The 112,558-nt window shown below is 67.0% G+C and carries 105 protein-coding genes and 1 pseudogene (2 of these 106 running past the window's edge); 36 read left to right on the top strand and 70 right to left on the bottom strand.

Going from position 1 to position 112,558, the window contains the following annotated elements; genetic code table 11:
• Both OY559_RS19300 and mnmG read left to right on the top strand, forming a co-directional pair.
• Positions 1–102 (top strand): annotated as a pseudogene (locus OY559_RS19300) (hypothetical protein) (its annotated part extends 213 nt beyond the left edge of the window); the annotation flags it as partial.
• Positions 103–927: 825 nt separating this feature from the next.
• Positions 928–2,817, top strand: a complete 1,890-nt coding sequence (mnmG, locus tag OY559_RS19295) for a tRNA uridine-5-carboxymethylaminomethyl(34) synthesis enzyme MnmG (protein ID WP_277727907.1) — start codon at positions 928–930, stop codon at positions 2,815–2,817.
• A 126-nt stretch (positions 2,818–2,943) separates the two neighbouring features.
• On the opposite strand, the gene OY559_RS19290 is transcribed toward mnmG, so the two are convergent.
• From OY559_RS19290 to glyQ, 7 genes are all read right to left on the bottom strand, one after another.
• Positions 2,944–3,114 (bottom strand): oxidoreductase-like domain-containing protein, encoded by a 171-nt coding sequence (locus OY559_RS19290; protein ID WP_277727906.1) that lies wholly within the window; start codon positions 3,112–3,114, stop codon positions 2,944–2,946.
• The gene (locus OY559_RS19285; RefSeq protein WP_277730067.1) at positions 3,111–5,258 is read right to left on the bottom strand and encodes a S46 family peptidase; all 2,148 of its coding nucleotides are present in this window, start codon (positions 5,256–5,258) and stop codon (positions 3,111–3,113) included. The genes OY559_RS19290 and OY559_RS19285 overlap by 4 nt, the downstream gene beginning before the upstream one ends.
• A 70-nt stretch (positions 5,259–5,328) precedes the next feature.
• Positions 5,329–6,387 carry a winged helix DNA-binding domain-containing protein gene (locus OY559_RS19280; protein WP_277727905.1) on the bottom strand — a complete coding sequence of 353 codons (1,059 nt, stop codon included), beginning with the start codon at positions 6,385–6,387 and terminating at the stop codon, positions 5,329–5,331.
• Between the two features lie 2 nt (positions 6,388–6,389).
• Positions 6,390–10,223, bottom strand: a complete 3,834-nt coding sequence (locus OY559_RS19275) for a translocation/assembly module TamB domain-containing protein (protein ID WP_277727904.1) — start codon at positions 10,221–10,223, stop codon at positions 6,390–6,392.
• Complete coding sequence (locus tag OY559_RS19270; RefSeq protein WP_277727903.1) at positions 10,220–12,004, bottom strand: autotransporter assembly complex protein TamA; 1,785 nt, start codon at positions 12,002–12,004, stop codon at positions 10,220–10,222. The genes OY559_RS19275 and OY559_RS19270 overlap by 4 nt, the downstream gene beginning before the upstream one ends.
• Before the next feature lie 452 nt (positions 12,005–12,456).
• Entirely contained in the window at positions 12,457–14,628 is a 2,172-nt protein-coding gene (gene glyS / locus OY559_RS19265) for a glycine--tRNA ligase subunit beta (protein ID WP_277727902.1), read from the bottom strand.
• Between the two features lie 146 nt (positions 14,629–14,774).
• Positions 14,775–15,704 carry a glycine--tRNA ligase subunit alpha gene (glyQ, locus tag OY559_RS19260; RefSeq protein WP_277727901.1) on the bottom strand — a complete coding sequence of 310 codons (930 nt, stop codon included), beginning with the start codon at positions 15,702–15,704 and terminating at the stop codon, positions 14,775–14,777.
• A gap of 131 nt (positions 15,705–15,835) precedes the next feature.
• Here glyQ and OY559_RS19255 point away from each other — a divergent pair, with 131 nt between their 5' ends.
• Positions 15,836–16,513, top strand: coding sequence for a glutamine amidotransferase (locus OY559_RS19255; protein ID WP_277730066.1), 678 nt, complete (start codon positions 15,836–15,838; stop codon positions 16,511–16,513).
• 33 nt (positions 16,514–16,546) lie between these two features.
• Entirely contained in the window at positions 16,547–17,476 is a 930-nt protein-coding gene (locus tag OY559_RS19250) for a hypothetical protein (protein ID WP_277727900.1), read from the top strand.
• A gap of 114 nt (positions 17,477–17,590) precedes the next feature.
• On the opposite strand, the gene tatC is transcribed toward OY559_RS19250, so the two are convergent.
• From tatC to OY559_RS19230, 4 genes are all read right to left on the bottom strand, one after another.
• The gene (gene tatC / locus OY559_RS19245) at positions 17,591–18,343 is read right to left on the bottom strand and encodes a twin-arginine translocase subunit TatC (protein WP_277727899.1); all 753 of its coding nucleotides are present in this window, start codon (positions 18,341–18,343) and stop codon (positions 17,591–17,593) included.
• A complete protein-coding gene (gene tatB, locus OY559_RS19240) occupies positions 18,340–18,810 on the bottom strand; it encodes a Sec-independent protein translocase protein TatB (protein WP_277727898.1) in 471 nt (156 codons plus the stop codon). The genes tatC and tatB overlap by 4 nt, the downstream gene beginning before the upstream one ends.
• A 24-nt stretch (positions 18,811–18,834) precedes the next feature.
• Complete coding sequence (gene tatA / locus OY559_RS19235) at positions 18,835–19,056, bottom strand: Sec-independent protein translocase subunit TatA (protein WP_062353690.1); 222 nt, start codon at positions 19,054–19,056, stop codon at positions 18,835–18,837.
• A gap of 84 nt (positions 19,057–19,140) precedes the next feature.
• Positions 19,141–19,998, bottom strand: coding sequence for a lipid-binding SYLF domain-containing protein (locus OY559_RS19230; RefSeq protein ID WP_277727897.1), 858 nt, complete (start codon positions 19,996–19,998; stop codon positions 19,141–19,143).
• A 170-nt stretch (positions 19,999–20,168) separates the two neighbouring features.
• Between OY559_RS19230 and hemH the strand changes: the two genes are divergently transcribed.
• The gene (gene hemH / locus OY559_RS19225) at positions 20,169–21,131 is read left to right on the top strand and encodes a ferrochelatase (protein ID WP_277727896.1); all 963 of its coding nucleotides are present in this window, start codon (positions 20,169–20,171) and stop codon (positions 21,129–21,131) included.
• Complete coding sequence (locus OY559_RS19220; RefSeq protein WP_277727895.1) at positions 21,128–21,973, top strand: alpha/beta fold hydrolase; 846 nt, start codon at positions 21,128–21,130, stop codon at positions 21,971–21,973. Before hemH ends, OY559_RS19220 begins: the two co-directional genes overlap by 4 nt.
• Here OY559_RS19220 and OY559_RS19215 read toward each other — a convergent pair whose 3' ends face one another.
• The 4 genes from OY559_RS19215 to ttcA all read right to left on the bottom strand — a co-directional run bounded on the left by OY559_RS19215 (position 21,974) and on the right by ttcA (position 25,582).
• Positions 21,974–22,573, bottom strand: coding sequence for a hypothetical protein (locus tag OY559_RS19215; RefSeq protein WP_277727894.1), 600 nt, complete (start codon positions 22,571–22,573; stop codon positions 21,974–21,976).
• A 146-nt stretch (positions 22,574–22,719) separates the two neighbouring features.
• Entirely contained in the window at positions 22,720–23,508 is a 789-nt protein-coding gene (locus OY559_RS19210; protein WP_277727892.1) for a YgjP family zinc-dependent metalloprotease, read from the bottom strand.
• 81 nt (positions 23,509–23,589) lie between these two features.
• Positions 23,590–24,492, bottom strand: coding sequence for a recombination-associated protein RdgC (locus OY559_RS19205; RefSeq protein WP_277727891.1), 903 nt, complete (start codon positions 24,490–24,492; stop codon positions 23,590–23,592).
• Positions 24,493–24,658: 166 nt separating this feature from the next.
• Positions 24,659–25,582: a tRNA 2-thiocytidine(32) synthetase TtcA gene (ttcA, locus tag OY559_RS19200; protein WP_277727889.1), complete on the bottom strand. Its 924-nt coding sequence runs from the start codon at positions 25,580–25,582 to the stop codon at positions 24,659–24,661.
• Positions 25,583–25,632: 50 nt separating this feature from the next.
• Between ttcA and OY559_RS19195 the strand changes: the two genes are divergently transcribed.
• Together OY559_RS19195 and OY559_RS19190 are read left to right on the top strand one after the other, a co-directional pair.
• On the top strand, positions 25,633–25,839 hold the full coding sequence (locus tag OY559_RS19195; protein WP_142122766.1) for a YdcH family protein: 207 nt from the start codon (positions 25,633–25,635) through the stop codon (positions 25,837–25,839).
• Positions 25,840–26,115: 276 nt separating this feature from the next.
• Complete coding sequence (locus OY559_RS19190) at positions 26,116–26,835, top strand: N-acyl amino acid synthase FeeM domain-containing protein (protein ID WP_277727888.1); 720 nt, start codon at positions 26,116–26,118, stop codon at positions 26,833–26,835.
• A 70-nt stretch (positions 26,836–26,905) separates the two neighbouring features.
• Here OY559_RS19190 and plsB read toward each other — a convergent pair whose 3' ends face one another.
• From plsB to OY559_RS19170, 4 genes are all read right to left on the bottom strand, one after another.
• Positions 26,906–29,590 (bottom strand): glycerol-3-phosphate 1-O-acyltransferase PlsB, encoded by a 2,685-nt coding sequence (gene plsB, locus OY559_RS19185; protein WP_277727887.1) that lies wholly within the window; start codon positions 29,588–29,590, stop codon positions 26,906–26,908.
• 116 nt (positions 29,591–29,706) lie between these two features.
• On the bottom strand, positions 29,707–30,648 hold the full coding sequence (locus OY559_RS19180; RefSeq protein ID WP_277727886.1) for a hypothetical protein: 942 nt from the start codon (positions 30,646–30,648) through the stop codon (positions 29,707–29,709).
• 256 nt (positions 30,649–30,904) lie between these two features.
• The gene (gene pyrF / locus OY559_RS19175; RefSeq protein WP_277727885.1) at positions 30,905–31,630 is read right to left on the bottom strand and encodes an orotidine-5'-phosphate decarboxylase; all 726 of its coding nucleotides are present in this window, start codon (positions 31,628–31,630) and stop codon (positions 30,905–30,907) included.
• Positions 31,627–32,535 carry a 5'-nucleotidase, lipoprotein e(P4) family gene (locus OY559_RS19170; protein WP_277727884.1) on the bottom strand — a complete coding sequence of 303 codons (909 nt, stop codon included), beginning with the start codon at positions 32,533–32,535 and terminating at the stop codon, positions 31,627–31,629. The genes pyrF and OY559_RS19170 overlap by 4 nt, the downstream gene beginning before the upstream one ends.
• Before the next feature lie 116 nt (positions 32,536–32,651).
• Here OY559_RS19170 and OY559_RS19165 point away from each other — a divergent pair, with 116 nt between their 5' ends.
• The gene (locus OY559_RS19165; RefSeq protein ID WP_277727883.1) at positions 32,652–33,305 is read left to right on the top strand and encodes a YceH family protein; all 654 of its coding nucleotides are present in this window, start codon (positions 32,652–32,654) and stop codon (positions 33,303–33,305) included.
• Between the two features lie 3 nt (positions 33,306–33,308).
• On the opposite strand, the gene OY559_RS19160 is transcribed toward OY559_RS19165, so the two are convergent.
• From OY559_RS19160 to OY559_RS19145, 4 genes are read right to left on the bottom strand one after another with little or no spacing between them, the layout of a single operon-like run.
• Complete coding sequence (locus OY559_RS19160) at positions 33,309–33,845, bottom strand: DinB family protein (protein WP_277727882.1); 537 nt, start codon at positions 33,843–33,845, stop codon at positions 33,309–33,311.
• A gap of 19 nt (positions 33,846–33,864) precedes the next feature.
• The gene (locus tag OY559_RS19155) at positions 33,865–34,239 is read right to left on the bottom strand and encodes a VOC family protein (RefSeq protein ID WP_277727881.1); all 375 of its coding nucleotides are present in this window, start codon (positions 34,237–34,239) and stop codon (positions 33,865–33,867) included.
• A gap of 34 nt (positions 34,240–34,273) precedes the next feature.
• Positions 34,274–34,660, bottom strand: coding sequence for a hypothetical protein (locus OY559_RS19150; protein WP_277727880.1), 387 nt, complete (start codon positions 34,658–34,660; stop codon positions 34,274–34,276).
• A gap of 58 nt (positions 34,661–34,718) precedes the next feature.
• Positions 34,719–36,695, bottom strand: a complete 1,977-nt coding sequence (locus OY559_RS19145; RefSeq protein ID WP_277727879.1) for a UvrD-helicase domain-containing protein — start codon at positions 36,693–36,695, stop codon at positions 34,719–34,721.
• Between the two features lie 98 nt (positions 36,696–36,793).
• Between OY559_RS19145 and OY559_RS19140 the strand changes: the two genes are divergently transcribed.
• Together OY559_RS19140 and OY559_RS19135 are read left to right on the top strand one after the other, a co-directional pair.
• Entirely contained in the window at positions 36,794–37,501 is a 708-nt protein-coding gene (locus OY559_RS19140) for an SEL1-like repeat protein (protein WP_277727877.1), read from the top strand.
• A 32-nt stretch (positions 37,502–37,533) separates the two neighbouring features.
• Positions 37,534–38,157, top strand: coding sequence for a thymidine kinase (locus OY559_RS19135; protein ID WP_277727876.1), 624 nt, complete (start codon positions 37,534–37,536; stop codon positions 38,155–38,157).
• Between the two features lie 6 nt (positions 38,158–38,163).
• Here OY559_RS19135 and OY559_RS19130 read toward each other — a convergent pair whose 3' ends face one another.
• From OY559_RS19130 to OY559_RS19115, 4 genes are all read right to left on the bottom strand, one after another.
• On the bottom strand, positions 38,164–40,968 hold the full coding sequence (locus OY559_RS19130; RefSeq protein ID WP_277727874.1) for a serine/threonine-protein kinase: 2,805 nt from the start codon (positions 40,966–40,968) through the stop codon (positions 38,164–38,166).
• Between the two features lie 24 nt (positions 40,969–40,992).
• Positions 40,993–41,559, bottom strand: a complete 567-nt coding sequence (locus OY559_RS19125; RefSeq protein WP_142122751.1) for an ECF-type sigma factor — start codon at positions 41,557–41,559, stop codon at positions 40,993–40,995.
• Positions 41,560–41,642: 83 nt separating this feature from the next.
• Positions 41,643–42,470 carry a bifunctional DNA-formamidopyrimidine glycosylase/DNA-(apurinic or apyrimidinic site) lyase gene (gene mutM, locus OY559_RS19120; protein ID WP_277727873.1) on the bottom strand — a complete coding sequence of 276 codons (828 nt, stop codon included), beginning with the start codon at positions 42,468–42,470 and terminating at the stop codon, positions 41,643–41,645.
• Complete coding sequence (locus tag OY559_RS19115; protein ID WP_277727872.1) at positions 42,463–43,296, bottom strand: ABC transporter ATP-binding protein; 834 nt, start codon at positions 43,294–43,296, stop codon at positions 42,463–42,465. Before OY559_RS19115 ends, mutM begins: the two co-directional genes overlap by 8 nt.
• A gap of 85 nt (positions 43,297–43,381) precedes the next feature.
• Between OY559_RS19115 and OY559_RS19110 the strand changes: the two genes are divergently transcribed.
• Positions 43,382–43,714, top strand: coding sequence for an EF-hand domain-containing protein (locus OY559_RS19110; protein ID WP_277727871.1), 333 nt, complete (start codon positions 43,382–43,384; stop codon positions 43,712–43,714).
• A gap of 6 nt (positions 43,715–43,720) precedes the next feature.
• On the opposite strand, the gene OY559_RS19105 is transcribed toward OY559_RS19110, so the two are convergent.
• The 3 genes from OY559_RS19105 to OY559_RS19095 form a co-directional block, all read right to left on the bottom strand.
• Entirely contained in the window at positions 43,721–44,101 is a 381-nt protein-coding gene (locus OY559_RS19105; RefSeq protein WP_277727870.1) for a tautomerase family protein, read from the bottom strand.
• Between the two features lie 124 nt (positions 44,102–44,225).
• Positions 44,226–45,887, bottom strand: a complete 1,662-nt coding sequence (locus tag OY559_RS19100) for an MFS transporter (protein WP_277727869.1) — start codon at positions 45,885–45,887, stop codon at positions 44,226–44,228.
• An 11-nt stretch (positions 45,888–45,898) separates the two neighbouring features.
• Complete coding sequence (locus tag OY559_RS19095) at positions 45,899–47,284, bottom strand: DcaP family trimeric outer membrane transporter (RefSeq protein ID WP_277727868.1); 1,386 nt, start codon at positions 47,282–47,284, stop codon at positions 45,899–45,901.
• A gap of 321 nt (positions 47,285–47,605) precedes the next feature.
• Between OY559_RS19095 and acs the strand changes: the two genes are divergently transcribed.
• On the top strand, positions 47,606–49,549 hold the full coding sequence (acs, locus tag OY559_RS19090; RefSeq protein ID WP_277727867.1) for an acetate--CoA ligase: 1,944 nt from the start codon (positions 47,606–47,608) through the stop codon (positions 49,547–49,549).
• A gap of 109 nt (positions 49,550–49,658) precedes the next feature.
• Positions 49,659–50,327, top strand: coding sequence for a response regulator transcription factor (locus OY559_RS19085; RefSeq protein WP_192203304.1), 669 nt, complete (start codon positions 49,659–49,661; stop codon positions 50,325–50,327).
• A gap of 45 nt (positions 50,328–50,372) precedes the next feature.
• Here the strand turns inward: OY559_RS19085 and OY559_RS19080 are convergent, their stop codons facing one another.
• From OY559_RS19080 to OY559_RS19070, 3 genes are all read right to left on the bottom strand, one after another.
• Positions 50,373–50,765, bottom strand: a complete 393-nt coding sequence (locus OY559_RS19080; RefSeq protein WP_277727866.1) for a Na+:solute symporter — start codon at positions 50,763–50,765, stop codon at positions 50,373–50,375.
• 86 nt (positions 50,766–50,851) lie between these two features.
• Positions 50,852–51,163 carry a hypothetical protein gene (locus OY559_RS19075; RefSeq protein ID WP_277727865.1) on the bottom strand — a complete coding sequence of 104 codons (312 nt, stop codon included), beginning with the start codon at positions 51,161–51,163 and terminating at the stop codon, positions 50,852–50,854.
• Between the two features lie 155 nt (positions 51,164–51,318).
• Positions 51,319–51,891, bottom strand: coding sequence for a hypothetical protein (locus OY559_RS19070; RefSeq protein ID WP_277727864.1), 573 nt, complete (start codon positions 51,889–51,891; stop codon positions 51,319–51,321).
• On the opposite strand from OY559_RS19070, the gene OY559_RS19065 reads away from it, so the two are divergent.
• Positions 51,881–52,921 carry a Gfo/Idh/MocA family protein gene (locus OY559_RS19065; RefSeq protein WP_277727863.1) on the top strand — a complete coding sequence of 347 codons (1,041 nt, stop codon included), beginning with the start codon at positions 51,881–51,883 and terminating at the stop codon, positions 52,919–52,921. The genes OY559_RS19070 and OY559_RS19065 overlap by 11 nt on opposite strands.
• Positions 52,918–54,075, top strand: coding sequence for an NAD-dependent epimerase/dehydratase family protein (locus OY559_RS19060; RefSeq protein ID WP_277727862.1), 1,158 nt, complete (start codon positions 52,918–52,920; stop codon positions 54,073–54,075). The genes OY559_RS19065 and OY559_RS19060 overlap by 4 nt, the downstream gene beginning before the upstream one ends.
• A gap of 103 nt (positions 54,076–54,178) precedes the next feature.
• Here OY559_RS19060 and OY559_RS19055 read toward each other — a convergent pair whose 3' ends face one another.
• The 13 genes from OY559_RS19055 to rpmB all read right to left on the bottom strand — a co-directional run bounded on the left by OY559_RS19055 (position 54,179) and on the right by rpmB (position 70,062).
• On the bottom strand, positions 54,179–54,688 hold the full coding sequence (locus OY559_RS19055) for an HIT family protein (protein ID WP_277727861.1): 510 nt from the start codon (positions 54,686–54,688) through the stop codon (positions 54,179–54,181).
• 55 nt (positions 54,689–54,743) lie between these two features.
• The gene (locus OY559_RS19050) at positions 54,744–55,208 is read right to left on the bottom strand and encodes an HIT family protein (protein WP_277727859.1); all 465 of its coding nucleotides are present in this window, start codon (positions 55,206–55,208) and stop codon (positions 54,744–54,746) included.
• 535 nt (positions 55,209–55,743) lie between these two features.
• Positions 55,744–56,154: a hypothetical protein gene (locus tag OY559_RS19045; RefSeq protein WP_277727858.1), complete on the bottom strand. Its 411-nt coding sequence runs from the start codon at positions 56,152–56,154 to the stop codon at positions 55,744–55,746.
• 1,879 nt (positions 56,155–58,033) lie between these two features.
• Complete coding sequence (locus OY559_RS19040; RefSeq protein WP_277727857.1) at positions 58,034–58,363, bottom strand: hypothetical protein; 330 nt, start codon at positions 58,361–58,363, stop codon at positions 58,034–58,036.
• 434 nt (positions 58,364–58,797) lie between these two features.
• Positions 58,798–59,217: a YfbO family protein gene (locus tag OY559_RS19035; protein ID WP_277727856.1), complete on the bottom strand. Its 420-nt coding sequence runs from the start codon at positions 59,215–59,217 to the stop codon at positions 58,798–58,800.
• A 505-nt stretch (positions 59,218–59,722) separates the two neighbouring features.
• Positions 59,723–60,079 (bottom strand): hypothetical protein, encoded by a 357-nt coding sequence (locus tag OY559_RS19030; protein ID WP_277727855.1) that lies wholly within the window; start codon positions 60,077–60,079, stop codon positions 59,723–59,725.
• Positions 60,080–60,105: 26 nt separating this feature from the next.
• A complete protein-coding gene (locus tag OY559_RS19025) occupies positions 60,106–60,759 on the bottom strand; it encodes an HAD family hydrolase (protein WP_277727854.1) in 654 nt (217 codons plus the stop codon).
• An 809-nt stretch (positions 60,760–61,568) separates the two neighbouring features.
• Positions 61,569–62,261, bottom strand: a complete 693-nt coding sequence (locus tag OY559_RS19020; protein ID WP_277727853.1) for a hypothetical protein — start codon at positions 62,259–62,261, stop codon at positions 61,569–61,571.
• Positions 62,262–62,926: 665 nt separating this feature from the next.
• On the bottom strand, positions 62,927–66,397 hold the full coding sequence (locus OY559_RS19015) for a hybrid sensor histidine kinase/response regulator (protein ID WP_277727852.1): 3,471 nt from the start codon (positions 66,395–66,397) through the stop codon (positions 62,927–62,929).
• Between the two features lie 67 nt (positions 66,398–66,464).
• Positions 66,465–67,862, bottom strand: a complete 1,398-nt coding sequence (locus OY559_RS19010) for an FAD/NAD(P)-binding protein (RefSeq protein WP_277727850.1) — start codon at positions 67,860–67,862, stop codon at positions 66,465–66,467.
• A gap of 64 nt (positions 67,863–67,926) precedes the next feature.
• Entirely contained in the window at positions 67,927–69,336 is a 1,410-nt protein-coding gene (gene cls / locus OY559_RS19005) for a cardiolipin synthase (protein WP_277727849.1), read from the bottom strand.
• A gap of 311 nt (positions 69,337–69,647) precedes the next feature.
• The gene (rpmG, locus tag OY559_RS19000) at positions 69,648–69,812 is read right to left on the bottom strand and encodes a 50S ribosomal protein L33 (protein WP_027070918.1); all 165 of its coding nucleotides are present in this window, start codon (positions 69,810–69,812) and stop codon (positions 69,648–69,650) included.
• A gap of 13 nt (positions 69,813–69,825) precedes the next feature.
• Complete coding sequence (gene rpmB / locus OY559_RS18995; protein WP_142125930.1) at positions 69,826–70,062, bottom strand: 50S ribosomal protein L28; 237 nt, start codon at positions 70,060–70,062, stop codon at positions 69,826–69,828.
• A gap of 348 nt (positions 70,063–70,410) precedes the next feature.
• Between rpmB and dgcN the strand changes: the two genes are divergently transcribed.
• A complete protein-coding gene (gene dgcN, locus OY559_RS18990) occupies positions 70,411–71,439 on the top strand; it encodes an N-acetyltransferase DgcN (protein ID WP_277727847.1) in 1,029 nt (342 codons plus the stop codon).
• A 51-nt stretch (positions 71,440–71,490) separates the two neighbouring features.
• A complete protein-coding gene (locus OY559_RS18985; RefSeq protein WP_277727846.1) occupies positions 71,491–72,399 on the top strand; it encodes a LysR family transcriptional regulator in 909 nt (302 codons plus the stop codon).
• Between the two features lie 149 nt (positions 72,400–72,548).
• Here the strand turns inward: OY559_RS18985 and OY559_RS18980 are convergent, their stop codons facing one another.
• From OY559_RS18980 to OY559_RS18960, 5 genes are all read right to left on the bottom strand, one after another.
• Positions 72,549–74,321 carry a DUF885 domain-containing protein gene (locus tag OY559_RS18980; RefSeq protein ID WP_277727845.1) on the bottom strand — a complete coding sequence of 591 codons (1,773 nt, stop codon included), beginning with the start codon at positions 74,319–74,321 and terminating at the stop codon, positions 72,549–72,551.
• Positions 74,322–74,541: 220 nt separating this feature from the next.
• Complete coding sequence (locus tag OY559_RS18975; protein ID WP_142125931.1) at positions 74,542–75,438, bottom strand: ParB/RepB/Spo0J family partition protein; 897 nt, start codon at positions 75,436–75,438, stop codon at positions 74,542–74,544.
• Complete coding sequence (locus tag OY559_RS18970; RefSeq protein ID WP_277727844.1) at positions 75,438–76,235, bottom strand: ParA family protein; 798 nt, start codon at positions 76,233–76,235, stop codon at positions 75,438–75,440. The genes OY559_RS18975 and OY559_RS18970 overlap by 1 nt, the downstream gene beginning before the upstream one ends.
• Before the next feature lie 185 nt (positions 76,236–76,420).
• A complete protein-coding gene (gene rsmG, locus OY559_RS18965) occupies positions 76,421–77,077 on the bottom strand; it encodes a 16S rRNA (guanine(527)-N(7))-methyltransferase RsmG (protein WP_277727843.1) in 657 nt (218 codons plus the stop codon).
• 7 nt (positions 77,078–77,084) lie between these two features.
• Positions 77,085–77,699: a 4'-phosphopantetheinyl transferase family protein gene (locus OY559_RS18960; RefSeq protein WP_277730065.1), complete on the bottom strand. Its 615-nt coding sequence runs from the start codon at positions 77,697–77,699 to the stop codon at positions 77,085–77,087.
• A gap of 177 nt (positions 77,700–77,876) precedes the next feature.
• On the opposite strand from OY559_RS18960, the gene OY559_RS18955 reads away from it, so the two are divergent.
• Entirely contained in the window at positions 77,877–78,134 is a 258-nt protein-coding gene (locus tag OY559_RS18955) for a GlsB/YeaQ/YmgE family stress response membrane protein (RefSeq protein WP_185894497.1), read from the top strand.
• A 114-nt stretch (positions 78,135–78,248) separates the two neighbouring features.
• Here OY559_RS18955 and xth read toward each other — a convergent pair whose 3' ends face one another.
• The 3 genes from xth to OY559_RS18940 form a co-directional block, all read right to left on the bottom strand.
• On the bottom strand, positions 78,249–79,019 hold the full coding sequence (xth, locus tag OY559_RS18950) for an exodeoxyribonuclease III (RefSeq protein ID WP_277727842.1): 771 nt from the start codon (positions 79,017–79,019) through the stop codon (positions 78,249–78,251).
• A gap of 28 nt (positions 79,020–79,047) precedes the next feature.
• A complete protein-coding gene (locus OY559_RS18945; RefSeq protein WP_277727840.1) occupies positions 79,048–80,604 on the bottom strand; it encodes an MFS transporter in 1,557 nt (518 codons plus the stop codon).
• A 98-nt stretch (positions 80,605–80,702) separates the two neighbouring features.
• Entirely contained in the window at positions 80,703–82,100 is a 1,398-nt protein-coding gene (locus tag OY559_RS18940; RefSeq protein WP_277727839.1) for a coniferyl aldehyde dehydrogenase, read from the bottom strand.
• A gap of 56 nt (positions 82,101–82,156) precedes the next feature.
• Between OY559_RS18940 and OY559_RS18935 the strand changes: the two genes are divergently transcribed.
• Together OY559_RS18935 and OY559_RS18930 are read left to right on the top strand one after the other, a co-directional pair.
• Complete coding sequence (locus tag OY559_RS18935) at positions 82,157–82,705, top strand: gamma carbonic anhydrase family protein (protein WP_277727838.1); 549 nt, start codon at positions 82,157–82,159, stop codon at positions 82,703–82,705.
• Positions 82,706–82,747: 42 nt separating this feature from the next.
• On the top strand, positions 82,748–83,128 hold the full coding sequence (locus tag OY559_RS18930; RefSeq protein WP_277727837.1) for a VOC family protein: 381 nt from the start codon (positions 82,748–82,750) through the stop codon (positions 83,126–83,128).
• Between the two features lie 13 nt (positions 83,129–83,141).
• Here the strand turns inward: OY559_RS18930 and OY559_RS18925 are convergent, their stop codons facing one another.
• The gene (locus OY559_RS18925) at positions 83,142–83,408 is read right to left on the bottom strand and encodes a YkgJ family cysteine cluster protein (RefSeq protein WP_277727836.1); all 267 of its coding nucleotides are present in this window, start codon (positions 83,406–83,408) and stop codon (positions 83,142–83,144) included.
• A gap of 161 nt (positions 83,409–83,569) precedes the next feature.
• Between OY559_RS18925 and OY559_RS18920 the strand changes: the two genes are divergently transcribed.
• From OY559_RS18920 to OY559_RS18890, 7 genes are all read left to right on the top strand, one after another.
• Positions 83,570–84,250: an RDD family protein gene (locus tag OY559_RS18920; protein ID WP_277727835.1), complete on the top strand. Its 681-nt coding sequence runs from the start codon at positions 83,570–83,572 to the stop codon at positions 84,248–84,250.
• Entirely contained in the window at positions 84,247–85,245 is a 999-nt protein-coding gene (locus OY559_RS18915) for a stage II sporulation protein M (RefSeq protein ID WP_277727834.1), read from the top strand. The genes OY559_RS18920 and OY559_RS18915 overlap by 4 nt, the downstream gene beginning before the upstream one ends.
• Complete coding sequence (locus OY559_RS18910) at positions 85,235–86,797, top strand: DUF4129 domain-containing protein (protein ID WP_277727833.1); 1,563 nt, start codon at positions 85,235–85,237, stop codon at positions 86,795–86,797. The genes OY559_RS18915 and OY559_RS18910 overlap by 11 nt, the downstream gene beginning before the upstream one ends.
• A complete protein-coding gene (locus OY559_RS18905; protein WP_277727832.1) occupies positions 86,794–87,993 on the top strand; it encodes a DUF4350 domain-containing protein in 1,200 nt (399 codons plus the stop codon). Before OY559_RS18910 ends, OY559_RS18905 begins: the two co-directional genes overlap by 4 nt.
• 38 nt (positions 87,994–88,031) lie before the next feature.
• Positions 88,032–88,991, top strand: coding sequence for an AAA family ATPase (locus tag OY559_RS18900; RefSeq protein WP_277730064.1), 960 nt, complete (start codon positions 88,032–88,034; stop codon positions 88,989–88,991).
• A 163-nt stretch (positions 88,992–89,154) separates the two neighbouring features.
• Entirely contained in the window at positions 89,155–90,453 is a 1,299-nt protein-coding gene (locus tag OY559_RS18895; RefSeq protein WP_277727831.1) for a DUF58 domain-containing protein, read from the top strand.
• Between the two features lie 8 nt (positions 90,454–90,461).
• Positions 90,462–91,496 (top strand): DUF4380 domain-containing protein, encoded by a 1,035-nt coding sequence (locus OY559_RS18890; RefSeq protein WP_277727830.1) that lies wholly within the window; start codon positions 90,462–90,464, stop codon positions 91,494–91,496.
• 6 nt (positions 91,497–91,502) lie between these two features.
• Here the strand turns inward: OY559_RS18890 and OY559_RS18885 are convergent, their stop codons facing one another.
• The 4 genes from OY559_RS18885 to aroE all read right to left on the bottom strand — a co-directional run bounded on the left by OY559_RS18885 (position 91,503) and on the right by aroE (position 94,095).
• A complete protein-coding gene (locus OY559_RS18885; RefSeq protein WP_277727829.1) occupies positions 91,503–92,285 on the bottom strand; it encodes a ThuA domain-containing protein in 783 nt (260 codons plus the stop codon).
• A gap of 79 nt (positions 92,286–92,364) precedes the next feature.
• Positions 92,365–92,715, bottom strand: a complete 351-nt coding sequence (locus OY559_RS18880; RefSeq protein WP_277727828.1) for a hypothetical protein — start codon at positions 92,713–92,715, stop codon at positions 92,365–92,367.
• 73 nt (positions 92,716–92,788) lie between these two features.
• Positions 92,789–93,250, bottom strand: a complete 462-nt coding sequence (locus tag OY559_RS18875; protein WP_277727827.1) for a hypothetical protein — start codon at positions 93,248–93,250, stop codon at positions 92,789–92,791.
• Positions 93,247–94,095, bottom strand: coding sequence for a shikimate dehydrogenase (gene aroE, locus OY559_RS18870; protein ID WP_277727826.1), 849 nt, complete (start codon positions 94,093–94,095; stop codon positions 93,247–93,249). The genes OY559_RS18875 and aroE overlap by 4 nt, the downstream gene beginning before the upstream one ends.
• Before the next feature lie 316 nt (positions 94,096–94,411).
• Between aroE and OY559_RS18865 the strand changes: the two genes are divergently transcribed.
• Entirely contained in the window at positions 94,412–95,140 is a 729-nt protein-coding gene (locus OY559_RS18865) for an outer membrane beta-barrel protein (protein WP_277727825.1), read from the top strand.
• 70 nt (positions 95,141–95,210) lie between these two features.
• On the opposite strand, the gene OY559_RS18860 is transcribed toward OY559_RS18865, so the two are convergent.
• The 4 genes from OY559_RS18860 to OY559_RS18845 form a co-directional block, all read right to left on the bottom strand.
• Positions 95,211–95,672, bottom strand: coding sequence for a GNAT family N-acetyltransferase (locus tag OY559_RS18860; protein ID WP_277727824.1), 462 nt, complete (start codon positions 95,670–95,672; stop codon positions 95,211–95,213).
• A gap of 1 nt (position 95,673) precedes the next feature.
• Positions 95,674–96,663: a porphobilinogen synthase gene (gene hemB, locus OY559_RS18855; protein ID WP_277727823.1), complete on the bottom strand. Its 990-nt coding sequence runs from the start codon at positions 96,661–96,663 to the stop codon at positions 95,674–95,676.
• Positions 96,664–96,760: 97 nt separating this feature from the next.
• A complete protein-coding gene (locus tag OY559_RS18850; RefSeq protein WP_277727822.1) occupies positions 96,761–97,009 on the bottom strand; it encodes a hypothetical protein in 249 nt (82 codons plus the stop codon).
• A 68-nt stretch (positions 97,010–97,077) separates the two neighbouring features.
• On the bottom strand, positions 97,078–98,097 hold the full coding sequence (locus tag OY559_RS18845; protein WP_277727821.1) for a chorismate transformation FkbO/Hyg5 family protein: 1,020 nt from the start codon (positions 98,095–98,097) through the stop codon (positions 97,078–97,080).
• A 131-nt stretch (positions 98,098–98,228) separates the two neighbouring features.
• On the opposite strand from OY559_RS18845, the gene OY559_RS18840 reads away from it, so the two are divergent.
• Positions 98,229–98,690 (top strand): hypothetical protein, encoded by a 462-nt coding sequence (locus tag OY559_RS18840; protein ID WP_277727820.1) that lies wholly within the window; start codon positions 98,229–98,231, stop codon positions 98,688–98,690.
• Positions 98,691–98,750: 60 nt separating this feature from the next.
• Here the strand turns inward: OY559_RS18840 and OY559_RS18835 are convergent, their stop codons facing one another.
• The 3 genes from OY559_RS18835 to OY559_RS18825 form a co-directional block, all read right to left on the bottom strand.
• Entirely contained in the window at positions 98,751–99,203 is a 453-nt protein-coding gene (locus OY559_RS18835; protein ID WP_277727819.1) for a cytochrome c oxidase assembly factor Coa1 family protein, read from the bottom strand.
• A 16-nt stretch (positions 99,204–99,219) separates the two neighbouring features.
• A complete protein-coding gene (locus OY559_RS18830; protein ID WP_277727818.1) occupies positions 99,220–101,448 on the bottom strand; it encodes a dipeptidyl aminopeptidase 4 in 2,229 nt (742 codons plus the stop codon).
• A gap of 151 nt (positions 101,449–101,599) precedes the next feature.
• Positions 101,600–102,301, bottom strand: a complete 702-nt coding sequence (locus OY559_RS18825) for a glutathione binding-like protein (protein ID WP_277727817.1) — start codon at positions 102,299–102,301, stop codon at positions 101,600–101,602.
• Between the two features lie 107 nt (positions 102,302–102,408).
• Here OY559_RS18825 and OY559_RS18820 point away from each other — a divergent pair, with 107 nt between their 5' ends.
• From OY559_RS18820 to OY559_RS18805, 4 genes are all read left to right on the top strand, one after another.
• Positions 102,409–103,029, top strand: a complete 621-nt coding sequence (locus tag OY559_RS18820; RefSeq protein WP_241046975.1) for a TIGR00645 family protein — start codon at positions 102,409–102,411, stop codon at positions 103,027–103,029.
• A gap of 4 nt (positions 103,030–103,033) precedes the next feature.
• Positions 103,034–103,534 carry a GNAT family N-acetyltransferase gene (locus OY559_RS18815; protein ID WP_277727815.1) on the top strand — a complete coding sequence of 167 codons (501 nt, stop codon included), beginning with the start codon at positions 103,034–103,036 and terminating at the stop codon, positions 103,532–103,534.
• A gap of 49 nt (positions 103,535–103,583) precedes the next feature.
• Positions 103,584–105,785, top strand: coding sequence for a DNA helicase II (gene uvrD, locus OY559_RS18810; RefSeq protein ID WP_277727814.1), 2,202 nt, complete (start codon positions 103,584–103,586; stop codon positions 105,783–105,785).
• Between the two features lie 80 nt (positions 105,786–105,865).
• Positions 105,866–106,312, top strand: a complete 447-nt coding sequence (locus OY559_RS18805; protein WP_277727813.1) for a universal stress protein — start codon at positions 105,866–105,868, stop codon at positions 106,310–106,312.
• Positions 106,313–106,322: 10 nt separating this feature from the next.
• Here OY559_RS18805 and OY559_RS18800 read toward each other — a convergent pair whose 3' ends face one another.
• The gene (locus OY559_RS18800; protein WP_277727812.1) at positions 106,323–106,619 is read right to left on the bottom strand and encodes a DUF2782 domain-containing protein; all 297 of its coding nucleotides are present in this window, start codon (positions 106,617–106,619) and stop codon (positions 106,323–106,325) included.
• Between the two features lie 108 nt (positions 106,620–106,727).
• Between OY559_RS18800 and polA the strand changes: the two genes are divergently transcribed.
• A complete protein-coding gene (polA, locus tag OY559_RS18795; protein WP_277727811.1) occupies positions 106,728–109,493 on the top strand; it encodes a DNA polymerase I in 2,766 nt (921 codons plus the stop codon).
• A 367-nt stretch (positions 109,494–109,860) separates the two neighbouring features.
• Positions 109,861–110,349 (top strand): DUF421 domain-containing protein, encoded by a 489-nt coding sequence (locus tag OY559_RS18790; protein WP_277727810.1) that lies wholly within the window; start codon positions 109,861–109,863, stop codon positions 110,347–110,349.
• Between the two features lie 172 nt (positions 110,350–110,521).
• Here OY559_RS18790 and hemF read toward each other — a convergent pair whose 3' ends face one another.
• The 3 genes in view from hemF to OY559_RS18775 are tightly spaced (at most 10 nt apart) and all read right to left on the bottom strand, a layout consistent with a single transcriptional unit that may run on beyond the window.
• Positions 110,522–111,451, bottom strand: coding sequence for an oxygen-dependent coproporphyrinogen oxidase (gene hemF, locus OY559_RS18785; RefSeq protein ID WP_277727809.1), 930 nt, complete (start codon positions 111,449–111,451; stop codon positions 110,522–110,524).
• A 10-nt stretch (positions 111,452–111,461) separates the two neighbouring features.
• The gene (locus OY559_RS18780; RefSeq protein ID WP_277727808.1) at positions 111,462–112,034 is read right to left on the bottom strand and encodes a hypothetical protein; all 573 of its coding nucleotides are present in this window, start codon (positions 112,032–112,034) and stop codon (positions 111,462–111,464) included.
• Positions 112,035–112,038: 4 nt separating this feature from the next.
• Positions 112,039–112,558: the final stretch of a S9 family peptidase gene (locus OY559_RS18775; RefSeq protein WP_277730063.1), read on the bottom strand. The gene runs 1,823 nt beyond the window's last position; only the last 520 of its 2,343 coding nucleotides appear in the window; its start codon lies beyond the right edge, outside the window; it ends in the stop codon at positions 112,039–112,041.

Raw genomic sequence — 112,558 nt, 5'->3', positions numbered from 1 at the left:
GGCTATCCATACTACGGTTACTACGGCTCGCACTATCCCTACTACCCGCCGCATCACCATCCCAGGCCGCCGCGTCCCGGCGACAACACCCCCAAGCCGCCCGGCAATGGGGGAGGCGGCAACCGGCCGCCGCCGTGGCGAGATCCGACCGGGCGCTGGCGCGAAGGCGGTTCCCAGCCGATGGTCCCGAATCGTCCCGGCCAGGTCATACCTTCCCCCAGCCAGCCGCGCGTGGGTGAAGGGGGTTACCGCCCGCCGCGCGTGACGCCGTCGCCCAACCGGCCTCGCGTGGGTGAGGGCGGCTATCGTCCTCCCCGAGTGACCTCTTCGCCCTCCGCGCCGCGCGCGGTCGAGCGGCCCCAGCAGCGCATGGAACGCCCGGCACCAGCCAGGGTGGAGCGTCCCGCACCGCCGTCGCGACCGTCCTCTGGGCGTTCCGAGAACGCCACCCGTCAGCTGGAGCGCTGAAACAGCTCCCTGACGGGGGTTCTTCCGTTGCTTTCCCCCCGCCGTCGTCGCAGGCTCCGAACATCAGTTGACCGGTTGCGTCGCTTTCTGACGTAAGCGGCAATAAAGGTTCAATGTCGACGTCCGGTGGGGAAATCTGGATCCCCCCTGTTCCGGCCCCGCCGGGCGTCGGCGCCTCTGCAAAAAGCCCGGCAATGCCGGGCTTTTTCTTGTCTCTGCTATCCTGCGCGCATATAAAAAAGGGGCCGGTAGTCCCCCGACTACCGGCCCCTCGGCATCCCCGGCGTGCGCATGGCTGGCCCCTGTTCCAATTACCAGCCCGGCGCCCCTGGTCGCTTGCCACGACGGGTGCACGGGAATACAGCAGGAAGCGTGCCAACTTTGCCCTCCCGGCAGACCGGATCCGCCCGACCCCATGCCATTGCCTGTCGACATCCGCGCAGGTACCGGATACTCACCATGAACGCCACCTTCCACCACTACGACGTCATCATCATCGGCGGCGGCCATGCCGGTACCGAAGCCGCGCTCGCGTCGGCGCGTGCCGGTGCCCGCACGCTGCTGCTGACGCACAACGTGGAAACGGTGGGCGCGATGAGCTGCAACCCGGCCATCGGCGGCATCGGCAAAGGCCACCTGGTGAAGGAGATCGACGCGCTGGGTGGCGTGATGGCATGGGCGGCCGACCGGGCGGGCATCCAGTGGCGCACGCTCAACGCGAGCAAGGGTCCTGCCGTGCGTGCGACACGTTGCCAGGCAGACCGCGCGCTATACCGCAATGCCATCCGGCGTGCGGTGGAAGCGCAGCCGAACCTGACGCTGTTCCAGGCCGCCGTCGACGACCTCGTCATCGAGAACAACACCGTGCGCGGGGCGGTCACCCAGACCGGCCTGACCTTCCATGCGCCCGCCGTCGTGCTGACCGCCGGTACCTTCCTCGCCGGCAAGATCCATGTCGGCGAGACGCAGTACGCCGCCGGCCGTGCCGGTGATCCTCCCGCGACCGCGCTCGCGCAGCGGCTGCGCGAAGGCGCCTTCGTCGTTGATCGCCTGAAGACCGGGACGCCGCCGCGCATCGATGGCCGTTCGCTCGACTATTCGGTGATGGACGAGCAGCCCGGCGACGATCCGCTGCCGGTGATGTCGTTCATGGGCGACGTGGCCGACCATCCGCGCCAGGTGTCGTGCTGGATCACGCATACCAGCGAGCAGACGCACGAGATCATCCGCGGTGCCCTGCATCGCTCGCCCATGTACTCCGGCCAGATCGAAGGCATCGGCCCACGCTACTGCCCGTCCATCGAGGACAAGGTGGTGCGCTTCGCCGAGAAGGCCAGCCACCAGATCTTCGTCGAGCCGGAAGGCCTGGATGTCACCGAGATCTACCCCAACGGCATCTCCACCTCCCTGCCTTTCGACGTGCAGCTGGCACTGGTGCGCAGCATCCGTGGCATGGAGCAGGCGCACATCACGCGCCCGGGCTATGCCATCGAATACGATTTCTTCGATCCGCGCGGCCTGAAGGCCTCGCTGGAAACCAAGGCGGTCGCCGGTCTGTTCTTCGCCGGGCAGATCAACGGCACCACCGGCTATGAAGAGGCGGCGGCGCAGGGCCTGCTCGCCGGCCTCAACGCCGCGCGTTTCGTGCAGCAGAAGGAGGCCTGGTCGCCGCGTCGCGATGAGGCCTACCTGGGCGTGTTGGTCGACGACCTGATCACGCACGGCACCAAGGAGCCGTACCGCATGTTCACCAGTCGCGCCGAATACCGGCTGCAGCTGCGCGAGGACAATGCCGACCTGCGCCTGACCGAAACCGGTCGCATGCTGGGACTGGTGGGCGACGCACGTTGGCAGCGCTTCGAAGCCAAGCGTGAAGCCATCGCACGCGAAACCGGTCGCCTAAGCGCGCTGTGGGCCACGCCTGCGAATGCACTGGGCCGTGAGGTGGCCAATACGCTCGGCGTGCAGGTCAGCCGCGAGACCAACGTGCTCGACCTGATCAAGCGCCCGGAACTGGACTACGCCAAGCTGGTCGCCGTGCCGTCGATCGGTCCCGGCGTTGACGATGCGCAGGTGGCCGAGCAGGTGGAGATCGGCGTGAAGTACGCCGGCTACCTGGATCGCCAGCGCGACGAGATCGAACGCCAGCAGCGCAACGAATCCACGCAGATTCCGGTCGGCTTCGACTTCGCCGGCGTGCGCGGCCTGTCGGCCGAAGTGCAGCAGAAGCTCGACCGCGTGCAGCCCGAAACCATCGGCCAGGCCCAGCGCATCCCCGGCATGACGCCCGCCGCCATCTCATTGCTGCTGGTGCACCTGGAGCGCGCGCGGCGTACGCGGGTGGCGTGAGCGGTCACGTTCCATTGTAGGAGCGACGTAAGTCGCGACCGCAGATTCTCGGTGACAGTGCGGCATCGACCGAGATTGACCCTGTTCTGGATCTCGGAACGCGTGCGGTCGCGACTTACGTCGCTCCTACAGGAGATTTTCGGGATGCCGCGCCTTCCACGCCTCCAACTGCTCGCGGTAGTGCTGCAGCTGTTCCGCATACAGGTCATGCACGCAGATCGGGCAGCCGCTGTTGCAGCAGTCGCTGGGCAGCGGCGGTTCGGGTTCCAGCGGGCGTGGATCGTCGTCGGGCGTCACTGCGCGTGCATCTCTTCCAGCAAGTGCGGTGCGGGATAGACCTTGCCCATCAGCCAGCGCAGGTAGCGCATGTCCACGTGCACCGCGCGCTTGTAGCGCGGGTCGAACATCCAGCTGGCGCTCACGGACTCCCAGTTGCTGTCGAAGTTCAGGCCGATCAGTTCGCCGCGTGCGTTGAGCACCGGTGAGCCGGAGTTGCCCCCGGTGGTGTCCAGGTTGGTGAGGAAGTTGACCGTCTGCGTCTTCAGCGCGGGGTCTTCGGTGCCGGCGAAGTCGCCCTTCGCAATCGCATCCAGCAGCGGCGTTGGCGCGTCGAATGGTACTTTGCCGGTGTTCTTCTCGACGATGCCGGCCACGGTCGTCACCGGCGTGTACTGCACGCCGTCGCGCGGCGAGAAGCCATCGACCTTGCCGAAGCTGACCCGCAGCGTGCCGTTGGCGTCCGGGTACAGGGCGCGCCCCTGCTGCTTGCGCCATGCGAACAGCGCACGCATGTAGCCCGGGCGAAGACGCAGTTGTTCGCCCGCGCGGGTCTTGCGCTCCTGCTCCAGGGCCAACTGCACCGGGACCAGCTTCGCGGCCAGCTCGATCAGCGGATCGGCAGCGAGTGGCTTGCCATCGCGTGCCGCTGCAAAGCGCGACAGGCGTTCGGCTTCGTCGCCGAGCTTCGTGCTCGCGTACAGCGTGTCGAGCGACTGCTCCAGCGCGGCGGGCGTTCGACCGAACGCGGCATCGAAGCCCGGCAGGCGCTGCGCGTCCGGCAGTTGCTGGTATCGCGTCAGCAGGACCGCGAGCAGGGCCTTCTCCACCTCCGGCGCATAGCGGCGCTGCACCTGTTTCATGACCCCTTCGATCAGGGCGTGATCGCGCACCTGGTAGCCGCTCTCGCGCTCGGCGTCCGGCTTGGCCGATTCCACGCGCAGTCGCTCCAGCGTGATCGCAGCGCGCATCAGCTGTGACTGGGAACCGAACAGGCCCAGCAGCAGTTCGCGCTCGCGCACGGCCGAGCCGCTGGCGATCGATGTGGCCAGTGCATCGATGTCCGCCCGTTCCTTCGCGGCGGCATCGGTGGCCAGCATGCCGCGCTCATCCTCCGCACGTACGCGCACGGCATCGCTGCGGCGCAGGCCTTCCAGTTCGCCGGCCGCGCGCTTGCGATTGTTCTTCAGCGACTGCAGCTGCGCGGCATAGCGCGTCTTAGCGTCGGTGTCCTGCTTGCCGGCCGTCTCGATCACATCGATCAGCTGGTCGAACACGGACACGCGTGCAGGCAGCGTCCAGTTGACCTGCTCGTCGAACTCGGCGGCGGTGCGGTGCCGGTACGTCGTGCCCGGATAGCCCGCCAGCATCGCGTAGTCGCCGGCCTTGGGCCCGTCCTTCGCCAGCGACAGATGGGCAGGTGCGCGATAGGGCACGTTGTCGGCGCTATGGGCGGCCGGCTTCCCGTCCTTGCCCACGTAGGCGCGCAGCAGGGTGAAGTCGCCGGTATGGCGCGGCCACATGAAGTTGTCGATCTCGTCGCCGTAGTTGCCGATCGCGCGCGGCGGCGCGTAGACCAGGCGGATGTCGCGCAGTTCCAATTGGCGGATGCGGTAGAAGTCCGTTCCGTAGTACATGTTCGCCACGCTGCAGCGCACGCCGGCTTCCTGCTCGCACTCGGCGACGATGGCCTTGCTGGCGCGCTCGACGGCGTCGAAGTACGCGCGCCCGGTCTTGCCGGCGGTGTCCTTCAGTACCGCGTCGGTGACCTTGTCGTAGCCGACGGTGACGAGGACGCGGAAGTCGGGGTTGGCTGGCAGTTCGGCAGCGCGGTCGGCGGCGGTGAAGCCGTCGTCGATCAGATTGCGCTCCGGCTTGCTGTTGTACTGGATCACGCCGTAAGCGACATGGTGGTTGGTCAGGATCAATCCGTCGGGCGAAACGAATGCACCGGTGCCACCCCCCGCCCGCACCACCGCGCTCAGCGGTGCGGCGGTGACGTCGGCCAGCGCCTTCGGGTCGCCCCTGAAGCCGGCTTCGCGCAGCGGCTTGGCCAACTGCGGCAGCTGCGACGGCATCCACATGCCTTCGTCGGCGTGGGCGGGCAGGGAGAGGGCGATGCCCAGGGCGAGGGCGGACGTCGAGAGTCGGCGGCGCATGGTCAGGATCCGGCGGAGAAGACGGCGACGATATCGGGCTCGCGACGGTGCGGCAACGATGGCCGGTGCCGCGTCGTCAGCGCGCGTCGCCGAGGAAGCGTCGCCACCGTTGCGCCGCGCGCCGGATGCCGGTGTGCTCGGCTTCCTCCAGGGCGCGGAGGGGTTCGAGCGCGATATCGCTGTTGCCGGCCGTCGCGCGCTTCCATGTCGCCGCTACGCGGCCCTGGATGATCGCCGTGGCCGACACCAGTCCGTTGATGCCGATCACGCGCCGGGTATGCTCGGCATCCAGCACCGGCGTGCGGTCGCGGTAGCCGATCAGGTATTCGTCGAACGCGGGCAGCAAGTGGATGGCGCGCGACTTCGCGGTGACGGGAGCGTCGGCACGCCACCACCACGTCGTGCCGTCCCGCGTCTCTTTCTCCAGCGCGGCGTCGGCGAGCGTCAGCGCCCGCAGTGCATCCTTCTGCGTCAGCCCCGACCACCATGCAAGATCGGCGGCGGTCGCCGGCCCGTGGCCCAGCAGGTAACGCTGCGCCAACCGGTGCAGGGCTTCGTCGCGGCCGAGCGGCGCGCTGGGCGGGACCCAGGCATCCATCAGCACGAATGTCGGCTGTCTTCCGTGCCGGGGTCCCTGGCAGACCACGCTTTCGTGCGCCAGCCAGTTCAGCAGGTGCAGGCCGCGCTGGTGCGCGCTCGCGATACCCGCAGCCTCCATGCGTGCATACAGCTCGGATCGCGTGACCGGCATGCCGGAGGAAAGCGCCTGCTCCATCACCCGGCGGCCGTGTGCCAGCGTGGGCATGTCGAAACCGAATTCGCGGGAAATGCGTGCAGCGTTTGCGGCCTGCACGCGCGGCGCCAGCAGCGAGACCATCCATCGCACGTCATCGCGCGCCAACAGGTGCAGCGTGCCGCGCATCGGCCAGGTGCGCACGATCTCGCCGCGCGCGATCGCGTCCTCCACCTGGGCCAGCGTGCCGCCCTTGGTGCGCAGGCCGACGGCCCAGAGTGCGGCGTGGTAGTCCTGCGCCTGCATCGCGACCATGTGCCGGACGACATCGGCAGGCGACGCCGCCGTGGGCGCGCTGATGCCCTGCGCATGCAGGCGCCGCGCCGTCAGCGACGGCAGCACGCCTACTTCTCCTTGCGCCAGTTGATCGAGCCGCGGGTCTCGATGGTGCTGGATTCGATCTCCACGTCGAAGCCCTTGCGCAGCAGGTACTTCAGGGTCACGGCCGAGCCGGAACCGACCATCGATACGCCGTAGCTCACGTACAGTTTGGGCGACAGGTATTTCCCCACGCCGAACACGGAGCCACCGAGCGTGCGCGACTCCAGCACGCCGGCATCGTCCAGGCCGATCTTCGCGCCGAGCTGCGATGCCAGCAGGCCCGCACCCGCGCCGAGTGCGGACGAAGCAGCGTTGATCTGCCGGCTTTCGTCGCTGCTGGCGGTGTTGAGCGAACGGCCCAGCACCAGGTACGCCAGCGCTTCGGATTCGGACAACGACGGGTTCGACCACACGCGTGCGCGCGGCTGGCTGGCTCGGCCGGTGACGTCGATGCCGGCGGTGACGCTGGCACTGGCCACTTCGCGTTCGGCGCGGATGTTGATGCGCGGATCGGAGATCGCGTTGTTGCTCCAGGTCAGTTCGCCGCGGGTGATGCGCAGTTTCTGCCCGTAGGCTTCATAACGGCCGTCCACGTCCAGGCGACCGGTGCCCAGCATTTCGCGGCCGGGCTGCGAGCGCACGTGCAGGGTGCCGGCCAGCGTGCCTTCCAGGCCATAGCCCTTCAGGTTGACCTCGTCGCCTACCTTGAGTGCGAGGTCCAGGTCCAGTCGCGAACTCGGCGCACGTTCGGGATCGGCGGGATCCAGCACCACCACGTCTTCCGAGGCGGACACGCCATCGTCCAGTTTCTCCACATCGATGGTCGCCGAGGGGATGCCGACTTCACCGCGCACCTGGATGGTGTTGTCGGCGAAGCCCACCTGGATGTTCGGCGACGCGACGGCGCGCAGGTCGGTCGTGTCGGCGACCAGGACGTTGTCGCCGCGCACCTGGAACTGCAGCGGCGTGGTGTCGTTGTTCCAGCCCAGCGTGCCGGCCACGTTGAGGACGCCGCCGGTCCCGGTGCCGCCGGTGGACGACACCGTCTTCATGCTGCCGTCGATGCGCGCGCTGCCGTCGGAAAGGGCGACCAGTTCGGCACCACCGTCGGCCAGCGATACGCCCAATGCGGGCAGTTCGCCGGTGAATTCCGTCAGCGTGGCTTCGCCACTCAGCAGCGGCTGGCCGCGTGTGCCGGCGACACCGATGTGTCCGGCCAGCTTGCCGCGCGGGCGCACCAGGTCCGGCGAGAACAGTTCCATCCAGAACAGCCGCGAGTTGTGGAAGTAGAGGTCGCCCTTCAGCGGCGCGAACGCATCCCAGCCGGTGTTGAACGTGGCGTCGACATAGCCATCGCCCTTGAAGCCGGTGCCGAGGCGTCCCTGGATGCGCTGCGGCGTGAAGTCCACGTCGAGGGTGAAGTTGTCGTAACGGATGATCTCGCCACGCGCGGTGGTGCCCATCTTCAGGCCGCCATCCAGCGAAGCCAGATGCACTTCGCCCTGCCATGCATTGCCGGCGGGGCGCAGCGTCGCGTCGAGGGTGAACTCGCCGCGCAGCGTCAGCGGGCGGCCGTTGCTGGGCGGCAGCCACGGCTGCACCAGCGCCAGCGTCAACGCATCGCCGCGTACCTGCAGTCCCTGCCGCGGCCAGTTGGCGCTGGCGCACAGGGCACCGCCGATGTCCGAGGCCAGGCAGCTCTCCGACAGCGTCCAGTTGGCGCCGCTCTGCGCGAATCGCGCCGGCTGCCGCAACGTCCACGGATTGCCCTTCGACGGCGCGATGCGCAGCGCGTCGAGCGTGCCCTGCCAGTTGGCGCCGCGCCGCTGCGCCGAACCGGACAGTGCGACCGCGCCCATCGCATTGCGGGCATCGCCCTCGAAGCGCAGGTCTTCCACCGCCCCGCGCGCAGTGAGGTTGACGCTGTCCAGCACGGTGCCGGCCTCCACGGCGCGGCCCTGCAGTGCCAGGTCGCCGTTGCCGCTGCGCCAGGGCAGTCGGCCACGCAGGCTGAGCGCACCGGCGCTCCAGTCGTTCCAGCGCAGGTTCTCGCCGCCGAGATCGGCGTTGATGTCGGGCGCCATGCGTGCACCGGTGAGATTGATCGTGCCCGCCAGCGTGCCGCTGGCGCCGGGCAGCAGGTCGGCCAGGTTGAGCGGGCTGAAAGTGGCGTCCACGTCCAGCGTGTCGCCGACCTTGCCCTTGGCGATGACCCGGCTGCCGCCCAGTGACAGCGCAAGATCGCCTTCACCGTTGTTGCCGTCCAGCGCGAACGTGCCGCGTGCGTCGAGCGGACGGTCGCGCAGGCGGCCGGCGAGCTTCGGCACGTCCAGCGTGCCCTGGAACAACCCATCCTCGCGCTGGCGTCCCTTCGAGGCGAGATCGCCCGAGATGGTGCCGTTCCAGCCCGTCGCGAAGTAACCGGGATCGAAACCGGCCAGTGTCGCTTTCACGTCCCAGTCCAGCACGGGGGACCAGCCCACCATGCCGGTGGCGTCCAGCGTGCCGGTGGGCATGCGTGCCTGCAGCTTCTCCAACTGCACGCGTTCGGCATTGCCACGGCCATCGAACTCGACCACCGCGCTGTCGTCGCCGCGCGTCAGCGTGGCCTTGCCGATGGCGGCCCAGGCCTCCAGCTTGCCGGCCACGCCGAAATCGCCCTCGGCGCCGATCATGCTGTCCGCTTCCGTGCCCCAGCGCAGGCCGCGTGCGTTCACCGCGAAGCGGAAGGTGGGGTTCTCCGGCACGGTGAAGTCCGCGCGGCCACGCAGCGCGGCATAGCCGTCGAACGCGCGGATCGCCAGCGGCTCCACGGTCAGCACTTCGCCGTCGATGCGCGCATGCGAAGGTTCGATCACCACGGCGATGTCGCCCTGTTGCACCGTGCCCTGCAGGTCGGCGGCACCACCCGCGCCCTTGGCCATCAGGTCGAAGGAGACGGGCGTGCTGTCGTCCATCACGCCCAGCAGCGACAGATCCAGCGCTTCGGTCTTCGCGGCGAAGTTCCATGTCGGTTTCGTTTCCCCGCGCAGCGTGAGCGTGGCGCGCACCGGCGCGGGCGCAGCACCGGACATGCCCACGTTCATGCGGGCGCGATTGCCGCGCGCGACCAGCCCGATGCGGGCAGGGGTGCGCCCGGCAGCGGCCGGGAACACGCCGGTGGCGGTCAGGTCGGTTTCGTAGCCATCGCGGGGTTCATAGCGGCCGTGCACGCCGAAGGTGCCGCGATCGCTCGCGATGGCCAGCTTCTCCGCATGCACGTAGCCGTCGCCGATATCGATGCCGCCGGTGGCGCGTGCGATGTCGATGATCGGCTGGCCGCTCTGGCGGACCAGGAAGCGGTCGATCTCCAGCCGGTCGGCCTGGATCGCCAGTGGCATTTCGATCTGCGGCAACAGATCGGGCCAGTGCGGCAGTTCGAACGGTTCATCGCTTTCCGGTATGTCGAGCATGGCGCCGCGCAGCTTCAGCGCGTCGAGTCGCAGGCGCTTGCCGAGCAGCGGGCGCAGGTCCGGCTCCAGATAGACCTCGTCGGCGGTGAAGCGGATCGTGTCCCAGCGGAAATCCACGCCGCGCAGCGTCAGCGGACCGGCAATCGGGCCGTCGACTTCCTTGTAGGTCAGCGATGCATCGGCCGGCAGCCGTGCCTGGATCTGCGCCAGCAGCACATCGCGGCCGGCGACGGTCTGCAGCAGCCAGTACAGGCCGATGCACAGCAGCAGCACCAGCACACCGGTGCCGATCGCGCTGCGGATCGCCAGCGTGCGCAGGCGCGCCTTGCGACGCGCGCGCAGTTCGGCGATGCGGGCTTCCCGCTCTTCCGGGGTCAGGTCGTCGGGCAGCGGCTTCTTCCTCACAGATCCGTCCCGATGTTGAGGTAGATCTGGAAGCTGGAATCCGGGTCATTCAGGCCGTGCGCCAGGTCCAGCCGCACCGGCCCCACCGGCGAACGCCAGCGCAGGCCCACGCCGATGCCGGTGCTCAGGTCGGGACGGGTGCCGTCGAAGGCGCTGCCGGTGTCCACGAATACTGCGCCACCGTACGGGCCGCCCTTCGGATAGAACTCGTACTCCACGCTGCTGGTGAGCACGTTCTTCGCCCCCAGCGCGTAGTCGCCGCGGCGCGGACCGACTTCGCGCCAGGCATAACCGCGGATGCTGCGGTCACCGCCCGCGAAGAAACGCAGCGACGGGGGCATGGCGACGAGCGAGCTGGTGAAGGTGTGGCCGTACTCGCCGCGCACGATCAGCGCGCTGTTGGTCTTGTAGTGCTGCGACCAGCGCGCGCGCATGTGGAACTGCAGGAAGTTGGCGTCAGAGCCCGCGCCTTCCACGCCGCCGCGCAGCAGGATGGACCCGGCCAGCTGGTCGGGGCGGTTCGAGCCGACCGGCGAGTTGGTGTAGTCCGCGCGCAGCGACGGGTAGGTGAAGGTGGCGTACTGCACGGTGGTGTCCGGCAGGCCGGTGACCGGGTCGTCTTCGACATAGCGCCAGCGCTCGCGCAGCGCGTGGATCGACGCCACCGCCGTCCAGTCCTCGCTGACCTGGCCGCTGCGGCTGCCGGTGAACTCGACATGGCGCAGGTCGATGTAGTCGGTCTGCTCGTCGCTGGCCTGCACGCCGACGGTGTACCAGCCGTCCAGCCACTTGAAGGCGGGAATGCGGTACTGCGTCAGCAGCGTCTTGCGCTTCTGTGCGTAATCCAGGTGCGTGGACAATTTGTGGCCGCGCGAATTCACGTAACGACGGTCCAGGCCCAGCCGGATACCGGGGCCGCTCTCGGTGCCGTAGCTGACGCCGGCGGTGTAGATGTCGCGCTTGGCCAGCTCCAGGTTCACGTCCACCGGTACGCGGCCATCCTCGGCCTTGTCCGGATTGGCCTGGATGTCGATGCTGGAAAAATAGTCCAGGCCGACCAGCGATTCGCGCAGGCGATCCAGTTTGCCCTGGTGGAAATAGCTGCCTTCTTCCCAGTACACCAGCTTGTCCAGCAACCCCTGGTCGAACTTGTCCTGGTGGAAGGTGGTCGGGCCCATGTCGTAGCGGATGCCGCTGACCCAGCCCAGCGCGATGTCGGCGGCGTGCTCGGCGCGCGTGACTTCCACCCGCCGGTGGGTGAAGTCGGCATCGAAGTAGCCGCGATCCGCCAGGCGCCGCACGATGGTCAGCTTGCTGGCTTCGTAGGTCGTGTGGTCGAAGACCTCGCCGACGTTCGGCGCGAACGCGTCCAGGTCTTCCTTCAGGTAGCGGTCGTCGCCGCCCTCGCCCTCGATGGACAGGTCGCGACCGCGCACGCGGACGGGTTCGCCGAGGGTTACCCGCAGGGTGATGGTGAGTCGCTCGTCGTTGGCGCCTTCGGTGCGCGGGGCATCCACGGTGATGGTGGGCGAGTAGTAGCCGAAGGGCTCCAGCGCTTCGCGCGTTTCGGCGACGGCTTCACCCAGCAGGTATTCCAGACGCGACTCGCCCAGCCGCTTGCCGAGCGAGTCGTTGAGCGACAGCGCGGTGTTGACGTTTTCGATCATCAGTTCGTTGTCGAGCCCCTCGATCCGCACCTTGTCGACGATGGCCGCGGCACCGGCATTGCCCATGGCGGCGAACAGGACGACGGCGGTGGCGAGGCGGGCGAATCGACGCATGCGGGGAGGATACCCGGTGCGGGTTAAGCGCGGTGAAGGAGTGGCGTGATCACGCAGCGCATCGTTCACGGAAACATTCGATCGCGGCGATGCGCTCTTTCCCCGCATGCGGGGGAAGGTCGGGATGTGCGAGGGAGACATGACGCGAGCGATGCTCACGAAAGCGATCCGCGCATCGCGCTTGCCCCCACCCCAGGCCTCCCCCCAAGCAGGGAGGGGGTGGATGGCGAGGACGTCAATTCGACAGATGCTCGATCGCCGCGACCGCGCGGAATATCCCCTCTCCCTGCGCAGCGGGGAGAGGGTGCCGAAGGCGGGTGAGGGGCGAACGGAGACGGGGTGCGTCGGCGCCTGAAGTACGACCGCGCTCGCCTCTCATCCGCCCCCGTATCGAGTACGGGGCAGGCTCTCCGGACACCTTCTCTCCGCACGCAGGGAGAAGGGAACACATCTCAGCCCGACAGATGCTCGATCGCCGCAACCGCACGGAAGCGGTCGGCCAGGCGCTTCAGCAGCGCAAGGCGGTTGGCGCGCACGGCCGGGTCGTCCGCATTCACCATCACGCTGTCGAAAAACGCGTCCACCTGCGGGCGCAGGCGGGCGAGGTGGTTGAGCACGGTGACGTAGTCGTGGTGGTGCAGCGCCTCGTCGGTCTCACCGATCACGGCTTCCACGGCTTCGGCAAGCGCGCTCTCCGCGGGATCAGTCAGCAGCGCGCGGTCGATCGCGTGCGGGATGGCGATGTCGGCCTTCTTCAGGATGTTGCCGATGCGCTTGTTCGCCGCGGCCAGCGCGTCGGCTTCCGGCAGCGCCGCGAACGTGCCGATGGCGTCGATGCGGCGGTCGAAGTCGTACAGTGAGCCCGGCAAGCGTGCGGTCGGGGCTGAAGCCCCTCCTACATCCATGCCCTGCCCTGTAGGAGGGGCTTCAGCCCCGACACCATACAAGGCCGAAACTGCATTGAAATGATTGGCCGGCACACCCTTGTCAGCGTAATAGCCACGCAGTCGGTCAATTATGAAGTCGAAAAGGTCCAGCCCCATTGTTTCGGTGTTGCGATCGGCATGGGGCTGCACATTCTCTGGCAGCCGCTCTACCGCCTTGTAGATCATTTTCTTCATGTCGAGATCAAATGCACTCTCGATCACCGTCCGCGCCAATCCCAGCGCATTCCGCCGCAACGCAAACGGATCCTTGTTGCCGGTTGGCTTCAACCCAGCTGCAAACCCACCGGCCAACGTATCCAACCGTTCCGCAATCGCCAGCACCTTGCCCAGCGGCGACAGTGCGATGTCGTCGCCGGCGAAGCGGGGCTGGTAGGCCTCGTCGATGGCCAGTGCGATTTCCTTCGGCTCGCCGGCGGCGAGGGCGTAGTGACGACCCGCGATGCCCTGCAGTTCCGGAAACTCGTTGACCATGCGCGACTGCAGGTCGTTCTTCGCCAGTTCCGCGGCGCGGCGAGCCTGTGCCGGATCGGCGCCGACCTGCGAGGCAATGGTTTCCGCCAGCGCCGCGACGCGCGCGACCTTGTCGGCGACGCTGCCCAGCTTGGCCTGGTAGGTGACGGTCTTCAGGCCATCGCCCATCGACGCCAGACCCTGCTTCAGGTCTTCATCGAAGAAGAACTTCGCATCGCTGAAGCGAGGACGGATCACGCGCTCGTAGCCCTTGCGTACTTCGTCGACGTTCTGCGATTCGATGTTGACGATGCCGATGAAATGCTCGGTCAGCTTGCCGCCGTCGCTCAGCACCGGGAAGAACTTCTGGTTGATCTCCATCGTCTCGATCAGCGCTTCCTGCGGCACGGCCAGGAACGCGGATTCGAAACTGCAAAGCACCGCCGCCGGCCACTCGGTCAGGCAGACGACCTGTTCCAGGTTGTCGTCGGTGATGCGCGCGCTGCCGCCGGCCTTGGCGGCGGCCTTCTGCACTTCATCGACGATGCGTGCACGACGGGCATCGGCATCGACCAGTACGCGCGCGCCGCGCAGCGCGTCGACGTAGTCGCCGGGGTTGCCGATCCACACCGGCTTGTCATGTTCGAAGCGATGGCCACGGCTCATGCGGTCGGATTTCACGCCCAGCACATCGGCTTCCACCACGTCCTTGCCCAGCAGCAGCACCAGCCAGTGCACCGGCCGTGCGAACGCGTAGTCGTGGTCGCCCCAGCGCATCGGCTTGGGGATCGGCATGCCGGCCAGCGCCTCGCGCACGATGTCGGCCAGCAGGTCGGCGGTCTTCGCGCCGGGCTTCACCGCGCGGTGGACGAAACGCTCGCCCTTGCCACCGGTGGTGCGCTCCAGCGCGGTCCAGTCGATGCCGGCCTTGGCGGCGAACCCTTCCAGCGCCTTGGTCGGCGCACCGTTCGCGTCCAGCGCGATGTTGAGGTAGGGGCCCAGCACTTCCGACTTCTGCTCCGGCTGCTCCACATCCACGGCAGGCAACAGCACGGCCAGGCGGCGCGGCGTATACAGCGGCTTCGCATCGCCGCGCTCGAAGCCGATGCCACGCTTCTCCAGCGCCGCGATCACGCCATCGAAGAAGGCCTGCGCCAGGCCGGGCAATGCCTTGACCGGCAGCTCTTCGGTGCCGAGTTCGACCAGCAGGGATTTTTGTTCGCTCATGTCGTCAAGCCTTGTGGTGCGTTTCCCTTCTCCCCTCGGGAGAAGGTGCCCGAAGGGCGGATGAGGGGCGAGCGGAGTCATGACGGTCAAACCATCGGGACTCCATCGCCCCTCTCCCCAACCCCTCTCCCGAGGGGAGAGGGGCTTTATTCGGTTTCTCTCTTCAATCCCGGAAACCCCAGCTTCTCCCGCTGCGCGTAATACGCCTCGGCCACCGCCTGCGCCAGCTTGCGCACGCGCAGGATGTAGCGCTGGCGTTCGGTGACGGAGATCGCGCGGCGCGCATCCAGCAGGTTGAAGCTGTGGCTGGCCTTGCAGACCTGCTCGTAGGCGGGCAGCGGCAGGCCCACTTCGACCAGCTTCAACGCTTCCTTCTCGCACGCGTCGAAACGGTGGAAGAGTTCGGCCACGTCGGCATGCTCGAAGTTGTAGGTGCTCTGTTCGACTTCGTTCTGGTGGTACACATCGCCGTACTTCACCACGCCCTGCGGGCCGACCGTCCACACCAGGTCATAGACGTTGTCGCAGTTCTGCAGGTACATGCACAGGCGTTCCAGCCCGTAGGTGATCTCGCCCAGCACCGGGCGGCATTCCAGGCCGCCGGCCTGCTGGAAGTAGGTGAACTGGGTGACTTCCATGCCGTTCAACCAGACTTCCCAACCCAGGCCCCAGGCGCCGAGGGTCGGCGATTCCCAGTTGTCCTCGACGAAGCGCAGGTCGTGCACGCGCGGATCGATGCCCAGCGCCTTCAGCGACCCCAGGTAAAGCTCCTGGATGTTGTCGGGGTTGGGCTTCATCACCACCTGGTACTGGTAGTAGCGCTGCAGGCGGTTGGGGTTCTCGCCGTAGCGGCCGTCGGTGGGCCGGCGGCTGGGCTGCACATAGGCGGCATTCCACGGCTCCGGCCCAAGCGCACGCAGGAAGGTGGCCGGGTGGAAGGTGCCGGCGCCCACTTCCAGGTCCAGTGGCTGGATCAGCACGCAGCCCTGGTCGGCCCAGTACTGGTTCAGCGTCTGGATCAGGTTCTGGAATGTCAGGCCCTGGAAAGTTGCCGGTGAAATTGTCTGTCCGGTCATCGACTTATCGTGCACTGCGGAAAAGCGGGCTAGTATACGGGCAAGCCCTTTTCCCGCTGATGTTTGCCGTCGTGGATGCCGCCGTGAAAGCCCCTTTCCTCATCGTTGAAACCGGCCAGCCGGTGCGCTCGATGCGACGGTATGGCGGCTTCCCGCACTGGATCCGCGTGGCCGCCGGGCTGGAGGCGGACGAAACCGTGGTGGCGAACGTGGAGCGGGGCGACGTATTGCCGCCTCGCGAAGGCTTCGCCGGGGTCATCGTCAGCGGCTCCGCCGCGATGGTCACCGACCGCGCCGACTGGAGCGAACGCAGTGCGGAATGGCTGCGGGACGCGGCCCATGAAGGCCTGCCGCTGCTGGGCATCTGCTACGGCCACCAGCTGCTGGCGCACGCACTCGGCGGCGAAGTGGCCTACAACCCGGCCGGGCGCGAATCCGGCACGGTCCACATCGACCTGCATCCGCAGGCGCAGGATGATCCGCTGTTCGGCGCGCTGCCGCTGAAGTTCACTGCCCACGCCACCCATGTGCAGACCGTGGCGCGGCCGCCGGAGGGCGCCACCGTGCTGGCACGCTCCGAGCAGGACGATTGCCATGCGTTCCGCTGGCGCGACCGCGCCTGGGGCGTGCAGTTCCATCCCGAATTCGCCACCCACCACATGCGCGGTTACGTGCACGCCCGCGCCGACCACCTGCGCAGCGAAGGCCGTTGCCCGGGCACCATTGCCCGTGGCGTGACGGCGGCGCCGCAAGCCCGCAAACTATTGCGGCGGTTCGTCCGCCATGCGCGTGGCCTGCACGCGCGCTGAGTTCCCCTGCTGCATTTCTCCCAGAGATCCCCGATGTCGACGATCAACAAGGTGCCGGCCAGTGCCGGCGCGGAATGGCTGCTGGCGGGCTTCGCGCTGCTGAAGCGGGCGCCGGTGCCGCTGATCACGATCAGCCTGTCCGGACTGCTGGTCGTTGCATTCGGGGTGGTAGTGGCGCTGATCGGGTTGCTGGCTGCGTCTGCGCTGCCGTTTCCGCTGTCTTTCCTGGGGTCGCTGGCTGCCAATCTCGTTTTGCTGGGCGTGCCCTGCATCGTCTTCAGTGGCGTGGTTTGGGCGGCGCGGGAGGTTGCGGAGGGGCGGGTCGCGAGCCTTCAGCATCTGCAGGTGGGCTTGCGTCATCTGCGTCCGCTCCTGATTGTGTCGCTAGTGCCGGTGATCGTGACCATGTTGTGTGGCCTGCTGCTGATTGCATTGATCGGCCCCGAGGGCGCTCAGCAGACCAATGAAGTGATGCTCAAGCTGCGAGAGCTCAGCGCGAGCGGCGCGCAGCCGGATCCGCAGCAGGTGACTGCGCTGATTTCCACGCTGCCGGTTCTGAGGATCATGTTGTGGGTGGCGACTGCGGTAGTGATTACGCCGGTGGTGATCCTCCTGGTGATGGTCGCCATGGCCGAGGTCGTCTTCCGTGATCGCGGCGGTATGGCCGCCCTGCGCAGCAGCCTGTCCGTAAACCTGCGCAACTTCCCCGCACTGGTGGTCTTCTCGGTGCTGCTGACGATCCTGATGTTCGTGCTGAATCTGGCGCTCAACATGGTCGGCGTGTTCATCCAGCTTGTGCTGGGCCCGGTGATTGCCGTACTGCTGATCAACGCCGCAATGATGAGCAGCCTGATGCCCATCATTGCAGGTGCTGCATACGCTGCGTGGCGTCAGATGCTGGATGGTGATACGCCTGCGTCGACACACGGGTCTTCACCGGCATCGACGCGGATCGAAGTCTGAGCTTCGACATCGCCATGCGGCGGGCCAGGGCCCGCCCTACGAGGCGATCGGGTGACTAAAGCGCGATGGTTCTCCATCGCGGGCGCGCTGCGGCGCGCTTGCTGCCGCGACGGCTCAAGCGCTATCGGGGCGCGGCTTCAACCAGCTCGCCGCGACGATGCCCAGTTCGTACAGCAGGCACATCGGGATGGCGAGCATCAGCTGCGAGACCACGTCGGGCGGTGTGATCAGCGCGGCGATGACGAACACGCCGACGATGGCGTAGCCACGGCCTTCGCGCAGCTGCTGCGGCGTCACCCAGCCCAGCAGCACCATGATCACCAGCGCCACCGGCAACTCGAAGCTGACGCCGAAGGCCAGGAAGATCACCATCACGAAGTCCAGGTACTTCGCCGGGTCCGGCGCCAGCGTCACGATGTCCGGCGTGAACACCGTCAGTGCGTGGAACACGCTGGGAAGCACCAGGAAATACGCGAACGCGCAGCCGGCATAGAACAGCACGATGGCCGACGCCAGCAGCGGCATCGCCAATCGCTTCTCATGCTTGTACAGCCCCGGGGCGACGAAGCTCCACGCCTGGTACAGCAGCCAGGGCGAGGACAGGAAGAGGGCAGTGAAGAAAGCCAGCTTGATCGGCGCGAAGAAGCCCGAGGTCGGGTCGCTGGCGATCATCTGTGCGGCCTGGCCGGCCGGCAGCTGGGAAATCAACGGTTGCGCCAGGTGGTCGTAAAGCTGGCGCACGAAGGGCAGCAGCGCCAGCAGGATGACGCCGGTACCCGCCAGTCCGCGCACCAGCCGCGTGCGCAGCTCCAGCAGATGCTCCATCAGGCTGCTTTCGGCTTCCTGGTTCGAGGATTCGCGGTTCATCGCGTCTCCTTCGGCGGGAACAGGTCGGCCGTGGTGCCGGTCTCGGGCGCGTCGGTGGTGGCCTCGCCGGTGGGCGTGTCGACAGCGTCGTCGGCCTGTTCGGTCGCCGCGGGCGGCCTTGCCAGCGCGGGCGGCGTGATCGCCGACGCGACGTCATTGTGCAAGGCCTTGGCGTCGTCGCGTGCGGCCTGGCGCACTTCCTCGAACTGCTGCTCGGTTTCCCGGGCGCTGTCGCGGATGCGTTGTTCGGTTTCGCGCATCGCGTCCTTGGCGTCCTGCAGGTTGCGCTTCAGTTCGTCGGCGGCGAGTTCGCGTTCCAGCTCGTCCTTCACCGAGTACCACTGCGCCCGCGCGCGGCGCACCCACAGGCCAGCGAAGCGCGCCGCCTTGGGCAGGCGCTCGGGACCCAGCACGATCAACGCAACGATGGCGATGACCAGCAGTTCACTGAAACCGATGTCGAACATGGCCGCGGCCGCGATGCCGCGCGATCAGTTGGCGTCGCGGTCGCGCTCTTTGGCGGCGCTGGACTCGTCGGTGCGCGACTGGTCGTTCAACTGGCCGGCCGGCTTGTCGTCGTCCTTCATGCCCTTCTTGAAGCCCTTGACCGCCTCGCCCAGGTCCTGGCCGGCGTTGCGCAGGCGCTTGGTCCCGAAGACGAGCAACACGACCACCAGCACGATGATCCAATGCCAGATGCTCAAACCGCCCATGGTGTGTACTCGCTGGAAAAGTCGGGGTGCTCAGGATAGCGCAGGCGGACCACCGGGATGGCGATCCACCGCCCATTACTTCCGTTACGGGGTGCCGTCCAGCGGTTCGGTGCGTACTTCGCCGTCCTGCACCGGCTCGAATCCCTGTGTCTGCGCAGGAGCCTCCACCACGACCGGCGCGGTGACCGGTGCGGGCGCATGCGCAGCCACCTGCGCCGTGGCCCCCGTGGTGCCGCGATTGCCCCGGGCGAGTTCGGTGACCTCTTCCAGCTGGTCGCGGAAACCGACCACGGCGCTGGAAGGCTGGCCGGCACGGCTCTCGAAGATCGCGCGCGGTGTCGCGGCGCTGCCGTAGACAGAGGTGTTGGCGTCGTCGTCGATCTGCAGCACGGCGCCATCCAGCGCCACGCCGGCGAACAGGCCGCGCGCGCGCGACCACGACCAGATTTCGGCCTTCAGCTGGCCATCGGTGGCGGCACTGGCATTGCGGCCGACCGGGCCTGCGGCCACGCCGGCGTCGGCACCGAGGGTGAACTTGCCGTTGACGATGGAGTCCAGCGAGCGGTCATTGCGGAACACCAGCACCACGTCCGAGGATTGCACGCCGGCCTGAAAGCCGATGCTGCCGCCGGTGAGCTTGATGAAGACCGGCTGCGACCAGCTGCCATCGGGGTTCTTCACCGACATCAGGCCGTGTCCGCGGCGACCGCCGATCACCAGTCCCGCCTTGAGCGTGTCGGGAATGACGATGATCGCCTTGCCTTCGTCCAGCAGCTTGTCGGGGATGCCGTTCTCCGGAATGCGCTGGATCTCGTTGAGCACGCGCACCGCGTTGTTCGCGCGCTCATCCTCTTTCGGACCTGCGATGGCCTGCCCGGCGAACAGGGCGGCGGCGAGCGCGAGGGCGGTGGGCGGCAGCAGGCGGCGGGACGTGCGGTTCATGGGTGGCTCCGTAAGTGGATTGGCAGCAAGTTACTGCAATTGCTTGAAAATAGGCGTGAATGGATGAATCGCCACTGACGCTGGGCAGTGGTGGCGGAGGTTCGCGACATGGATCGGCGTGATGGAATTTTCGAATCGGTGCGCACGCACGGCTCTGCCACAATAACGGGATGCCTGACACACCTCCCACCGCCCTGCTCGCCGTCAACCTGGGTACCCCGGAAGCGCCGACGGCGCCCGCTGTGCGCCGTTACCTGTCCGAGTTCCTGCACGACCACCGCGTGGTCCAGCTGACCCGCTGGCTGTGGTGCCCACTGCTGCATTTCCTGATCCTGCCGCTACGCGGTCCCAAGGCCGCGGCCAAGTACGCGAGCATCTGGATGCCGGAGGGTTCGCCGCTGGCGGTGTATACCCGGCGATTGGCCGACGCGGTGCAGGCGCGGCTCCCGGGCTGGCGTGTCGTCGATGCGATGCGTTACGGGCAACCGTCCGTGGGTGCGCGCCTGGAAGCGATGCGCGCCGCCGGGGTGCGGCGCGTCGTGGTGTTGCCGCTGTATCCGCAGTACTCCACCACCACCACCGAATCCGTGCGCGATGTGGTCGCCCGGGAAGCCGTGGGGTTGGAGGTGCACTTCATCGAGGACTACTCGGTCGATCCGGGCTGGCTGGCGGCCGTGGCGGCATCGATCCGGCAGTGGCGGCTGGCGAACGGTGCCGGTGAACACCTGCTGTTCTCCTATCACGGACTGCCGCAGCGCCTGGCCCGCAACGGCGATCCGTATCCGCAACGCTGCGAGGCGAGCACGCGCGCCATCGTGCAGGCGCTGGGGCTGCGCGATGACGAATGGACACTGACCTACCAGTCCCGCTTCGGCAAGGAACGCTGGCTGGAACCCGCCACCGACGTGACCTTGCGCGAACTGGCCGCGCGCGGTGTGCGCAGGGTGGACGTGGTGTGCCCCGGCTTTGCGGTGGACTGCCTGGAAACGCTGGAGGAGGTGGGGATCGGCTTCGCCGAGGAGTTCGCGCATGCCGGTGGCGAGCTGCGCTACCTGCCGTGCCTGAACGACGATCCCCGCCATGCCGATGCACTGGCGGCACTGGCGCAGCGCGCCGTCGGCACCGCCGCATGATGTTGCGCGAGTTCGAGGTCGATATTCCGTTGGGCCGGATCACGGGACTCCGTGGCGACGGTGATGGTCCGCGCGTGCTCGCCCTGCATGGCTGGCTGGACAATGCGGCGAGCTTCATTCCGTTGGCCGCCCACCTGCCCGGCGTGCAGCTGGCGGCGCCCGACCTGCCGGGCCACGGCCGCAGTGCGCATCTGGCGCCGGGAGCGGAGTACACCAGTGGCGTGGCGGTCAATGCCGTGCTCGACATCGCGGACGCGCTGGGGTGGGAGACGTTCTCGCTGCTCGGTCACTCGATGGGTGCCGGCATCGCGAGCCTGGTGGCCGCGTCCGTTCCTGATCGTGTTCGCCGCCTGGTGGTGATCGAAGCCCTGGGCGGGCTGGCCGAAACCGTCGAGCGCACGGCAGACCGGTGGCGCGAAGCCATTGCCGCGGCACGCGCGCTGCCGGGCAAGCAGCTGCGTGTGTTCACCGACCTGGCTGCACCGGTGCGGGCGCGCATGCAGGCGAACCAGTTGAGCGAACCGGCGGCGCGCCTGCTGGTCGAGCGCGGCGTCCGGCCCGTGGAGGGCGGCTTCGTCTGGAGCAGCGATCCTCGCCTGACGCTGCCCACGCCGCAGCGACTCTCCGAGGCGCAGCTGGCGCGCCTCGTTGCCGGCATCGCGTGCCCCACCACGGTGGTCTATGCGGATCCGCCGCAAGCCTATTTCCCGGAACCCTTGCGGACACAACGTGCCGCGCTGCTGCCCGATGGCCGGCTTCACGTTCTGGCCGGCACGCATCACCTGCACATGGAAGACCCGGCGGCGGTCGCCGCGTGGGTGCTGCCGTTCCTGCGACCGTGATCAGCCGCGCTTGGCGCGATGGAAATCCAGCGCCAGCCGGATGTCGCCCTTGCGGATCGGCGCGGAACTGCGCCACCACGCCGTGGTGACGGCGTCGAGCTCGGAATCCTGCTGTGCCAGTCGCCGCAGGAAGGTGATGTCTTCCGCGCTGGCCAACTGCTCGTCCGGCAGGTAGTACTGCTCCAGTGGGAGGCGCGCGGCGTCCGGCGTGCGTGTGAGCCGCGCCAGCAGCGCCACCGCCGCCAGCGCGAGCAGCGCGTAGCCGGACAGCAGCATGTTGATGGAGCTCTGGGTGCTGCCCAACCATGCCAGTGCTGCGGCGGCGGGCAGCAACAAGGCCAGCAGCCTGGCGCGGCGATCGAATCGCTGGATCTGGCTGGCCATGCGCCGGCGCTCCAGCGCCCGCCCGCTGATCTCCTCCACGGACACCCCCTTCCGGCTCATCAGCGCGCGTCGTGCGGCAAGGCTGGTGGCGGTTTCCGAACCTGGCATGGCGTACAGCGAGAACGCCTTCAGCGACGCAACGGTGCCGGCTTGCTGGACAGGACCGGTTGCAGCCCGGTTGGTGGGAATTGCGTGCGAGAGTGCGGGACGGTTCATTGGGCGGGTACCGGAGAAGGCGAGGCGCCGGAGCGCAGGCCCGCTCTCCCTGCTGGGCCTGCCGTTGCCGGCATGCCCTCTTGAATCGTGACGCAAGTCTCACTCCGGACATGGGCGCCTGGAGTCCTCGGATTCGCAGGCCGGTGTCAGGGCGTGGCCAGCAGCCGGTGCAGTCGAACTTTCAGGCGGCGGCCTTCGGCGTGGAAATACGCGCGCTCGTCGCGCCAGGCGGGGAAGCGCGCCTCCACTTCATGCCAGAAGGCGGGTGAATGGTTGGCGTGTATCAAGTGGCACAACTCGTGGACGAGCACGTACTCGAACGCTGAAGGTCGCCCCAATACGAGAGCCAGGTCCAGCGCCAGCGTCCCGTCGGGCGTCAGGGAGCCCCACTGGGACGACATGGTCTTCAGGCGGATCTGCCGGGGCGCCCGCGGCAACCCCGTCAGATAACCCGGCAGCCAGCGGCCGATGTCGGCCCGCGCCTGGGCTTCATAGAAGGCGCGCAGGGTGCGTTGCAGGCTGGTCGTACTGGTGCGCGACGTCGTATGCACGTGCAGCGTGTCGTCCACCCGCTCGATGCGCGCGTAGCGACCCTCGTGCCACTGGAGTGGCAGGTACTCGCCCCGCAGCGGCAAGCGATCGGTTCGACCGGGCACCAGTGTGTCGTCGCCGTCATCCGGCGCATGCCGCGCGAGCTGCGCGGCGAGCCAGTCGCGGTGTTGTTGCAGGAAGCGGTCCCCCGCCACCAGGCTGGCGCGCAGGGGCAGCGTCAGTCGCGCGCCCCGCTCATCGATGCTGAGCTTGAGGCGCTTCGCGCGCGGATCACGGACGCGTTGCACGTCCAGGATGCGTCCGTCATCGAGTTCCAGGGTGACGGTGTCCCGCTCGACGCTGCGTGGCGCGCGGGCGATCAGGAGGGAGTGCAGCGAAGGCATGCCCACGATTGTAGTGGGCATGCGCGGGCTGGAGGTGGCGGATGCGATTCAGTCGCGCCGCATCCCGTTTCCGTGGAGGGCTCAATCCGCCTTGCTGAGCTTGAGCGCGTGCTCCAGCACCAGGAACAGCCGCTTCACCTCGCCGGACATCAGGGCGAAGCGGGCATCCAGTTCGGCGCGCAGGTCGTCGTGCTCGGTGTTCTCCAACTGGTCGACGGCGCCGTCGAGGAACTTCAGCTTGCGCACGATCAGGTCTTCGCCGAGGACGAACGACACGTGGTCGTCCAGCACCAGCGCGAGCTTGGTGACCTGCTTGCCGGCCTCGAGGTGCTTGGTGATTTCGTCGCTCTGCAGGTCCTGATTCTGGCACTTCACCACCGCGCCGCCTTCCATCGCGTCCTTCAGCTCGCACTCTTCGCCCAGCGACAGGCCTTCCGGCAGCGGTTCGCCGGCGATCCAGCCGGTCAGCACGCTGCGCGGCGCGACTTCGGCATTCAGCGGCAGCGCGGGGAAGCTGCCCAGCGCGCGGCGCACTTCCGACACCACGTTCTCGCCGGTCTTGCGCGAGGACGCATCCACGGCGATGAAGCCGTGCTCCAGGTCGATCAGTGCATCGGTGCGCGAGGGTTTGACGAAGGCGCGCGGCAGCAGCTCGTGCAGCAGGTCGTCCTTCAGCCGCTTGCGGGTCTTCCCGCCGGGCTTGCGGCCTTCCTTCTCTTCGATCTCCTGCAGCTTCTTCTGCAACAGGTCGTTGACCACGGCGCCAGGCAGGATCTTGTCCTCGCCACCCACGCTCAGCCAGATGGCGTCGTTGATGCGGTGGGACAACGTGTCGTCACCGCGGCCGAACGGCGAGATGAAGCCGCGTGAGGACAGTTCGAGCGGGCCGACCGGCTTGAGTACGGCTTCGGGAAGCAGTTCGTCGAGTTGGGAGAAATCCAGCGAAGTCGGGAAGCGGAACAGGGTCAGGTTGCGAAAGAACATCAGGGAATCAGGGTCCGGTAAATGAGGGGGATGCGTGCTGTTGCTTTGCCCGCCGTCCCGGCGAAAGCCGGGCTCCACTTTGCCTTTGCTCGACAACGGTCCTCAGTGCGGCAAGGGCAACATGGAGCCCGGCTTTCGCCGGGAGGACGGCGGGCGTGTGGCGAGGTCAGGTGTCCTCGTCCGCCAAGGTGGGATGCGGTTCGCCCGCCAGCCATGCCTGCGCATCGGGCAAAGCGGCGCCGTCGCGGTGGCCCAGGGACAGGAAATCGAACAGGTTCGGGTCGCTCAGCTGCGACGGGCGGATGTCGCCCAGCGCGCGTGCGATGGTCTCGATGCGGCCGGGGGTCTCGCGTTCCCACGCATCCATCATCTTCTTGACCTGCTTGCGCTGCAGGTTTTCCTGGCTGCCGCACAGGTTGCAGGGAATGATCGGGAACGTCTTCGCTTCCGCGTACTGGGCGATGTCGTCTTCGCGCACATAGGCCAGCGGACGGATCACCACGTGCTTGCCATTGTCCGACAGCAGTTTGGGTGGCATGCCGGAGAGCTTGGCGTGGAAGAACATGTTGAGGAAGAACGTCGCCACCAGGTCGTCGCGGTGATGGCCCAGCGCGATCTTGGTGAAGCCGTTCTCCTCGGCATGGCTGTACAGCGCGCCACGGCGCAGGCGCGAGCACAGCGAACACATGGTCTTGCCCTCCGGAATCACCCGGCTGACCACCGAATACGTGTCCTGCTCGATGATGCGGTACGGCACGCCCACGCGCTCCAGGTAGTCCGGCAGCACGTGTTCCGGAAAGTCCGGCTGCTTCTGGTCCAGGTTGACCGCGACCAGTTCGAAGCCGACCGGTGCCTTCTTCTGCAGTTGCAGCAGGATGTCGAGCATCGTGTAGCTGTCCTTGCCGCCGGACAGGCACACCATGACCTTGTCGCCCTCCTCGATCATGCCGAAGTCGGCGATTGCCTGGCCCACCTGGCGGCGCAACCGCTTGGCCAGCTTGCCCTGTTCGTGCGCGGCGCGGCGCGGATCGGCGGCAGGGCGGCGCAGGACGGGGTCGGGCAAGGGCAGGACGGTGCTCATGGGCGTCATTGTACCGGGGTGCGGTGACGCCCTTGCCGCCGCCGGTGTACGCTCGCCGCGTGGAGATCAGCAACCCCGCCGACATCACCCAGAAGGTCACCGAACTCAAGCTCGAACACCGCGAGCTGGACGAGGCGATCGCGCGCCTGGTGGATGATGCCGACGCCGACGAAGTGGCGATCAAGCGCTTGAAGAAGCGGAAGCTGTGGCTGAAGGACTGCATCGCGCGGCTGGAGAGCGCGTTGATTCCCGACGAGCCGGCCTGAACCCACGCGCCTCACGACAGCCCGGATCTGACGCTGCGCGTCACCCCTTGCCGGCGCGGAGGCACGCTTCCCGCGCGTCGGGGCCGCCAGAGGCCTGAAATACCCGTCCGCAGCCCCCAGGGCTCCCTTCCGGGGCGGTCGGCGCAGTTGGCCCGATGCTTGCTTGATTTCCCGATGTGGGGGTTTCCCCGACGACTGACCGTTTGCCGTCCTGCCGGCGCCGCGGTTCCCAATGACTGGCTGCGTGCGCCTCCCGCGCCGTGGCGAGGGAGTGGCATGGAGCAGGACAAACCATTCAATCACCGCCCGCCATCGTCGGCCCGTGAGGCGCGGCTCGTGGCGGCGTCGGCGGACGAGGCGATGGCCGGGCTGGGCCTGCGCATGCATCGTTTCGCGCCGGGCGATTGCCTGGGTGACGTGCCGCGCCTGCGGCGCGAGGTGTATTTCCACGAGCGGGGCCAGTTCGGTGACCGGAGCAAGCGTGTCACCGACGGTCTGGACGCGTGCGGCACCACGTTGGCGGTGGAAAAGGGGACGCAGGCGATCGCCACACTGCGTCTGCACGACTTCGCACCGCTGGCCGTGCAGGTGGAGTACGGCAGCCTGTTCCAGATCGACGCCTTCGCGCGGTCCTGGCCCTTGGCGCAGGTTGCGGTGGGTACGCGTTTCGCCGTGCAGGCCGACCAGCGCAGCAAGCCGGTGGTGGATCGGCTGATGGAAGAGGCGTACCGCTGGGCGCAGGAAAGCCGCATCCAGTTCTGTCTGCTGGCGTGCGAGCCGTTCCTGCACGATGTGTTCGAACACTATGGCTTCCGCGAATACCTTCCGCCGGCCATTCTGCCGGGCGGCGTGGACCTGTTGCGGATGGTGCTGGTGATCGAGGACGAGCCCTATCTGTCCGAATGCGGCTCGCCATTGCACCGCCTGATACGCGACCCCGCGCGTGCGCTGCCGGCGAAGGCGTGGCTGACGCGCTCGTTCAATGCACTGTCCTGAATGGCACCGCCACAGGACGGCGCAGCCAGGTCACGCGGCGGAATAACGTGGTGCCTTCAGCGGCAGGACCTCAGTCCTGCGGGGGCGTCGTCGGCTCGGCCGGTTTGGCGGCTTCCGGGCTGACCTTCTCGATGGTGTGGCGCAGTTCTCGGCCGAGGATGGCCTTGGCGTCGCGCGCCCAGGCGTCCAGGCGTTCGTCGAACAGCAGCTTGCTGTTCTCGTCGGGCCAGACCAGCTTGAGTTCGCGCAGTTTCTGGATGAAGCCGCGGAACAGCGTCTTGTCGAAGAATTCCGGCGCAGCGGGCGCGTAGAGCAGGCTCAGGCGTTGTGCCGCCTGCTGGCACAGGCTCTCCAACTCGGCGGCGCCCAGCGTGCCCGGGCCATTCTTCACCAGCACCGAGATGGCGATGTAGTAGCGCTCGAAGGCCTGCTGCAGCGAGTGGCCGATCGCGCGCAGCCGGAACACTTCGTCGGTCTGCCCCGCGCTGCGCGCGAGGATGCCGCCGTCGTCTTCGTTGACCTGCTGCAGCAGGCCTTCGCGGATGAACACCTCGATGGTGCGTTCCATGCGTTCGGCGAACTCGTCCTCGCTCCATGGCAGGAACAATTCCTCCTGCAGGAACGGATACAGCGTGCGGCCCAGGCGCAGCACGCCGGCACGGCTCATGCGGCGGTTGTTCTGGAAGCAGCAGGCGATCCACGACGACGCCGTGAACAGGTGCAGCACGTTGTTGCGGTAGTAGCTCAGCAACACGGCCGTGTCGTCGTCCACGCTCAATACGTCGCCCAGCGGATGCTTGATCCGCTGCAGCATGTTGATCTCCTCGGCGTGGGAGATGATGCGATCCGGCGAGTGCGGCGTGACGGTGACGCGGTCGGAGTAGGGCAGTTCGGCCAGCAGCGTCTTGGACAGTTCGATCTGCGCGATCAGGTCGGCTTCGCCCATCGCGTGCTTGGGCGTGGACAGCAGCGCCAGCGCCAGCAGGTTGATCGGGTTCACGTCGGCGGCGCGGTTGATGTTGACCTGGATCTGCTGGGCCAGCGCATCCACGATCTCGGACAGCCACGCGGGCTTTTCCTCTTCGCCCACGGGCGTGCCGTCCCACTCCGGCGCATGCTTGGCCAGCGCGTCGTTGAGCGGGATGGGCTCGCCGAAGTTCACCACCACCTGGCCGTAGTTCTGCCGCAGCACCTTGGGGATGCCCCACAGCACGGCCCAGATGGATTCCTTTTCCTTCGGCCGGCCACTCAGTTCGTCCAGGTAGCTGGTGCCTTCCAGCAGCTTCTCGTAGCCGATGTAGACCGGCTGGAACAGCACCGGCTTGCGCGGCTGGCGCAGGAAGGCGCGCAGCGTCATCGAGATCATGCCGCCCTTGGGCGGCAGCAGCCGGCCGGTGCGCGAGCGCCCGCCTTCGATGAAGTACTCCAGCGAGTAGCCGCCGGAGACCAGCTGCGCCACGTATTCGGTGAACACCGCCGAATACAGCGGATTGCCGCGGAAGCTGCGGCGCATGAAGAACGCGCCGCCCTTGCGCAGCAGCGTGCCCACCACCGGCAGGTTGAGGTTGATGCCGGCCGCGATGTGCGGCGGCACGATGCCGCGTTCGTACAGCAGGTACGACAGCAGCAGGTAGTCCATGTGGCTGCGGTGGCAGGGCACGTAGACCACTTCATGACCGGGCGCAGCCTCCTTGAACTTGTCCAGGTGGTGGACCAGCACGCCGTCGTAGATCTGGTTCCACACATGGCTGAGCAGGAAGCTGGCCGAGCGCACCACGGGGTTGGAATAGTCGGCGGCGATTTCCCACGCGTAGGCGTGCGCCTTCTTCCACGCGTCCTCGGGCTTGGACTTGTCGCGCCGCGCCTGTTCGGTGATCGCTTCCTTCACCGGGTCGGCGGCCAGCACCTGGTCCACCAGCAGGCGGCGTGTGGACAGGTCGGGACCGATGATGGCCTCGCGGATGCGGTGGAAGTGCGTGCGCAGCACGCGCGACAGCTTGCGGACGGTGCGCTCCGGCTCGAGGCCTTCATCGACCGTGTTGCGCAGCGAGACAGGTGGCGCGAACCGCACGATGGTGCCGCGTCCGTTCAACAGGATCGCCAGCAGGCGGCGGAAGCGGCCCACGATGGCCCAGTTTTCGGAGAACAGCACCGAGAACCAGCCGCTCTGCTTGTCCGGCGCACGGCCGACGAAGATCGACACCGGCACCAGTTGCACGTCCAGTACCGGGGTGGTGCGGTGCGCCTCCAGCAACCGCGCCAACGAACCGGAGTGGGTCTTGGCGCTGACCTGGTCGGGGATCAGGGTGCTGGCATTGCGGCGCGACAGCGCCACATAGGCGCGCTTGCGGCCCAGCGGGTTGCCGCCGACGGGCAGCGGCACCAGCGGCGAGGGCAGACCGGCGTCGCGGCAGGCGCGGTCGAGGATCAGCGCGTTCGACAGGCCGTAGTCTTCCAGCACGTAACAGACCGGGCGGCCGTCCAGCAGGTCCGCCGGGATGCCGGGCTCGATGTTCAATGCCAGCCAGGGATCGGCCAGGCGGCCCAGCAGCCGCGCCCACAGCGGACGCTTGGCCTGGCGATGGGCGGGCGGCGTCATCGGGACGCCTGCCGTGACGGGCGCATCGGCGACCACCGGGGTGTCCAGCGTGTTTCCGGGTGCGGCGGGGTCCGTCGCGCCCGGGGTCTTTTCCGGCGGCGTCGGTTTCGGGGCGTCCGGGAACGGCAGGGGATTCTGTTCAGGCATCCGGCGCATTATGGCGCACGCCCGTGACCGGCTGGGAAGCGGTTACAGGTTCAGGCAGGCGCCCTTGGTGCATGGGGACCGGCCAAGTGGGCCCTACGTCGGCACCGGGGGCGGATGCCGACGGCCTAAGTCGCTGGATCGATATCGCCCTGCGGTGAGACGGGAGGGGTCTCGGTGGCGGGTGGCGCGACCGGGGGTGCAGGCAATGCCTTCAGCAGGTCCTCGGCATGGCGGAGGTAGTCGGTCAGGTACCACTGCCCGCCGCGCCGGGTCAGGCTGACCACGGTGTCGATCTCGCGTTCGGCCAACGGATAGTGGATGCGCACCGTGGCGGTGTCGCCCTTCTGTTCGACCAGGCCGGTCCGCAGGTCGTTGAAGGTCGTATCCAGGGGCAGCCCGTAGCGGGCGAAGGTGGCCTTGGTCTCGATGAAGAACGGCGTCAGTCGTTGCAGGCTGGCGACCATGCCGGCGTTGTCGAGGGCCCGCTCCGTGGTCAGGCCGCTCCGGCGTGCGGCCGGTGCCAGCCGGGACAGCGTGGTCCGTGCCAGTGCGGTATCGCCGAGCGGTGCCTGTTGCGCCCACTCGCCCAGAGCGGCGATCACCTGCGCGTAGTGGTCGCGTTCTTCCTGGGTGTAGTCGCCTTCGTTCTTCACGTACTGCACGCCGAACAGGCTCAGCGTACGCGCGGCTTCCTTCAGGTCGCGGTCCTGCCGACCGAACTGTCGGTCGAAGCTGCGTTGCAGCGTCTTTTCCGAATCCTTCGCGGCCAGCGCGGCCAGCATCGGCACCAGCTTGTCGTCCAGTGGCAGTTCGGTCAGCGGCCAGCGACTGTGGCCTTGCCGCCAGGCGGCGTCCAACCGTGCATGCACGTCAGCAGGAACGGCGTCGCGTGCGAAGGCCACCAGGTCGTTGCGCTGCAGGTGCGTTGCCAGTTGGCGCACGGCGGCAGCCGGTTCGCTGGCTGCGCCGGCGAGTTCTTCGGGTTCGGGTTTGCAGGCGGCCAGCAGGACGAGCGACAGCCCGAAGGCGGCCAGCGCGCGCAGCAGGGACGCGGACGGCGTGGACATGATGCGGTGACTCCCCAGTCTCCCCGCATCTTCACGGCAGCGGGGAAAGGCGGCAAGCATGGCCGTCGCAACTTGCCTCGCAGGCAATAAAAAAGGAGGCCGGGTGTCTTGCGACCCCGCGGACCTCCTGAAGTCCGGCCGAAGCCGGAGGACGAAGTGTTGTGGCACATCTCCGGCCCAAGGGCCGGATGGACACAGCCTACCTGCGCCCGAATGCTAAGGCAATACCTGAAATAGATATGTGTAAGCTATTGAATTATTTGATGGCACCAGCAATTTCCAGTTGGATCGCCTCGGCGGCGGCGCGCGGATCGGTTGCCTTGCTGATCGGCCGGCCCACCACGATGGCGTCTGCACCCAGGGCAAACGCTTCGGCCACGCCGACGGTGCGCTTCTGGTCGTCGCCCACCGGGCCGCCCGGGCGGATGCCGGGGCAGACAATGGAGAAGCCGGCATCCGCAGCAGCGCGGATCACGCCGGCTTCCTGCCCGGAGCAGATCACGCCATCGATGCCGGAAGCCTGCGCGGCAAGCGCACGTTGCACGACGATGTCGGCAGGTTCGCCACTGTTGATGCCCATGGCGCGCAGGTCGCTGCCGTCCATCGAGGTCAGCACCGTTACCGCGAGCAGGCGCAGGTCAGCCCCACGGGCTTCGGCGGCCGCTTCCATCATGCCGGCGTGCCAGCCGTGGATGGTCGCGTAGGTCACCGGCCAGCGCGACAGGCCCCGGATCACCCCGGCGACGGTGGCCGGGATGTCGAAGAACTTCAGGTCGACGAACACGCGCTTCTCGCGCCGGGCGAGTTCGTCCAGCACCGTGAAGTAGTCGCCGCTGGCCAGCAGCTCCATGCCGATCTTGTAGAACTGCACCGCATCGCCAAGCCGGTCGACCCACGCCAGCGCTTCGGCACCGGACGGCGCGTCCAGCGCGAAGATCAGGCGCTCGCGCGCTGTCAGCGCGACCGGGCCGCGCGCGCTCACGGCGCGTAGTCCAGCGCGTCGCGCTTGGCCTGCGTGCGTGCGGCCGCCGGCTGGTCCCAGGCGTTGTTGAACAGTGCGGGTTCCCACGACCCGTAGGTCGGGTTGGGCAACATCCACCAGCGCTCGCCGAACCAGTCGTCGTACTCGTCGAACAAGGCCTGTCGGCCTTCGCGGGTGTTGGCCACCACTTCGGTGAAGTCGCCGATCTGGTCGCCGAACTGCATCAGCACGCGGTATTTCTGCCCCGCCAGGCGGCGTCGGCAGTTCTTCTCGCTGCCGTTCTGCTCGCAGCCTTCCAGCACCGTGCCCAGGCCGAGGAACACGCTGTCGTCGGCGACCGGCAGGCCGGCGTCGCGCAGGTTGGCCAGCGTGGCTTCCTTCAGGTGCACGGCGCGGTTGGAGATGTAGAGGATGGTCACGCCCTTTTCGGCCGCGGCCTTGGCGAAATCCACCACGCCGGGCAGCGGCTTGGCCTTCTTCTCGGCCACCCACTGGTCCCAGCTGATTTCGTCGTATTCCTTGCCATCGCGGATCAGGCGGGCCTGGTACGGCGAGTTGTCCAATACCGTCTCGTCCACGTCCATCACCACGGCGGGCTTCAGGCCGGTGGCGGCGTTGCCGCGCTCGTCGGGGACCAGCGCATCCCAGTGCTTTTCCTTCAGCGCGGCATCCAGGTGGTCGGCGGCGGCACGGAAGGTCTGCGTGGTGATCGCGCGGTATTCCACCGAGGTCTGCACCCAGGCCACGGCATTGAGGTTGTCGTGCGCACCCGTCGGCTTCATCGGCGCCACGGCGGCGACGGGCGCAGCGGTGTCCGCTGGCGTGGCCGCGGGTTCGGTGCGCTTGCACGCGGACAGGGTCAGCAACGAAACCGCCAGGCCGGCGGCAAGCAGGGAAACGCGCATGGGCAATCCGGTCTTCAAGGTGCGTGGATTCTAGCGAACCTGTGTTGCAGCGGGTGTCCGGTGCCGCGCAGGGCACGGGTTATCCTTCACGCCCTCGCATCCGATATCGGTTTCCCATGGAAGACACCACGCCCGTCCTGAATGCCGCCGAGGCCCGCCTGCTGGGCTGCCTGATCGAGAAGGAAGCCACCACGCCGGAGACCTATCCGCTGACGGTGAACGCCGCGCAGGCGGCTGCCAACCAGAAGACCGCGCGCGATCCGGTGATGGCGCTGGACCCTGGCGCGGTCAACCATGCGCTGCGGCAGCTGGAGCAGAAGGGCCTGGCGAAGCAGGTGTTCTCCTCGCGCGCAGAGCGTTACGAACACCGCACCGCGGCGTTCTTCGGCATTCCCCAGCAGCAGGCCGTGCTGCTGGGTTTGCTGCTGCTGCGTGGCGCGCAGACGGTGCACGAACTGCTTGCGCGCAGCGAACGCCTGTTCAAGTTCGCCGATGCGGACGACGTGCGCCACCACCTCGACCGCCTGATCCAGCGCGAACCTGCGCTGGTCGTGCAGATCCCGCGTGGGCCCGGGCAACGCGAAGACCGTTACATGCACCTGCTCGGTGGCCCGGTGGACGTGGCCGCGATCGCGGCACGGCTGCCGTCCGCTGCGCTCGCCGGCGAGCCCGCGAATGCCGAACTCGAAGCGCGCGTCGCCGCGCTGGAAGGTGAGGTCGCGGCGTTGCGCGAGCAATTGGCCGATCTGCTCGCGACCCGCAAAGACTGAGCGTCAGCCCTCGTCAGGCACCAGCGTCAGCAGGTCGGTCACGCCCACATCGACGCCCGCCTGCGACAGCAAGGTGGTGACCTGTCCGCGGTGATGGGTCTGGTGGTTGAACAGATGCGTGAGCAGCCCCTCGACGTTGCGCGTGAACGTGGCTCCCTTCGTGTTGGCGTAGGTCAGCCGGGACGACAACTGCGCCGGCGTGAGCGTGTCCACCCAGCGCAGGATCAGTGCGTCCAGCCACTCGCGCCGGGCGCGCAGCGCGGGAAGCGTCGGGTATGGCACGGCGTCCAGTGCGATCGGCATCGGTGTGTCGTCGAGCGCGGCGAGCACATCAGAGGCGTCCGTGGCGGATGCGAACCGCTTGAGCCAGATCGTGTCGGCCACGACCAGATGATTCAGCGTGCCGAGCACGGAGCCGAAGAACGCGCCGCGATCCTCGGCCAGCGTTTCATCCGGCAATGTCGCGGCCGCATCGTAGAGGCGCCGGTTCATCCATTGGTTGTAGGACGCCAGCAGCGTCATGCGTGCATCAGCGGTCACGTCCGGCTCCCGTTTCCCGTCAGCGCTTCTCTTCCATCAATCCCACCAGGTTGCCGTCCGGATCACGCAGGAAGCCGGTCCAGAGTTCGTGGTCCGGCATGCGTGCGGCGAGTTGTGGTGGCCGTTCTTCCGTCGCGCCGCGCGCGACCAGCGTCGCCTGGGTGGAGGCGATGTCCTGCACCGTGAAGTAGAGGATCGAGTTGGCACCCACCGCGCCCGCGCCCTGCGGCGTGGTCAGCATCAGGCGAATGCCGCCGGCATCAAGGAATGCCAGCTGCGCGGCGGGCTGGAACAGGAACGTCAGCCCCAGCGCATCGCGATAGAAGCCCAGCGCAGCCTCCACGTCGCTCACGGTGATGGCGATCTGGCGGATCCCGGACAGGTGCGGTGTCATAGGTGTGCCTTGTCAGTAAGTTGAATGGAGGACATCACCCGGGGCGCCGGCTGCTGCGCAGCAGGAACAGGCTGCCGACGAGCATGCCGATGAAAGCGGTCGCCAATCCCAGTACCAGGCCGACGGCGACATCGGCGACTGCCATGCCTGGGCCTTCCATGCCACGGAAGGCGTTCAGGCCGAGCCGCACGAGGACTGCGGCCGGCACGGCCGTCGCGATCAACAGCCACAGCGGCAGGAAGCGTCCGGTGCCGAACGCGCGCAGCAGCATGGCCACCACGCCGACCGCCACCAGCCCGGGGCCGTAGAGTGCGCGCGGCAACCCGGCCAGTTCCGGGGCGAGTTGCCAGTAGGGGAAGCCTACGCCGACGAAGGCGATCAGGAATCCGATCCACCGCCATATCCTGCTGTCGCGTGTCATGTCGCGCTCCGCTTGCCTGCGATGTCGCGCAGCGTAGCGCAAGCACGCGCTGCGTGGCTCAGTCGAACATCGCCTGGATCGCGGCCAGGCCGGCGCTGGCGCGCTCCTTCTTGCGTTCCGCATCCGCCACCGGGTCTGCACCGTCGCGCTGGAGTTCGTCGGCAGGCAGTTCATCGATGAAGCGGCTGGGCTGCAGGCGTAGGCGTTCGCCGAAGCGACGCGTCTCGCGGTTGTGGCTCAGCCACAGCTGTTCCTTGGCGCGGGTGATGCCCACGTACATCAGGCGCCGCTCTTCCTGCAGGTTGCCTTCCTCCACGCTGGTTTCGTGCGGCAGCGTGCCGTCTTCGCAACCGACGATGAAGACGTAGCGGAACTCCAACCCCTTCGCTGCGTGCAGGCTCATCAGGCGCACCTGGTTGCCGCCGTCGTCCTTGTCGTTGCGCGACAGCAGCGCGAGTTGCGCGGCCAGGTCGCCCGCGGAGCTGCCACGCGGCCCCCCTTCGAACCAGTCCGCCAGTTCGTCCAGGTTGGCGCGGCGACGCTGGAACGAGGCTTCGTCCTTGCATTGCGCGCGCAGGTCGGCCAGCAGTCCGGAGCGTTCGCTCAACCGGCGCACCAGGTCGGCCGGTGGCAGTTCCTCGGCATGCCGGCGCAGGTCGCGGATGATGTCGACGAAGGCACTGAGGCCATTGGCCGCGCGTGGCGGCAGGGCCTTCAGCGCGCCCATGGACTCGGCGGCACGCGACAGCGGCAGGTGCGCGTGCTGCGCCATCTCGGCGAGTTTCGCCAGCGACGTGGCACCGACCTCGCGCTTGGGCGACTGCACGGCACGCAGGAAAGCCGCATCGTCGTCCGGGTTCACCAGCAGGCGCAGCCACGACATCGCATCCTTCACTTCCTGCCGCTCCAGGAACGCAGTGCCGCCCGTCAGGTGGTAGGGAATGCGCAGCAGCTGCAACGCCTTTTCCAGCGCGCGTGACTGGTGGTTGCCGCGGAACAGGATGCAGAAATCGCTCCATGCCGCGCTCTTGGATGCATGTACGAACGAGATCTCGGCGGCGACCTTCTCCGCCTCGTGTTCGTTGTCGCGGCACTCCCACACGCGGATGCGCTCGCCGTCGGCCTGGTCGCTCCACAGCGCCTTCGGATGTTCGTGCGGGTTGTTCGCGATCAGCGCATTGGCCGCACGCAGCACGCGGTTGCTGCAGCGGTAGTTCTGTTCCAGCTTGACGATCTGCAGCGCCGGATAATCCTTCGCCATCTGCAGCAGGTTATCGGGGTTCGCGCCGCGCCAGGCATAGATGCTCTGGTCGTCGTCGCCCACGCAGGTGAAGTCGCCGCGTTCACCGGCGATCGCCTTCAGCAGGCGGTACTGCGCGTCGTTGGTGTCCTGGCATTCGTCGACCAGCAGATAGCCGATGCGTTCGCGCCACGCCGCGGTGATCTCGGGATTGTTCTCCAGGATCTGTACCGGCAGGCGGATCAGGTCGTCGAAGTCCACCGCATTGAACGTGGTCAGCCTGTCCTGGTATCGCTGGTACAGCAGTGCGGCTTCCTTCTCGCGGTTGGTGCGCGCTTCGGCAAGGGCCTCTTCGGGCGACAGGCCGGCGTTCTTCGCGCGGGAGATCAGGTTTTTCGCCGCTTCCACGTCGTCGGGTTTGGCGCCGTACATCAGGTCCTTCACCTGTGCGCTGGCGTCGTCGGCGTCGAAGATGGAGAACCCGCGCTTCAGGCCCACGGAGGCGTGTTCGATCTGCAGGAATTTCAGTCCGAGCGCGTGGAAGGTGCAGATCGTCAGCCCTTCGGCCGCGTCGCCCTTGATCCGCTTGGACACGCGTTCGCGCATTTCCTTGGCGGACTTGTTGGTGAAGGTGATCGCCGCGATCCGGCGCGCCGGGAAGTGGTTGCCCGCGATCAGGTGCGCGATCTTCTCCACGATCACACGCGTCTTGCCGCTGCCGGCGCCCGCTAGCACGAGCAGGGGGCCCTTGCTGTGAAGGACGGCGGCGCGTTGGGGGGGGTTGAGACCGTGCATGGGGCGTACTTCTGCGTAGGCCATCAGTTTACAGACAACGGCGCCCTGCTTCTCCTAGCATGTCGACACTCCAGGCTTCCGGATGCAGGCGTATCGCCATGAATGCCCTCCGTTGCTGTGTGTTGATCATGGTGGCCCTGTTGCCGATGCGGCCGGCGATGGCCCAGGAGCCGAAGCTCGACCAGGCGGTGTTGACCGAAGGCTTCCTGGCCGCGCACCCCGACCTGCGCTGGCGGTCGGAGGGTGCGCGCGCTTACGAACAGCAAGACTATGCCGGCGCGCTGGAACGGTTCATGCGTGCGGCTCTTCATGCCGACAAGCCCTCGCAGGCGATCATCGCGGACATGTACTGGCAGGGCACCGGCGTCGCGCAGGATCGCGCCATCGCCTACGCATGGATGGACATCGCGGCCGAGCGGCTCTATCCGGACTTCCTCGCCCAGCGCGAGTTCTACTGGGCGCGACTGGACGACGTGCAGCGCAAGGAGGCCATCGAGCGCGGGCAGGCGATCCTGGCCGAATACGGCGACGAGGCGGCCAAGCCGCGGCTGGAAAAGATCCTGCGGCGGGCCACGCGCAGCATGACCGGCAGCCGCGTCGGCTACGTCGGCAATCTGACCATCATTCCCCACACCGGGCCGCTGGCCGGCACCGGCATGACGGTGCGAGGCGACCAGTACTACGACCGCAAGTACTGGCAGCCCGAGCACTACTGGCGGCTGCAGGACGCGATCTGGAAGGCGCCCATGAGAGGCAAGGTCGACGTGGGCGAGGTGGAGCCGGTGAAGGCGCCCGAAGGCGGATAAGCGGGGGCGCCTGCCCGTTTTACAATGGCGGCATGGCCAAGCTCTACTTCTACTATTCGGCGATGAACGCCGGCAAGACCACCACGCTGCTGCAGTCGGCGCACAACTACCGCGAGCGCGGGATGCGCGTGGCGATCCTGACCCCGCGGCTGGACGACCGTGCCGGAGCCGGCGTGGTGGCGTCGCGCATCGGTCTGCGCGCCGATGCGGTGGCGTTCGAGCGCGAGGATGACTTGGAGCGCCGGATTCGCGACGACATCGCCGCGCACGGCAAGCTCGACTGCGTGCTGGTGGACGAAGCGCAGTTCCTCAGTCGCGCCCAGGTCTGGCAGCTCAGCGAGGTGGTGGACGCGCTGCGCATCCCCGTGCTGTGTTACGGCCTGCGCACCGACTTCCGCGGCGAGCTGTTCGAAGGCAGCCAGTACCTGCTGGCCTGGGCGGACGAGATCAGCGAGATCAAGACCATCTGCCACACCGGCAAGAAGGCCATCATGACCGTGCGGGTCAATGAGCAGGGGCTCGCCGTGCAGGATGGGCCGCAGGTGGAGATCGGCGGCAACGAACGCTATGTCTCGGTCAGTCGCGCGGAGTTCAAGAAGATCGCACGCGGCGAAGGTCGCATCGATCCGCAACAGCCGGGGTTGTTGCTGGAGTGACCCGCCTCAACGGCAGGCGGTGCGCAGGTCGGTGACCTCGCGCGGAATGATGCCGCCATCAGGCAGGGCGCTGCGAAGTTCTCCCGCCAGGGCATCCAGCTCGCGCCGCGCGCGTTCCTTCTCGCCCATGCCGCAACGCGCTTCGGCCAGATAGGCGCGGGCGAGCCAGCGCAGCTTCGGCGCTTCGCTGCCGCCACCCTCATGGCGCGTCAGTCCTTCCAGTGGGGCGATGGCGTCCTGCGGGCGTCCCAGCCGCGTCAGGTGACGGGCCATGGACAGTTCGGCGAACCAGGTGCGCGGATGCTCCGGACCGAAGCCCACGCGGGTCAGGCGCACGGCGCGATCGAAGCGCGCGCTGGCGCCCCGAAGGTCGCCCTTGGCGGCCAGCACTTCGCCGATCATGCGGTCCGTCTCGCCGATCAATGCATGGCTGGCGCCGATGGTCGCCACCCGCATCCGCCGCGATTCTTCCAGCGCGGCCAGCGCCTCGTCATGGCGGCCAGCGCTGTGCAGCACCATGCCGTAGTTGAACAGGCCGCCGGGCAGGATCTGCAGGCTCTCGCTGCTGCGCCAGATGCCGACGGCGCGGGCGACATTACGTACCGCGGTCTCGTTGTCGCCCCGTTCCCACGCGATGATGCCCATCGAATTCCAGCTCGACGCCGTGTCGCGGTGCTGCGGGCCCAGTGACTCCAGCGTCATCGCATGCAGGCGTCCAAGTTCCTCGTCGGCTTCACGCAGCTGGCCCAGGTCGACCTGCACGGCCGCGATGTGGCGGCGCAGGGCCTGGGTGAGCGGATGACGCGCGCCATGGATGTCCTCGGACAGCGCGCGCGCGCGCTGGAACGAGGCCAGTGCCGCATCCGTGTCGCCGCGGTTGCGGTACAACAAGGCCAGGCTGCGCTGGATCTCGATGGCCAGCGTATGCCGCGCATGGCCGTGCGCCTGCAGGTGCGCCAATGCGGCCCGATAACCGCGTGCGCCCGCATCCGCATTGCCCAGTTCGACATCCAGCTGGGCCAGGTCGCGCATGTTTTCCGCAACGCCCGCTTCGTCCTTCAGGGCGCGGCGGATCTCCAGCGAGCCGTCGAACATCTGCCGCGCCACCTGTTTCTCACCGGCGTCGGCACGGCAGCGTCCGTTCTGCGACCGGAACTCGGCCACCGGAAGCGGCAACCTGGAATCGAGCGATGCCAGCCGCGCCTCCATCGGTGCCATCACCAGCACGCACTGGCGCGAACGGCCGAGCAGGCGCAGCACGCGCCCGTGCTGGGTGGCGGCCTGCAGGCGCAGGCTGTCGGGCGCATCGTTGGTTATCGCGAGTACCCGCGCCTGCTTTTCCAGCAGCGCGAGCGATTCGTGGTAGTCGCCCAGGCCGAGTCGGAGGCGGGCGATCACGCCCAGCAGTTCGGCCTGCGCGCGTGGCTGGTTCGCGAGTTCGCGTGCGCCACGCCGTTCGCCGGCCGCCAGCAGCTCGCGCGCATCGAAGGTGTTGCCCTGCTGCGATGCGCTGGCGTTGTCGAACAAGCCGATCACGAAATCCTGCATGGCCTGCGCGCGCGCCGCCTCGCGCATCGCCTGGCGACCCTGCCAGAGGCTCACCGCCAGTGCTGTCACCAGCACGAAAGCCGCCAAGCCACCGAAGGCGAGCGTCCAGCGTTGCCGGATGAGGTACTTGTGCAGCCGGTAGCCCACGCTCTGCGGGCGGGCCAGCACGGGACGCCCCTCGATGTGCCGCCGCAGGTCCTGCGACATCGCTTCGACGGACGGATAGCGCTGCTCCGGCGCCTTCTGCAGGGCCTTGAGCGCGATGTTGTCCAGGTCGCCGGCCAGCCTGCGTGCGTTGCGGCGCGCATCCGGGCATCGGCTGCGGCTGCCGTCGGTGGTGCGCAGTGTCGCCACCGAGGGCTTCAACGGCTCGACGGCGAGGATCGCCTGCTCCCATTCGGCATCGGTCTGCCGGCGCAGGCGATACGGCTTGGTGTCCGCGATCAGTTCGTACAGCACCACGCCCAGCGAATACACGTCGGTCATGGTGGTGACGAGTTCGCCGCGTACCTGCTCCGGTGCCGCGTAGTGCAGGGTGAAGGCGCGCACTTCGGTGCGCGGATGCACGGGCGCGGGCTCGGGGTCGTCGAGCAGCTTGGCGATGCCGAAGTCCAGCAGCCGCACCTCGCCATTGGGCGTGACCAGGATGTTGGATGGTTTGAGGTCGCGGTGGACGATCAGGTTCGCGTGCGCATGGCTGACCGCTTCACAGATCTGCAGGAACAGCGTCAGCCGCGCGTCCAGGCCGATGTTGTTGGCCAGGCAGTAGTCGGTGATCGACACGCCTTCCACGTATTCCAGCGCCAGGTACGGCTGGCCCTCGCTGCCGATGCCGGCGTCCAGCAGGCGCGCGATGTTCGGATGCTCCAGGCGCGCGAGGATCTCGCGTTCGCGGGTGAAGCGCAGGCGCAGGTTGGGATCGGCAAGGCCGGGGCGAAGCAGCTTCAGCGCGACGCGGCGCTGGTACAGGCCGTCCGCACGCGAGGCCAGCCACACCATGCCCATGCCGCCTTCGCCCAGCATTGATTCCAGCTGGTAGGGCCCCACGCGCATGCCGGGCTTCAGCTGGCCCGGTTTGTCGACCAGGGGCTGGTCGATGAAGTCGTCGCCTTCTTCTTCCAGGGCGAGCAGTTTCTCCAGCTCGCGCGCGGCATCGGGGTCGTCGGCGCGCAGGATTTCCAGTTGCTGCGCGCGGGCGTCCGGATCGAGTTCCAGCAGGATGTCCAGCAGCGGGGACAAGCGTTGCCAGCGTTCGGCGTCCATCTCGGCGGGCGCGCAGTACGGGTCTCAGCTGTCCTGCATGACCGACAGCAGGAACATGCGCGCCTTCTGCCAGTCGCGCCGGATGCTGCGCTCGGAGCGCTGCAGCAACTCGGCGATCTCCAGTTCGGACAGGCCGGCGAAGTAACGCATCTCGACCACCTGCGCCAGGCGTTCGTCGGCGGAAGCCAGCTTCTCCAGCGCGTCGTTCAGCGCCAGCATGTCCTCGTCCAGGCGCAGGTTGCCTTCCACTTCTTCGGGGATGTCCGCCACGCGCTTGAGGTCGCCGCCGCGCTTGCGCGCCAGCCGGCTGCGGGCGTAGTCCACCACCACGCTGCGCATCGACGAGGCGGCGTACGCGAAGAAGTGCGCGCGATCCTCGAACTTGGCGGTGCCGGTGGAGCCGAGCAGCTTCAGGTAGGACTCGTGCACCAGCGCGGTCGCGTCCAGGGTGTAGCCATGCTGGCCCGACAGCTGGCGGCGCGCCATGGTGTGCAGCTCCTGGTACAGCGTGGCCAGCACGCGGTCCAGCGCGGCGCGATCGCCGCTGCGGGCCGAGTCCAGCCACAAGGTGATGTCAGGTGCGTCGGCCATCCGTTTCCCCCACGATGCCAAGGGCGCGAATATAACGTCATTTGTCTCACAAGACGTGAGGGAGGAGAAACCCGCCAGGCCCGTCAGCGTTGACAGTGCCCGCACCAGACCGTGGTCCGCTGGCCGATGGTGGCCTGCTTCATTGCCCGGCCGCAGCGCGGACAGGCTTCGCCGCCCCGGCCATACGCCGACAATTCCTGCTCGAAATAGCCGGGAGCGCCGTCCGGGCTGAGGAAATCCCGCAACGTGGTCCCGCCCCGCGTGATGGCATAGGCAAGGATGTCCTTTACCGCGTCGGCCAGTGCCGCGTAGCGTTCCCGCGACACCTTGCCGGCCGCACGCAGCGGGGAAATGCCGGCACGGAACAGGCTTTCCGCCGCGTAGATGTTGCCTACCCCCACCACCACGGCCTGGTCCATCAGGAAGGTTTTCACCGGCGCCCGCCGGCCCCGGCTGAGTGCGAACAGATAGTCGCCGTCGAACGCATCCGACAACGGCTCCGGTCCCAGCCCCTGCAGCAACGGATGCACCTGGCCGACGGGCTGCCACAGCACGCAGCCGAAGCGGCGCGGATCGGTGAAGCGCAGCACCCGGCCGGACCTGCCACGTTCGCCATCCAGCACGATGTCCACGTGGTCGTGCGCGCCAACCGGGGTAGCGGCCGGCAGCACGCGCAGGCTGCCGGACATGCCCAGGTGCAGCACGGCGCTGCCTGCGGCGGTGTCCATCAGGAGGTATTTCGCACGGCGCCGGACGGCATCGATGCGCTGGCCGGGCAGTTCGCGTGCCACCTCCGGGGGGATCGGCCAGCGCAGGTCGGGCCTGCGCAGCGTCACCGCCTGGATGCGGCGCCCCTCCACGTGGGGCGCCAGGCCGCGGCGGGTGGTTTCGACCTCGGGCAGCTCAGGCATGGGCGGGCATCGCGGTGTAGAAGCCGCCTTCGTGGCGCACCTGGATCGGTCCGCCGAAGGTCTGGCTCAGTTGCGCATCGGTCAGCGTGGTGGCGCGGTCGCCGTCGGCGTGGACCGTGCCGTTGCGAAGCAGCAGCACGCGGTCGATCTCGGGAATGATCTCCTCGATGTGGTGGGTCACCAGCACCAGGGTGATGCCGCGCTGCGCCAGGCTGCGCATCAGATCAAGGAAGTGTTGCCGTGCGACCAGGTCCAGGCCGGCGGTGGGCTCGTCCAGCAACAGCGCCTCCGGCTCGTGCACCAGTGCCCGCGCGATCAGCACGCGCCGCATCTCGCCGGTGGACAATTCCGCCACCTGGCGGTCGGCCAGCGGCGTCGCGCGCACCTGCTCCAGTGCGTGCCGTGCGCGGGCGCGCATGCCGGGGTCCACCTGGCGGTGCGGAGGCACCGCGAAGCTGGAGAAGAAGCCCGTCACCACGGCGTCCTCCACGCGCAGGTACGGCATCTGCTGCAGGTCGCGGGTCAGGTCGCTGGTGACCAGGCCCAGGCGATTGCGCAGTTCGTTCACGTTCCAGCGTCGCAGGCCGAACACCTTCACCGGCGCGTCGCCTTCGCGTGCCAGGGGATACAACTCGCGATTGATCAGCTTGATGAACGTCGACTTGCCACAGCCGTTCGGGCCGAGGATGGCCGTGTGCTGGCCCAGCGGGATGGTCAGCGACAGCTCGTGCAGGACGCGTGTGGCACCGCGCACCACGGTGGCGCGGTGCAGTTCGAACAGCGGGGCTGCGAGCGTCGCAGCGGCAGGGAATGCTGGCAGGTTCATTGTGGGGCGGAGGGCGTGGTCGCCGGTGCAGCGTACCCGAATCGTCGCGGACAACGGCAATGCCCGGCGGCCCTACAATGCCGGCATGCGCCTGTTCTTTTCCGCACTCCTGCTCACCGTCGTACCCGTGGCCGTACTGGCCCAGGTCACCGCCACCGGCGACTACCTCGCACGCATGGACACCGACCACGACGGTCGCGTCAGCCTGGCCGAATACCAAGGCTGGATGAGCTATGCCTTCGACGGCATGGACCGCAACCGCGATGGTGTGCTGTCCGTGGACGAACTGCCGGGCGGGCGCGGCAAGCCGATCACCCGCGAAGCGCACCTGGCGCAACTTGCCGACCGCTTCAGGCGGCAGGACGTGGACGGCAACGGTTTCCTGAGCGAGAAGGAGCTCGCTGCGCCGCCGCGCTGATCCATCTCACGTATGGATCAGGCGTCCGCCTGCGAACGCCCAGTTCTCCCACGTGGTCTCCTTGAAGCAGACCATCACGTTCTCCGGATTCCTGCCGGCGGCGGCCAGGCGCTGCATCAGATCTGCGAGCAGCGCTTTCTTCACTTTCACGCTGCGTCCTGCCGACCACAGGATCTCGATCAGAACGAAGTCCTCGTCGCGCGCACCGGCGACATCCGGATAGGCCGGGTCGTAGCGGAAATCCTCCGCCGACAGTTCCAGCACGCGCTGGAAGCGATCGGTGGCCGGCACGCCCGACGCGACCAGCGCAGCATGCACGGCGTCCAGCACGGAGGACTTGAATGCGTCGTCCTTGGGCTTGCGGACGGTCAGGGTGATCAGTGGCATGGCGTATTCCCACGTGGCGTGAGGATCAGCTTACATCCGCGAAAGTGGCCGGAAAGAAAACGCCGGCCACGAAGGCCGGCGTCGGGATTGCCGGCCCCGGAAGGGCCGGCGCGGGGAGGAGCGTCTACTTGGTGATATCGACGTGGTTCGTTTCGCGCAGGAAGAGCGTGCCGACGATCAGCGTCATCACCGCGATGCCGATCGGATACCACAGGCCGTAGTACAGGTTGCCCGTACCCGCGACCAGGGCGAACGAGATCGCCGGCAGGAAGCCGCCGAACCAGCCGTTGCCGATGTGGTACGGCAGCGACATGGAGGTGTAGCGGATGCGGGTGGGGAACAGCTCCACCAGGTAGGCGGCGATCGGGCCGTAGACCATGGTCACGTAGATCACCAGCAACCACAGCAGGAACAGCGTCATCGGGATGTTGATGCGCGCGGTGTCCGCCTTCTCCGGATAGCCCGCGCTGGTCAGCGCGCCCTTCAACGCGGCGCCGAACTCGCCTGACTTCGCCTTCAGGTCGTCCTTCGACAGGCCTGCCGCCTCGTACGAGCTCACTACAGCGCCACCGACCTGGATCTGGGCCACTTCGCCCGCCGGACCCGGCTGGATTTCGTGCGGCACGCCAGCCTTGGTCAGCGCGGCCGTGGCCACGTCGCAGGAGCTGGTGAACTTGCGGATGCCGACCGGATCGAACTGGAAGCTGCAGGTGGCCGGATCGGCGACGACGACGGCCGGCGACGACGTACGGGCTTCCTGGATGGCCGGGTTGGCGTAGTGGGTGATGCCCTTGAAGATCGGGAAGTAGGTCAGCGCGGCCAGCAGGCAGCCCGCCATGATGATCTTCTTGCGGCCGATCCTGTCCGACAGCCAGCCGAAGAACAGGAAGAACGGCGTGGCCAGCAACAGCGCACCGGCGATCAGCAGGTAGGACACCGTCGGGTCCACCTTGATCATGCTCTGCAGGAAGAACAGCGCGTAGAACTGGCCGCCGTACCACACCACGGCCTGGCCGGCGGTGGCACCGAACAGCACCAGCAGCATCAGCTTCAGGTTGCCGCCCTGCAGGCTGTCGCGGAACGGCTTCTTCGAGCCCTTGCCTTCGGATTTCATCTGCTGGAACAACGGCGACTCGGCCAACTGCAGGCGGATCCACACGGAGACGCCCAGCAGCACGATCGAGCCCAGGAACGGAATGCGCCAGCCCCAGTCCTCGAACGCCTCGGTGCCCAGCGTCAGGCGGCAGGCCAGGATCACCGCCAGCGACAGGAACAGGCCCAGCGTGGCGGTGGTCTGGATGAAGCTGGTGTACAGGCCACGCTTGCCCGGCGGTGCATGCTCGGCCACGTAGGTGGCCGCGCCGCCGTACTCACCGCCCATCGCCAGGCCTTGCGCCAGGCGCAGGATGATCAGGATCACCGGCGCGGCGAAACCGATGGTCTCGTAGTTGGGCAGCACGCCGACCAGGAAGGTCGAGATGCCCATGATCAGGATGGTGACCAGGAACGTGTACTTGCGGCCGATGCGGTCGCCGAGGCTACCGAAGAAGGCAGCACCGAACGGACGCACGAAGAAGCCCGCCGCGAACGCCAGCAGCGCGAAGATCATGCCGGTGGTCGGATTGACGCCGCTGAAGAACTGCTTGGCGATGATCACGGCCAGCGAGCCGTAGAGATAGAAGTCGTACCACTCGAACACGGTGCCGAGGCTGGAGGCGAAGATGACCTTCTTGTGGCCCTTCGTCAGATCGCCCGACGAGGAATGCTGCACAGTCGTGGAACTCATGTGGTTTCCCCTCAGAAAGTGTATTTGACGGTCGTGTGCAGACGCTTCAGGTCGCCCTCGCGGTCGTCCTCAAGCGAACGCTGCCCGTAGATGAGCTCCGCGCCGATGTCCAGTTTCGGGAACGGCGAGTAGATCAGGTTGGCGTGCATGGACTGCGTGCGCTCGGTGACGCCGAACCCGGTCAGCGCGGCGTCGTTGTCGAAGTGCGAGGCCGAGTACATCAGGTTGGTGCGGATCTTCGGGCTGAACACATGGCGCCACGCCACGAAACCGCCGTAACCATCCAGTGCGCTGATGTCGCCATCGGCTTCGGTGACCACGTCGCTGCCCACGCCGAACGCCAGATAGCGGCCGATGCCCTGGCCGGCATTCACCGCATAGCGGATGTCGTCGCTCTTGCTCAGGTTGAACTTGCCCGACACGCTCACCGAACCGCCGGTGTCGGTTTCGTCGGCGACCTTGAACTGGCGCACCATGCCGGCGACGGTGAAGTGGCCCCAGTCGCCCTTGGTCAGCCAGCGCGCCGTGACATCGGGCATCGCGTTGTCGCCGCTGTTGAAGCGGGTGCCGGCGAGGTACGGCGTGACCGTGGTCTGCGGATTCTCGACCGAGAACGACCATGGGCCCTTGGTGTAACGCACCTGCGCCTGGCGCACGAACACGGTGCCGTCGGTCGGACCGACGAAGTCGACCGCATCCGGCAGTGCCGCCACGTCCATGAAGTTGGACCAGGTCTGGCCGGCCAGCCAGCTGTTCCAGGTCACGTAGGCATGGCGCAGGCTGACGGCGTAGGTGTTGGTGGCGGTTTCGTTGCCGGCCAGCGCATTGCTGCCGCCGCCGAAGAAGTCCGCTTCGATATAGGTCTTGAACTTGTCGCCGCCCTCGGTGACATGGTCGGTGCTCAACCAGAAGCGCGAGAACTGCGCATGGAAGTCGGCATAGGCATCGCCGCCGTCGGAACCGGCGCCGCCCACCGGAATGGTGCTGGGCACGTAGAACAGGCGGCCCGACGAGCCGTCGGCGATGCGGCCGTCGCTGGTGTCGGTGGCCATCGCATCCAGCTTGATGAAGCCGCCATACGAGAACGTGGTGCCCGGCGTGGCGGCGGTCAGGATGGTGGTGTTCTGGATCGGCTGCTTGCCCGCAGGCACGGCGGCGGGTACCGCGGCCTGCTTGGCCTGCACCTGCGTCACCTGCTCCTGCGTGGTGGTGATCTGCGACTGCTGTTGTTGCTGCGCGGACAGCAGCAGCTGCACCTGCCGTTCAAGGTCGGCGACGCGTGCCTCCAGGGCTCTTTCCTTGGCGGTCTGCGCGAATGCCATGCCTGGCGCGAGCAATGCGACGAAGAGCGCAGCGGCCAGTGGCCGTCGCGCCATGAGTGCGGAACGTTGGGTCATAACCCCTCCCGAAAGGTTGATGGCCGCGTTGCGCGGCTGACGGAGACTTGCGCCTGCGCGCCGGCAGCGCCTATTCGCCATTAGTCGTACTCGCGCCATCGGACAGGCAAACCCTTGCCGCAGAAGGGGTGCGGCGATCGGTCGCAGGGAGCGCACGGCCGCTTTACGACCATTGTCTAAGCCGGTTGCTGCGATGCCGCACGACCGTATGCGTCAAACTCGGCATGCCGGACGCACCGCACGACGTACTTCCTTCGCCTCGCCCGGCCTTCGTCCATGCTTCAGAATCGACGCATCACAGGAACGTCCCGGGAGGACCTCATGACTGATCTCTATCCGGTCAAGCCGGAATTCGCCGCCAGCGCGCGCATCACGCGCGAGCAGTACCTGCGCGATTACCAGGCCTCGATCGACGATCCCGATGCGTTCTGGAGCAGGGCAGCCGAGCGCCTGGACTGGTTCAAGAAGCCGACGCAGATCAAGGACGTCAGCTACGCCCTCGACGATTTCCATATCCGCTGGTTCGCCGATGGCGAGCTCAATGCCAGCGTCAACTGCCTCGACCGACAGCTGGCCAAGCGCGGCGACAAGGTCGCCCTGCTGTTCGAGCCCGACGGTCCGGACACGCCGTCCTATGGCGTCACCTATCGCGAGCTGTACGAGCGTACCTGCAGGCTCGCCAACGCGCTGCGCGCGCTGGGCGTGCAGAAGGGCGACCGCGTCACCATCTACCTGCCGATGATTCCCGATGCGGCCGTGGCCATGCTGGCCTGCGCACGCATCGGCGCCATCCACTCGGTGGTGTTCGGCGGCTTCGCACCCAACTCCATCGCCGACCGCGTGGCCGATTGCGGCACCAAGCTGATCATCACCGCCGACGAAGGCCTGCGCGGTGGCAAGAAGGTGCCGCTGAAGGCGAACGTGGACGCCGCGTTGAAGCTGCCCGGCACCAACTCCGTCGAGACCGTCCTGGTCGTGCGCCATACCGGCGGCGCCGTCGACATGCAGATGCCGCGCGACCGCTGGTTCGATGCCGTCGTCGACGCGCAGCCGGCCGAGTGCGAGCCCGAACGCATGAACGCCGAAGACCCGCTCTTCATCCTGTATACCTCGGGTTCCACCGGCAAGCCCAAGGGCGTGCTGCACACCACAGGTGGCTATCTGCTGTACGCGGCGTACACGCACGAAGCCGTGTTCGACCTGCGCGAGGACGACATCTACTGGTGCACCGCCGACGTGGGCTGGGTCACCGGCCATAGCTACATCGTCTACGGCCCGCTGGCCAACGGCGCCACCGCGGTGATGTTCGAAGGCGTACCCAACTATCCGAACGTGTCGCGTTTCTGGGACGTGATCGACAAGCACAAGGTCACCATCTTCTACACCGCGCCTACCGCCATCCGCGCGCTGATGCGCGAAGGCGAAGCGCCGGTGAAGAAGACCTCGCGCGCGTCGCTGCGCCTGCTGGGCAGCGTCGGCGAGCCGATCAATCCGGAGGCGTGGCGCTGGTACTACGAGACCGTCGGCGATTCGCGCTGCCCCATCGTCGATACGTGGTGGCAGACCGAGACCGGCGGCATCCTGATCACCCCGCTGGCCGGCGCCATCGACCTCAAGCCCGGCTCGGCCACGCTGCCGTTCTTCGGCGTGCGGCCAGCGCTGGTCGACGCCAGTGGCGAGCAGCTGGAAGGCGCCACCGAAGGCAACCTGGTGCTGCTGGATTCCTGGCCGGGCCAGATGCGCACCGTGTACGGCGACCACCAGCGCTTCATCGACACCTACTTCCGTACCTACCCGGGCACGTACTTCACCGGCGACGGCTGCCGTCGCGACGCCGACGGTTACTACTGGATCACCGGCCGCGTCGATGACGTCATCAACGTGTCCGGCCACCGTATCGGCACCGCCGAAGTGGAAAGCGCGCTGGTCGCGCATCCGAAAGTAGCCGAGGCTGCGGTGGTCGGCTTCCCGCACGACATCAAGGGACAGGGCATCTACGCCTACGTCACCCTGAAGGCCGGTGAGGCGCAGAGCGACGAGCTGCTCAAGGAACTCGTCGCCTGGGTGCGCAAGGAGATCGGACCCATCGCCACGCCGGACCACCTGCAGTGGGCCCCCGGCCTGCCGAAGACGCGCTCGGGCAAGATCATGCGCCGCATCCTGCGCAAGATCGCCGAGAACGCGCCGGAGCAGCTGGGCGATACCTCGACGCTGGCCGATCCCACGGTGGTGGAATCGCTGGTCGCCGAGCGCAAAGTGCGGTGAAGCAGGAGTGAGGGCAGAGGAGTGAGAAGTGAGTAAGCGCAAAAGCACTTCCGCTCGACTATCCTGATGCCGCACCACTCACTCCTCCCCACTCACTCCTCGCTCTCCCATGCCCACCCTGCTGATCGCCGACGACCACCCGCTGTTCCGCGAAGCGCTGCGTGGCGCCGTGCAGCGCGTGATGCCCGGCGTGAAGCTGCACGAAGCCGACAGCGTCGACGCACTCTACGTGCTGGTCGACGCGCACCCGGATGCCGACCTGCTGCTGATGGACCTCAACATGCCCGGCGCGCACGGCTTCAACGCGCTGGTGCACCTGCGCGCACTGCACCCGCAGTTGCCGGTGGTCATCGTGTCGGCGCGGGAAGAGCCGGCGGTCATGCGCCGCGCGCTGGACCACGGTGCGCTCGGCTTCATTCCCAAGTCCGCCGATTCGGACACCATCGGGCAGGCCATCGGCGCGGTGCTCGATGGCGAGCGCTGGGTGCCGGACGAAGCGCACAACGCACCGGCCACCAGCCGGGACGAACAGGAAACCGCGCAGCGCCTGCGCGATCTCACCCCGCAGCAGTTCAAGGTGCTGCAGATGCTCGGCGCCGGCCGCCTCAACAAGCAGATCGCCTACGACCTGGGCGTGTCCGAAGCCACCATCAAGGCCCATGTCACCGCCATCCTGCGCAAGCTGCACGTCACCAATCGCACCCAGGCCGTGCTCGCGGCCGGTCGCCTGGCCGTGGACCCGGACGGCATCGTGCTGCCGCCGGAAGAAGCGGAGTAGGGCGCTTGCGCGTGCGGCCGTCGGTGACCGCCGCGTGCACGCAGGTTACCGGCGAGGCGCCACCGACATGCCGAGCAGGCGCATCGCCGGTCCCGTGAGCAGCGCCCCGATGATCGCGCATGGCGTGCCCCACATCAACACCGCTACGTAGATCATCGACGCACCACCACCCTGGTACGGCCGCACGCAATCGGTGTAGTACGCCAACACCAGCCACGGTGCGAACAGCAGGCACGCGCCCACCGCCCGCAGTGGATTGGCCGTCAGCAGCGAGACCAGCGCGGGAAGCAACGGCACCAGTACGAACATACCAACCACCTGTACGAACGTCAGCAACGTGTGCCCGTAACAGCCAACGCTGTTGAACGCCTGCAGCGCGATGATCAGCGCGATCGCCGTCATGCCGGTGATCAGGGCCTGCCTGCGGGAAATCAGCATGGAGTGCACCGGTTTGCAAGGGCGTGTCGAACATACCGTGAAGCTCCGGGGAAAGCATGCGCGCGCCACCCCGTTCGGACGCGCGATCAGATCCTCGCGGATCGCGCGGACACGGCGCTGACAAGCGCGGCGCAGACGGCCACCAGCAGTCCGGTGAAGACGAAGGCAGGACGCCATTGCGCATACGTCAAAGCGCTCAGCACCGCCGCAAGGAACAACAGGCAGGTCGCCAGGCGTGGACTGAACATGAGGACGAGGCTCCCTGTCGCCAGAAGCCCGCTGCCTGACGCCCATGCCATGGCGGTCAGCACGCTGATGCCACCGTCATGGAGCTGGCTGAGGGTCGTGGAGGCATAGAGCGCCACCACCAGCGTCTGGAAGACTGCGAGGGAAAGCACGATGGCGATCCATCGGCGCGGTACACGTGTCGATCCGGGTGCGGTGGATGATGCTGGCGCCTGGTACGGGTTGTCTTGTGTCATCGCCGGAGATCAGAAGAGGAATGGGCCCGGATCACGTCATGCCAGGACGCAATGTGGGTCTGGATGAAACGTCAGCTGCCATCGCCGCGGCCCCTGGCGCGGGCACCGAGGAAAAGGAATGCCGCGCCGGCAGCGCCGACGGCGATGGACCAGGCCAAGTGCATATCGACATGTCGATGGAGTTGCCATAACACCAATGAAGCAACAATCGAGAGGCCCCCCATTGCCGTGAGAATTCCGATGGACTCATTGCCGATCCGGTAAAAGCGCCCATCGTCCCGATTCAGCCACGCACGGAACTTCGCGAGCCTTCCCATGGCCACTAACGGTCCAGCCTGGTTGACGTGCTGGGGAGCGCGAGGGTTGGGCGCGGCGTGGACGTTCTCGTGGTGCGTAGTGGCCTCCGCCATGCCTGCGAAACCACCCTGCTCCCATCCTCGATTGCAGCGGTAAAGAGCATCCTGCCAGCTGTCCGGGTGCGATGGCTCCAGCGTACCGTAGATGCCGAGCGCCGCGCATGCACGCTTGGCGAGATCGGCGCCCCCGCCTGGGCGCGTGACTGTCGCGGTCCGCCGCACGGCCGGTCGAGGATCCAATTTACGTATCGCTAGTGTGCTGACACGGAGAGGGACCTTGACGAGCATTGATTCCAGCCAGCCCGTACGGCTGGGCATCGTCGGATGCGGCGCGATCACGCGCGAGGCGCATCTGCCGGTCATCACCCGGGACCGTCGGGTCGAGGTGACCGTCCTGTGCGACCGCGACCGCCGCAACGCCACGCATGCCGCACGTGCCGGCGGTATCGAGGCGGAGATCACCACCGAGCTCGCCGGGCTCGCCGGCAAGGTCGACGCCGCCATCGTGGCCGTCCCGCCGCGCTTCCACGCGCCCGTCGCCATCCAGCTGATGGAGATGGGGATCGACGTCCTGTGCGAGAAGCCGTTGGCGATAACGGTCGCCGACGGGCAGAAGATGGTGGAAGCCGCGCGCAGGACCGGTCGCGTGCTGGCGGTTGCACTGATGATGCGGTTCTTCCCCCACAACAGGTGGCTCGCGGACCTGGTGGAAGACGGTGAGATCGGCGAGGTCTGCGAAGTGATCGTCGAGGACGGTGCACCCCTCGACTGGCCGATGGCGAGCAACAGCTACTTCGACCGCAATGCGACAGGCGGCGGCGTCCTGTTCGACAGCGGCGTGCATCTGCTTGACCGGGTGCTGTGGCTGTTCGGCGACCTCACGGAGATCGCCTACGAGGACGACGCGTTCGGTGGTTTCGAGAGCAATGCGAAGCTGACCGGCATGCTGCAGATGGGGGGGCGGCCGGTGCCTGCGCGTCTGGAATTCAGCTGGTCGCACCGCCTGCGTCGCAGCATCCGGGTAGTGGGCGAACGCGGCACGCTTGAGGCTTCGACCTCGGATCCGCGCACCCTGACCCTCCATCGGACCACGCGCCGTGGCCCGATGGAGATGCAGATCCCGTGCGCCAAGCGGTGGGACGGGCGCAGCCATTACCGTGCCCAGCTCGACGACTTCATCGGCGCGGTCCGCGAGCGGCGCGCACCATTCGTGACCGGAGAATCCGCGCTGCACGCCCTCGCCGTCATCGAGACCGCATACGCCAGGCGGACATCGATGGCGCAGCCCTGGCTGGTCCGGATGGGGGCCTCGGCATGACGCCCAACAAGATCCTCGTCACCGGCGCCACCGGATTCATCGGTTCGCGCCTGTGCGAACTGCTGTCACTCGAGTACCGCCTTCCATACCGCGCACTGGTCCGCGACTTCTCGCGCGCCGCACGGATCGCCCGGCTGGATACCGAGCTGGTCGCCGGCGACATGCTCGACGCCGACAGCCTTGCGCGGGCAGTGGCGGGATGCGATGTCGTCGTCAACCTCGCCCACGGCGACGACGAGAGCGCCCGGACGCAGGCCACGCAGCTGATCGATGCCTGCACGCGTGCCGGTGTCCGTCGCGTTGTCCACATCAGCTCGATGGCCGTGCACGGCCCGTCGCCGAAGCTGGACGTGCTCACCGAAGCCACCGCCCCCGTCCAGCGCTGGGGTGAGGCCTACTCTGATGCCAAGGCAGCGTCCGAGGCCGTGGTGGTGGCCGCCGGCAAACGTGGCGCGCTGGAGACCGTCGTGCTTCGCCCGACCATCGTCTACGGCCCCTACAGTTTCTTCGTCACGCCGATTGTCCAGGACGCGCGGGCGGGCCGGATCAGTCTGATCGATGGTGGCCGGGGCCTCTGCAATGCGGTGTACGTCGATGACGTCTGCGAAGCGATCATGGCGGCGATCGAACGCGACGACGCGGTCGGCGCGGCGTTCCTGATCAATGGCGATACGCGCATGACGTGGGGAGATTTCATCACCACGTTCGCCGGCATGGTCGAGGGCGAGAAGACCGTCCATGACCACGCGCTCGAAGACATCGCAGCCTATTGGAAGGCGAAGCAGCCGACTGCGCGCGACAGCATCAAGGCAGCCATCCGGCTGGCGGCGTCCCCGGCGTTCCATGCCCAGTTGGGCACCATCCCGTCGCTGGGCCAGTGGATCCGCGGCACCAAGGAACTGGTGGCCCGTCGGATCAGCCCCGAGCAGAAACTGAAGATCAAGTCGCGACTGCAGAATCGCGGCCCCGCCACGCATGCCGACGACCATCCGCCAGTACGGATGCCCAGCGAAGGCCGCGTCGTACGCGAGGCATATCGATCATGGGTGTCGAATGATCTGGCCAGGACCCGGCTGGGCTGGATGCCGGCGCATTCGTTCGCGCACGGCGCACGGCGCACGGCCGAGTGGATGCGTTTCGCGCGCATCGTGTGATCGAAAGGCGGCTGGCCCGGGCGATTGGCCGGGCGGTCACCGATGGCCCCGTGCCAGCCTCGCTGCTGTCCGGGGCCTGAGCCGGAGCACTACAGCAGCCAGGTTATTGCGGAAGATTCGAGCGGATCAGCTCCACGGTCTCGGCAAGCTGCTTGGCGGAAGCCCGCACCCGCTCACGGCGCTGTGCATCTCCGCCTGGATCGTGTGAGCTGCCCCTTGCTCGTCCGGCGCCATCGAAGGTGGCGAGTTGGGGTGGACCCACCCCCCAATCGCTGCCCTTCTGTCGGGGGACGACATGGAAATGGAAGTGCGGTGTTTCCTGCCCGCTGAAGACCCCGTTGTTCTGGAACGTCAGGATTCCGAGCGGTCGATACGTCTTGACGAGTGACTCTGCGACTCGCTTGGCCGAGATCATGACGGCCTCGCATTCCCGGTCGGAAAGATCGAGCAGCGTTGCGACATGGCGGCGTGTGATAACGCAGCACTGGCCAACTTCGAATTGCCACGGATTGATCACGGTCAAGGTATGTTCGCTCTCGTCCACGATCTTCCATCGTTCCTCGCGAGCGGCCACGCAGAGGTCGCATGGGTCCCTCAAGGGAAGTTCGATCATCTGCCTCTCCCATCAGACGGGTCTGTGCCGAATGGCCTGACGCTTGAATGAACTGTCAGGCCGAAACCGCGCCCAACGCTTGAACCAGCTCCTTCTTGAGCGCAGCAAACTGCCCGCGCTCATAGACTGGCTGGGCGATACGAGATGGTTCAATGGCGCGTCCTTCGAATGGATCGCCCGCGTACCGCGGGAAAAAGTGCATGTGCAGGTGAGGCAGGGTGTTGCCATGAATCTCGTAGTTGAGCTTGACGGAACCTGTGACAGCAGACAGGGCAGATGAGACGCGATGTGCGTCCTGCATGAATGCAGCTGATTGAGTAAGGGTGAGGTTGTGCAGATCAACAGCATGCACGCGGGAGACAAGGCAGACATACCCGACCATGGGTGCGCGTTCCGGCATGGTGAGCCATGACGCATGCAACTCGACGATGATGTCGAGAGGCTGGCCGCGAACGCAGATGGGACAAGCGGAGCCATCACACAGTTGCTGCCACTCGGCAGCGGAGTTCCATTTGCTCAAGTTTGCGACCCCCTGGCTGTGCGGTCTGACGCTTATGTCTTCCGATGAGCCGAAGCGCGAAGCGGGTTCGGCTTGAATGAACTGTCAGGCGCCAGCCCGTGCGCCACCGCGCTTAAATCTGCGATGGCTTGCTGCCGACCTTTGGGCGATTTGACGCTGGCAGGCAGACGGCTGAGCCAGTGCCCGTTTGGCCCGGCACCGCCACGCAATGCGGCGAGGCGCCGGGAAGAAGGCAGTGGTTTGGTTGATAGCGTTTTGATACAGATATCCAGCTGCTCTCGCGAAGTGAACCGAAAAGTCATGCCGCAAGACTCTACGCACAGCACGGGATAACCAAGCTTTCCGTCCGCCTCTGGAGCGGGAGGGTCGAACTCCGTTGCACGGTACCAAGGCTCTTTTCCCCTTTGGACATGAACCCAATAGGCCATTGGCGCAGATCGCCAGCTGGCTGTGTGCTCTATCCATGATTGGGGAGACTTTTTCATGGCACCTAACACCAGGGGTGTTGCACTTGGGGTGTTAATTCACCGGGCGGCTACGGAGCGTTGAGCTCGGACAGCTCAACCACGTACGAGCGCCCCCCGGCCGTACTGAACTCTACGCTGCAATCGTACGCTACGTTGCCGCCGGGATCAGGCAACGGTCCGCGAACCCGGTAGGTGGCGACGGCAGAGGATAGCGGGTTAGTCTCGAAGCCTTCCTTGGCCAACAAGGCCGGAAGAGCAGAAGCCAGCTGCTGCACACCTAGGGCGCCTTCTCCAGCCAAGGGCGGCTGCGACGTACCAGCAAGGAGATCCACGGCGACGGAGCCGCCGGCAGCAACGACCGATCGCGTGAAGTGATTAATGCCGTAATCGCCGGCCCAGAAATTGAGCGTGCTGGCGAATTGGTGGCAGACGTTGTGCGCCACCGCTTTAGCGGCTTCAGCGACGACGACATTCTCCAAGCCTCCTAACACCAGAATTAAGCCGACCCCCGAAGCGGGTTCGGCTTGAATGAATTGTTAGGTCTCCGGCGGGGACCCAATGCGGAACTCACCTCCGTTGTGAAAGCGCTCAACAAGCGAACTCGCCAGATAGGTGTAGATGCTTTCCGGAGGACTGTCATCGGCAACATATCTGATATGCGATACCCGATATCTTGTACCACATCGCCCGTTCGCCTCGGAGACGCCAGCAAGAACGGCGTCCACCACCTCGGACTCGGCCAATTGCCGCTTAGAACAGCTGTCGGGACGCTCAAGACGCATGCACGTTGGTCGACCAACATGTCCGTCATCAAGGCGGACCATTAGGTAGTTCCATTGATTTCCCGTTTCTCGAGTCACCAAGAGATACTCGCCTTTACGCACGAAATTCATTGGAAAGACCTAACACCTGAATTAAGCCGACCCGCGAAGCGGGTTCGGCTTGAATGAACTGTTATGCGCCAAGGTAAGCCCGAAGCACGCGGCCTGCAACGGGGTCGGAACATCCGGGAGCAGGAAATCACTCGCCGCCAGCCCGTAGCAGGGTGGGGCCCGTAAAGACCGAAGCCGACAGCGACGCTGGGCCGAAAGTCACGAAGTCATCCTTGTCCCGAGCGGCGCGAACGCAATGCATCCGAAGCCGATTGAAGCGAAGCCAGGAGACGTGAGCAACTCAGCTGCGTCAGCGGCCGATCAGTGCCAAAGCCCGCGACGCTGCTGAAGTCGCGGCATCACCGAAGCCGACAACACCAACACACCCACCCACGCATAACACCTGAATTAAGCCGACCCGCGAAGCGGGTTCGGCTTGAATGACTTGTTAGGCCCCGGTGCCGCACGGGCCCGGTGGGGATTGTGCTGCTACAGCCCTGGTCGACTCAAGGAAGTCGTGGATGGCAGCCGGATCGGTTGTTTGGCCGGGAGCAGTAAGGCCCGCGTAGCAGAACAGAAAGTCCGATACCGACGTGTCGCCGCGCGCGAGATATGCGCTGACGAAGTGCTCCATGACGCGGTGTGCATCTTGGACCGAGATCACTTGTCGTAATGAGTTCTCCAAATCGGGAAGATCTTTCATACGGGGCCTAACACCTGAGTTAAGCCGACCCGCGAAGCGGGTTCGGCTTGAATGAATTGTTAGGCCGCGGCGCTAAGTACAAGTGAAACCTCCATTGCGGCAACCGTGACCACCCCGAACTCTCCAGCAATACGGTACTCGCCTAGTCGCACAAGCGAAAGCTCGTCAATGCAGCCGTAATCCAGGCTGCCGTCAGCGTCATGAGTGGGTGGAACAGCGGCTTGTGGGAGCAGACCGCTAACAGAAGAAACACTAGAAAACCGGATGAGGCCGGGGCGATAGCAAGCCCAGTCACCACTCGCGGGTGGCGTTGCTTCTGGGTGGCTTTGCAAGAGGCTCGCGAGAACGCTGAATGTGAGCGAGTCTGAAGCGTAGTGCCACGAGAGAACGAATGTGTCCTCCAGCAAGATGTTGTCAAACGCATCAATGCTCATGAGCGGCCTAACGCCTGAATTAAGCCGACCCGCGAAGCGGGTTCGGCTTGAATGAATTGTTAGGCCCCAGCACGGTGCTGTATCTCTGCGTGAGACTGGAGAGTCGTGCCACAGAAGGGGCAAAACAGAACAGCTTGATCGAACCAGCCGACACCTTGGTCTGTATTGGCATATCCAACCGCCAAGTAAAGAACGCCATTGTCCTCAACCCGAAGTAGCTTTTCGGGCGGCGATGTCAGCGCATCCTGCATGTCGTTACAGCAACTTCCGAAGCTCGACATAGAAATCTCCTGGGGCCTAACACCGGAATTAAGCCGACCCGCGAAGCGGGTTCGGCTTGAATGAATTGTTAGGCCTTGAGTGCGCCATATGTCAGTCCCGAAAGCACGAGAACGAGGAAGATCGTTACCGCAGCGTAGAGTAGCCGAAAGCAATGGTCACCGAGGGCGTTGAGGTGAGTGTCGCCGATCTCTCTATAGGTGCGCTGAGTGACAAATCTAGTAACCGGAGCAGAAACGGACGGCTCCGTAAGTGAGTCTGGCGCGATCCTGCGCCAAGTGTCTGGGTGCTTCTGCTGCAGATAGCGGTTAAGACGGTTGGAGCTATAGACGGACGCCGCGAAAACAGGCAGGACCGCAATTGCGGAAAGAAAGAATAGGGCTGCGATGAATTTTTCCATCAAGGCCTAACACCTTGAGTTAAGCCGACCCGCGAAGCGGGTTCGGCTTGAACGAATAGTTATGCGCCAAGGTAAGCCCGAAGCCAGCGGCCTGCAACGGGGTCGGAACATCCGGGAGCGGGAAATCACTCGCCGCCAGCCCGTAGCAGGGTGGGGCCCGTAAAGACCGAAGCCGACCGCGACGCCGGTCCGCAAGCCGGAAGGTCATCCGGAAGCCGTGCGGCGCGAGAGCGATGTACCCGAAGCCGAGTGAAGCGAAGCCAGAAGGACGCGCCTGTTGCCTTGTATCAACAATCGATCAGCACCGAAGCCGCGGCTGCCGCACGATCGACTGGCAACCGAAGCCGACAACACCAACACACCCACCCACGTATAACGCCAGAGTTAAGCCGACCCGCGAAGCGGGTTCGGCTTGAATGAATTGTTAGAGCCCACTAATCCCACCAGCAAGCAACGGGCTGCACCCCGTCGGGAACCTGATAAGGCTCGTACGGCTGATCCACGAATCCCGTCCATGTTTCGTCCGGTTTGAGGTGTTGGGGGAACCATGTCGCGACCTCCTCGGGTGTGGCCGAGGTCATGATGTAGACGGTGTCAGAAAATGGCCACTCAGGAACATCGAATGCGGTGATCTGAACACGGATGTCTTGGACATCCGGGCGCTGCGCGATATTGCGGAAGAGTGAGTAGAACTCATCAGGCGCCGGAGCACTGTCAAGGTTGCATCCAATGCTTCCAACTTCGGCGTTACCGTCGAAGAACTCCTCGACAGTCAGTAACGGCCGCGGGGTGCTTGGCTCATCAGGATGACCCAGGCGATTGACTCTTTCGGTGATGCGGGCGAGATGTGTCATGTGGGCTCTAACACCGGAATTAAGCCGACTTGCGAAGCAAGTTCGGCTTGAATGAATTGTTAGGCAGCATCAGATACGTCAAAGCTGCTGCCACAGTGGAAGCAAGTGAACGATCGCTTGTGGATAACGTCGCGAACGACCCGAGCCCACGCGCTAGCCCCGTCGTGCGCGGCGCTTGCATGTGGTGGAGCGAATCCTTGAATCGTGGGGTGCTTGCCGCATCCCGGACATTTGTGCGCCAAAGCGAATCCGACATGCACTATGGAAGCGAACACAGCAAGGGCTAGAAAAACATAGAAGAGGCGTCCGTGTACATCTAGGAATATGTCTACGACCGCGGCAAGCGCGGTGGCGACCAACAGCCATGCGGAAAGTCTGGCAGCGTAAGCATCGATAACTATAAGTATGGGATTTGGATAGCGTTGCACTGTCTAATGCGGCCTAACACCAGAATTAAGCCGACCCGCGAAGCGGGTTCGGCTTGAATGAATTGTTAGGCGGCAGCTTACCGCTCATTGGTCCGACTAGCCTCATGAAAAAGCGCGGCCAGGTCCGAACTGGACATCTTGCTGAGACTTTCATAGGCAGGCTTGGTAGCGGACTCGGCCCCGGTCCCTTCGCCGTGCAGCTCAATCCCGCCGCTGCCGTCCGGCGTGAGGATGAAGACGAACGGAGTAGCGGGATTGGGCGCGCCGGCAGTGACCACTACAGAATGGCCGTCAGCGCAGCCGTAGACGAGCCAGTCATTGCCTCCGAACTGCTTAACAGCCGGCCCAATGTCGCATCGGAGAGCCGGTTGCTCAGTGGCAGGCTCGGTCGACATGCCAGCAGCAAGAATCGTGATGAGTAGAGTTGCGATCATGTCTGCTCTGCCGCCTAACACCTGAGTTAAGCCGACCCGCGAAGCGGGTTCGGCTTGAACGAATTGTTAGGCGGCACCCGAGGAGCGACAATACCGTAACGCTCACTTAGCACATCTGCCAAGGATTGTGCAGTGTCGATGGCATCATTGAAGTACAACGTATGCATGCCAAGCGCGGCCGGCGCCACTAGATTTCGGCGGCTGTTATCCACGAATACACATTCATGCGGCGCCACACAGAGCGACTCGACGGCGCTCTCAAAGATGCTGGGTTGTTCCTTGCCTGACCCGTGCTCAGCTGAGACGATTATGATGTTAAATATGCTAGCTAGCGAGTGAAGCTCGGTTAGGCGCTGCATGCGATCAGCCTTGTTATCCGTAATGATGCCGGTGCTGTAATGTCGCCTGAGCCCAGCTGCGAAGCAGAGCATGTCACGCCGGATTGGCGTGCTGTCGAACCCGCGCGTCAACATCGCGGGATCGAGATCTTGACCGAGCCGATCACAAATCTTCGCCCATACAGCCCCGTGCGTGGTTCTGCCGCTTAACAGGTGCTCGTTGAATGGTGCGAAGGCTTCCCACAGCAGGTCTTCGCTTAGGCCGGTCTGTTGGCTGAGCGACCGCAGTGTGCTGACCGACCCGGTCTTGTCAGTAGTAAGTACGCCATCGAAGTCGAACAATATTGCCCTGATCAAAGGGAGCTCCCGGCGCACACCGCATTAGACCTGCTGTGCCGCCTAACACCTGAGTTGACCGGACCCGCCATGGGTCCGCTCCGACGCCGATGATAGCCGGATCCCTGCCGAAGACGCGGGCCCCGATGCGGGTTCCGGTTGAACGACTAGTTATGCGGCAGCGGTCCGGATGCCTGCAATGCGGAGCGTCCCTCCTGGCCATGCCTGCTACCTGAAACCCCTCCGCGGAAGCGCCCGGTAAAAGCGGCTGACCAGAGCACCGCAAGCCCCGGCTTGTGGCGCGCCGGTTGCGCCGCTTTTGTAGCAGGTGAGCGAAGCGACCGACAATCGGAAAGCGGCGCGCAGTGATGTCAGACCTTGCCCATGCCAAAGGGATCTGATTCCGCCCTGCCGTATAACACCTGAATTAAGCCGACCCGCGAAGCGGGTTCGGCTTGAATGAATTGTTAGGCCTTGAGTGCACCATAAGTCAGCCCGGAAAGCACGAGTGCCAAGAAGATTGTGGCCGCAACGTAGAGTAGCCGAAAACAGCTATCTCCCAGCGCATTGAGGTGAGCGTCGCCGATCTTTCGATAGGCACGCTGTGTGACGAATCTGGTCACCGGAGCGGAAAGGGAGGGCTCAGAGAGTGAGTCTGGTGCGACCTCGGCCCAAGTGCTCGGGTGCCTCTGCCGCAGGTAACTGTTTAAGCGGCTAGAGCAATGGATGGACGCCGCGAATGCAGGCAGCACCGCGAGCGCGGAGAGCAGGAATACGATGCCTACGAACGTTTCCATCAAGGCCTAACGCCTGAGTTAAGCCGAGCCGCGAAGCGGCTTCGGCTTGAATGAATTGTTAGGCGTCAACCAGTTGTTTATTGCAACCTTCTCTGTGTACCAGACAAACATTGCCGCAGACCCTACAAGGCTGTCGATCTCTTTAACGGGTACTTTTTCTTTCGTGGCCAGCTCGTGCGCATATAGGTGCCGTAGCTTGAAAAGCTTCTCAACCATTCCGATTTCCCTTGGAAACACCTCTCCGACGGATTTCGTGTTCTGGCCGCTACATGGTTGAGTTAGATACATTCTCAGGAAGTCATCTCCTGCTAGAGCGGACAAATGAGAGTTGACGTCGGACACCCCGTTGATTGGAAGAAGGTGCGCAACAAACTCACCAATTGAGACCTTTCTCTTATGAATCGCAACCACCGCTTCAGCGTTGAACTTGATCTCTTTAAGCTCAGGAACCCTCGACAGAAATGGATCTCCGTAATTAATAAGATCCGCAATGAGGATACGGAAGTAGCCCTCCACGCACGCGATGTATCCAATAGCGCCGTATTTAAGCCATTCGTTTCTGAAGCTTACGGATTTATCCATCGATTTGATCGAACGAAACCCCTCCACAAGCGGATGGACTCTACGTGTAAATAGATCCATCCGCGTTCCGCGGCGATGCAGTCGTGACTGCTTTGCGATGATCTCTTGGATGTAGTCACGTTTGCTCATTGACGCCTAACACCTGAATTAAGCCGACCCGCGAAGCGGGTTCGGCTTGAATGAGTTGTTAGGCCGCACACGGCGTGCGCGGCGGATGAACATCAAGCCAGCAATGGCTACAAGTGCGGCCGGAAGGAACGAGTGCCAACCGCCCGAGATGGCATGGTGGACAGCTGCAAGACCAGATGAGGAGATGCTATCTGGGCCAAGACCATCTCGAAGAAGCCAGGCCCAGAAGGCTGCTAATCCAGCTAGGAAGACCGCAGCAGCTATCATTGTCCAGCCAACTATTGCCTGCATCCGTCTGCTTGGAGCTTTCATGTGCGGCCTAACACCTAGTAGACCCCATTTCGGGGTGATAGCGCGGAGTATTCAGCTGGAGGGATGGGGCGTCAACACGGGGATGGCCTTTCCGTTCAATGCCTTGCGAGGCATGACGCTTGGAGGATGGGGAGTTTGTCGTTGGTGATATTCGCGGCAAGTACGGTGGTGGTCGGATAGCAGGGCGAACGCGGGGCGGTAACGGGTTTGGCGCGCGTTCCTCTTGCGTGGAGGGGCGGTGATGTTGATCGCAGGCGGGGGCCCTTTCGGGTCACGCAGTGCTTTGCGTGAAGGGGGCGCTGGGGGCGGGAGGCTTCAGGCCGGGAAGGTGGGTGATTGGTCGCGGGACATCTTCACTCCGTAGCCGGCAACGGGACGGGAACATGATGGGCGGCGAGGAACGCGCGTAGGGAGGCGGGTTTCACTGGCTTGGTCAGCAGGCGGTATCCGCGTTCGCGGGCTTCGCGCTTCAGTTCGTCGCGGCCGTCGGCGGTGAGCAGGGCTCCGGCGATGGGGCCGGGGCTGGCGGCGCGCAGGGCGTCGAGCGTGGCAAGGCCGTCGAGGCGGTCGTGCAGGTGGTAGTCCACCAGCATCACGGTGGGTGCCTGTGCGATCTTCTCCAGCGCTTCGTCCACCGTGGTGGCGGTGATCACGTCCACCTGCCAGCGGCCCAGCAAGGCTTGCATGCCGTCGATGATTTCGCGGTCGTTGTCCACGCACAGCACGCGCAGCCCTGCAAGCGAATCGCTTGCGAGCGCGGTCCGTCGCGAGGAGGTGCGCCGTTCGCTCGTAGGGCTGCCGCGCGGCACGACGATGGAGAACATGCTGCCGTGGTCGACCTTGCTGCGCGCATCCAGCTCGTGCTGCAGGAGGCGGGAGATGCGCTGGCAGATAGACAGGCCCAGGCCGAGGCCGCGCTCGCCCCAGTCGAACGGTTGCTGGTAGCGATGGAACTCGTCGTAGATCTGCCGCATGTGATTCTCGGGAATGCCGGGCCCGGTATCCCAGACCTGCAGCACGACCTTGTCGCTCCGTGCGCGCATGCCGATCACGATGCGCCCGTCGCGCGTGTAGCGCAGCGCGTTGGCGAGGAAGTTCTGCAGCACGCGGCGCAACAGGCGGCGGTCGCTGCGCACGGGGATGGGACGCGCGTGCACGCGCAGCCTGATCCCGCGGCCCGCGGCGACCGGTGCGTACTGTGCCGCGAGTTCGCGCAACAGTTCGCCCGCATCGAAATCGCTGATCTGCGTCTGCAGGCCGCCGGCATCCAGGCGGGAGACATCCAGCAGGCCATCCAGCAGTTCCTCGGCGGCGCGCAGCGACGCGTCCACGCGCTCGGCAAGGTGCTGGCGCTCCTGGGCCTGCGCATCCGCACCCTGCTCGCTGTCGCGCAGCGCGCTGACGAACAGGCGTGCCGCGTTCAGTGGCTGCAGCACGTCGTGGCTGATGGCCGCCAGGAAGCGCGTGCGCGACTGCTGCGCATGCTCGGCGGCCTGGCTGCGTTCGGCTACGCGCTGTTCCAGCGTCTCGTTGGTTTCCAGCAGCTGTGCTTCGGCATGCTTGAAGTCGGTGATGTCGTTGTAGCTGGTGACGTAGCCACCCCCGGGCAGCGGTTGCCCGCGCATCTCGATGACCTGGCCATCGGCACGCACGCGCTCGAAGATGTGCGGCGAACCCGCGCGCATGTAGCGGATGCGCTTGTTGATCTGTTCGTCGATGTCGCCATCGCCCAGTTCGCCACGTTCCGCGTTGTAGCGGATCAGGTCGGCCACCGGACGGCCCACGTAGAGCATGCCGTCGGGATAGCCGAACATCTGCTGGTAGCGGCGGTTCCAGGCCACCAGCCGCATGTCGGGATCGACCACGCTGACGCCGGCGCTGATGTTCTCCAGTGTGGTGGACAGGATCTCGCGGTTGAAGCGAAGCTCCTGGCCGGCCTGGTCGAGTACGGCGACCACTTCGCCCAGCTCCATGCCCGAACCGCGCAGCACACTGGTCAGCACGATGCGCGCGGAGGCGGCGCCGATGGCGGCCGCAAGCAGGCGTTCGGTGAACTGTACCCAGACGCGGTCCGCGGGAACATTCGGCTGCAGTTCGCGTTCCAGCAGCTGCGCCTGCTCGGCGAACGCGCGCCGCGCATGGCGCTCGCCGACCACGCGTTCCGCCAGCGTGCGCAGATCGCCCACGCGCACGCTGCCGGGCCATTCGCCGGCCACCAGCGCGGGGCGTTGCGCGTAGGGGTCGAGGAACGGCGCGGCGCGCAGCCGTTCGTCCACACCGGGGCGCGAGCGCGCCGAGACGATCATCATCGCGCCAGTGTTGACCAGCAGCGACCAGAAACTGCCGTGTGTCAGCGTGTCCCAGCCGCTCAGGCCGAACAGCTGCTGCGGCCGCAGCCAGGTGATGCCGAAGGGACCGGCATGCAGCCAGTGCGGATCGAACCAGCCGGCCTGGGTCATCGTGGGCAGCAGCAGCGTGTAGATCCACGTGGCGAAGCCCAGTACCATGCCCACTTCCACGCCGCGCCGGCTGGCGCCACGCCAGTACAGGCCGCCGATGAGGCCCGGGGCGAACTGCGCCACCGCGGCGAAGGCCATCAGGCCGTACGACGCCAGCGTGCTGTCATTGCTGCTGCTGCGGTAGTAGGAGTAGGCCGTCAGTGCGAGCAGCAGGATCGCGACGCGGCGGATCCACAGCACGCGCGAGGCCACGTCGGCTTCCGCATGGTGCTCGGCCCAGCCGCGGCGCAGCAGTACCGGCATGACCAGGTCGTTGCTCACCATGGTGGCCAGCGCGATGCTGGCCACGATCACCATGCCGGTCGCCGCGGAGAAGCCACCGACATACGCGATGATCGCCAGCGCCGTGCGGCCTTCCGCCAGCGGCAGCGCCAGTACATAGCTGTCGTCCGCCACATTGGTGCCGCCGAACAGGGCGATGCCGGCGGCGGCAACCGGAATCACCATCAGCGAGAACAGCACCAGGTACCCGCCGAACAGCCAGCGCGCCTTGCGGATATCGCCCACGTCGCTGCATTCCACCACCGCCACGTGGAATTGCCGTGGCAGGCACACGATGGCGAGGAACCCGAGCAGTGTCTGCGCGATGAAGCCGACCGGAGGCGCATTCTCGAACAGCGTGCGCGCCGAATCCGCGACGTGGATGTTGTTCCCGCCCAGCCACAGGTAGGCGAACACGCCCACCGCGATCATCGCGACCAGCTTCACCACCGATTCCAGCGAGATCGCCAGCATCATGCCGTGGTGGTGTTCGGTGGCGTCCACCTGGCGGGTGCCGAACAGCGCGGCGAACAGCGCCATCAACAGCGCGACATACAAGGCGGGATCCGTGAAGAAGCCGTGCGAACTGTCGCCACCCTCGCCGCTGAGCACGCTCAGGCTCATCGCGACGGCCTTGTACTGCAGCGCCAGGTACGGCACCACGCCGATCAGGGCGATCACCGTGACGAGTGCGGCGAGCCGGCGCGAGCGGCCATAGCGGGACGAGATGAAGTCGGCGATCGAGACCGTGTTCTCGCTGCGTGCGATCAGCGCCAGGCGTTCGATGATGCGCCAGCCGAACAGCAGCAGCAGGACCGGGCCGAGGTAGATGGGCAGGTAGCCCAGGCCGTTGCGCACCGCGCTGCCGACCGCGCCATAGAACGTCCACGACGAGCAGTACACCGCCAGCGCCAGGCTGTAGACGACCGGACGCAGCCAGGGCCGGTCGGGGTACATCGGGCGACGGTCGCCCCACCACGCCACGCCGAACAGCAGCGCGGCGTAGCCGACGGACACCAACAGCAGGATCCAGCTGGAAACCAACGCCCTCTCCCCGCGCCCAACCCGTCGCCGAGTGTACTGCCTGGTGCGTGCCGCGGCGGGCGGGCGGTCAGGCGGGCGTGGCGGCGAACAGTTCCCGCACGGCGGTCTCGGCCTGGCCGCGCAGTTCGGGAATGGCGATGCTTTCCCACACGCAGCCGATGCGCAGGCTGCCGAGGATGAACACGCGCGGTTGCGGGTTGCCCTCCGCATCCACCATGCGTCCGTCGCGTGCCGCCTTCAGGCCGATGCCGTGCGGACCCGCCTGCGCATGGCCCTTGCCCAGCAGATCGTGCAGCAGTGGATTGCGCATGGTCTGTGCGCGCATCTCCACGCCGGTGGCATTGACCACGTAGTCGACGTCGAACTCGTCGGTGCGGCCGTCGCGTGTGTGCGTGGTCACGCGCAGGCAGCGTCCCTCGGCCATCACCGTGTCCAGGCGGCCGCGATGCAGCCGCAACTGGCCGCGATCGAGCAGGGCCTGCAACCTGGCGTGCACCTCCGGCGCGATGCGGTGCCGGTGCACATCCCACTGGCGCACCACGTGGCGCAGGAACCGGCGCTGGTCGGCGATCGACATCGATTGCCACAGCGCCTGGCCGTGCGGGCGGATGCGCTCCATGGCCGACTGCCACGGCAGTCCGTCGGCGACCGCCTGCCTCGCTGCCGCACGCAGGAAGCGCATGCGTGCGCGCAGGTCCATCGTCTGCAGGGGGGCCGGGTCGTAGGTCGCGGCCGGTCCGTGGCAATGCGGCAGCGGCAGCAGCGCGTGCCGCGACAGCACGTGGACCGTGCCGGCGTGGCCGTTGTCGGCGAGGCTGAGCACGGTGTCCACCATGCTCAGGCCGGAACCGACGATGCAGAGGTCGGCATCCACGGGGATCGCCTTCACCGCATCGAAATCCCACGCGGCGATCGAATGGCCGTCCGGCAGCTGCGGCGCGCCACGCGCCGGCAGCGGTTTGGGCGTATTGCCGACGGCGAGGATCACGCCCCCAGCCTCCAGCGCGCCACGCTCGGCCAGCAACAGCGTCGCGCCCTCGTCACGCGCATCGAGTTCAAGCACGCTGTCGTGCACGATCTGCAGCGAAGCGGGACTGGCGGCGATGGTTTCCTGCAGCCGCGTGCGCAGGTACTCGCCGTAACGGCGACGTTCGATGAAGGCGTGCGCCAGCGTCTCGCGGTCGGGACCGCCGGCGGGCGTGGTGGCCACGACATGGTCGAGGAAATCGGCGGGCCGGTCGTCGAAGGCGCTCATGCGGCCCGCGGGGACATTCAACACGTGCTCGCCATGCGACGTCGCATACGCGACGCCCTGCGCCAGCACCTCGCGAGGCTCGATCATCACGATGCGCAGCGGCGAGGTGGCCTGGCGCAGTGCCTGCATCGCCGCCAGTACGCCACCGGCACCGCCCCCGATGATCGCGAGGTCGCAGGGCGGCAGGCGGGGTGTCGTGGCAGCGCTCATGTCGCCATTGTAGGCGAACGGCCTGCCGGCCCTCATGCGCAAGCCGCATGAAGGCGTGCCCGTCCTACATCAGCGAGTCGGCCAGCCGTGCGATGCCTTCCCGGCTGCGGTGCCAGCCGGGGCGTCGCCGCCAGCCATCGCGTTCGACGTGGTCCGCATGCGCCAGGTAGTCGGCCTCGATCGCGCGGATGTGCGCGACCACGCCGGTGTCGTAGCAGACCAGGCCGATCTCGGCATTGAGCGCGAACGAGCGGATGTCCAGGTTGATCGAACCAACCAGTGCGATGCCGTCGTCCACGGTCAGGTGTTTCGCATGCAGGAAATGCGGCCGGTACAGCGCGATCTTCACCCCGCAGGCCAGCAACTCGTCGTAGTACGACTGCTGCGCCCACGCGGTCAGCGTCTGGTTGTTGGTGGCCGAAAGCACCAGCTGCACGTCCACGCCCGACAGCGCTGCAATACGCAACGCGCTGAGTGTGGCGTCGTCCGGGACGAAGTATGGCGTGGTCAGCACCACCTTGCGGCGCGCCAGATGGATGAGTGCATTGACCGTGTCGCGCGCATTCTCGAACGGATACGCCGGTCCGCTGGGCAGCAGTTGCGCGGCGACATCCTGTGCCTGCACCGTCAGGTCGGGGTGCACCTCGAGCCGCTGGCCGGTTTCGATGTACCAGTCGCTGGCGAACACGCCCTCCAGGTGTGCGACCACCGGGCCCCGCACGCGCGCCACCAGTTCGCGGTTCGGATGCCCGGGGACGAACGTCGCGGCGGCCAGATTCTGCGATCCCACGTACCCGATGCGATTGTCGATCACCGCGACCTTGCGGTGGTTGCGCAGATCCATGCGTCCGCTGCGCCGCCAGCGCAGGCCGCCCGGCAGCATGTCGTGTACCTCGACACCCGCGGCGCGCAGGCGCGTTGCATAGGCGCGCAAGCCGCGCTTCGCCCCGACGGCGTCGAGCAGCATGCGGCAGGCCACGCCGCGGGCTGCGGCCCGGCAGAGCGCGGCGGTGATCGCTTCACCGACGGCGTCGTCGAACATCAGGTAATACAACAGGTGGACCTGCTGCGTGGCGGCGTCGATGTCGTCGAGCAGTGCGCGCAGTGACGTGTCGTAGTCGTCCAGCAGGTCCACGGCATTGCCATGGGTGGGCATGAAGGCGCCCTGGCGTTCGATCAGGGGCGCCATCTCGACGGCAGCGCCGTCGCGCGGGGACCAGCGCAGCGCGCTTAGCGGACGCTGTTCTTCCCGGATCACGTCGGTGGCCCGCGACTGCCGGTCAATGCGCTCCCGCGACAGCCAGGGATGGCCAAGCAGCAGGTAGAGCGGCAGGCCCAGCAGCGGCACGAAGCCGACCAGCAGCAGCCAGCTGCGCGCGGCGGCCGGCGCGGTGCGGCTGGGAATCCACCACAGCGCCGCCAGGCGGATCAGCCAGTCGACGATCAGCAGGGCGGTGCCGAAGGACCAGTCCATGCGGTGCGTCTGTCCCGGGAGGAGATGCCCTGATTCTGCGCAGTCGCATGCACAAAAGAAAAGACGCATGGGGGCAGGAAAGCAGAAAGCACCGCTTGTTTCCTTCTCCCCGCAAAGTGGGGAGAAGGTGCCCGGAGAGCCTGCCCCGTACTTGATACGGGGGCGGATGAGGGGCCGCTTTCCCGCTTCACCAAGACCAAGAAACAGAAAACCCCGCCGGAGCGGGGTTTTCCTTGAGGCGCTGGACCCCCGCCTGCGCGGGGATGACGCCATGACACCGGCGAACGCGCTGGCGCGTTCGCGTCATGGCGTCACTTGATCTTGCCTTCCTTGTAGATCACGTGCTTGCGCACGACCGGGTCGTACTTCTTGATTTCCATCTTGCCCGGGGTGTTCTTCTTGTTCTTGTCCGTCGTGTAGAAGTGGCCGGTGTTGGCCGAGGAGATCAGACGGATCTTGTCGCGCTTGGATGCCATGTTCGATTACTCCTCAGATCTTCTCGCCGCGCGCGCGCAGCTCGGCCAGGACGGAGTCGATGCCGTTCTTGTCGATGGTGCGCAGTGCATGCGCGGAGACTTTCAGCTTGACCCAGCGGTTCTCGCTGGCAACCCAGAAGCGGCGCTCGTGCAGGTTGGGCAGGAAACGACGACGGGTCTTGTTGTTGGCGTGGCTGACGTTGTTACCCGTCATCACACGCTTGCCGGACACTTGGCATACGCGGGACATACGCACCTCGATAAGTAATTGTGTCGCCCGTAGCCCGGGAGACGGCGGCCCAGTGGACGGCCTGCAGGGCAGGACGGACACCACGCGATACGGCAGGAAAACCGCTGCTGACCCAAGCCGGAATCGCGCTTCCGGCCGCAGATCCGGTCATCCCGGACGCAGCGAGCCGCGCATTATGCGTGACATCTCCTTTGTGCGCAAGCACTTACGGCGGGTCCGGGGACGGCGCAGCCGGTCTGTCGCCCCAACCCGGGGTTATGGCCCCCGCGCGGTTTTCGATTGGCCGCCTCCAGGCCGCTTGGTTACGGTGGACGGGCCGGAGAGCGCCGGCATCCTGGAGGAATCTGCATGTCCGAGCCCGCCGCCTGGGGGCCTCCCTATCTGCTCTACCTGGGCAACGCGCAGGACGACCTGGCGGCCAAGACCGCCCGGGGCCTGGCGTACTGGCGGCCGGCGTGGTGCGTGGGCCAGGTGCGTGGTCCACGCTGCCAGACCAGCGTCGGGTTGCCGGACCTGGATTTCGAGCAGGCCCGGGCCGCCGGTGCGCGGACATTGCTGGTGGGAGTGGCCAATGCCGGCGGCGTGATGGATGCCGATACCGTGGAGGCCGTACTGGCGGCGATGGAGGCAGGACTTCACGTGGCCTCGGGCCTGCACCAGCATCTCGCCGACGAGCCGCGCATCCGCGAGGCCGCCGGGAGGATGGGGCGCGTGCTGTTCGATGCCCGTCGCCCGCCGGTACTGGACGTGGGCAAGGCAGCGCCGCGGGCAGGGCGGCGCCTGCTCACCGTCGGCACCGACTGCTCGGTCGGCAAGATGTACACCACGCTGTCGCTCGAGCGTGAACTGCGGTCGCGCAACGTCATCGCAGATTTCCGTGCCACCGGGCAGACCGGCATCTTCATCGCCGGCGGCCACGGCGTGCCGATCGATGCGGTCGTCGCGGACTTCATCTCGGGGGGCGCGGAATGGGTGTCCCCGGCGCGCGACGACGGCGGATGGGACCTGATCGAAGGGCAGGGGTCGCTGTTCCATCCTTCGTTCGCCGGTGTCTCGCTGGGTCTGCTGCAGGGTGCGCAGCCCCACGCACTGGTGCTCTGCCATGAGCCCACGCGCCAGCACATGCGCGGCTTGCCGCATTACGCATTGCCTGCACTGGAGGATTGCCTGGCGGCGAACCTGCAGGGCGCGCGCGTCACATCGCCGGGCGTGCAGGTGGCCGGCATCGCGGTGGATACGTCCAGGCTTTCCCGTGAGCAGGCGGCCAGCCTGTGCGCCCACATCGAGCGGCGCTTCGGCCTGCCGTGCCAGGATCCTGTCGCCGACGGCGTGGCGCGCATCGCGGACCGGTTGCTGGAGCTTTATCCGGCCCCGTAACCGTGGGCCCGCGCTGCATATGATGTGCGCATACAGGAGAAGGGAGGCCGCATGCGCCTGCGCCACATCGAACTGTTCCAGGCGCTGCTGCAGGCGGGCACGCTGACCGGCGCCGCACGCCTGTTGCACATCTCGCAACCGGCGGCGAGCAAGTTGCTGCAGCATGCGGAAACGGGATTGGGGTTCGCGCTGTTCGAGCGCGTGAACGGACGGCTGATGCTGACGCCGCAAGGCCGGCTGATGCGCGAGCACATCGAGCGCGTCGGTGATGAACTGGCCGACCTGGACCGGCTGGCACGCAGCATGGTGGCGCCGGGAAGCGTGGCATTGCGCGTGGTGGCCACTCCCGCCCTGGCGGGCGCGTTGCTGCCCGCTGCTCTCCGTGCATTGCCGGCGCGCCATGCCGGCGCGCAGGTGCAGTTGCTGACACAGCACACGCGGGAGATCGTCGACGCACTGCGGCTGCGCGAAGCGGACATCGGATTGACGCTGCAGGCCGTGCAGGTCCCCGGCATCCGCCTGTTGCCGTTGGGCGAGAGCCGGGCGCACGCCATCGCGCCACCGGGATACTGGCGCGATGAAGAGCTGGAACAACCGTTGCCGCGTGAGGCTCTGGCGGGTGAGGCGATGGTGGGTCTGGACGTGATGGATGCACTGGGCCGGGCGGTTCGGCACCACCTGCAGGACGTGGCGCCGCCACCGTGCACGCGTATCCGTGTGCAGACCTATCCGCTGGCCCGCGCGCTGGTGGCCGACGGGCACGGACTGGCAGTGGTGGACGCATTCAGCGCGCGGACCGCCGGGCCGGCCGTGCAGGTGAGGGTCCTGGATCCGCCGTTGCCGGTCCTGCTGCAGGTTCTACTGCGCGACGGGGAGCCGCCGATGCCTGTGCAGCGCCATTTCATCGAGGCCGTCAGGCGGTCGGCGAGCGCCTTCGGCTGCGTCGCGGATATCCGCTGAGGTCCATGCCGCGTGTGGCGGGGTGCCCCGTCGTAGCGCGGCGCTCGCTCCGCTGCGTTTGGCGTCCAAGGCTCGACAGTCGACGTGCGGCGGAGCGGGCCAAGCCCGGCTCTACGGGATGACGGGGATCGTCGGTGTGTTCGGCGCCCTCAGGGTGCGGCCGCCGCCGCCTTGGCCGGACCGGCCTTGCTCTCGGCGATGAAGGCGCGGATCTGGCTTTCCAGCACCGGCAGCGTCACCGAGCCCTGCTTCAGCACGGCATCGTGGAAGGCCTTGATGTCGAACTTCGGCCCCAGCTCGCGCTCGGCCTCGCCGCGCAGGCGGACGATGGCGATCTCGCCCAGCTTGTAGCTCAGTGCCTGTGCCGGCCAGGAGATGTAGCGATCCACCTCGGTGGTGACCTCGTGCTCGGACAGGGCGGTGTGGTCCCGCAGGTAGGCCAAGGCCTGGTCGCGTGTCCAGTTCTTGTGGTGCACACCGGTGTCGATGACCAGGCGCGCGGCGCGCCACATCTCGTAGGTCAGGCGGCCGAAGTCCTCGTAGGGCGTCTCGTAGATGCCCATCTCCTTGCCCAGCTTTTCGGTGTAGAGCGCCCAGCCTTCGCCATAGGCGGAGATGTAGTTGTCGCGCCGGAACGCGGGCTGTTCGCCCTGTTCCTGCGCCAGCGCGGCCTGCAGCGAATGCCCGGGCGAGGACTCATGCAGCGTCAGCGCGGGCAGGTTGTACAGCGGGCGCGACGGCAGGTCGTAGGTGTTGAGCCAGTACGTGCCCAGCCCGCCTCGGCCGGCGGTCCAGAATGGCGCGATGTCGGCCGGCACCTCAACGATGGTGAAGCGCCCGCGCGGCAGCGTACCGATGTACTTGCCGACCTCGCCATCCACGCGCTTGGAAATCCACGCCGCGCGATCGAGCAGCTGTTGCGGTGTCCTGGCGTAGAACTGCGGATCGGTGCGCAGGAAGGTCAGGAATTCGGCGAAGCTCCCCTTGAAGCCGGTCTGCTCGATGACCTCCTGCATCTCGGCCTGGATGCGCGCCACTTCCTTCAGGCCGATCTGGTGGATGTCTTCGGCGCTGAGGCCCAGCGTGGTGTATTCGCGGATCTGCTGCGCATAGAAGTCCTTTCCGCCCGGCATCGCCTCGGCAGCCAGCGTGGTGCGCGCCTGTGGCACGTACTCGGTGCGGAAGAAGGTCAGCAGCCTGTCGAACGCGGGCACGACCTGCTGGCCGATGGCGTCGCGCACGTCCTTGCGCAGGGCTTCCTGTTCGGCGGCCGGGATGCTGGCGGGCATCTTCCTGTACGGGCCGTAGAACGCGGACTGCTCCGGATCCTCCAGTTCCGCCACCATCGCGATGGACACATCGCGTCCGTCCAGCACCGCGCGCGGTACGCTGAATCCACGCTTCAGGCCTGCACGCATGTTGCTGATGTGCTGGTCGAAATAGCGCGGCACATCGCGCAGGCGCGCGGCATAGGCGCGGTAATCCTCGGCGGTCTTCATGGGCCGGCGCGCCATGAAGGACAGGTTCGACCAGAACGAGGAATCGGAATTGAACGGCATCTCGTAGGCGCGCAGGCGCACCTCGGCGGCGAGATTCTCGACCTGCGGCCGGTAGATGGCCAGGTTGATGCGGTTCTCCGGTGATAGGGCCGCTGCGTTGATGCCATCCAGATCTTTCAACACCTGTTCCCAGACCTTCAGCCGCGCCTGGTGCGCGTCCGCGCCCACGTCCGGCAGGCGGCGCTTGTCGCCGCTGGTGTCGGTGTCTTCATCGGCCTGGCCGGTCTGTTCCTGCCGCCATTTCCATTCCTTCTCGTAGAGCGCCTGGAAGCGCTGGTCGGCGTCGGACGGGGCGAAGGCGAACGCCTGCAAGGGTGCGCAGGCGAGCAGCAGGGCGGCGATGCGGAGATTCAAGGCGAGCATCCGGTGGAAGCGGAAACCGGATGGTAATGCAGCGTCGGGATCAGCGCTTTCCGTAGGAGCGACGTAAGTCGCGACCGTGGCGCCGATACGCTGCGATGCCCGCGTCGTGCCGTGGGCTGTGGCACGAGACTGGTTTTTGATGTCAGCGCCTGCCTTTGGAGGCGCGGTGGCCTGATGGCGTGCGGTCGCGACTTACGTCGCTCCTACAACAAGCACGGCATCACGCCCGCGGGCGCAACCGCTCCAGCACGCCGTCCAGGGTGTCCAGGTCGGTGTACTGGATGATCAGCTTGCCCTTGCCGCCGCGGCCATGGGCGATGGTGACGCGGGTGCCGAGACTTTCGGACAGTTCGGTTTCCAGCGAGGCGATGTCCGGCTGCGGTGCCGCCTTGGCGGGCTTGGCCTTCTTGCCGTTGACCGGCACCTTGCCGGCGGCGAACTGCTGCGCGCGGTGTTCAACTTCGCGCACCGACCAGCCCTGTTCGGCGGCATCGGAGGCCAGCTTGCTTGCCAGGTCCGGCGACAGCGTCAGCAGGGCGCGGGCGTGGCCCATTTCAAGACGGCGCGCTTCCAGCAGTGCGCGGATTGCGGGTGGCAATTCCAGCAGGCGCAGAAGGTTGGATACCGCCGCGCGTGAGCGGCCTACCGCTTCGGCCGCTTCGGCGTGCGTCAGCGCGAATTCGTTGATCAGGCGCTGCAGCGACTGCGCCTCTTCCAGTGGGTTGAGGTCCTCGCGCTGGATGTTCTCGATCAGCGCCATCGCGATGACGGTGCGGTCGTCCAGGTCGCGCACGACCACCGGCACTTCGGCCAGGCCGGCTTCCTGCGAGGCGCGCCAGCGGCGTTCGCCGGCGACGATCTCGAACTTGCCGGGCGAGAGTTCCCGCACGACGATCGGCTGGATCACGCCCTGTGCCTTGATCGACTCGGCCAGTTCGGTCAGCTTGCCGGGGTCCATCGCCGTGCGGGGCTGGTACTTGCCCGGCTGCAGCTGCTGCACGGGCAGCGTGCGCAGGGCTTCGCCCGGCTGGGCTTCCGGCGGTGGCGTCTCGGCGGCTTTCGGGCCGAGCAGGGCTTCCAGTCCGCGACCCAGGCCGCGCTTCTTCGGGGCGCTCATCACGCGTGCTCCATGTGCTGCTGTTGCTTCTTGCGGTCGGCGGCGCGGCGCAGGATCTCGCCGGCCAGGCCCAGGTAGGCGACGCCGCCGCGCGAGGTGCGGTCGTAGCCCACGATGCTCTGTCCGTGGCTGGGCGCTTCGGCCACGCGCACGTTGCGCGGCACGATGGTGCGGAACACCTTGTCGCCGAAATGCGTGGTCAGCTCGCCCGATACGGCGTTGGCCAGGTTGTTGCGGATGTCGAACATCGTGCGCAGCACGCCTTCGATTTCCAGGGTGGGGTTCAGCCGTGCGCGCAGCGCTTCGATGGTTTCCATCAGCGCGGACAGGCCTTCCAGCGCGTAGTACTCGCACTGCATGGGCACCAGCACCGAGTCGGCGGCGGTCAACGCGTTGAGCGTGAGCAGCGACAGCGCGGGGGGGCAGTCGACGATGATGAAATCGTAGTCGCCACGCAGCGGTTGCAGCGCGCTCTTGAGGCGCTGCTCGCGGCCGTCCGCATCCATCAGCTGGATCTCGGCCGCCGTCAGGTCGATGTTGCCCGGCATCAGGTCGAAACCTTCCGGGGTGGTCACTACGGCGGCCCTGGCCTCGACCTCGCCGAGCAGTACGTCGCAGGTGGACGCTTCCACCTCGCGCTTGTCCACGCCGCTGCCCATCGTGGCGTTGCCCTGCGCATCCAGGTCGACCAGCAGCACCCGCTGTGGCGCGCGCGCGAGCGCGGCGGCCAGGTTCACGGCGGTGGTGGTCTTGCCGACTCCGCCTTTCTGGTTGGCGACGGCGATGATGCGGGCCATGCGAGGGGCGCCTTATCGAATACGGGGTGAGGGGGGATTATGCGGGCTCGGGCGGGGCCGTGCGAAATGAAGGGTACGCACAAGGCGGGTGCTCCCGGTCAGCCCGAGGGACACCCCCGCGCAGGCACTGGGGCACGACCAGTCTTTTCAAGGAGTTACAGTTCCGCGCGGCCGCGGTGCGCCAATCAGTCGCGGCGGACGATGACCATGTGGCGTTCGCCGACCAGGCCCGGGACGGTCAGCGGGTGCAGGGCCTGCAGCGACCACCCGGCCGGCAGTGCCGCGATCTCCTCGTCAGGCCGTACGCCCTTCATCGCCAGCAATACCCCGCCAGGTTTCAGCAGATGGCCGCCCACCTCGATGATGCCGGCCAGCACATCCAGCGCACGGGCTGTGAGGGCGTCGTAGGCCTGCGGTTCGTCCAATGCTTCGGCGCGGGACTCGGCCACGCGGGCGTTGTCCAGGCTCAAGGTACGCACCGCCTCACGCAGGAAGCGCGCTTTCTTGCCGTTGCTTTCCACCAGGGTCACGCGCAGTCCCGGCTTGGCGATGGCCAGCGGAATCCCGGGCAGGCCCGGGCCCGTGCCGAGGTCGGCGAGTGCGCCCCCCTGCGCGGCGAGTCCGTCCACGAACGTATGCATCGCCAGCGAGTCCAGCAGGTGGCGCGTGACCATCTCGCGCGGGTCGCGGATGGCCGTGAGGTTGTAGGTCTTGTTCCAGCGATCGAGCAGGGCCAGATAGGCCAGCAGGCGCGGCGCCAGCGCATCGGCGTCGAGGCCCAACGCAAGGAGTCCACGCTGCAGGGTATCGCGCAGGTCGACGGGAAAGGCGGTGTCGTTCATCGCCGCATTATCGCAGGCCTTCGCGCCGGCCCCGCGGATGCCAGGCGAGCGCGGCGCGATAGTCCGGCCGTGGCGCCCATTCGTGCAGCCGCCAATCGTCGGGGCGGCCGAGCGCGGGATCGCACGCAATGAGGCGCGCGCCGCCATCGTCGAGGTGGACGTGGAAGCGATGCAGGCCGAAGGAAATGCCTTGGCCATGCGCCTTCAGCACCGCTTCCTTGGTGCACCACAAGCGGACGAAGGCCGGCAGACGGGCGTCCTGGTCGAGGGCGTGCAGCCAGGCGGTTTCTTCGGGGTGATAGAAGCGCTGCGCGAGTTCCATTGCACGCGGGCGTGGGCGCATGCGCTCCAGGTCAACGCCCAGTTCGATCTCTTCGCCCAGCGCCAGCAGCAGTGCGTCACCGCTGTGGCTCCAGCCGGATTCCAGATGGTGCAAGGGCGCGATGAAGTGTGGCCGGCCCTGCGTATCGCGGGTGATCGGCAGCGTGTGCGGTTCAAGATCCAGTACGCGGGCAAGTTGCTCGCGCGCTGCAGGTTCGCCGCGCTGCCGTGGAGCATGCGGCAGCAGCCACAGGGCGATGTCATCGAACCGCCAGTCCGCGTCGGTGTCGCGCCAGCTCATGCCGCCGTGCCCGGTGCGTGGTGCGGCACGGCGTGCAAGCATGCCGCGATGGCGTTATGTAGCAGGGGCACGGACGCTTCCCCCATGTGAGTTAACGGCGGTTTCACGCCGCGCGTTGAAGATTCGAGCGTGCCCCGCGCCATGGGGTTCTGTCCATTCAAGGGAGGAAGCAACGAAATGAATTTTCTCATCTATCTGATCGTGGGTGGCATCGCCGGTTGGCTGGCGAGCCTGGTGATGAAGCGTGACGGGTCGCAGGGCATCATCCTGAACGTCGTGGTCGGCATCATTGGCGGCTTCCTGGGCGGCTGGCTGTTGCCGACGCTGGGCCTCGGCCTGGGCGGTGGCTGGGTGGGCTTCCTGATCACCGCCTTCATCGGTGCGGTGGTGTTGCTGCTCATCGTGAACCTGTTCACGCGGGGCAGGGCGAGGTAACGGTTTCGCTGCGGCCGCGTGCGCTTTCGAGACGCACCCAAGGCCCGTGGCAATGCAAAGGCCCGGCAAATGCCGGGCCTTTGTTCGTTCCGGGGTCCGCGGAGCAGGCGTGGATCAACCGCCCAGGCGTACCCACGCGGGTGCATGGTCGCTGGGGCGCTCCCAGGTCCGCGGTTCGCGGTCGATGCCGGATTCCACGGCATGCCCACGCAGCGCGTCGGACACCAGGGTCAGGTCGATGCGCAGGCCGAGGTTGCGGCGCAGTCCGCCCATCCGGTAATCCCACCAGCTGTAGACGTTGGCCTCGTCGCTGTGCAGGCGGAATGCGTCGTGCAGGCCCAGTGCATAGAGCCGATGCAGGGCGGCGCGCTCGGCGGTGGAGGTGAGAATGTGGTCGTCGTTCCAGACCTTGGGGTCGAACACATCGCGGTCGTCGGGCGCGATGTTGAAGTCGCCCATCACCACCAGTTTCGGATGCGCCTGGAGCTCGGCGGCCAGCCAGTCGTGCACCGCGTCCAGCCAGCGCAGCTTGTAGGCGTACTTGTCGGTGCCCACGTCCTGGCCATTGACCACGTAGAGATTGACGATGCGCACGTCGCCGACGGTCGCGGCGATCACGCGCTTCTGTTCATCGTCGAAACCGGGAATTCCCACCTGCACGTCGCCGATGGCCTCGCGCGCCAGCAGCGCCACGCCGTTGTAGGTCTTCTGCCCGGCGAACACGCTGCGGTAGCCGAGCTCGGCCAGCGCGGTGTCCGGGAAGCGGTGGTCCTCCAGCTTGGTTTCCTGCAGGCCGACGATATCCGGGGCGAATGCGCCCAGCCACTGCGTGAGGTGCGGCAGGCGCACGTTGAGCGAATTGACGTTCCAGCTGGCGATTTTCATGGTGGCGATTCTAAGCCAGGTGCGCCGGTCAGGCGCCGGCGGCCTCGTCGGCCACCGCCGCATGCGCCGCGCCTTCACCGTCGCGCATCAGCCGTGCCGACATCCAGGCGGCCAGCAACATCATGGCCATGCCGAACAATGCGATGGCGCGCATGGCCCCGGTGAACGCGGCACGTGCGGTGTCGCCGACCAGCGTCCCGGCCTGGCCTCCCAGTTCGCCGGCTACCGCGACTGCGCCGCCCAGCGTGGACAACGCGCGAGTCGCATCCGCGTCACCCAGCGTCGCGGGCAGGGCGGGATCCAGCCACAGCCGGTAGGCCAGCATGCCGGCGCTGCCGAGCACGGCGATGCCCAGCGCGCCACTGAGCTCCGCGCTGGTTTCCGCCAATGCCGAGGCCGCACCTGCGCGCTCCGGCGGCGCGGTGGTGATGATCAGTTCGTTGCCCACCGTGAACACCGGTGCCATGCCCAGGCTCATCGCCAGCATGCCGGCGATCAGGATCCACAACCCGTACGGCGGCACGACCAGTGCGGTGATGCCGAAACCCAGGGCAGCGAACAGCAGGCCCCGCACCATCACCCGTCGCGCACCCCAATGGCGCGCCAGCCGCGGCGCGAGCAGCGAGCCGACGGTGAAGCACAACGACCACGGCACCGTCGCGATGCCGGCCTGGAGCGGCGTGAGTCCCAGCACCAGCTGCAGATACTGGGTCATGAAGATGTACACGCCCATCATCGACAGGCCAGCCAGCGCGTAGGCGACGATGGCGGCGGAGAACGCCGGCCGCCGGAACAGGGTCACGTCGAGGAACGGGTACGCAAGGTGCTTCTGCCGGCGCACGAACAGCACGCCCAGCGCGATGCCGACCAGCAGCACGGCGATGCCGCGGACATCGGAACCGTACTCGGCGATCCGCTTCAGGCCGTAGACCACGGCGAGCACCGCGAACAGCGACTGCACCATGCTGAGCGGATCGAGCTTGCCGGCATCGGGATCGCGATATTCCGGCAGCAGTTTCGGCCCCAGCACCAGCAGCAACACCATCACCGGCACCGCCGCCAGGAAGGCCGCGCCCCACCACCACCATTGCAACAGCAGGCCGCCGACCAAGGGCCCGATGGCACCGCCGACCGAGAACGCCGCGATCCATACGCCGATCGCGAACTGGCGTTCGTGTTCGTCATGGAACATGTTGCGGATCAGCGACATCGTCGACGGCGCCAGCGTGGCGCCGGCCACGCCCAGCAGCGCACGCATCGCGATCAGCATTTCGGCGCTGCGCGAGAACGCTGCCATCACCGAGGCCACCGCGAACGCCGCCGCGCCGATCAGCAACAGCTTGCGCCGGCCGATCCGGTCACCCAGCGTGCCCATCGTGATCAGGAAGCCGGCCACCAGGAAGCCGTACACGTCGACGATCCACAGCAACTGGCTGGCCGTGGGGTCGAGTTCGGCGCTGATCGCCGGCAGCGCGAGGTTCAGCACGGTCAGGTCCATCGCGTAGACCATGCAGGGCAGGGCGATGATCGCCAGCCCGATCCATTCGCGGCGGGTGGCTTTGGCGGGTACGGCGGTGGTCGACATGGCGGTCCGTCAGCAGGAGGTCATCCCGTTCGACGAACGGGAGCGACGATTCTCGACGAAGACGCGGACCAACGCCGCCCGCAATGGAACGGACCGGCTCAGCGAATGATGAAGTCGATAAACCGCGCTACTTTGGAATAGGGCGGCTTCAGCAGGTCGCTGCCGGCCCAGCGCGGCTGCCACAGCACCGGCAGTGCCTTGCTCATCGCGTCGAAGCCCGCGCGCCCGTGATAGGCGCCCATGCCGCTGGGGCCGATGCCGCCGAACGGCAGTGCATTGATGCCGAAGTGCAGCACGGTGTCGTTGACGGTGATGCCGCCGGCCAGCGTGCTGTGCAGGATCCTCTCCACCCGCTTGCGGTCGTGGCTGAAGGGATACAGCGCCAGCGGCCGGTCGCGCGCATTGACGTAGGCGATGGCCTCGTCCAGGGAACCGACCGTGCGGATCGGCAGGATGGGGCCGAAGATCTCGTCCTGCATCACCTTCGCATCGTCGCCGGGGTCGATCACCAGGGAAGGCGCGAACAACCGCTCCGCGCGGTCGTGCGCCGGTGCCAGCGCGACCACCTCGTGGCCGCGTGCGCGGGCGTCTTCCAGATAGCCTTCCAGCCGCGCGAACTGCCCGTCGTTGATGATGCGGGTGAAGTCGCCGGCATCGGACAGGTTGCCGTAGCGCGCGGCGACCTGCTCGCGCAGCGCCTGCACCAGCGCATCGCGGCGGCTTCGACCCACCAGCAGCACGTAGTCCGGTGCGATGCAGGTCTGGCCGCCGTTGAACCACTTGCCGGTCGCCAGTCGCGCGGCGGCCTGGTCCAGCGGGAAGTCGTCGCAGACGATGGCCGGCGACTTGCCGCCCAGTTCCAGCGTCAGCGGGGTCAGGTTGGCCGCCGCCGCCGCCATCACCTTGCGGCCCACGGCGGTGGAGCCGGTGAACACCAGGTGGTCGAATGGCAGTGCGGCGAAGGCGCCGGCCACGTCGGCGCCCCCCGTGGCGACCGCGACGCGCTCCAGCGGGAACACCTCCGCCAGCAGCGAGCGCAGGAACGCGGTGGTATGCGGCGTGTGTTCGGATGGCTTGAGGTAGACGTGGTTGCCGGCGGCGATGGCGGTGGCCAGTGGAATCAGCGCCAGGTTGACCGGGTAGTTCCACGGCGAGATCACGCCCACCACGCCGACCGGCTCGCGGCGGATTTCCGCGCGCGCCGGCCAGAACCGCCAGCCCACGCCCACGCGGCGCGGCTTCATCCATCCGCGCAGGTGCGACGCCAGGTGGTCGATCTCGTTGAGCACGGTCATGCCGTCGGCGATCAGCGATTCGTGGCGCGAGCGATGGCCGAAGTCGGCGGCGATGGTGTCCGCCATTTCCGGCAGCCGCCGCTTCAGCGCCTCGCGCAGCCGCTGCAGGTCGTCGCGGCGCTGGGCCAGGTCGGGCTTCTTCGCCTGCCATGCCTCGCGCAGGCGTTGCAGGGTGGCGCTCAGGTCGGGCGTGGCGGTCATGTCCATACGCCGGAGTGTAGTCCGGCCGCATCGGGCCTGCTCGCTACAATGCGCGAATGACCTCCCTGCGCCCCTATCTTGACCGTTTTCCCGTCCTCGGCCCGCGCGTCTACGTGGACCCCGCCGCCACCGTGATCGGCGATGTCGAACTGGCCGAAGACGTGTCCGTCTGGCCGGGCAGCATCCTGCGCGGTGACGTCAATTTCATCCGCATCGGGGCCCGCACCAACGTGCAGGACGGCACCATCGTCCACGTCAGCCACCACAGCCCGTACAACAAGGCCGGGTACCCCACGCTGATCGGCGCGGACGTGACCATCGGCCACGGCACCATCATCCACGCCTGCACCATCGAGGACCTGTGCCTGATCGGCATGGGTGCCTGCATCCTGGACGGCGCCACGGTGAAGAAGTACGGCTTCCTGGGCGCCGGCGCGGTGCTCGGCCCCGGCAAGGTGGTCGGCGAGGCCGAACTGTGGCTGGGCAATCCGGCGCGTTTCGCGCGCAAGCTCACCGACAAGGAGATCGAGAGCCTGCATTATTCCGCTGCGCACTACGTGCGGCTCAAGGACCATTACCTGCAACCAACACCGCCTGCGGCATGATGCCGCTTGGCGCACTCGGCGCCGGCATCGCAGGAGGGCCGCATGGCCTGGAAACCGGAAGGCTATACGTCGGTCGCGCCCTATCTGGTCGTCGACGGCGCGCAACGCACCATCGAGTTCCTTGTCGCCGTGTTCGACGCCGAACCGCTGCGCATGCATCCGGTTGGCGAAGGCCGGCTGGGACATGCGGAAGTCCGGATCGATGACACCGTGCTGATGCTGGCCGACGCGGCCGACGGCTGGCCCGCCATCCCGAGCCACGTGCATCTGTATGTGCCCAAGGTCGATGCCACGTGGACGCGTGCGTTGGCGGTGGGCGCCGAGCCGGTGCAGGCGCCGGAGGAAAAGGGCGACGGCGACCGTCGCGGCGGCTTCCGCGATGCGGGCGGCACCACGTGGTGGATTTCCACGCAGGTGGCGTGACGTCTTGCCCGTGTCAGGGCGTTGTCGCGTGTTCCAGCGCGGCGAGCAGTGCCAGCGCCTCGTCGCGGCTGGCACCGCACATGTCGGGGCCTGGTTTCAGGGTGCTGCAGAACGCGGGCCGTTCCGGCCTGCCGAACAGCCGGCAGCGCAAGGCATCGTCCAGTTGCACGCACGCCACACCCGCCGGCTTGCCGTGCGGCATGCCGGGGATGGGCGAGGTGATCGACGGCGCGGTGCAGCAGGCCGCGCAGCCCGGGCGACAGGAGAAGGACGTGTCCATGATGGCGCGCAGTGTAGTGCGGCTGGGCAAGCGCGACGCGGCCGGCTAAAGTCGCAAGGCACGGGGCAGGCGCATGGACAGCGGAACACACCACTTCAACCACATCGGACCGGCTGCGGCCACCACGCCGCCAAGGGCGCAGCGCCCATGGTGAACGGCTGATGCTGGACACCTACCGCGAAGTCATCACGCCCGAGGGCGTGGGCCTGCACCTGCCTGCGGCGGGCCCCGTGCCGCGCGCGCTGGCGTGGGGCATCGACCTGGCCATCCGGCTGGGCGTGCTGATGATCATGGGCATGGTGCTGGCCATGCTGGGCAAGGTGGGTGAAGGGCTGTACCTGATCGGCCTGTTCCTTGTGTTCTGGGCCTATCCCATCGTGCTGGAATCCGTGTGGCACGGGCAGACGCCCGGCAAGAAGGCGTTGGGATTGCGCGTGGTGTCGGCCGATGGCGCGCCGGTGGGCTGGCTGGCGGCGATCACGCGCAACCTGCTGCGCACCGTCGACATGCTGCCGTTCGGCTACGCCGCCGGGCTGGTCGCCTGCCTGGCGGACCCGCACGCGCGCCGCCTGGGCGACATGGTGGCCGGTACGCTGGTGGTGCATGCCGGCCACGAGCGCGAACACGTGCCGGCGCCCGTCAACACGGTGTTCGTCCCGTCGGCGCGCCTGCTGCCGGAAGAACAGGGCGCGATCGTGGCGTTCGGCGAGCGCGCGCCACAACTGACGCCCTCACGCCAGGAAGAACTGGCCAACCTCGCCGAGCCGGTCACCGGCGCGCGCGGAGAGGCCGGCGTGCAGCGCCTGTACGGCATGGCCAACTGGCTGCTGGGGCGGCGATGAGGCAGGAACAGTTCGTCGCCCGTCACCAGCCCGAATGGCTGGCCTTCGAATCCTGGCTGCAGGCACGTGGTGGCAGCGCCCGGAGCGCGCGCCGCCAACGCAACAACGGCGTGCTCACCGACGAAGACGTGCCGGCACGCTACCGCCGCATCTGCCAGCAACTGGCGCTGGCGCGCAAGCGCGGCTACAGCCCGGTGGTGGTGGACCGTCTGCAGGCACTGATGCAGCAGGGCCACGGCGTCATGTACAGGACGGCGCCACCGCGCTGGCAGCGCGCGGTGCGCTTCCTGCTGGCGGAGTTCCCGCGCCTGGTGCGCAGCGAGGCCGGGTGCATGTGGGTGGCCGCCGCCGTGTTCGTGGTGCCGCTGGTGCTGATGTTCGTGCTGCTGCAGGTCCGCCCGGAACTGGTCTACAGCATCGTGTCGCCCGAACAGGTGGCGATGTACGAGCGCATGTACGACCCCAGCGACACGCGCCACGCGCTGGGCCGCGAGAGCGGCAGCGACTGGCAGATGTTCGGCCACTACATCTGGAACAACATCAGCATCGGCCTGAGGACTTTCGCCGGCGGACTGCTTGCGGGCGTAGGCGCGTTGTTCGTGCTGATCGTCAATGGCGTGGGCATCGGGACGGTATTCGGCCACCTGCAGCAGATCGGCTATGGCGACCCGCTGTGGCGTTTCGTCTGCGGGCATGCGCCGTTCGAACTGACCGCCATCGTGCTGGCCGGCGGCGCGGGCCTGCGGTTGGGCCTGAGCCTGGTGGCACCGGGACGGCAGCGGCGTGTCGATGCGCTTGCCAGCGCTGGCGCCAAGGGCGCGCGGCTGTGCCTGGGCGTGGCCTTCATGCTGCTGGTGGCCGCGTTCATCGAAGCCTTCTGGTCATCGACGCAATCCATTCCGGCCGCCGTGAAGTACAGCGTCTCCGGCGTGCTGTGGACGCTGGTGGCGCTGTGGCTGGGCGTCGGCGGACGCGGGGTGGCCGATGAGGATTGAACAGCTGACCGTCCGCCTGCGCGCGCGCTCGGACTGGGAGGCCGTCGAGCTGGGCATGGCACTGGTGCGACAGCATGCCGGTGCGATCTGGAAGCCCTGGCTGTGGCTGACCGTGCCCGTGTTCGCGCTGCTCAACCTCGGCGCATGGTGGATCGACCAGTTCTGGCTGGCCATGCTGCTGATGTGGTGGCTGAAGCCGGCCTTCGACCGCATCCCGCTGTATGTCATCTCGCGCGCCGTGTTCGGCAACGCGCCCGGTACGCGCGAGACAATGCAGGCGCAGCGGCACTGGGGGCTGCGCACGCTGCCGCACCTGCTCACCTGGCGGCGCTTCAGCCCCGTGCGTTCGCTGTACATGCCCATCGACCTGCTGGAAGGCGTCCAGGGGGATCGCCTGCGCCAGCGTCGTGGCGTCCTCGGTGGTCAGGCGTATGGCACCGCGATCCTGCTGACCTGGATCTGCCTGCTGTTCCAGGCCGTGCTGGTGATGGGCGGCGTGGTCGCCGTCGTCATGTACCTGCCGCAGGACCTGCTGCCGGACAGCATGCAGACGGCCTTCCGCATGGTGGCCATCGAATGGCCGGCGTGGCTCAAGCTGGCGTGGAATGCGCTGGCATGGGCGGCCATCAGCGTGGTGGAGCCGTTCTACGTCGGGGCGGGGTTCGGCCTTTACCTCAACCGCCGCACGCAGATCGAGGCCTGGGATCTGGAGATCGTGTTCCGCAAGCTGCGTGCACGGCTGGCGGCGGTCGCGCCGGTACTGTTGGCTGCGGTGCTGTGGGCAGGCATGGGCATCGCCGAGGCGCAGGAGCGCCACGGCGCACCGCCGGCCACGACCGCGCCGCAAGCCGATGCTCCCGCCAAACCGACGCCGCCGACCGTCCCCATCGTGTTCGGCGACCAGCGCGTCGACGACCGTGCATTCCGCAAGGCCGCCGATGAGGCGTACCGCGATCCCCTGCTGGATCGCAAGCGCACGCAGGCGTCGTGGGAGCGTCGCGACACGGCGGAAGAAGAAGACCCCGACGACACGCTCGACGGCGACAAAGCCTGGTTGTCCGGGTTCGGCAACGTGCTGGCGTTCATCGGCGAATGGGGGCTCTGGCTGGTGGCGGGCGTGCTGGTGCTCGCCCTGCTGGCGACCGCACGCTACTGGTGGCCGTGGATGCGCGGCATCTCCGGCACGCGCGCGCTGCCGCCGGATGCGCCGCAGTCGGATGCACTGGTATTGCCCGAGGCGCTGCCGGACGACATCGCCACCGCGGCGCGCGCGCTGTGGCGCGAGGGACGTCCACGGCACGCGCTGGCGCTGCTCTACCGCGCGAGCGTGGAGAGCATGAGCCAGCGCGCGGACATCGCGCTGCCGCCAGGTGCAACGGAAGCCGAGTGCCTGCGTGCATCGCGACGCATGCCGCAGGCGGAAGACCGGCATGCCTTCGCGCGCATCGTCAGGACCTGGCAGTACGCGGCCTATGCGGAGCGGCTGCCCGGCGAAGACGAGTTCGATGCGCTGGTGGGTGAACTGCAGCACCGTTACGGGTGGGCGTCATGACGTCCGCGCGCCGCAATGGTCGCCTGGTGGGCGTGGGCCTGCTGGTCGTGTTCGTGGTGGTGGCACTGCTGGCCGTGTGGTTCCGGCATACCTTCCACCGTGTCGAAAAGACGTTCCATCTTCCGCCGGATGGCGAAGCGGCCTACAACCCGCTGTACGCGCTGGCGAAGACGCTGGAAGCCGACGGCGTGAAGGTCAACGCGCGCCAGCGCCTGCTGCTGGATGACAACGCCCTGGCGCGCGAGGACACGTTGTTGCTGTTCAACGATCCGCGCGCGCTGTCGCCGCCCGAGGCCGATCGCCTGCTGGCGTGGGTGGAGGCGGGCGGGCATCTCCTGGTCCGCACGCCGCTTTACTCGCCGGGCGAAGACCTGGCCGGGCCGGATGCGCCGCAGACAGCCATGCTGGACCTGCTGTCGGTCTGGCTGGTGGACGGGGAACCCGAGTGCGAAGCCTTCCAGGTGGAAGGCGAAGACCATCATGTCGAGTTCTGCGCGGGACGCCGGTTCGCCTTCGATGACGTGGAACCGGAACTCGCCTGGGGCAACCTGCAGGACGGCTATGTCTACGCGCGGCTGGCGCAGGGGCGTGGCCACGTGGATGTACTGGCCGACTTCGATTTCATGGCCAATACCGAAACGCGCGCGCGCGCGCGCGGTGCGCTGGACGAACCGCCGAAGGGCGGCCTGCGCGACGGTCCGCATCGCGTGCTGGCGCGGCAGGTGCTGGCGCCCAACTACGGTCGCGGCACCATGCACCTGGTCTATGCCGCCGAGATGCCGTCGCTGTGGCGCATCCTGTTCGTCCGCGGCTGGATGGTGTGGGCGCCGCTGCTGCTCGCGCTCGCCGCCTGGTTGTGGATGCGCATGCAGCGGTTCGGTCCATCGGTGCCGTCACCGGCCGGCGAGCGCCGCTCGCTGCTGGAGCACGTGCGCGCGAGCGGCGAACATCTCTACCGTTACGGTCGCGGGGTAATGCTGTACGCAGCGGTCCGGCAGGCATTCCTCGCCCGCTTGCGCCGCCGCGATCCCGTCGCCGCCGCGCTGTCCGGCGATTCCCAGGTCGCCGCCATCGCAGAGCGCACCGGCCTTCCGGCCGACCGCATCCGCGTGGCCCTCAATGCGCCCGCCTCGCACGACAGGCAGGCATTCCGTGACCGCATTTCCCTGCTGATCCAACTGAGAAACCGCCTATGAACGACGAGACCGCCGCCGCGCCGCCCGCGCTTCCGCCGATGCCGGAAAACGCGCTGTCCCAGCGCGTCGATGCCGTACGCGAGGAAGTGTCCAAGGCGTTCATCGGCCAGCCGGATGTCCTCGACCAGATCCTGATCGCCCTGCTGGCGGGCGGCCACGTCCTGATCGAAGGCGTGCCGGGGCTCGGGAAGACGCTGCTGGTGCGGGCCCTCGCGCAGGCACTGGAGCTGACCTACGGACGCGTGCAGTTCACTCCCGACCTGATGCCCAGCGATGTCAGCGGGCACGCCGTCTACGACCCGAAGACGGAGAGCTTCAAGATCCGGCGCGGGCCGGTGTTCACCAACATCCTGCTCGCCGACGAGATCAACCGCGCGCCCGCCAAGACCCAGTCCGCGTTGCTGGAGGTGATGCAGGAAGGCCAGGTGACCATCGAAGGCAAATCCTTCGAGCTGTCGCCGCCGTTCATCACGCTCGCCACCCAGAACCCGGTCGAACAGGAAGGCACCTATCCGTTGCCGGAAGCGCAGCTCGACCGCTTCCTGCTGAAGGTGCTGATCGACTATCCGGCGCTGGACGACGAGAAGCGCATGGTCGATGCCATCACCACCGGCCGGACTGCCTCCGACTTCGATCTTTCGCAGGTGGCACGCGTGCTCGGCGCGGACGACATCATCGCCATGCAGCGCGAAACCGCCGCCGTGCGCGTGGACCCGGAAGTCATCGACTACGCCGTGCGCATCGTCGCCGCCACCCGCAAGTGGCCCGGCATCGCATTGGGTGCGGGCCCGCGCGGCAGCATCGCGCTTGTGCGCGCCGCACGCGCGCAGGCCGTCCTGCAGGGGCGCGATTTCGTCACCCCCGACGACGTGCGCGAGATCGCCCGCCCGGCGCTGCGCCACCGCATCACGCTGGCGCCGGAACTGCAGATCGAAGGGCAGTCGCCTGACGACGCGTTGCGCGCGCTGCTGGCGAAAGTGGACGCGCCGCGGAAATGATCGTCCGCGTGGCCCCGACCTATCTCGCGATCAGCTCCCTCCCCCGCCTGCCGGGGAGGGGCGGGGTGGGGGAGAGCGATCAACCTGATCGTTTGCCGACGTATCCGGTCTCCGATTGCCCCCATCCCAGCCTTCCCCCGCAGGCGGGGGAAGGAGCGCCACAATGAGGCCGGCGCCGCTGCTGATCCTGCTGATTGCCTGCTGGGGCCTTGCCGGCCTGGCCGTGCCGTTCCTCGGCTGGCCGTTGTGGCAGTGGCAGGCGGTCGGCGCGGGGCTGCTGGTGCTTGCAGCGCTGGATGCATGGCGGCTGCGCGCGCGCCCGCTCCCTGAGGTGGTGCGCGAGGTGCCCGAGGCCCTGCCACTGGGCATCGAGCGCGACGTCGCCCTGTGCTTCGAATCACGGGTGCGGCAACGGCTGGATGTGTTCGACCTGTATCCGGGCGGCTGGCCGTCGTCCGGCATGCCGCGGCGGCTCGCGCTCGCCCCGATGTCGGCGACCCGCATCACCTACCGGTTGCGGCCCAGTGCGCGCGGCGATGCCGCGTTCGAGGGTGTGCAGCTGCGCCTGCGTTCCGCGCTGGGACTGTGGCGGCAGTCGCGCGTGGCGGGCGCGCCGCAACGCGTGCGCGTGTATCCCAACTTCGCACCGCTGACGCGTTTCGCGCTGTTCAGTGCCGAACAGGCCTCGCGCCTGGTGGGCGCACACCTCAAGCGGCGACGCGGCGAAGGCACCGACTTCAACCAGATGCGCGAGTACCGCGTGGGCGACAGCCTGCGCCAGGTCGACTGGAAGGCGACGGCGCGCTCGCGCAAGCTGATCTCGCGCGAATACCAGGATGAGAAGAACCAGCAACTGGTCATGCTGATCGATACCGGTCGCCGGATGATGGCGCGCGAGGATGCGCTGGGGCATTTCGACCACGTACTCAATGCCGCGCTGGTGGTGTCGTACCTGGCATTGCGCCAGGGCGATGGCGTGGGCCTGCTCGCGGCAGGTGGCGACAGCCGCTGGGTGGCGCCGCAGCGCGGGATGGCCGCCATCGACACGCTGCTGCGCGCCAGCTACGACCTGCAGCCGCGCGCGGTGGCCACGGACTACCTGGCAGCGGCCACCGAGCTGAGCCTGCGGCAGCGCCGGCGTTCGCTGGTGATGCTGGTCACCAACGTCCGTGACGAAGACATCGAAGACCTGCTGGCCGCCGTGCGCCTGTTGCAGCGCCGTCACCTGGTCTGCGTGGCCAGCCTGCGCGAGACCTCGCTGGATGAGGCGCTCGATGGCGAAGTCCGCGACCTGCACGGTGCCATCCATGCCGGCGCGGTGGCGCGCTATCTGGAGCAGCGCACGGCCGCGCACGATGCGCTCCGCAGCCACCGGGTGATGGTGCTCGACGTTTCCAGCGACGAACTGCCCGGTGCATTGGTGGAGCGTTACCTGGCGGTGAAGCGGGACGGCGTGCTCTAGTGGCGCGCATGCGCTCGGCCGCCGCATTCCTGCTGCTCCTGACGGCCCTGTGCCCGCAGGGCGCGACGGCGCGGCCGTCCACGGAGGTGGAGCGCGTCCGCCTGCAGTCCGGCGATGTGGTGCTCGACGTTACGCCCGCCCTGGGTGGGCGTGTGTTGCGGTTCGGGCTGGTGGATCGGCCCAACCTGATCAAGGTCGGCGATCCCGTCGCCTCGCAACCATCGCCGGCCGTATCGCCCGATGCGGATGACATCGGCTATCTCGGTCACGACATATGGCTGGGACCGCAGAGCGGCTGGTGGTCCGACCAGCGCGTGAATCCTGCGCGTCGCGCTTCGAAGGCCGTGTGGCCGCCCGACCCTTACCTGGCTTTCGCCGAGACCCGCGTGGTCGCGCGTTCGCCCGAACGGCTGGTGCTGGAGGGCATCGACAGCCCGGTCACCGGCGTGCGGCTGTTGAAAGCGTTCGCGTTCGATCCGGCGGATCCGTCCACCGTCATCGTGACGGCGACCGCGCGCAACATCCGCGACCGCCCGGTCGCGCGCGACCTGTGGTTCAACACCCGCACCTCGGCGGCCACGCGCGTCTACGTACCCGTTGCCAGTGCGCGTGACGTGCGGGTGGAGGCCGCGGAGGGAGCTACCTCTGCCTGGATGATCGAAGGGGGCGTGTTCTCGTTCCTGCCCATGCCGCAGGAGATGGAGATGCGCCGTGGCAAGGTATTCCTTCAGCCATCCGCAGGCTGGATGGCCGGCTTCGCGCATGGGCAGGTGTTCGTGATCCGCTTCGATCACCTGCCACGTGCCGCGATCCATCCGGAGCATGGGCAGGTCGAGCTCTATCTCGACAACGCCGCCGACGTGCAGGCCGGCTTGCTGGAGATGGAGGTGCACGCCGCCTTTCGCACGCTTGCACCCGGCGAGGCGATGCAGGCCCGCGAGCGCTGGACGGTGTTGCCTTACGAAGGCCCGGAGACACAGGACGCGCAGGTGGCGTTCCTGTGTTCACGGCTGCAGCTCTGCGCCGGACCTGCCGTGCGCTGACGCGGATCAACGCGGTTCGTCGATGCCCAGGCCGGTCGCGGCCCACCAGATGCCGCCGTACAGGTGCGCGAGGTAGAGCGGATCGTCGTAGAGCGCGGGAGTATGGCCGAGCGCGGTGACGAAGATGCGGCCACCGTCGTAGAGGTGGTACCACGCGACAGGGTGTTCTTTCCCCATGCCGTGCGCGGTCTGGCCCGGCCAGATGCGGGAAGGATCGTAGGTGGATTCATCCACGCTCAGCACGGTCCGCAGGCCGCGCGTGACCGGGGCATTGAACTCGTACCATTCGTCCGTCCAGATCCACTGCGCCGGCAGGCCGGAGGTGGCGGGAAACGCAGGGTCTTCCACGCGCACGGTGGCGGTCTGCACCATCGGATGGATGCGGAACGTGCGTCCGATCAGCCGTTCGAACCAGGGCCACTCGCCAGGCGGGTTGAAGATCAGCGCGCGGTGCACCGCCACCACGCCGCCGCCGGCGCGCACGTAGGACGCCAGCCTTTCGCGCTGCGGGCCCTTCAGCTCATCACCGGGCGTGTTGAGCAGCACGATGGCGGCATAGGCCGAAAGATCGCCATCGAACGGCGTGCTGTTCCACGACCATGTGAGGTCGAACGCATGCCGCTGCGCCATGCGTTCGAACTGCGGCTTGGCGACCACGGCATAGTCGTGGTGATAGCGGTTGGGAATCGCGACGACCAGCACCTTGAACTGGCCCTGCGCGAAGGCGGAGGGAGCCAGGCAGGCGAGGCCTGCGAGGAAGAGCAGGGTCAGCAGGAGAAGGCGTTTCATCCTGCGATGCTAGCCCGGCGGCGCGTGGCCGAGCATCGCGGTCGTATTCCGTTTTCGGCAACGCCTATGCGGATATCGCCTAGGCCGCCCGCGTCGCCTGCATGGCCTTGCAGGCGCCCCAGACCAGCAGCACCAGTCCGACAGCGGACACCACGCCCAGCAGCATGCCGAACGCGCCGAACAGGGACATCATCCCGCTCAACGATGAATAACTGTCGGTGTTGCTGTTGATCAGCCATGCGTGCCAGACGCTCATCACACCCCGCAGCAGCGTGGTCAGCAGCATCACCGACGTGCCCGCCAACGCCAGCTTGCGGCCGGGCGCTGCCGGCACCCACATCGCCAGCATGGCGACGCCCGCCACGCAGGCCAGCAGCTCGGGCAGCTGGTAGCCGAGCATCGTCAGCAGTTGGGTGAGGAATCCGTCCATGCATGTTTTCCTGTGTCAGGGCGAGGGAGCGTTTCGATCCGCTGGGCGAGTTCCGGATCGATGATCGCGGGACTCAACGTTCCTGCCTGACGATTTTTCCGGTCAGCGTGAATCGATAGCCGGCGGTCCGCATCATGTCCACGGTCTTTGCGAACACGACCACGAGGGTGATGATCTTGACGTAGGGTATCAGCAGCGATGCCACGATCAGGATGTTGATATAGCCGGCCCAACCGAAACCGTCCATGCACAGATAGGTGCCGTACGCGCCGAACGCGAAGCCGGCGACGGTCAGCAAGGTCGCCACGATGCCCAGCAGCGACGACGCATCCGCGCCGAACCCGAGGACGAGGGCGGCTACGTTGAATACGATGGCGACCGGCAGCAACCGCAATCCCTGTGCCGCCTGCAGTGCCGCGCCGTTGCGCTGGCGGTCCTTGTTGAAGCTGATGTCTGAAAAATCCGGTTGCATCCCTGCCGTCCCTGCTTCTTGTTGTCGATTCTGTGTCCGCCGCGCGAATGCGCGGCGGGTCAATCCGCCGTCACCAGCACCTTGTCCCTGTCGCGCAGCGCGGCATAGACCGCATCGGTTTCCGGGCGCACGCCGTGCCATTGCTCGAATGCCTCGGCCGCCTGTTCCACCAGCATGCCCAATCCATCCACGGCATCGTGGCAGCCGGCGGCGCGCGCCCACGCGAGGAAGGGAATCGCGGCTTCGCCGTAATTGAGATCCACCGCCAGCGTGCGTGGCGTGGCGAGGTGGAAGGGCAGGCTGAATTCGCCCTGGTCCTGCCGCGAGGCGGACGTGGCGTTGACGATCAGCGAGAAGTCGCCGAGGTCGCGCAGGTCGTTCCAGTAGCGCGAATGCGCACGCTCCGGCTCGCCCAGTGCGTCCGCCAGCGCATCCGCGCGATCAGGCGTGCGGTTGACGATGATCAGCTCGCTGATGCCCGCATCGAGCAATGCCGGCGCTACGCCGCGCGCCGCGCCACCGGCACCCAGCAGCAACGCACGGCGTGCGCGCAAGTCCAGGCCATGGCGGCCGGTCAGGTCCCGCACCAGCCCCGCACCGTCGGTGTTGTCGCCATGCCATTGGCCATCGTTGCGGGTCAGCGTGTTCACCGCGCCGGCGCGCCGTGCGCGTTCGGAGGTCTGCGCACAGATCGCGAAGGCGGCTTCTTTCAACGGCAGGGTGACGTTGGCACCCGCGCCCCCGTCACTTGCAAAGCGATCAAGCGCGGCGACGAAGTCGTACGCGGCGACATCGATGGCGGTGTACTCCAGCGTGATGCCGACCTGGCGCGCGAACGCCGCATGGATGCGGGGCGACAGCGAGTGGGCGACGGGATGGCCGAAGACGGCGTAGCGGTGGTTGGTCATGGTGCGGATCCCCGTCTCCAGTCGTTGTCCGCAGTCTACGCGCGCCGGTGCCGGCTTGACAGACGGCGCCACGCGCCTCACTGTGCCGCCGCCGAAGGGGGCGCGCCAGGGAACGGGGCAACCGGCAGGCCGGGCTGGGGAGTCCGACCGCCGTCCACCTTGTGCTCTGCTGCTCCGCCGCGGCTGCCGACCGGAACGGATCGGCAGACAGGCCCGCACAAGCGTGCCCATCGGTACTGATCGCCGCGACACACCATCCGCCCCGCCGGTACCGCAAGGACGCGGGGTTTCCATCATTGCCGAAAGGGAAAACACCATGACGCCGTTGTTCCGTTGCTTGCCACTCGTGCTGGCCGCGTTCGCTGTGCACGCACAGGCGCAGTCCATCTCGCCAGCCTATGAAGCCTTCCGCAAGAAGGAGGCGCCCCAGCCCGCCGCCGCCCAGCCCGTGACGCCGGCAACGCAGGCCGCCGCCCCTCAGCCCGCATCGCCGGCCCCTGCGCCGACGTACCAGGCACCAGCCCATGTTTCGCCCGCGCCTGTCCGGGAAGAGCAGGAAGACGGCGGCTTCTTCGTCGGGGTGCAGGCCGGCCAGGGCTGGATCTACGAAGACGTCGAACAGGATGCCGTCGCCGTGAGCGCGGGTTACCGCTGGCAGGCGGGTCCGTGGGCGCAGGTGGGCGTGGAACTGTCGGGTGGCCGCCTGGACGAGACCACCGATGGCGACTGGCGGTTCGCGAAGGCGACCTACAGGGCCATCGGCGCGAATGCACGCATGAACTTCGGCGACAGCCCGTGGTTCGCCACCGTGCGCGGCGGCTACTTCGACGCCGAGGTTGACGGCGCCGACGAGGAATTCGACGCCGACGGAGGCTACGCCGGCATCGCCATCGGCGTAGACATCAATCGCCACCTCAACATCAGCCTCGGCTATACCGCGTTCGTCTACGCCGACGACTACACCTACAACGACTGCGACGACGACCTCGACTGCGACTTCAACCGTGCCGACACCGTGATGCTGGGTGTCGAAGCGCGCTTCTGAGCGCTGGACGAAAACGGGAGCCGGACGGCTCCCGTTTTTTCATGCCCCGCCGATACCGCGAAGCATCCGGTCAATCGCCTGCCGCTCTTGCCAGCCGTCGTACGTAGACATGCTGGGTCTTGGCCAGCGCGAACCCGGCTGACGGATAGAACGCATGCGATTCCGGGCGCAGGATGTTGGAGCGCACGAAGACGTCCGTGCCGCCCTGGTCCCGTATCCAGTCGCAGGCCGTATCCACCAGGCCCCGCGCCAGACCGAGGCGTCGCGCCCGCGGGTCGACGATCAATGCCGTGATCTCGGCGCGCCCGCCGAACTCGATCATCAGCCGCCACTCCGCGGCCACCATTCCCATCAGGCCGCTGTCGTCGTCTGCTGAGGCGGCGACCATCACGGCATGCGCGGGCGATGCCAGCAGGGTGGCCAGCCGTCCGGCCATCGCGGCGCTGTCGACCGGATAGGCGAGCAGCGTGCACAGCCGCGCCAGCTCCGCTGCATCGTCATGTCGTGCATCGCGGATGACGACGGTGCTCACCTCAGCCGTCCCGCAGCCAGCGCGCCGCATCCAGCGCGAAGTAGGTCAGCACGCCGTCGGCACCGGCACGCTTGAACGCGGTGAGTGCCTCCAATGCGCAGGCCTTCTCGTCCAGCCAGCCGTTCGCGGCCGCCGCTTTGATCATCGCGTACTCGCCGCTGACCTGGTAGGCGAAGGTCGGCACGCCGAATTCGTCCTTCACCCGGCGGATCACATCCAGGTACGGCAGGCCGGGCTTCACCATCACCATGTCCGCGCCTTCGTCCAGGTCCAGCGCGATCTCGTGCAGCGCTTCGTTGGAATTGGCCGGGTCCATCTGGTAGGTGAACTTGTTGCCCTTGCCCAGGTTGCCGGCGCTACCCACCGCGCTGCGGAACGGGCCGTAGAACGCGCTGGCGTACTTGGCCGCGTACGACATGATGCGGGTGTTGATGTACCCCGCCTTCTCCAGCGCCTCGCGGATCGCGCCGATGCGGCCGTCCATCATGTCGCTGGGCGAGAGGATGTCCACGCCGGCGGCGGCATGCGCCAGCGATTGCTTCACAAGCGCCTCGATGGTCTCGTCGTTGAGGATGTAGCCGGTGTCGTCGATCAGGCCATCCTGTCCGTGCGTGGTGTACGGGTCCAGCGCCTGGTCGCTCATCACGCCCAGTTCGGGGAAGCGCGCCTTCAGCGCGCGGATCGCGCGCGGGATGATGCCGTCCTCGTCCCAGGCGATGCGGCCATCGGCGGTCTTCGCCGCCGGATCCGGCACGCCGAACAGGTCCAGCACGGGCACGCCCAGTTCCAGCGCTTCTTCGCCCACGCGCAGCAGCTCGTCGATGGACAGGCGCTCGACGCCCGGCATCGACGCCACCGGCATCCGGCCCTTCTCCTCGTGCACGAACACGGGATAGATCAGGTCGTTGGTGGTCAGCACGTGCTCGCGCATCAGGCGACGGGAGAAGTCGTCGCGACGCATGCGGCGCGGGCGGGTGTAGGGGTAGGCCATCACGGGCTCCTGTCAGAGCGGCGCATGATACGCCGGTGTCCCGCGGGCGGGCCTGCGACAGGCGGTCGCAGCGCGGAACACTGCGTCCGGGAGGGCGTCAGATGACGCCGCCGCCCAGCGACAGGCGGATGATGCCGACCACGATGACGATGCCGTTGAGCACCAGCCCCGCCTTGGCGCGGCCGCGGTTTTCGGTACGGGTGAACAGGATGCCGATGGCGGCGATGATCGCGCCTACCGCCGCGAACGGAATCAGGAACCAGTTGCCCCAGCCCAGCAGCGGAATGAGCGCCAGCACCATCCACAGCATCGCCACGATGCCCCACAGCAGGCTGATCAGTCCCATGTCGATTCCCATGTGGGCGTGCGGAAGGTCGCCCCGTGCTTCCACTATGCGGACGGTCGCCGGGCGCTTCAAGCACCCACGCCGTGCATGCCCTCGATCTCGACCAGCAGCTCGCGCCGGCAGACGTCGGCATGCAGCATCAGCCACGGCACGCGCGTGCCCAGGCGGGCTTCGAGTTGCGCGGCCACGGCGTCTGCGTCGGCGGCATCGCTTACGTAGACCTTCAGGCGCGAGCTCGCATCCAGATGCGCCGGCAGTGTCGCCGCGTGCGTGCGTGCCGCGCCCAGCAGGCTGTCGAGGTTGGTGAGTGTCTCGTCCAGCTGCGCGCGCAACGAGTCCGCGTGCTGCGACGCGTGGCCGACGATGCTGGCGGTGCCGGACAGGAACAGGGGTACCTGGTGCGACGGCGGCAGCAGCGCGCGCGCGAAGCTCGGGGATTGCGGGCCGTATTCGCGCGGATAGCGGTAGGCGCTGACCTGGCGCGGATTTTCCAGCGGCATGCCCGGTTCACGTGCGGCGAGCCAGTAGACCTGCAGCACGCGGCGGCCATCGCGGCTGCCTATCGCCGTGGCGGCGGGCAACGTGCGCGTATCGACATCGCCCAGGCCCTGCACGCGGCCGATGCAGAATTGCCGGTAGCGCTCGCCGTCGCCCTCGCCCTGCGTGATGGCGTCGAAGTAGTTCCAGATGCGCAGCAGGTGCGGGTATCCGCTGTCGCGCCAGAAGGCGGCCATCGCGGCGTATGCATGCGCGCTCGCGTGCAGGATGCCGCCTTCGGGTTCTTCCCACTCCACCACGCCGAACATCAGCGCACCATCATGGCTGTAACGCACCGCGCCTTGGCGGCCGGTGGTCACCGGACCCGTGGCACGCCAGACTTCGTACGGGGCCGCGGCTTCGCGCAAGGGCGAGAGTGGCACGCGCAGGTAGCGCGGGTCGTCGATGGTCGAAGTGGCGGGCGCCAGTGCGCCGAAGCCGAACACCGCCAGGGTTTCCGGCAGGCTGAGCAGCGCGAGGGGGGAAGGGGCATGGATATAGTCGACCGCCAGCCGCTGGGGCGCGGGAGGATGATCGGGGGCGGAGCTCATCGTGCGGGACGCGGGCGCATGGTCAGGCCGAAATGATAACCCGCCGGCCTGCACGCGCCGCGAAGGACGCGATGTGCCAGTATTCAGCCCATGCGGCGGAAGATCGCCGTGGATCCCCGGGAGAAGCCGCCATGTCGTTCCGCATTGCCACTGCCATGTTCGCCGCCATGCTGGTCGCCGGGTGCGCCAGCAGCTCCAAGGTCATGCTCGGCCAGGCCCGCGCCCCGGTCGATCCCGCCCAGGTCCAGGTTTACCGCACCGCCCCCGCGGGCGCGCAGGAGATCGCGCAGCTCGAATCCAAGAGCGCGGTCGGCTTCGGCACGCAGGGCCAGACCGACGCCGCCGTCGCGCGCCTCAAGCGTGAAGCGGCGGCACTCGGTGCCAATGGCATCGTCCTGATCGGCGTGGGTTCCAGCGGATCGCCGGTCGGCATGTCCGTGGGCGCCGGCAGCTACGGTCGCCACTCGGGTGGTGGCTTGAGCATGGGCATTCCCACGACCCAGAAGCAGGCCGCAGGCGTGGCGATCTACGTGCCACCGGGAACGGCGGTGGATCCCGCCCTGGTCGTGCCGGAACCGGCACCGAAGAACTGAGTCGGCCACATCAGGTTGCGATCCGAAGGCGGCCCACGGCCGCCTTCGTCGTTCATGGGGTCAGGGAGACGCAGGACCGCCGTTGTCGGCTTCCAGCACGATCCGCTCCCCACCGTCCACGTTGACCGCCAGCGTTTCGTAGTGCCATTCGCCGGCGCGCTTCTCCGCCACCACGAACAGCGTGCCGTCGGTCTTGCTGCCATCGAGCGGAATCGCCAGTTCGGCTTCGCCGCCCGGTCCGCTGCTGTCGAGGCTGCCCTGCACGGACCAGCCGGGCTTGATCGGGGTGCCCAGTGCGGCGACCACGGCCGCATCGGCCTGCGCCCGCGCCATCGCATGCCGGTAGGGCTCCGAGGATTTCATCGCGCCGAAGATCAGCGTCATCAGCCCGGCGATGAAGGCGAGGAACGAGGCCAGCACCACCACCGCCAGCACGGGCACGCACCATTTCCAGTTACGGCTCCACCAGCCTGCTTTCGCGGCGGTGGGCATCGGTGGCGGGAAAGCGGTCATCGGCCTCTCCTTCGTCTCAGGGCTTCAGGCAGCGGGCGAAGAAATCCTCGGTCAGCCGGTAGCGGTGCAGCAGGTCGCTGCCGCGCAGGCCGTGCTTGGCGCCCGGGTAGGTCATCAGCTCGAACGGCGTGCCGCGCTTCTGCAGGTCACTCATCAGCTTGGTCGAGTTGGTGAACAGCACGTTGTCGTCGGCCATGCCGTGGATCAGCAGCAGCTTGCCGGCGCCGATGCCGTCAAGGTGGGTGAACACGCTGGCCTCGCGATAGCCCGCCTCGTTCGCCTTCGGCAGGTCCATGTAGCGCTCGGTGTAGTGGGTGTCGTACAGCGCCCAGTCCGTCACCGGCGCGCCGGACACGCCGCAGGCATAAGCCTGGCTGTGTTTGGCCAGCAGCATCAGCGTCATGTAGCCGCCATTGGACCAGCCGTACACGCCGATGCGCGCGGGATCGACGAATGCCTGCGACGTGAGCCATTCGACGCCGCGCAACTGGTCGTCCACTTCCACGGTGCCTTGCCTGCCGTAGAGCGCGCCGCCGAAGGCCGCGCCGCGCCGCGGCGTGCCGCGGTTGTCCAGCGAGAACACCACGTAGCCCCGCTGGGCCAGGTACTGGTTGAAGAAGCTGTCGCTGCGGCCGGGCCATGCGCGGGTGACGGTCTGCGCGGCGGGACCGCCGTAGACGAAAACCACGACCGGGTACTTCTTCTTCGGATCGAAATCGGCCGGCTTGATCAGGCTGTAGTGCAGGGGCGTGGTGCCGTCGGCCGCAGTCAGCGTGCCGTAGGCGGTGGGCTGGTGCGTCGTGCGGTACTTCGCGTAGGGATGCGCGGCATCGGTCACATCGTTGGCCAGCAGTGTCGCCAGCTTCGTGCCATCGGCCTTGAACAGTTCGATCTGCGGTAGCGTGGTGTCGCTGGACCAGCTGTCGACGAAGACACTGGCGTTGCGCGCGAAGGCGGCCGCATGCATGCCCGGTGCCTGGCTCAGTCGTCGCGGCTCGCCACCGGCCAACGGCACGGCGTAGACGTGCTGCTCGGCGGCGCTGTCGCGGGTACCGCTGACATAGGCCACGCCTGCGGCTTCATCGAGGGCCAACAGGCTGTCGACGACCCATTCGCCTTGCGTCAGCGCGGTCAACTTCGATCCGTCTTCCGACGCGACATACAGATGCTCGAACCCGCTGCGCTCCGACGACCACAGGAAGCGCCCGTCCTTCAGGAAGCGCAGGTCGCTGTGCAGCGGCACCCATGTCTTCGACGTTTCCGTCACCAGCGTGCGCTGCTGGCCGGTCGCCAGCGTGGTCTCGATCAGTTCGAGCTCCTTCTGGTCGCGCGACTGGCGCTGGAACGTCAGGCGCTGCGGATCACGCCAGTCCACGCGGGCCAGGTAGATGTCCTTCTCGGTGCCCAGGTCTATCCACTGCGGCTTGGCACCGGTCTTCGGCACGATCACGCCCAGCTGCACCAGCACGTTGTGATCGCCGGCAGCCGGGTAGCGCTGCTCGACCACGTCCGTGCGGTCGGGATAGACCTCGTAGCGCTTCTGTACCGGCACGGGCGTTTCGTCGATACGCGCGAACGCGATGGCCGAATCGTCCGGCGCCCACCAGTAACCGGTGTGGCGGTCCATTTCCTCGTCGGCGACGAATTCGGCCACGCCGTTGCCGATCGTGTCGCTGCCATCGCGGGTCAGCTGCACTTCCTTGCCGTCGACCAAGGCGATGACCCACAGGTTGCGATCGCGGATGAAGCTGACGAAGCCGCCTTTCGGCGAGAGCTTCGGATCGGTCGCGAACCCGCCGCCGTCCGTGAGCTTGCGCACTGCGTCCTTGCCGGACTTTGCAAGGTCATAGAAGTACAGCTCGCCGCCGAGCGGGAACAACAATGCCTTGCCGTCCGGCGACCATTGGTAATCGACGATGCCCGAGAGCGCGGCGATGCGCTGGCGCTCGCGGCGCGCTTTTTCCTCGTCGCTCAGGACTTCTTCGCCTGGCAGCACCACGGAGGAGTCCACCAGCAGGCGCGTCTGGCCGCTCGCGATGTCGTATTCCCACAGGTCCAGCCGGTTGCGGTCGCTGTCCTTGCCGCGCAGGAACGTCACCCGCGATCCGTCCGGCGCAACTTGCGGTTTGGTCAGTGTCGGTCCGGTCAGCGGTGCGCTGCCGGTGATGGCTTCCAGCGTGAGCTTCTCGGCGTGGGCGGGCAGGGCGGTGGCGAAGGTCATCAGGGCGAACAGGGCAAGGCGCATCGGATTTCTCGGGCGGCGGGGCCGGTCAGGCCCGGATTATTGCACCCGCGAACCGTAGCGTGCGCTGCGCGCACGACCTGGAGATTCCACACCGCGCGTCGTACGCGTGGCGCGTGATACAGGGGTCAGGCGGTCGTGCACATGGCGCACGCTACCGGCCGAACAGGTGCTTGCGCTCTTCGTCGGTCAGCGGCTTGCCGGCGTCGGGATTGACCTGTGTCTTCAACGCATACGCACGTTGCACGGCCGGTCGCGCGGCCACGTCCGCATGCCAGCGCTGCAGGTGGGGATACGGTGACATATCCAGTGGCGCCTTGTCGTAGGCGTTGACCCACGGATGGATCGCCATGTCGGCGATGCTGTAATCCTCGCCGGCCACGTACGCATGCTTCGCCAGCTGCCCATCCAGCACGCCAAGCAGGCGCTGCACCTCGCGGGTGTAACGGTCGATGGCATACGGGATCTTCTCCGGCGCGTACACGGTGAAGTGGCCGTACTGCCCGCTCATCGGGCCCAGGCCGGCCATCTGCCACATCAGCCACTGGTTCACGGTGACTTTCTGCCGCGTATCGGCGCCGAAGAAGCGCCCGGTCTTGTTGGCCAGGTAAAGCAGGATGGCGCCGGATTCGAATACGCTGATCGGCGCGCCGCCGTCGGCGGGGGCATGGTCGATGATGGCCGGCATCTTGTTGTTGGGCGAGAACGCCAGGTATTCCGGCTTGAACTGGTCGCCCTTGCCGATGTCGACCGGCACGATGCGGTAGTCGAGCTTCGCGCCTGCCTCGGCCAGTTCTTCCAGCATCAGCGTGATCTTGTGGCCGTTCGGCGTGGGCCAGTAATAGAGGTCGATCATGGGGGATTCCACGGCGAGGGGAGGCCTTCGAGTCTAGCGGTGCCGGCGGACTTGGCAGCGTCAAGATCCGCCGTTACCCTGCCGCATCCTTGGAAAACACTGTTCCCATGACGCTTCCGCCCAGCCCTCGCCCCAACTTCCTGCCCAACCTGATCTTTGCGTCGCGCTGGCTGCAGCTGCCGCTGTACTTGGGCCTGATCGTGGCGCAGTGCGTCTACGTGTTCCTGTTCGGCAAGGAACTCTGGCACCTGATCCACCGCGCGCCCGGATTGGGCGAGCAGGAAATCATGCTGATCGTGCTGGGTCTGATCGACGTCGTGATGATCTCCAACCTGCTGGTCATGGTGATCGTCGGTGGCTACGAGACCTTCGTGTCGCGCCTGCGCCTGGAAGGCCACCCGGACCAGCCGGAGTGGCTGAGCCACGTCAATGCGTCCGTGTTGAAGGTCAAGCTGGCGATGGCGATCATCGGCATCTCGTCGATCCACCTGCTGAAAACCTTCATCGCGGCCGGTGCCTTGAACGGCCTTCCGTTCTGCACGCCCGCGCAACTGGCTCAAATGAAGGCGGAGATGGCCATCACCAGCACGCAGTGCACGCAGCTGACGCCGGACGGCGTGCTCTGGCAGACCATCATCCATTGCGTCTTCATTCTGTCGGCGATCGGCATTGCTTGGACCGACAAGTTGATGAACGGCGGCGCGCCCGCCAAGCACGCCGCGCACTGATCCGGTGACGACCGAGCCCGTAATACGCGATGCGGACGATGGCGACATCGCGGCCATCGTCGCGCTGAACACATCCGAGGTCCGCCACACCAGCCCGATGGACGAAGACAGGGCGCGCCAGTTGGCATCCCTGTCCGCCCACCTGCGCGTGGCGACGCTGGATGGCCGCGTCGTCGCGTTCCTGCTCGCGATGCGCGCCGGCGCCCACTACAGCAACGACAACTTCGGCTGGTTCGCTGCGCGTTACCGGGATTTCCTGTACGTGGACCGCATCGTCGTGGATGCCGCCGTGCAGGGCCATCGTCTCGGGTCGGCGCTCTATGGCGACCTGTTCGCCTTCGCGCGCGCAGCGGGCATACCGTGCATCACCTGCGAGTTCAACGTGGTGCCGCCGAACGAGCCGTCGCGCCTGTTCCATGCGCGGCATGGCTTCGTCGAAGCGGGTCGCCAATGGCTGGATGATGGCCGCAAGCAGGTCTCGATGCAGATCGCCGAGCTCGCCTGAACGGCCAGCGTCTCAGGGTTTGGGTCGCCGCAGGCCGTAAAATGCGCGGATGGATGTTTCCCACCTGCTCGACGACCTGAATCCCGCCCAGCGCGACGCCGTCTCCGCCGAACCCGGGCATTACCTGGTCCTGGCCGGCGCCGGCTCCGGCAAGACCCGCGTGCTGACCCACCGCATCGCCTGGCTCAACGAAGTCCACGGCGTGCCGACCCACGGCATCCTGGCGGTGACGTTCACCAACAAGGCCGCCGGCGAGATGCGTGCGCGCGCCGACGTGCAGCTGCGCAACGGCAGCCGCGGCATGTGGATCGGCACCTTCCACGGCCTCGCGCACCGCCTGCTGCGGCTGCACTGGCAGGAAGCGAAGCTGCCGGAAACGTTCCAGGTGCTGGACAGCGACGACCAACAGCGCCTGGTCAAGCGCGTCGTCCAGGGGATGGAGCTGGACGAGGGCAAGTACCCGCCCAAGCAGCTCACCTGGTGGATCAACGAGCAGAAGGACGAAGGCCGCCGGCCCGACCACATCCAGCCGGCGCCGAACGACGACTGGCTCGACGTGCGTCGCCAGGTCTACGCCGGCTACCAGGAACGCTGCGACCGCGCCGGGCTGGTGGATTTCGCCGAACTGCTGCTGCGCGCGCACGAGCTGCTGCGCGACACGCCGGCCCTGCTGGCGCATTACCGCACGCGCTTCCGCGAGATCCTGGTGGACGAGTTCCAGGACACCAACGCCATCCAGTACGCGTTCGTCCGTGTGCTCGCAGGCGATACGGGACACGTGTTCGTGGTCGGCGACGACGACCAGAGCATCTACGGCTGGCGCGGCGCGAAAGTCGAGAACATGCAGCAGTTCCTGCGCGACCATCCGTCCGCGCGGACGATCCGGCTGGAACAGAATTACCGCTCCAGCGCCAACATCCTGGGCGCGGCCAACGCGGTGATCGCGCACAACCCCGGCCGGATCGGCAAGCAGCTGTGGACCGATACCGGCGACGGCGAGCCGATCGACTTGTACGCCGCCTACAACGAGATGGACGAAGCCCGCTTCGTCGTCGAGCGCATCCGCCAATGGGTGCGCGACGGCGGCAGCCTGGGCGACGCCGCCATCCTCTACCGCAGCAACGCACAGTCGCGTGCCTTCGAAGAGGCGCTGCTGTCCGAACAGGTGCCTTACCGCGTGTATGGCGGCATGCGCTTCTTCGAGCGCGCCGAAATCAAGGACGCGCTGGCCTACCTGCGCCTGATGGCCAACCGCGCCGACGACGCGGCGTTCGAGCGCGTGGTCAACACGCCCACGCGCGGCATCGGCGAGCGCACGCTGGACGAAGTACGAAGGCTGGCGCGCGGTGCACGCGTGTCGTTGTGGGGCGCAGCGATGCTGGCCGCGCAGGGCAGTGACCTGGCCGGGCGTGCGCGCAACGCGCTGGCCGCGTTCGCCGCACTGGTCGACCAGCTGGCCGAGGAAACCGCGGAGATGACGCTGGCCGAGCGCGTGGACCACGTGCTGGCACGCTCCGGCCTGCGCGAGCACTGGGCACGCGAGAGCCGCGGCGGGCTGGATTCCGAATCCCGCACCGAGAACCTCGACGAACTGGTGTCGGTCGCCTCGCGCTTCGTGCGCCGCGAAGACATCGCCGCCGAGGAAGACGGCCAGGAGGGCATGAGCGAGCTGGTCGCCTTCCTGTCCTACGCCGCGCTGGAGGCGGGCGAAGGCCAGGTCGAGGCCGGCGAGGACGGCGTGCAGCTGATGACGCTGCATTCGGCCAAGGGCCTGGAATTCCCGCTGGTGTTCCTCGCGGGGCTGGAAGAGGGACTGTTCCCCAGCAACCGCTCGCTGGACGAGAGCGGACGGCTGGAGGAAGAGCGGCGGCTCGCTTATGTCGGCATCACCCGTGCGCGGCAGAAGCTGGTGTTGAGCTATGCCGAAGCGCGTCGCCTGCACGGCCAGGACATGTACGGCATCCCGTCGCGCTTCCTGCGCGAGATTCCCGCCCACCTGCTCAACGAAGTGCGTCCTCGCGTGCAGGTCAGCCGGCCGGCCTCCGGCTTCGCCACCCGGGTGACGCCCGGCCACGCCAGCCTGGAAGCGCCAGGCCTCAAGCTGGGCCAGACCGTCACCCACGCCAAGTTCGGCCAGGGTGTGGTGACCGACTACGAGGGCAGCGGCGCGCACGCGCGCGTGCAGGTCAATTTCGACAGCGAAGGCAGCAAGTGGCTGGTGATGGCCTACGCGAACCTGCAGGCCGTGTAACCCGTTCGATTGATCCAGATCACGGCGCACTAAGCCCATCGGGCGTGTAATGGCCGCACCCCATCATCACGAGGTGCGGCATGTACCGGCATATCCTGATTGCGACCGACGGCTCCGAACTGGCAGGCAAGGGCGTGGAACATGGTCTGGCGCTGGCGACGCGCCTGCAGGCCAGGGCGACCGTGTTGACCGTCAGCGAACCCATCAATACCGGCTTCGACGACGGCCTGGGCTGGAGTGCAATGGGGACCTCGCTCCCCGAATTCCAGGCGGCCCGGGAGGAGGCGGCACGCAAGGTGCTGGACGCGGCGGCTGCACAGGCGGCCACGCATGGCGTGGAGGCGCAGTGCCTGCACGTGACCGACCGGTACGCGGCGGAAGCCATCGTCGAAACCGCCGAGCGCCAAGGCTGCGACCTGATCGTCATGGCCTCGCATGGCCGGCGCGCGCTGGGACGCCTGTTGCTGGGCAGCCAGACCAGCGAAGTGCTGGCTCGCTGCGGCGTACCGGTGCTGGTGATCCGCTGAGTGCGGGGTCTCACCAGCCGTAGAGCTTCCAGTACACCGGCGAGATGTCGCTGTTGTCCTTGCTCTTGTCCAAGCGGCCGTCACCGTCGGAGTCGTACAGGTAGTACGCCGCCCCACGCGACGGCGTCACCTTGACCATGCGCAGGTTGCCGGCCACGCGGTATTCCTCGATCACGTCGCCGTTCTTCTCGGTGCGCACCGCGACCTGCGCGTTGGCCAGGTCCACCATGTTGGCGGGATCGCTGGCGGTCGAGGCACAGCCGGCCATCGCCAACAGGCAGGACAACGGCAGGGCAAAGGTCGTCATGCGGTTCATCGTGGCGTCCGGTCGGGGGAGAATGACGGCCCGATTATGCGCCCAATGCGACGGTGCGCGCGTGACGCCGTGCGCAGGAGCGGGGCGTAGAATGCCCGCATGACACGACTCGTACTGATCGACGGCTCCAGCTACCTGTTCCGCGCATTCCACGCGCTGCCTCCGCTGACCAACGCCGGGGGCGAGCCCACCGGCGCCCTGTTCGGCGTGGTGAACATGCTGCGCGCCACGCTGAAGGAAAAGCCCGACTACGTAGCCTTCGTGCTCGATGCCAGCGGCCCGACCTTCCGCGACGAACTCTATCCGGATTACAAGGCCAACCGCCCGCCCATGCCGGAAGAGCTGCGCGCGCAGGTGGAGCCGATGATCCGCATCGTGCAGGCGCTGGGTTTCCCGCTGCTGCGTGTCGACGGTGTGGAAGCGGACGATGTGATCGGCACGCTTGCGCTGCAGGGCGCGGCACAGGGCATGGAGGTCACCATCTCCACCAGCGACAAGGACTTCGCGCAGCTGGTGCGTCCCGGCGTTGCGCTGGTCAATACGATGAGCGGCAGCCGGCTGGATTCCACCGAGGCAGTGGTGGAGAAGTTCGGCGTGCGGCCGGAGCAGATCGTCGACTTCCTTGCCCTGATGGGCGACGCCGTGGACAACGTGCCGGGCGTTGAGAAGTGCGGGCCCAAGACCGCCGCCAAATGGCTGGCCGAATACGGCACGCTGGGCGCGATCATCGACCGGGCCGATGAGATCAAGGGCAAGATCGGCGACAACCTGCGCGCGGCCCTGCCTCGCCTGCCGCTGAATCGCGATCTGGTCACCATCAAGACCGATGTGGCGCTGGACGGCGGGCCGGAGACGCTGCCGTTGCGCGAACGGCATGTGGACGAGCTGCGCGAACTGTACGCGCGCTACGGCTTCAACCAGGCGCTGAAGGAGCTCGAGGGCGGGACGGTCGACACCTCCGCCGTGGCGGAGAAGGAACCGGGTCGCGCGCGCGGCACCGGTCGCGTGGCCGCGATGTCCACGGACGATGCGGCCATCGATGCGTCGCTGGGGGTTGCGGGCGAATACACGGCGGTGACGGAGCCAGCGCAGCTGGAGGCGCTGGTAACGCAGCTGCAGCAGGCGGATGAGTTCGCGTTCGATACCGAAACCGACAGCCTCGACCCGATGCGCGCGAACCTGGTCGGCCTGAGCTTCGCCACCGAACCCGGCAAGGCGGTCTACGTCCCTGTGGGACACGACTATCCCGGCGCGCCGCCGCAGCTCGGCCGCGAAGCGGTGCTTGCCGCGCTCGCGCCGGTGTTCGCCGATGCAGGCCGGCGCAAGCTGGGCCAGCACGGCAAGTACGATCTGCACGTGCTGCGCCGCCACGGCGTGGACGTGCAGGGCTATGCCGACGACACGATGCTGGAGAGCTTCGTACTGAATGCCGGCAGCAACCGGCACGACATGGACACGCTTGCCAAGCGCTGGCTGGGCTACGACACCGTCAAGTACGAGGATGTCGCCGGCAAGGGCGCCAAGCAGATCCTGTTCTCGCAGGTGGCCATCGACGACGCCACCCGCTACGCCGCCGAAGACGCCGACATCACCCTGCGCCTGCATCGCGCGCTGGCGCCGAAGCTGGCCGCGGAGCCGGGCCTTGAAAGCGTCTACCGCGATATCGAGATGCCGCTGGTGCCGGTGCTGGCACGCATCGAGGCGAACGGCGTGATGATCGACGGCGACGAACTGCGCCGGCAGAGCGCAGACCTGTCCAAGCGCATGTTGGCCGCGCAGCAGAAGGCGACCGAGCTGGCGGGCCGCACCTTCAATCTCGATTCGCCCAAGCAGCTGCAGGCGCTGCTGTTCGACGAACTCAAGCTTCCGGTGCTGGTGAAGACACCGACCGGCCAGCCCAGCACCAACGAGGAGGCGCTGGAGGCCATCGCCGACCAGCACGAGTTGCCGCGCGTGATCCTGGAGTACCGTGGCTTGGCCAAGCTCCGCAGCACCTATACCGACAAGCTGCCGGAGATGGTCAATCCCGACACCGGTCGCGTGCATACCAGCTACCACCAGGCCGGTGCGGCGACCGGACGGCTGTCATCCACCGATCCCAACCTGCAGAACATCCCGATCCGTACCGACGATGGCCGCCGCATCCGCAAGGCCTTCGTTGCGCCGCCGGGTCGCAAGCTGGTGGCCTGCGACTACTCGCAGATCGAGTTGCGCATCATGGCGCACCTGTCGCAGGACCCGGGGCTGGTGCGCGCGTTCGAATCCGGCGCCGACATCCACAAGGCGACGGCGGCGGAAGTGTTCGGGCGCAAGCTCGACGAGGTGACCGGCAACGAGCGTCGCGCCGCCAAGGCGATCAACTTCGGCCTGATGTACGGCATGAGCGCCTTCGGCCTGGCACGCCAGCTGGGCATCGGTCGGGGTGAGGCGCAGGACTACATCGCGCTGTACTTCAGCCGCTACCCGGGCGTGCGCGACTACATGGAACGTACCCGCCAGCAGGCGCGCGAACACGGCTATGTCGAAACCGTCTTCGGCCGCCGCCTGTACCTGGAGTACATCAACAAGGGCACGCAGGGCCAGCGTGCCGGTGCCGAGCGCGCGGCGATCAATGCGCCGATGCAGGGCACGGCGGCGGACATCATCAAGCGCGCGATGATCGGCGTGGATGCGTGGCTTGCGGATCACCGCGACCAGGCGCTGATGATCCTGCAGGTGCACGACGAACTGGTGTTCGAAGCCGACGCCGGCTTCGTGCCGACTTTGCTGAAAGAGGCGACAGCGCGGATGGCGGCCGCAGCGCAACTGAGCGTTCCGCTGGTGGTCGACAGCGGGGTCGGTGACAACTGGGAAGAGGCCCACTGAGCGGGTCTGGAAACGGTTTTCCTTCCGGAACATGGACTTGCAAAAGGTTCAGGAAAACCCTGTCAGGTACATTTGTATACTGGCGAGTTCAATAAACTGAATTCCTCCTGAATCTTACGGTTTTTTAACCGGAATCTTCACGAACCATCCATGTGCGGAGTGGTCATATAGCCCGTGACAGATGCAACGTCTGTCACTGATCTCTCCCATCCCCTGGAGCGATCTCCCCCGGAGCGACGACCCCTCCCCAGGTCCCGCTCCCCTGGCCCCGCCGATCTCCCCCTGGTCTGCGGGGCTTTTTATTGCCTGTCGTTTGCCCTCGCCGCCTGCGTTACCGTGCGCGCTATCCATCGCCACCGGGTGACGCATGAACGCAACGTTCGCCGAGATGCTCCAACTGGCCATGCCGTGGTGGGCGTTCGTGCTGAGGGCCTGCGTGGTGTACTTCCTCCTGCTGGCGATGATCCGCATGACCGGCAAGCGCACGATGGGCCAGTTCACGCCCTTCGACATGCTGCTGGTGGTCCTGCTGGGCAATGCCGTGCAGAACGCGCTGCTCGGCGCCGACACGTCGGTGGGGGGAGGCCTGCTGCTCGCGGCCACGCTGATCGCGTTGAACTGGATCGTGGGCCTGGTGTCGGCGCGTTCGCCGAAGGTGGAGCGCTGGGTGGAGGGTGCGCCGGTACTGCTGGCGCGCGACGGGCAGGTCTATCGCGACGTGTTGCGCCGCGAGCTGATCAGCCGGGAGGATTTCGAAAAGGCGATGCGCGAAGCCGGCTGCCTGGACATGGCCGACATCCGGTTGGCGGTACTGGAGAACAACGGGCGCATCACGGTGGTAGGCAGGCAAGCGTAGCGCCATGTAGGAGCGACGTGAGTCGCGACCGCATGCCATCCGGTGCGTGGGGGTTCCGCCGGCGCACGCGGGTCAAACATTCCCTGTTTGCCGCGCGGTGCGGGTGAGAGAAACGTCAACGACGTTTCATTTCTGCGGTCGCGACTGACGTCGCTCCTACAGGGAAGCCATCTCAGGCAGGGTCGGCCAGCCAGTCGCGCGGCCGCAGGTAGTCGAGCAGCCGTTGCTCGTCGCTGCCGTCTTCCGGCACATAGCCGTACTCCCAGCGCACCAGGGGAGGCAGGCTCATCAGGATGGACTCGGCACGCCCACCGCTCTGCAGGCCGAACAGCGTGCCGCGGTCGTAGACCAGGTTGAACTCGACGTAGCGGCCGCGCCGATACAGCTGGAACTGCCGCTCGCGTTCGCCATAGGGCGTGTCCTTGCGGCGGGCGACGATCGGCAGGTAGGCATCGAGGAAACCGTCACCGACGGCGCGCAGGTAGCCGAAGTCGCGCTCGAAATCCTCGCTCTGGTCGTCGAAGAACAGACCGCCCACGCCGCGCGTCTCATTGCGGTGCTTGAGGAAGAAGTACTCGTCGCACCACTGCTTGTGTGCGTCGTAGCGTGCCTGTCCACCGAACGGTTCGCACAGGTCGCGCGCGGTCCGGTGCCAATGGTGTACGTCTTCGTCGACCGGATAGAACGGGGTCAGGTCGAAGCCGCCGCCGAACCACCATGCGACGGTTTCGCCATCGCGTTGGGCGCGGAAGTGGCGCACGTTCGCATGCGTGGTGGGCAGATGGGGATTGCGCGGATGGAACACCAGCGACACTCCGACCGCGCGCCATGAGGCGCCTGCAAGTTCAGGCCGGTGCGCGGAGGCCGAAGGCGGCAACCGGTCGCCGGAGACATCGGAGAAGCCGATGCCCGCCTGCTCGAATACCGCGCCGTCGCGCAGCACGCGGGTGCGGCCGCCGCCGCGGATCGGCGACACATCGCCCGGTGGGCGCGTCCACGCGTCCTCGCGGAAGCGTGCGCTGCCGTCGGCGGCCTCGATGGCGGCGCAGATGCGATCCTGCAGGTCGGTCAGATAGTCGCGGACGGTGGTGATGTGATTCATGCCGCGCATTCTACCGGGGCGTCCGGATTATCCCGAATTCCGTCCGCACGTCGCGCCTGCAGAGCTGCCAGACCACCAGCCCGTGCAGCAAGGCGAACACGAGCGCACTTGCCCACAGCGTTGCCAGCGTCAGCATGCGCAGCGCCGCAAGCTCGGCCTTCGCCTGTTCGAGCTCCGGTTGGGAAGGCAAGGCTTGCACCCAGGAGAACGTGGCGTCGATGGCTGCGATGCCGGCGAAATTGACGGCCGCGCCCAGCACCATGAAGGTCACGAAACCCCACCAGCCCCAGGCCCGGCGACGCAGCAGCCCCACCGACACAATGAGGAAGGCGATGCAGATGGCCAGGAAGCCCGCGGCGATCGTTGGCAGATGCGTCAGCACCCACGACACCGGCCCTGGGATCGGTTGCGTTGCGAGGAAGCCCAGCACCGCATCGGTATCCAGCTGACCCAGCAGGATCCATGCCGCGATGACCTGCATCGCGGCGTACAGCGTGGCGACGATGCCGATTGCGATGGACACCTTCGCCGTGACGGTGACGAAGGCCGACCCTGCGGCACTGGCCGGCGCGGCGGATGCCATGGCTTTACTTCAGGTTCTGCTCGAACAGCTTGAGCACGCGCTTGTACTCGTCCAGCCACGAGTCCGACCGCGTGAAGCCGTGGCGTTCCAGCGGATACGCCGCCAGTTCCCAGTTGTCCTTGCGCAGTTCGATCAGCTTCTGCGTCAACACCACGGAGTCCTTGAAGAACACGTTGTCGTCGATCATGCCGTGCGCGATCAGCAGGTGGTCCTGCAGGCCGGCGGCGTATTCGATCGGCGACGAGGTGCGGTAGGCCTCGGGGTCCAGCTCCGGCGTGTTGAGGATGTTGCTGGTGTACTCGTGGTTGTACTGCGTCCAGTCCACGACGGGTCGCAGCGCGGCGCCGGCCTTGAACGTGCCGGGCTCACGGAACAGCGCCATGAACGTCATGAAGCCGCCGTAGCTGCCACCGTAGACGCCGGCGCGATCGCGGTCGCCCTGCTTCTGCTCGACCAGCCAATCCAGGCCGTCGAGATAGTCCTCGAGTTCCGGATGGCCCATGTTGCGGTAGATCGCGGTGCGC

Origin of the sequence: Pseudoxanthomonas sp. SE1 (assembly GCF_029542205.1) — a bacterium.
Lineage (GTDB): Bacteria > Pseudomonadota > Gammaproteobacteria > Xanthomonadales > Xanthomonadaceae > Pseudoxanthomonas_A.
The sequence above is the reverse complement of the archived record's forward strand: the minus strand, read 5'-3'. Positions and strand labels throughout refer to the sequence as shown.

What these genes read in the sequence shown, in the direction of transcription:
- mnmG (WP_277727907.1), top strand. Translation starts at nt 928, where the DNA reads ATGAACGCCACCTTCCACCACTACGACGTCATCATCATCGGCGGCGGC.
- OY559_RS19270 (WP_277727903.1), bottom strand. Translation starts at nt 12,004, where the DNA reads ATGCGTCGATTCGCCCGCCTCGCCACCGCCGTCGTCCTGTTCGCCGCC.
- glyS (WP_277727902.1), bottom strand. Translation starts at nt 14,628, where the DNA reads ATGAGCGAACAAAAATCCCTGCTGGTCGAACTCGGCACCGAAGAGCTG.
- glyQ (WP_277727901.1), bottom strand. Translation starts at nt 15,704, where the DNA reads ATGACCGGACAGACAATTTCACCGGCAACTTTCCAGGGCCTGACATTC.
- OY559_RS19255 (WP_277730066.1), top strand. Translation starts at nt 15,836, where the DNA reads ATGCGACGGTATGGCGGCTTCCCGCACTGGATCCGCGTGGCCGCCGGG.
- OY559_RS19250 (WP_277727900.1), top strand. Translation starts at nt 16,547, where the DNA reads ATGTCGACGATCAACAAGGTGCCGGCCAGTGCCGGCGCGGAATGGCTG.
- tatC (WP_277727899.1), bottom strand. Translation starts at nt 18,343, where the DNA reads ATGAACCGCGAATCCTCGAACCAGGAAGCCGAAAGCAGCCTGATGGAG.
- tatB (WP_277727898.1), bottom strand. Translation starts at nt 18,810, where the DNA reads ATGTTCGACATCGGTTTCAGTGAACTGCTGGTCATCGCCATCGTTGCG.
- tatA (WP_062353690.1), bottom strand. Translation starts at nt 19,056, where the DNA reads ATGGGCGGTTTGAGCATCTGGCATTGGATCATCGTGCTGGTGGTCGTG.
- OY559_RS19230 (WP_277727897.1), bottom strand. Translation starts at nt 19,998, where the DNA reads ATGAACCGCACGTCCCGCCGCCTGCTGCCGCCCACCGCCCTCGCGCTC.
- hemH (WP_277727896.1), top strand. Translation starts at nt 20,169, where the DNA reads ATGCCTGACACACCTCCCACCGCCCTGCTCGCCGTCAACCTGGGTACC.
- OY559_RS19220 (WP_277727895.1), top strand. Translation starts at nt 21,128, where the DNA reads ATGATGTTGCGCGAGTTCGAGGTCGATATTCCGTTGGGCCGGATCACG.
- OY559_RS19215 (WP_277727894.1), bottom strand. Translation starts at nt 22,573, where the DNA reads ATGAACCGTCCCGCACTCTCGCACGCAATTCCCACCAACCGGGCTGCA.
- OY559_RS19210 (WP_277727892.1), bottom strand. Translation starts at nt 23,508, where the DNA reads ATGCCTTCGCTGCACTCCCTCCTGATCGCCCGCGCGCCACGCAGCGTC.
- OY559_RS19205 (WP_277727891.1), bottom strand. Translation starts at nt 24,492, where the DNA reads ATGTTCTTTCGCAACCTGACCCTGTTCCGCTTCCCGACTTCGCTGGAT.
- ttcA (WP_277727889.1), bottom strand. Translation starts at nt 25,582, where the DNA reads ATGACGCCCATGAGCACCGTCCTGCCCTTGCCCGACCCCGTCCTGCGC.
- OY559_RS19190 (WP_277727888.1), top strand. Translation starts at nt 26,116, where the DNA reads ATGGAGCAGGACAAACCATTCAATCACCGCCCGCCATCGTCGGCCCGT.
- plsB (WP_277727887.1), bottom strand. Translation starts at nt 29,590, where the DNA reads ATGCGCCGGATGCCTGAACAGAATCCCCTGCCGTTCCCGGACGCCCCG.
- OY559_RS19180 (WP_277727886.1), bottom strand. Translation starts at nt 30,648, where the DNA reads ATGTCCACGCCGTCCGCGTCCCTGCTGCGCGCGCTGGCCGCCTTCGGG.
- OY559_RS19170 (WP_277727884.1), bottom strand. Translation starts at nt 32,535, where the DNA reads ATGCGCGTTTCCCTGCTTGCCGCCGGCCTGGCGGTTTCGTTGCTGACC.
- OY559_RS19165 (WP_277727883.1), top strand. Translation starts at nt 32,652, where the DNA reads ATGGAAGACACCACGCCCGTCCTGAATGCCGCCGAGGCCCGCCTGCTG.
- OY559_RS19155 (WP_277727881.1), bottom strand. Translation starts at nt 34,239, where the DNA reads ATGACACCGCACCTGTCCGGGATCCGCCAGATCGCCATCACCGTGAGC.
- OY559_RS19150 (WP_277727880.1), bottom strand. Translation starts at nt 34,660, where the DNA reads ATGACACGCGACAGCAGGATATGGCGGTGGATCGGATTCCTGATCGCC.
- OY559_RS19145 (WP_277727879.1), bottom strand. Translation starts at nt 36,695, where the DNA reads ATGCACGGTCTCAACCCCCCCCAACGCGCCGCCGTCCTTCACAGCAAG.
- OY559_RS19140 (WP_277727877.1), top strand. Translation starts at nt 36,794, where the DNA reads ATGAATGCCCTCCGTTGCTGTGTGTTGATCATGGTGGCCCTGTTGCCG.
- OY559_RS19135 (WP_277727876.1), top strand. Translation starts at nt 37,534, where the DNA reads ATGGCCAAGCTCTACTTCTACTATTCGGCGATGAACGCCGGCAAGACC.
- OY559_RS19130 (WP_277727874.1), bottom strand. Translation starts at nt 40,968, where the DNA reads ATGGACGCCGAACGCTGGCAACGCTTGTCCCCGCTGCTGGACATCCTG.
- OY559_RS19125 (WP_142122751.1), bottom strand. Translation starts at nt 41,559, where the DNA reads ATGGCCGACGCACCTGACATCACCTTGTGGCTGGACTCGGCCCGCAGC.
- mutM (WP_277727873.1), bottom strand. Translation starts at nt 42,470, where the DNA reads ATGCCTGAGCTGCCCGAGGTCGAAACCACCCGCCGCGGCCTGGCGCCC.
- OY559_RS19115 (WP_277727872.1), bottom strand. Translation starts at nt 43,296, where the DNA reads ATGAACCTGCCAGCATTCCCTGCCGCTGCGACGCTCGCAGCCCCGCTG.
- OY559_RS19110 (WP_277727871.1), top strand. Translation starts at nt 43,382, where the DNA reads ATGCGCCTGTTCTTTTCCGCACTCCTGCTCACCGTCGTACCCGTGGCC.
- OY559_RS19105 (WP_277727870.1), bottom strand. Translation starts at nt 44,101, where the DNA reads ATGCCACTGATCACCCTGACCGTCCGCAAGCCCAAGGACGACGCATTC.
- OY559_RS19100 (WP_277727869.1), bottom strand. Translation starts at nt 45,887, where the DNA reads ATGAGTTCCACGACTGTGCAGCATTCCTCGTCGGGCGATCTGACGAAG.
- OY559_RS19095 (WP_277727868.1), bottom strand. Translation starts at nt 47,284, where the DNA reads ATGACCCAACGTTCCGCACTCATGGCGCGACGGCCACTGGCCGCTGCG.
- acs (WP_277727867.1), top strand. Translation starts at nt 47,606, where the DNA reads ATGACTGATCTCTATCCGGTCAAGCCGGAATTCGCCGCCAGCGCGCGC.
- OY559_RS19085 (WP_192203304.1), top strand. Translation starts at nt 49,659, where the DNA reads ATGCCCACCCTGCTGATCGCCGACGACCACCCGCTGTTCCGCGAAGCG.
- OY559_RS19080 (WP_277727866.1), bottom strand. Translation starts at nt 50,765, where the DNA reads ATGCTGATTTCCCGCAGGCAGGCCCTGATCACCGGCATGACGGCGATC.
- OY559_RS19070 (WP_277727864.1), bottom strand. Translation starts at nt 51,891, where the DNA reads ATGCTCGTCAAGGTCCCTCTCCGTGTCAGCACACTAGCGATACGTAAA.
- OY559_RS19060 (WP_277727862.1), top strand. Translation starts at nt 52,918, where the DNA reads ATGACGCCCAACAAGATCCTCGTCACCGGCGCCACCGGATTCATCGGT.
- OY559_RS19055 (WP_277727861.1), bottom strand. Translation starts at nt 54,688, where the DNA reads ATGATCGAACTTCCCTTGAGGGACCCATGCGACCTCTGCGTGGCCGCT.
- OY559_RS19040 (WP_277727857.1), bottom strand. Translation starts at nt 58,363, where the DNA reads ATGGAAAAATTCATCGCAGCCCTATTCTTTCTTTCCGCAATTGCGGTC.
- OY559_RS19035 (WP_277727856.1), bottom strand. Translation starts at nt 59,217, where the DNA reads ATGACACATCTCGCCCGCATCACCGAAAGAGTCAATCGCCTGGGTCAT.
- OY559_RS19030 (WP_277727855.1), bottom strand. Translation starts at nt 60,079, where the DNA reads ATGATCGCAACTCTACTCATCACGATTCTTGCTGCTGGCATGTCGACC.
- OY559_RS19020 (WP_277727853.1), bottom strand. Translation starts at nt 62,261, where the DNA reads ATGAGCAAACGTGACTACATCCAAGAGATCATCGCAAAGCAGTCACGA.
- OY559_RS19010 (WP_277727850.1), bottom strand. Translation starts at nt 67,862, where the DNA reads ATGAGCGCTGCCACGACACCCCGCCTGCCGCCCTGCGACCTCGCGATC.
- cls (WP_277727849.1), bottom strand. Translation starts at nt 69,336, where the DNA reads ATGGACTGGTCCTTCGGCACCGCCCTGCTGATCGTCGACTGGCTGATC.
- rpmG (WP_027070918.1), bottom strand. Translation starts at nt 69,812, where the DNA reads ATGGCATCCAAGCGCGACAAGATCCGTCTGATCTCCTCGGCCAACACC.
- rpmB (WP_142125930.1), bottom strand. Translation starts at nt 70,062, where the DNA reads ATGTCCCGCGTATGCCAAGTGTCCGGCAAGCGTGTGATGACGGGTAAC.
- dgcN (WP_277727847.1), top strand. Translation starts at nt 70,411, where the DNA reads ATGTCCGAGCCCGCCGCCTGGGGGCCTCCCTATCTGCTCTACCTGGGC.
- OY559_RS18985 (WP_277727846.1), top strand. Translation starts at nt 71,491, where the DNA reads ATGCGCCTGCGCCACATCGAACTGTTCCAGGCGCTGCTGCAGGCGGGC.
- OY559_RS18980 (WP_277727845.1), bottom strand. Translation starts at nt 74,321, where the DNA reads ATGCTCGCCTTGAATCTCCGCATCGCCGCCCTGCTGCTCGCCTGCGCA.
- OY559_RS18975 (WP_142125931.1), bottom strand. Translation starts at nt 75,438, where the DNA reads ATGAGCGCCCCGAAGAAGCGCGGCCTGGGTCGCGGACTGGAAGCCCTG.
- OY559_RS18970 (WP_277727844.1), bottom strand. Translation starts at nt 76,235, where the DNA reads ATGGCCCGCATCATCGCCGTCGCCAACCAGAAAGGCGGAGTCGGCAAG.
- rsmG (WP_277727843.1), bottom strand. Translation starts at nt 77,077, where the DNA reads ATGAACGACACCGCCTTTCCCGTCGACCTGCGCGATACCCTGCAGCGT.
- OY559_RS18960 (WP_277730065.1), bottom strand. Translation starts at nt 77,699, where the DNA reads ATGAGCTGGCGCGACACCGACGCGGACTGGCGGTTCGATGACATCGCC.
- OY559_RS18955 (WP_185894497.1), top strand. Translation starts at nt 77,877, where the DNA reads ATGAATTTTCTCATCTATCTGATCGTGGGTGGCATCGCCGGTTGGCTG.
- xth (WP_277727842.1), bottom strand. Translation starts at nt 79,019, where the DNA reads ATGAAAATCGCCAGCTGGAACGTCAATTCGCTCAACGTGCGCCTGCCG.
- OY559_RS18945 (WP_277727840.1), bottom strand. Translation starts at nt 80,604, where the DNA reads ATGTCGACCACCGCCGTACCCGCCAAAGCCACCCGCCGCGAATGGATC.
- OY559_RS18940 (WP_277727839.1), bottom strand. Translation starts at nt 82,100, where the DNA reads ATGACCGCCACGCCCGACCTGAGCGCCACCCTGCAACGCCTGCGCGAG.
- OY559_RS18935 (WP_277727838.1), top strand. Translation starts at nt 82,157, where the DNA reads ATGACCTCCCTGCGCCCCTATCTTGACCGTTTTCCCGTCCTCGGCCCG.
- OY559_RS18930 (WP_277727837.1), top strand. Translation starts at nt 82,748, where the DNA reads ATGGCCTGGAAACCGGAAGGCTATACGTCGGTCGCGCCCTATCTGGTC.
- OY559_RS18925 (WP_277727836.1), bottom strand. Translation starts at nt 83,408, where the DNA reads ATGGACACGTCCTTCTCCTGTCGCCCGGGCTGCGCGGCCTGCTGCACC.
- OY559_RS18920 (WP_277727835.1), top strand. Translation starts at nt 83,570, where the DNA reads ATGCTGGACACCTACCGCGAAGTCATCACGCCCGAGGGCGTGGGCCTG.
- OY559_RS18915 (WP_277727834.1), top strand. Translation starts at nt 84,247, where the DNA reads ATGAGGCAGGAACAGTTCGTCGCCCGTCACCAGCCCGAATGGCTGGCC.
- OY559_RS18910 (WP_277727833.1), top strand. Translation starts at nt 85,235, where the DNA reads ATGAGGATTGAACAGCTGACCGTCCGCCTGCGCGCGCGCTCGGACTGG.
- OY559_RS18905 (WP_277727832.1), top strand. Translation starts at nt 86,794, where the DNA reads ATGACGTCCGCGCGCCGCAATGGTCGCCTGGTGGGCGTGGGCCTGCTG.
- OY559_RS18900 (WP_277730064.1), top strand. Translation starts at nt 88,032, where the DNA reads ATGCCGGAAAACGCGCTGTCCCAGCGCGTCGATGCCGTACGCGAGGAA.
- OY559_RS18895 (WP_277727831.1), top strand. Translation starts at nt 89,155, where the DNA reads ATGAGGCCGGCGCCGCTGCTGATCCTGCTGATTGCCTGCTGGGGCCTT.
- OY559_RS18890 (WP_277727830.1), top strand. Translation starts at nt 90,462, where the DNA reads ATGCGCTCGGCCGCCGCATTCCTGCTGCTCCTGACGGCCCTGTGCCCG.
- OY559_RS18885 (WP_277727829.1), bottom strand. Translation starts at nt 92,285, where the DNA reads ATGAAACGCCTTCTCCTGCTGACCCTGCTCTTCCTCGCAGGCCTCGCC.
- OY559_RS18880 (WP_277727828.1), bottom strand. Translation starts at nt 92,715, where the DNA reads ATGGACGGATTCCTCACCCAACTGCTGACGATGCTCGGCTACCAGCTG.
- aroE (WP_277727826.1), bottom strand. Translation starts at nt 94,095, where the DNA reads ATGACCAACCACCGCTACGCCGTCTTCGGCCATCCCGTCGCCCACTCG.
- OY559_RS18865 (WP_277727825.1), top strand. Translation starts at nt 94,412, where the DNA reads ATGACGCCGTTGTTCCGTTGCTTGCCACTCGTGCTGGCCGCGTTCGCT.
- hemB (WP_277727823.1), bottom strand. Translation starts at nt 96,663, where the DNA reads ATGGCCTACCCCTACACCCGCCCGCGCCGCATGCGTCGCGACGACTTC.
- OY559_RS18850 (WP_277727822.1), bottom strand. Translation starts at nt 97,009, where the DNA reads ATGGGACTGATCAGCCTGCTGTGGGGCATCGTGGCGATGCTGTGGATG.
- OY559_RS18845 (WP_277727821.1), bottom strand. Translation starts at nt 98,097, where the DNA reads ATGAGCTCCGCCCCCGATCATCCTCCCGCGCCCCAGCGGCTGGCGGTC.
- OY559_RS18840 (WP_277727820.1), top strand. Translation starts at nt 98,229, where the DNA reads ATGTCGTTCCGCATTGCCACTGCCATGTTCGCCGCCATGCTGGTCGCC.
- OY559_RS18835 (WP_277727819.1), bottom strand. Translation starts at nt 99,203, where the DNA reads ATGACCGCTTTCCCGCCACCGATGCCCACCGCCGCGAAAGCAGGCTGG.
- OY559_RS18830 (WP_277727818.1), bottom strand. Translation starts at nt 101,448, where the DNA reads ATGCGCCTTGCCCTGTTCGCCCTGATGACCTTCGCCACCGCCCTGCCC.
- OY559_RS18825 (WP_277727817.1), bottom strand. Translation starts at nt 102,301, where the DNA reads ATGATCGACCTCTATTACTGGCCCACGCCGAACGGCCACAAGATCACG.
- OY559_RS18820 (WP_241046975.1), top strand. Translation starts at nt 102,409, where the DNA reads ATGACGCTTCCGCCCAGCCCTCGCCCCAACTTCCTGCCCAACCTGATC.
- uvrD (WP_277727814.1), top strand. Translation starts at nt 103,584, where the DNA reads ATGGATGTTTCCCACCTGCTCGACGACCTGAATCCCGCCCAGCGCGAC.
- OY559_RS18805 (WP_277727813.1), top strand. Translation starts at nt 105,866, where the DNA reads ATGTACCGGCATATCCTGATTGCGACCGACGGCTCCGAACTGGCAGGC.
- OY559_RS18800 (WP_277727812.1), bottom strand. Translation starts at nt 106,619, where the DNA reads ATGACGACCTTTGCCCTGCCGTTGTCCTGCCTGTTGGCGATGGCCGGC.
- polA (WP_277727811.1), top strand. Translation starts at nt 106,728, where the DNA reads ATGACACGACTCGTACTGATCGACGGCTCCAGCTACCTGTTCCGCGCA.
- OY559_RS18790 (WP_277727810.1), top strand. Translation starts at nt 109,861, where the DNA reads ATGAACGCAACGTTCGCCGAGATGCTCCAACTGGCCATGCCGTGGTGG.
- hemF (WP_277727809.1), bottom strand. Translation starts at nt 111,451, where the DNA reads ATGAATCACATCACCACCGTCCGCGACTATCTGACCGACCTGCAGGAT.
- OY559_RS18780 (WP_277727808.1), bottom strand. Translation starts at nt 112,034, where the DNA reads ATGGCATCCGCCGCGCCGGCCAGTGCCGCAGGGTCGGCCTTCGTCACC.